Annotated in this window: 94 protein-coding genes, 2 tRNA genes and 1 riboswitch (2 of these 97 cut by a window edge); of the genes, 69 read left to right on the plus strand and 27 right to left on the minus strand. The window is 60.8% G+C overall.

Translation table 11 applies throughout. From position 1 onward, the window contains the following. The 3 genes from HU722_RS03200 to aceE form a co-directional block, all read right to left on the minus strand. Positions 1-141, minus strand: partial view of a putative bifunctional diguanylate cyclase/phosphodiesterase gene (locus HU722_RS03200; RefSeq protein WP_065875273.1) — the start only. The gene continues 2544 nt to the left of window position 1, outside the view; the window shows 141 of its 2685 coding nt (coding positions 1-141); it begins with the start codon at positions 139-141; the stop codon falls past the left edge of the window. Positions 142-457: 316 nt separating this feature from the next. After that, positions 458-2095, minus strand: coding sequence for a dihydrolipoyllysine-residue acetyltransferase (gene aceF, locus HU722_RS03205; RefSeq protein ID WP_065889127.1), 1638 nt, complete (start codon positions 2093-2095; stop codon positions 458-460). Between the two features lie 11 nt (positions 2096-2106). After that, positions 2107-4752 carry a pyruvate dehydrogenase (acetyl-transferring), homodimeric type gene (gene aceE / locus HU722_RS03210; RefSeq protein WP_065875270.1) on the minus strand — a complete coding sequence of 882 codons (2646 nt, stop codon included), beginning with the start codon at positions 4750-4752 and terminating at the stop codon, positions 2107-2109. Between the two features lie 383 nt (positions 4753-5135). On the opposite strand from aceE, the gene glnE reads away from it, so the two are divergent. The 8 genes from glnE to HU722_RS03250 all read left to right on the plus strand — a co-directional run bounded on the left by glnE (position 5136) and on the right by HU722_RS03250 (position 15245). Further along, positions 5136-8075 carry a bifunctional [glutamate--ammonia ligase]-adenylyl-L-tyrosine phosphorylase/[glutamate--ammonia-ligase] adenylyltransferase gene (glnE, locus tag HU722_RS03215; protein ID WP_065875269.1) on the plus strand — a complete coding sequence of 980 codons (2940 nt, stop codon included), beginning with the start codon at positions 5136-5138 and terminating at the stop codon, positions 8073-8075. A gap of 220 nt (positions 8076-8295) precedes the next feature. Then, complete coding sequence (gene waaF, locus HU722_RS03220) at positions 8296-9330, plus strand: lipopolysaccharide heptosyltransferase II (RefSeq protein ID WP_065879862.1); 1035 nt, start codon at positions 8296-8298, stop codon at positions 9328-9330. Position 9331: 1 nt separating this feature from the next. Continuing rightward, positions 9332-10393 carry a lipopolysaccharide heptosyltransferase I gene (gene waaC / locus HU722_RS03225; RefSeq protein WP_065879864.1) on the plus strand — a complete coding sequence of 354 codons (1062 nt, stop codon included), beginning with the start codon at positions 9332-9334 and terminating at the stop codon, positions 10391-10393. Further along, on the plus strand, positions 10393-11517 hold the full coding sequence (locus HU722_RS03230; RefSeq protein ID WP_065889125.1) for a glycosyltransferase family 4 protein: 1125 nt from the start codon (positions 10393-10395) through the stop codon (positions 11515-11517). The genes waaC and HU722_RS03230 overlap by 1 nt, the downstream gene beginning before the upstream one ends. Further along, positions 11514-12320: a lipopolysaccharide core heptose(I) kinase RfaP gene (gene rfaP / locus HU722_RS03235; RefSeq protein WP_049710352.1), complete on the plus strand. Its 807-nt coding sequence runs from the start codon at positions 11514-11516 to the stop codon at positions 12318-12320. The genes HU722_RS03230 and rfaP overlap by 4 nt, the downstream gene beginning before the upstream one ends. Beyond that, on the plus strand, positions 12320-13054 hold the full coding sequence (locus HU722_RS03240) for a lipopolysaccharide kinase InaA family protein (RefSeq protein ID WP_049710351.1): 735 nt from the start codon (positions 12320-12322) through the stop codon (positions 13052-13054). The genes rfaP and HU722_RS03240 overlap by 1 nt, the downstream gene beginning before the upstream one ends. Then, positions 13051-13803: a lipopolysaccharide kinase InaA family protein gene (locus HU722_RS03245; protein ID WP_065875264.1), complete on the plus strand. Its 753-nt coding sequence runs from the start codon at positions 13051-13053 to the stop codon at positions 13801-13803. Before HU722_RS03240 ends, HU722_RS03245 begins: the two co-directional genes overlap by 4 nt. After that, positions 13803-15245 (plus strand): lipopolysaccharide kinase InaA family protein, encoded by a 1443-nt coding sequence (locus tag HU722_RS03250; RefSeq protein ID WP_065879870.1) that lies wholly within the window; start codon positions 13803-13805, stop codon positions 15243-15245. Before HU722_RS03245 ends, HU722_RS03250 begins: the two co-directional genes overlap by 1 nt. A 133-nt stretch (positions 15246-15378) precedes the next feature. On the opposite strand, the gene HU722_RS03255 is transcribed toward HU722_RS03250, so the two are convergent. Both HU722_RS03255 and HU722_RS03260 read right to left on the minus strand, forming a co-directional pair. Next, positions 15379-16767 carry a hypothetical protein gene (locus HU722_RS03255; protein WP_065879872.1) on the minus strand — a complete coding sequence of 463 codons (1389 nt, stop codon included), beginning with the start codon at positions 16765-16767 and terminating at the stop codon, positions 15379-15381. Positions 16768-16842: 75 nt separating this feature from the next. Further along, positions 16843-18930 (minus strand): TonB-dependent receptor family protein, encoded by a 2088-nt coding sequence (locus HU722_RS03260; RefSeq protein WP_065875261.1) that lies wholly within the window; start codon positions 18928-18930, stop codon positions 16843-16845. Positions 18931-19127: 197 nt separating this feature from the next. Here HU722_RS03260 and HU722_RS03265 point away from each other — a divergent pair, with 197 nt between their 5' ends. From HU722_RS03265 to HU722_RS03300, 8 genes are all read left to right on the plus strand, one after another. Continuing rightward, a complete protein-coding gene (locus HU722_RS03265; protein ID WP_065875260.1) occupies positions 19128-19484 on the plus strand; it encodes a YceK/YidQ family lipoprotein in 357 nt (118 codons plus the stop codon). A gap of 142 nt (positions 19485-19626) precedes the next feature. Then, the gene (locus HU722_RS03270; RefSeq protein ID WP_065875259.1) at positions 19627-21384 is read left to right on the plus strand and encodes a carbamoyltransferase family protein; all 1758 of its coding nucleotides are present in this window, start codon (positions 19627-19629) and stop codon (positions 21382-21384) included. Next, positions 21368-22498, plus strand: coding sequence for a glycosyltransferase (locus tag HU722_RS03275; RefSeq protein ID WP_065879873.1), 1131 nt, complete (start codon positions 21368-21370; stop codon positions 22496-22498). Before HU722_RS03270 ends, HU722_RS03275 begins: the two co-directional genes overlap by 17 nt. After that, on the plus strand, positions 22498-23394 hold the full coding sequence (locus HU722_RS03280; protein ID WP_065875257.1) for an antimicrobial resistance protein Mig-14: 897 nt from the start codon (positions 22498-22500) through the stop codon (positions 23392-23394). Before HU722_RS03275 ends, HU722_RS03280 begins: the two co-directional genes overlap by 1 nt. Beyond that, positions 23391-24776, plus strand: coding sequence for a PIG-L deacetylase family protein (locus HU722_RS03285; protein WP_065875256.1), 1386 nt, complete (start codon positions 23391-23393; stop codon positions 24774-24776). The genes HU722_RS03280 and HU722_RS03285 overlap by 4 nt, the downstream gene beginning before the upstream one ends. After that, the gene (locus HU722_RS03290; protein ID WP_065889121.1) at positions 24776-25732 is read left to right on the plus strand and encodes a glycosyltransferase family protein; all 957 of its coding nucleotides are present in this window, start codon (positions 24776-24778) and stop codon (positions 25730-25732) included. The genes HU722_RS03285 and HU722_RS03290 overlap by 1 nt, the downstream gene beginning before the upstream one ends. Before the next feature lie 53 nt (positions 25733-25785). Then, a complete protein-coding gene (locus HU722_RS03295) occupies positions 25786-26547 on the plus strand; it encodes a glycosyltransferase family 2 protein (RefSeq protein ID WP_065875254.1) in 762 nt (253 codons plus the stop codon). Positions 26548-26593: 46 nt separating this feature from the next. Beyond that, the gene (locus HU722_RS03300; protein ID WP_065879879.1) at positions 26594-27679 is read left to right on the plus strand and encodes a glycosyltransferase; all 1086 of its coding nucleotides are present in this window, start codon (positions 26594-26596) and stop codon (positions 27677-27679) included. Here HU722_RS03300 and HU722_RS03305 read toward each other — a convergent pair. Further along, entirely contained in the window at positions 27668-28234 is a 567-nt protein-coding gene (locus HU722_RS03305; RefSeq protein WP_175402998.1) for a BUD32 family EKC/KEOPS complex subunit, read from the minus strand. The two genes, HU722_RS03300 and HU722_RS03305, sit on opposite strands and share 12 nt — an antisense overlap. Before the next feature lie 148 nt (positions 28235-28382). Here HU722_RS03305 and HU722_RS03310 point away from each other — a divergent pair, with 148 nt between their 5' ends. The 6 genes from HU722_RS03310 (at position 28383) to HU722_RS03335 (ending at position 35285) form a co-directional block, all read left to right on the plus strand. Beyond that, entirely contained in the window at positions 28383-29561 is a 1179-nt protein-coding gene (locus HU722_RS03310) for an O-antigen ligase family protein (protein WP_065889119.1), read from the plus strand. A gap of 9 nt (positions 29562-29570) precedes the next feature. Continuing rightward, entirely contained in the window at positions 29571-31379 is a 1809-nt protein-coding gene (msbA, locus tag HU722_RS03315; protein ID WP_065875250.1) for a lipid A export permease/ATP-binding protein MsbA, read from the plus strand. A gap of 153 nt (positions 31380-31532) precedes the next feature. Further along, a complete protein-coding gene (locus HU722_RS03320) occupies positions 31533-32237 on the plus strand; it encodes a sulfotransferase family 2 domain-containing protein (protein ID WP_065879883.1) in 705 nt (234 codons plus the stop codon). Next, a complete protein-coding gene (gene cysC / locus HU722_RS03325; RefSeq protein WP_065889117.1) occupies positions 32230-32838 on the plus strand; it encodes an adenylyl-sulfate kinase in 609 nt (202 codons plus the stop codon). The genes HU722_RS03320 and cysC overlap by 8 nt, the downstream gene beginning before the upstream one ends. 103 nt (positions 32839-32941) lie before the next feature. After that, the gene (gene hldE, locus HU722_RS03330) at positions 32942-34366 is read left to right on the plus strand and encodes a bifunctional D-glycero-beta-D-manno-heptose-7-phosphate kinase/D-glycero-beta-D-manno-heptose 1-phosphate adenylyltransferase HldE (protein WP_065879885.1); all 1425 of its coding nucleotides are present in this window, start codon (positions 32942-32944) and stop codon (positions 34364-34366) included. Next, positions 34359-35285, plus strand: coding sequence for an NAD-dependent epimerase/dehydratase family protein (locus HU722_RS03335; RefSeq protein WP_065879889.1), 927 nt, complete (start codon positions 34359-34361; stop codon positions 35283-35285). The genes hldE and HU722_RS03335 overlap by 8 nt, the downstream gene beginning before the upstream one ends. 213 nt (positions 35286-35498) lie before the next feature. Here HU722_RS03335 and HU722_RS03340 read toward each other — a convergent pair whose 3' ends face one another. The 4 genes from HU722_RS03340 to HU722_RS03355 form a co-directional block, all read right to left on the minus strand. Continuing rightward, on the minus strand, positions 35499-36458 hold the full coding sequence (locus HU722_RS03340; RefSeq protein WP_065875245.1) for a metal ABC transporter ATPase: 960 nt from the start codon (positions 36456-36458) through the stop codon (positions 35499-35501). Positions 36459-36499: 41 nt separating this feature from the next. Beyond that, positions 36500-37312 carry an aldo/keto reductase gene (locus tag HU722_RS03345; protein WP_065875244.1) on the minus strand — a complete coding sequence of 271 codons (813 nt, stop codon included), beginning with the start codon at positions 37310-37312 and terminating at the stop codon, positions 36500-36502. Continuing rightward, entirely contained in the window at positions 37309-38484 is a 1176-nt protein-coding gene (locus tag HU722_RS03350) for an NAD(P)/FAD-dependent oxidoreductase (RefSeq protein ID WP_065875243.1), read from the minus strand. Before HU722_RS03350 ends, HU722_RS03345 begins: the two co-directional genes overlap by 4 nt. Positions 38485-38604: 120 nt before the next feature. Further along, positions 38605-38940 carry a DMT family transporter gene (locus HU722_RS03355; RefSeq protein WP_049710328.1) on the minus strand — a complete coding sequence of 112 codons (336 nt, stop codon included), beginning with the start codon at positions 38938-38940 and terminating at the stop codon, positions 38605-38607. Positions 38941-39042: 102 nt separating this feature from the next. Here HU722_RS03355 and HU722_RS03360 point away from each other — a divergent pair, with 102 nt between their 5' ends. Continuing rightward, positions 39043-39933, plus strand: coding sequence for a LysR family transcriptional regulator (locus HU722_RS03360; protein ID WP_065879892.1), 891 nt, complete (start codon positions 39043-39045; stop codon positions 39931-39933). 23 nt (positions 39934-39956) lie between these two features. Continuing rightward, positions 39957-41234, plus strand: coding sequence for a lipid IV(A) 3-deoxy-D-manno-octulosonic acid transferase (gene waaA, locus HU722_RS03365; protein ID WP_065889115.1), 1278 nt, complete (start codon positions 39957-39959; stop codon positions 41232-41234). A 121-nt stretch (positions 41235-41355) separates the two neighbouring features. On the opposite strand, the gene HU722_RS03370 is transcribed toward waaA, so the two are convergent. Next, positions 41356-42795, minus strand: coding sequence for a TolC family outer membrane protein (locus HU722_RS03370; protein ID WP_049710325.1), 1440 nt, complete (start codon positions 42793-42795; stop codon positions 41356-41358). A gap of 195 nt (positions 42796-42990) precedes the next feature. Continuing rightward, positions 42991-43096: riboswitch (TPP riboswitch) on the plus strand. A gap of 150 nt (positions 43097-43246) precedes the next feature. Between HU722_RS03370 and thiC the strand changes: the two genes are divergently transcribed. Together thiC and cytX are read left to right on the plus strand one after the other, a co-directional pair. Next, the gene (gene thiC / locus HU722_RS03375; protein WP_065874378.1) at positions 43247-45151 is read left to right on the plus strand and encodes a phosphomethylpyrimidine synthase ThiC; all 1905 of its coding nucleotides are present in this window, start codon (positions 43247-43249) and stop codon (positions 45149-45151) included. 166 nt (positions 45152-45317) lie between these two features. Continuing rightward, complete coding sequence (gene cytX, locus HU722_RS03380) at positions 45318-46607, plus strand: putative hydroxymethylpyrimidine transporter CytX (RefSeq protein ID WP_065889113.1); 1290 nt, start codon at positions 45318-45320, stop codon at positions 46605-46607. On the opposite strand, the gene HU722_RS03385 is transcribed toward cytX, so the two are convergent. Beyond that, entirely contained in the window at positions 46576-47313 is a 738-nt protein-coding gene (locus HU722_RS03385) for an RsiV family protein (protein ID WP_065889111.1), read from the minus strand. The two genes, cytX and HU722_RS03385, sit on opposite strands and share 32 nt — an antisense overlap. Positions 47314-47503: 190 nt before the next feature. Here HU722_RS03385 and HU722_RS03390 point away from each other — a divergent pair, with 190 nt between their 5' ends. The 8 genes from HU722_RS03390 to HU722_RS03425 all read left to right on the plus strand — a co-directional run bounded on the left by HU722_RS03390 (position 47504) and on the right by HU722_RS03425 (position 56456). Beyond that, positions 47504-48121 (plus strand): NUDIX domain-containing protein, encoded by a 618-nt coding sequence (locus tag HU722_RS03390; protein WP_065889109.1) that lies wholly within the window; start codon positions 47504-47506, stop codon positions 48119-48121. After that, positions 48112-48561, plus strand: a complete 450-nt coding sequence (locus tag HU722_RS03395; protein WP_012721893.1) for a DUF1249 domain-containing protein — start codon at positions 48112-48114, stop codon at positions 48559-48561. The genes HU722_RS03390 and HU722_RS03395 overlap by 10 nt, the downstream gene beginning before the upstream one ends. A gap of 97 nt (positions 48562-48658) precedes the next feature. After that, positions 48659-49474 (plus strand): 3',5'-cyclic-AMP phosphodiesterase, encoded by an 816-nt coding sequence (cpdA, locus tag HU722_RS03400; RefSeq protein WP_065874375.1) that lies wholly within the window; start codon positions 48659-48661, stop codon positions 49472-49474. A gap of 204 nt (positions 49475-49678) precedes the next feature. After that, positions 49679-50287: a YqiA/YcfP family alpha/beta fold hydrolase gene (locus tag HU722_RS03405; RefSeq protein WP_065879899.1), complete on the plus strand. Its 609-nt coding sequence runs from the start codon at positions 49679-49681 to the stop codon at positions 50285-50287. Positions 50288-50331: 44 nt separating this feature from the next. Then, positions 50332-52236, plus strand: a complete 1905-nt coding sequence (gene parE / locus HU722_RS03410; protein ID WP_049710318.1) for a DNA topoisomerase IV subunit B — start codon at positions 50332-50334, stop codon at positions 52234-52236. Next, a complete protein-coding gene (locus HU722_RS03415; protein ID WP_065874373.1) occupies positions 52236-53231 on the plus strand; it encodes an esterase-like activity of phytase family protein in 996 nt (331 codons plus the stop codon). Before parE ends, HU722_RS03415 begins: the two co-directional genes overlap by 1 nt. Positions 53232-53304: 73 nt before the next feature. Then, positions 53305-55569: a DNA topoisomerase IV subunit A gene (gene parC / locus HU722_RS03420; protein WP_065879901.1), complete on the plus strand. Its 2265-nt coding sequence runs from the start codon at positions 53305-53307 to the stop codon at positions 55567-55569. Between the two features lie 176 nt (positions 55570-55745). After that, positions 55746-56456 (plus strand): PqiC family protein, encoded by a 711-nt coding sequence (locus HU722_RS03425; RefSeq protein WP_065874371.1) that lies wholly within the window; start codon positions 55746-55748, stop codon positions 56454-56456. 192 nt (positions 56457-56648) lie between these two features. Here HU722_RS03425 and HU722_RS03430 read toward each other — a convergent pair whose 3' ends face one another. Beyond that, positions 56649-58151, minus strand: coding sequence for an AhpA/YtjB family protein (locus HU722_RS03430; protein WP_186753337.1), 1503 nt, complete (start codon positions 58149-58151; stop codon positions 56649-56651). Between the two features lie 133 nt (positions 58152-58284). Between HU722_RS03430 and serB the strand changes: the two genes are divergently transcribed. Beyond that, positions 58285-59499 carry a phosphoserine phosphatase SerB gene (gene serB, locus HU722_RS03435; protein ID WP_027604912.1) on the plus strand — a complete coding sequence of 405 codons (1215 nt, stop codon included), beginning with the start codon at positions 58285-58287 and terminating at the stop codon, positions 59497-59499. Between the two features lie 122 nt (positions 59500-59621). Here the strand turns inward: serB and asd are convergent, their stop codons facing one another. Genes asd through HU722_RS03450 form a run of 3 tightly spaced genes read right to left on the minus strand, consistent with a single transcriptional unit; the run spans position 59622 to position 62906 of the window. Beyond that, complete coding sequence (gene asd / locus HU722_RS03440) at positions 59622-60482, minus strand: archaetidylserine decarboxylase (protein ID WP_065889104.1); 861 nt, start codon at positions 60480-60482, stop codon at positions 59622-59624. Positions 60483-60497: 15 nt separating this feature from the next. Then, on the minus strand, positions 60498-61313 hold the full coding sequence (locus tag HU722_RS03445; protein ID WP_065879902.1) for a rhodanese-like domain-containing protein: 816 nt from the start codon (positions 61311-61313) through the stop codon (positions 60498-60500). A 57-nt stretch (positions 61314-61370) separates the two neighbouring features. Further along, positions 61371-62906 carry an HDOD domain-containing protein gene (locus tag HU722_RS03450; protein ID WP_065874381.1) on the minus strand — a complete coding sequence of 512 codons (1536 nt, stop codon included), beginning with the start codon at positions 62904-62906 and terminating at the stop codon, positions 61371-61373. Between the two features lie 166 nt (positions 62907-63072). Here HU722_RS03450 and motA point away from each other — a divergent pair, with 166 nt between their 5' ends. Both motA and motB read left to right on the plus strand, forming a co-directional pair. Further along, positions 63073-63924: a flagellar motor stator protein MotA gene (gene motA, locus HU722_RS03455; RefSeq protein WP_049710310.1), complete on the plus strand. Its 852-nt coding sequence runs from the start codon at positions 63073-63075 to the stop codon at positions 63922-63924. A gap of 3 nt (positions 63925-63927) precedes the next feature. Continuing rightward, complete coding sequence (motB, locus tag HU722_RS03460; RefSeq protein ID WP_065874368.1) at positions 63928-64947, plus strand: flagellar motor protein MotB; 1020 nt, start codon at positions 63928-63930, stop codon at positions 64945-64947. A 133-nt stretch (positions 64948-65080) separates the two neighbouring features. Here the strand turns inward: motB and HU722_RS03465 are convergent, their stop codons facing one another. Together HU722_RS03465 and rsgA are read right to left on the minus strand one after the other, a co-directional pair. Continuing rightward, the gene (locus tag HU722_RS03465; RefSeq protein WP_225930691.1) at positions 65081-65371 is read right to left on the minus strand and encodes a type II toxin-antitoxin system PemK/MazF family toxin; all 291 of its coding nucleotides are present in this window, start codon (positions 65369-65371) and stop codon (positions 65081-65083) included. Positions 65372-65690: 319 nt separating this feature from the next. Beyond that, a complete protein-coding gene (rsgA, locus tag HU722_RS03470) occupies positions 65691-66722 on the minus strand; it encodes a small ribosomal subunit biogenesis GTPase RsgA (RefSeq protein ID WP_049710308.1) in 1032 nt (343 codons plus the stop codon). A 109-nt stretch (positions 66723-66831) separates the two neighbouring features. Here rsgA and orn point away from each other — a divergent pair, with 109 nt between their 5' ends. Next, entirely contained in the window at positions 66832-67374 is a 543-nt protein-coding gene (orn, locus tag HU722_RS03475; RefSeq protein ID WP_003171343.1) for an oligoribonuclease, read from the plus strand. A gap of 160 nt (positions 67375-67534) precedes the next feature. Then, positions 67535-68152: a trimeric intracellular cation channel family protein gene (locus HU722_RS03480; RefSeq protein ID WP_175403002.1), complete on the plus strand. Its 618-nt coding sequence runs from the start codon at positions 67535-67537 to the stop codon at positions 68150-68152. Here HU722_RS03480 and queG read toward each other — a convergent pair. Continuing rightward, entirely contained in the window at positions 68149-69213 is a 1065-nt protein-coding gene (queG, locus tag HU722_RS03485) for a tRNA epoxyqueuosine(34) reductase QueG (protein WP_065889102.1), read from the minus strand. The genes HU722_RS03480 and queG overlap by 4 nt on opposite strands. 63 nt (positions 69214-69276) lie before the next feature. On the opposite strand from queG, the gene HU722_RS03490 reads away from it, so the two are divergent. The 12 genes from HU722_RS03490 to HU722_RS03545 all read left to right on the plus strand — a co-directional run bounded on the left by HU722_RS03490 (position 69277) and on the right by HU722_RS03545 (position 83627). Next, the gene (locus tag HU722_RS03490) at positions 69277-70137 is read left to right on the plus strand and encodes an NAD(P)H-hydrate dehydratase (protein WP_065889100.1); all 861 of its coding nucleotides are present in this window, start codon (positions 69277-69279) and stop codon (positions 70135-70137) included. Beyond that, positions 70125-70595, plus strand: a complete 471-nt coding sequence (gene tsaE, locus HU722_RS03495; RefSeq protein ID WP_065889099.1) for a tRNA (adenosine(37)-N6)-threonylcarbamoyltransferase complex ATPase subunit type 1 TsaE — start codon at positions 70125-70127, stop codon at positions 70593-70595. Before HU722_RS03490 ends, tsaE begins: the two co-directional genes overlap by 13 nt. 15 nt (positions 70596-70610) lie before the next feature. Further along, a complete protein-coding gene (locus tag HU722_RS03500; protein WP_065874364.1) occupies positions 70611-72032 on the plus strand; it encodes an N-acetylmuramoyl-L-alanine amidase in 1422 nt (473 codons plus the stop codon). Further along, positions 72032-73948 carry a DNA mismatch repair endonuclease MutL gene (gene mutL / locus HU722_RS03505; protein WP_065874363.1) on the plus strand — a complete coding sequence of 639 codons (1917 nt, stop codon included), beginning with the start codon at positions 72032-72034 and terminating at the stop codon, positions 73946-73948. The genes HU722_RS03500 and mutL overlap by 1 nt, the downstream gene beginning before the upstream one ends. Next, on the plus strand, positions 73948-74919 hold the full coding sequence (gene miaA, locus HU722_RS03510; RefSeq protein ID WP_065874362.1) for a tRNA (adenosine(37)-N6)-dimethylallyltransferase MiaA: 972 nt from the start codon (positions 73948-73950) through the stop codon (positions 74917-74919). Before mutL ends, miaA begins: the two co-directional genes overlap by 1 nt. Positions 74920-75013: 94 nt before the next feature. Further along, on the plus strand, positions 75014-75274 hold the full coding sequence (hfq, locus tag HU722_RS03515) for an RNA chaperone Hfq (RefSeq protein WP_049710299.1): 261 nt from the start codon (positions 75014-75016) through the stop codon (positions 75272-75274). Between the two features lie 12 nt (positions 75275-75286). Beyond that, positions 75287-76588, plus strand: coding sequence for a ribosome rescue GTPase HflX (gene hflX / locus HU722_RS03520; RefSeq protein WP_065874361.1), 1302 nt, complete (start codon positions 75287-75289; stop codon positions 76586-76588). 96 nt (positions 76589-76684) lie between these two features. Continuing rightward, entirely contained in the window at positions 76685-77860 is a 1176-nt protein-coding gene (gene hflK / locus HU722_RS03525; RefSeq protein ID WP_065874360.1) for an FtsH protease activity modulator HflK, read from the plus strand. Then, the gene (gene hflC, locus HU722_RS03530; protein WP_010213607.1) at positions 77860-78726 is read left to right on the plus strand and encodes a protease modulator HflC; all 867 of its coding nucleotides are present in this window, start codon (positions 77860-77862) and stop codon (positions 78724-78726) included. Before hflK ends, hflC begins: the two co-directional genes overlap by 1 nt. Before the next feature lie 295 nt (positions 78727-79021). Continuing rightward, a complete protein-coding gene (locus HU722_RS03535) occupies positions 79022-80209 on the plus strand; it encodes an ATP phosphoribosyltransferase regulatory subunit (protein WP_065874359.1) in 1188 nt (395 codons plus the stop codon). A gap of 54 nt (positions 80210-80263) precedes the next feature. Further along, on the plus strand, positions 80264-81553 hold the full coding sequence (locus tag HU722_RS03540) for an adenylosuccinate synthase (protein WP_010213605.1): 1290 nt from the start codon (positions 80264-80266) through the stop codon (positions 81551-81553). A 139-nt stretch (positions 81554-81692) separates the two neighbouring features. Beyond that, a complete protein-coding gene (locus HU722_RS03545; RefSeq protein ID WP_065874358.1) occupies positions 81693-83627 on the plus strand; it encodes a methyl-accepting chemotaxis protein in 1935 nt (644 codons plus the stop codon). A 98-nt stretch (positions 83628-83725) separates the two neighbouring features. Here HU722_RS03545 and HU722_RS03550 read toward each other — a convergent pair whose 3' ends face one another. The 4 genes from HU722_RS03550 to HU722_RS03565 form a co-directional block, all read right to left on the minus strand. Beyond that, positions 83726-85291: an ABC transporter permease gene (locus tag HU722_RS03550; RefSeq protein WP_065874357.1), complete on the minus strand. Its 1566-nt coding sequence runs from the start codon at positions 85289-85291 to the stop codon at positions 83726-83728. Next, entirely contained in the window at positions 85291-86316 is a 1026-nt protein-coding gene (locus tag HU722_RS03555) for an iron ABC transporter substrate-binding protein (RefSeq protein ID WP_065874356.1), read from the minus strand. The genes HU722_RS03550 and HU722_RS03555 overlap by 1 nt, the downstream gene beginning before the upstream one ends. Positions 86317-86474: 158 nt before the next feature. Beyond that, positions 86475-86561: transfer RNA gene (locus HU722_RS03560), tRNA-Leu, on the minus strand. A 153-nt stretch (positions 86562-86714) separates the two neighbouring features. Further along, positions 86715-86801 (minus strand) — tRNA-Leu (locus HU722_RS03565). 224 nt (positions 86802-87025) lie between these two features. On the opposite strand from HU722_RS03565, the gene rnr reads away from it, so the two are divergent. The 13 genes from rnr (at position 87026) to HU722_RS03630 (ending at position 105325) form a co-directional block, all read left to right on the plus strand. After that, entirely contained in the window at positions 87026-89662 is a 2637-nt protein-coding gene (rnr, locus tag HU722_RS03570) for a ribonuclease R (RefSeq protein ID WP_065874355.1), read from the plus strand. Then, on the plus strand, positions 89659-90420 hold the full coding sequence (gene rlmB, locus HU722_RS03575) for a 23S rRNA (guanosine(2251)-2'-O)-methyltransferase RlmB (RefSeq protein ID WP_065889097.1): 762 nt from the start codon (positions 89659-89661) through the stop codon (positions 90418-90420). The genes rnr and rlmB overlap by 4 nt, the downstream gene beginning before the upstream one ends. A 321-nt stretch (positions 90421-90741) precedes the next feature. Continuing rightward, a complete protein-coding gene (rpsF, locus tag HU722_RS03580; RefSeq protein ID WP_003236224.1) occupies positions 90742-91164 on the plus strand; it encodes a 30S ribosomal protein S6 in 423 nt (140 codons plus the stop codon). A gap of 28 nt (positions 91165-91192) precedes the next feature. Next, on the plus strand, positions 91193-91423 hold the full coding sequence (rpsR, locus tag HU722_RS03585) for a 30S ribosomal protein S18 (protein ID WP_002551829.1): 231 nt from the start codon (positions 91193-91195) through the stop codon (positions 91421-91423). A gap of 36 nt (positions 91424-91459) precedes the next feature. Then, on the plus strand, positions 91460-92353 hold the full coding sequence (locus HU722_RS03590) for a YybS family protein (RefSeq protein WP_065889095.1): 894 nt from the start codon (positions 91460-91462) through the stop codon (positions 92351-92353). 18 nt (positions 92354-92371) lie between these two features. Next, positions 92372-92818, plus strand: coding sequence for a 50S ribosomal protein L9 (gene rplI / locus HU722_RS03595; RefSeq protein WP_003171376.1), 447 nt, complete (start codon positions 92372-92374; stop codon positions 92816-92818). 109 nt (positions 92819-92927) lie between these two features. Beyond that, positions 92928-94322: a replicative DNA helicase gene (gene dnaB / locus HU722_RS03600; RefSeq protein ID WP_003217484.1), complete on the plus strand. Its 1395-nt coding sequence runs from the start codon at positions 92928-92930 to the stop codon at positions 94320-94322. Positions 94323-94419: 97 nt separating this feature from the next. After that, positions 94420-96720, plus strand: a complete 2301-nt coding sequence (locus HU722_RS03605; RefSeq protein ID WP_065874352.1) for a YgiQ family radical SAM protein — start codon at positions 94420-94422, stop codon at positions 96718-96720. Positions 96721-96930: 210 nt separating this feature from the next. After that, entirely contained in the window at positions 96931-97863 is a 933-nt protein-coding gene (gene ssp4 / locus HU722_RS03610; RefSeq protein WP_065874351.1) for an Ssp4 family T6SS effector, read from the plus strand. Next, the gene (locus tag HU722_RS03615; protein ID WP_065874350.1) at positions 97860-98309 is read left to right on the plus strand and encodes a hypothetical protein; all 450 of its coding nucleotides are present in this window, start codon (positions 97860-97862) and stop codon (positions 98307-98309) included. Before ssp4 ends, HU722_RS03615 begins: the two co-directional genes overlap by 4 nt. Before the next feature lie 187 nt (positions 98310-98496). Further along, the gene (locus HU722_RS03620; protein ID WP_065874349.1) at positions 98497-101787 is read left to right on the plus strand and encodes a transglutaminase family protein; all 3291 of its coding nucleotides are present in this window, start codon (positions 98497-98499) and stop codon (positions 101785-101787) included. Between the two features lie 161 nt (positions 101788-101948). Next, the gene (locus HU722_RS03625) at positions 101949-104435 is read left to right on the plus strand and encodes a circularly permuted type 2 ATP-grasp protein (RefSeq protein WP_065874348.1); all 2487 of its coding nucleotides are present in this window, start codon (positions 101949-101951) and stop codon (positions 104433-104435) included. After that, positions 104435-105325 carry a transglutaminase family protein gene (locus HU722_RS03630; RefSeq protein WP_065874347.1) on the plus strand — a complete coding sequence of 297 codons (891 nt, stop codon included), beginning with the start codon at positions 104435-104437 and terminating at the stop codon, positions 105323-105325. Before HU722_RS03625 ends, HU722_RS03630 begins: the two co-directional genes overlap by 1 nt. A gap of 46 nt (positions 105326-105371) precedes the next feature. On the opposite strand, the gene HU722_RS03635 is transcribed toward HU722_RS03630, so the two are convergent. Continuing rightward, on the minus strand, positions 105372-105554 hold the full coding sequence (locus HU722_RS03635; protein ID WP_065874346.1) for a hypothetical protein: 183 nt from the start codon (positions 105552-105554) through the stop codon (positions 105372-105374). 332 nt (positions 105555-105886) lie between these two features. Here HU722_RS03635 and azu point away from each other — a divergent pair, with 332 nt between their 5' ends. Beyond that, positions 105887-106333, plus strand: a complete 447-nt coding sequence (azu, locus tag HU722_RS03640) for an azurin (protein ID WP_065874345.1) — start codon at positions 105887-105889, stop codon at positions 106331-106333. A 195-nt stretch (positions 106334-106528) separates the two neighbouring features. Here azu and nadE read toward each other — a convergent pair whose 3' ends face one another. From nadE to HU722_RS03655, 3 genes are all read right to left on the minus strand, one after another. After that, a complete protein-coding gene (nadE, locus tag HU722_RS03645) occupies positions 106529-107356 on the minus strand; it encodes an NAD(+) synthase (RefSeq protein WP_065874344.1) in 828 nt (275 codons plus the stop codon). Positions 107357-107359: 3 nt separating this feature from the next. Next, positions 107360-108574 carry a nicotinate phosphoribosyltransferase gene (pncB, locus tag HU722_RS03650; RefSeq protein ID WP_012721934.1) on the minus strand — a complete coding sequence of 405 codons (1215 nt, stop codon included), beginning with the start codon at positions 108572-108574 and terminating at the stop codon, positions 107360-107362. 207 nt (positions 108575-108781) lie between these two features. After that, entirely contained in the window at positions 108782-109672 is an 891-nt protein-coding gene (locus tag HU722_RS03655; RefSeq protein ID WP_065889092.1) for a LysR family transcriptional regulator, read from the minus strand. A 154-nt stretch (positions 109673-109826) separates the two neighbouring features. On the opposite strand from HU722_RS03655, the gene amaB reads away from it, so the two are divergent. The 4 genes from amaB to HU722_RS03675 all read left to right on the plus strand — a co-directional run. Further along, entirely contained in the window at positions 109827-111317 is a 1491-nt protein-coding gene (gene amaB / locus HU722_RS03660; protein ID WP_065889090.1) for an L-piperidine-6-carboxylate dehydrogenase, read from the plus strand. Positions 111318-111487: 170 nt separating this feature from the next. Next, positions 111488-112771, plus strand: coding sequence for an L-pipecolate oxidase (gene amaA / locus HU722_RS03665; RefSeq protein WP_065889088.1), 1284 nt, complete (start codon positions 111488-111490; stop codon positions 112769-112771). A 374-nt stretch (positions 112772-113145) separates the two neighbouring features. After that, complete coding sequence (locus HU722_RS03670; protein ID WP_065874340.1) at positions 113146-114282, plus strand: branched-chain amino acid ABC transporter substrate-binding protein; 1137 nt, start codon at positions 113146-113148, stop codon at positions 114280-114282. A gap of 235 nt (positions 114283-114517) precedes the next feature. Next, positions 114518-115343, plus strand: the 5' portion of a protein-coding gene (locus tag HU722_RS03675) for an ABC transporter permease subunit (protein WP_048727385.1). 89 nt of this gene lie beyond the right edge of the window; only the first 826 of its 915 coding nucleotides appear in the window; the start codon lies at positions 114518-114520; the stop codon falls past the right edge of the window.

A 115343-nucleotide genomic window follows, 5' to 3' on the forward strand; every position in this document is an offset into this window, starting at 1 on the left:
CTCGCAATTGGGGTCGAGGTAAAGGAGGGCCCAGCTTGCCTCATTAAGCCGCTCGAAACGCAGCATACCGAGGCGCGAAGGCACCGGTAACTGCGTCACTACCTCGGCCGCCATTCGGGCGACATCGGGTTGGCTTTTCATGGGGCAGACTCACTTGAAATAACGCGCACGGCGCCGGGCTTACGCCCTCTTTTCTGTTGCCTGCGGCAAGGTTGCATCATGCGGCGCAGGCTGACAAGAGAGGATGAAGGCTAAGTGCTATAAGGGGGTTATCGGCCGCGGGAGGGGTTTCTTCAATCGGAATGATGGAAGGTGTACAAACCTGTCTTCTTTATCCAGCTTCCTGCTGGAAAACAGGCAAAAAAAGCCCCGCCAAGTGGCGGGGTTGAGGTACGAGCGTGGCGCTCGGAAATCGGTGCAACCAGGCCTCCTTGGTGAGGAGGAGGCCCGTTGAGACTTACAGCAGGATGGTGCGGATGTCGTTCAGCAGTTGGCTCAAGCGCTGCGTGAAGCGAGCAGCAGCGGCGCCGTTGATCACGCGGTGATCGTAGGACAGCGACAGCGGCAACATCAGCTTAGGCTGGAACGCTTTACCGTCCCACACAGGCTGGATAGTGGCCTTGGACACACCCAGGATCGCCACTTCCGGCGCGTTGACGATTGGCGTGAAGCCAGTGCCGCCAATGTGGCCGAGGCTGGAGATGGTGAAGCACGCGCCTTGCATGTCGTCTGCGGTGAGCTTCTTGTCGCGGGCCTTGGCAGCCAGTGCAGCGGCTTCGGCAGCGAGTTGCAGCAGGCTCTTCTGGTCGACGTTCTTGATGACCGGTACCAGCAGGCCTTCCGGGGTGTCGACGGCAAAGCCAATGTGCACGTATTTCTTGCGAATGATCGCCTTGCCGCTTGGCGCCAGCGAACTGTTGAAGTCCGGCAGTTCCTTGAGCAGGTGCGCACACGCCTTGAGCAGCAGTGGCAGCACGGTCAGTTTCACGCCGGCCTTCTCGGCCACGGCTTTCTGCGCAACGCGGAAAGCTTCCAGGTCGGTGATGTCGGCCTGGTCGAACTGAGTCACGTGCGGGATGTTCAGCCAGCTCGCGTGCAGGCTCGACGCGCCGATTTGCATCAGACGGGTCATCGGCACTTCTTCGGTTTCGCCGAAGCGGCTGAAGTCCACGGTGCGGATTGGCGGAATGCCCGAACCACCGGTAGCGCCACCGGCAGCCGGCGCTTCCTTGGCTTTCTGCATCATGGATTTGACGTAGACCTGAACGTCTTCCTTCAGCACGCGGCCGTGAGGGCCGGTTGCCGACACAGCATTCAGCTCAACGCCGAATTCACGGGCCAATTGACGCACGGCAGGACCGGCGTGAACCTTGGCACCACTTAGCGCAGGTGCGGCAGCAGCAGGGGCCGGAGCGGCCTCAGCTTTTGCAGCAGGCGCAGGGGCGGCAGCAGCCGGAGCAGCTTCAGCCTTGGCAGCCGGAGCAGCGGCTGGTGCTGGAGCGGCTGCAGGCGCAGCGCCTTGTACTTTCAGCTTGAGGATGAAGTCACCGGTGCCGACTTCGTCTTCCAGCTTGACCGCGATGCTTTCCACCACGCCGGCAGCCGGCGAAGGGATTTCCATGGAGGCCTTGTCGGACTCCAGGGTGATCAGCGACTGGTCGGCTTCGACGGTGTCGCCGACCTTGACCAGCAGCTCGATGATCTTGGCCTTGCCCGACGAGCCGATGTCCGGGACGTGGATGTCCTGAACGCTGGCGGCGGCAGGTTCTGCAGCCGCAGGGGCTGCAGGGGCCTCGGCAGCAGCAGGCTTTTCAGCAGCAGGCGCGGGTGCGGCAGCGGCAGCAGGCGCTGCATCAGCAGCCCCTTCGATTTCCAGTTCCAGCAGTTCGTCGCCTTCTTTCAGGCGGTCGCCCAGCTTCACTTTCAGGCTCTTGACCACGCCGGCCTTGGGAGCAGGGATTTCCATGCTCGCCTTGTCCGACTCCAGGGTCAGGATGCTCTGGTCGGCTTCGACGGTGTCGCCGACCTTCACAAACAGCTCGATTACTTCACCTTCACCGCTGCCGATGTCAGGTACGCGAATGAGTTCGCTCACAAAAAATCTCCTCAGCAGTCCAGTGGGTTGCGTTTTTCCGGGTTGATCCCGAACTTGACGATAGCGTCAGCCACCACCTTGGGTTCGATCTCACCACGGTCAGCCAAGGCTTCCAGGGCTGCCAACACCACGAAGTGACGGTCGACTTCGAAGAAGTGACGCAGCTTCTTGCGGCTGTCACTGCGGCCGAAACCGTCGGTGCCCAGGACTTTGAATTCCTTGGACGGGACCCACTGGCGAATTTGTTCAGCAAACAGCTTCATGTAGTCGGTGGACGCGATGACCGGACCTTTACGGCCGTTCAGGCATTCTTCGACGTAGCTCAGTTGTGGCTTCTGGCCAGGGTGCAGGCGGTTGTTGCGCTCAACGGCCAGGCCGTCGCGACGCAGTTCGTTGAAGCTGGTAACGCTCCACACGTCAGCGCCGACGTTGAACTCGTCACGCAGGATCTTCGCCGCTTCACGCACTTCACGCAGGATGGTGCCGGAGCCCATCAGCTGCACGTGGTGCGCCGCTTCCTTGGTGTCTTCTTCGAGCAGGTACATGCCCTTGATGATGCCTTCCTCAACACCGGCCGGCATGGCAGGTTGCTGGTAGGACTCGTTCATCACGGTGATGTAGTAGAAAACGTCCTGCTGTTCTTCGGTCATCTTCTTCATGCCGTCCTGGATGATCACCGCCAGCTCATAGCCGTAGGTTGGATCAAAGGTGCGGCAGTTCGGGATGGTGGCAGCCAGGATGTGGCTGTGACCGTCTTCGTGTTGCAGGCCTTCGCCGTTCAACGTAGTCCGGCCGGCGGTACCGCCGATCAGGAAGCCACGGGTACGGCTGTCGCCTGCTGCCCACGCCAGGTCGCCAATACGCTGGAAGCCGAACATCGAGTAGAAGATGTAGAACGGCAGCATTGGCTGGTTGTGGCTGGAGTACGACGTACCGGCAGCGATGAAGGAGCTCATGGCGCCCGCTTCGTTGATGCCTTCTTCGAGGATCTGGCCCTTCTTGTCTTCCTTGTAGAACATCACCTGGTCTTTATCGACTGGCTCGTAGAGCTGGCCGACGGAGGAGTAGATGCCCAACTGGCGGAACATGCCTTCCATACCGAAGGTACGGGCTTCGTCCGGGATGATCGGGACGATGCGCGAACCGATTTCCTTGTCCTTGACCAGCTGCGCGAGGATCCGCACGAAGGCCATGGTGGTAGAGATTTCACGGTCGCCCGAGCCGTCCAGGATAGCCTTCAGCGTATCGAGTGGCGGGGTCGGAATGCTTACGCTCTTGGCTCGACGCTGCGGCACGAAACCGCCCAGTGCAGTGCGACGCTCGCTCAGGTAGCGGGCTTCGGCGCTGTTTGGCTCCGGCTTGAAGAACGGCAGGTTTTCCAGCTCTTCGTCCTTGACCGGAATGTCGAAGCGGTCGCGGAACAACTTCAGGCTGTCGACATCGACTTTCTTGGTGTTGTGCGCAGTGTTCTTCGCTTCGCCGGCACCGGTGCCATAACCCTTGATGGTCTTGGCCAGGATGACGGTGGGTTGTTCTTTGTGGTTGACCGCTTCGTGGTACGCCGCGTAGACCTTGTACGGGTCGTGGCCGCCACGGTTGAGTTTCCAGATCTCGTCGTCGGACAGGTCTGCAACCATCGCCTTGAGTTCTGGCGTGTTGAAGAAATGTTCACGCACGAATGCGCCGTCTTTGGCTTTGTAGTTCTGGTACTCGCCGTCGATGACTTCGTCCATGCGACGTTGCAGGATGCCGTCGACGTCCTTGGCCAGCAGTGGGTCCCAGAAACGGCCCCAGATGACTTTGGTCACGTTCCAGTGAGCGCCGCGGAACACGCCTTCGAGTTCCTGGATGATCTTGCCGTTGCCGCGAACCGGGCCGTCGAGGCGCTGCAGGTTGCAGTTGATGACGAAGATCAGGTTGTCGAGCTTCTCGCGGCCGGCCAGGGAGATGGCGCCCAGGGATTCCGGCTCGTCACACTCGCCGTCGCCCAGGAAGCACCAGACTTTCTGCTTGCCTTCAGGGATGAAGCCACGGGCTTCCAGGTACTTCATGAAGCGTGCCTGGTAGATCGCTTGAATTGGACCCAGACCCATGGAAACGGTCGGGAACTGCCAGAAATCAGGCATCAGCCAAGGGTGCGGGTAGGACGACAGGCCCTGGCCGTCGACTTCCTGGCGGAAGTTGTTCATCTGCTCTTCGGTGATGCGGCCTTCCATGAACGCACGGGCGTAGACGCCTGGCGAGGTGTGGCCCTGGAAGTAGATGAGGTCGCCGCCGTGTTCGTTGGTCGGCGCCTGGAAGAAATAGTTGAAGCCGATGTCATACAGGGTTGCGCTGGAGGCGAAGCTGGAGATGTGACCGCCCAGGTCAGAATCTTTCAAGTTCGTGCGCATTACCATCGCCATGGCGTTCCAACGTACCAGCGAGCGAATGCGGCGTTCCATGAACAGGTCGCCAGGCATGCGTGCTTCGTGGGTAACGGGGATGGTGTTGCGGTATGGCGTAGTGATGGCGTAAGGCAGTTGCGAGCCGCTGCGGGTCGCGAGTTCGCCCATACGGGTCATCAGGTAGTGAGCACGGTCTTCGCCTTCTTTGTCGAGAACCGATTCCAGGGCGTCCAGCCATTCCTGGGTTTCGACGGGATCGAGGTCTTGCATGGCTTGCTCCAGGGCGGAAAGGCTACCAGAATCGGTTGCCTGAAGTTTGCGACTGGCCTTGTGGGCAGACGACATAAATTCTTGGATGGCCGAAGGTTGCTTCGGCGTCCTGTAGTTTTACTACAAATCGTCGGCCATTTCAGCCTTTCGAATGTATATACGAGTAGTAAAACTACACAAGACTGAGCGTATGGCTCGGTCTGGCTGGTGAGCATAATCGTTATTGTTGATCTTTTGCGAACAAGAAAAGGTAGAAGTTTAATGTTCCCTGCCAACAACTATGAATTTTCAGCTATTTATAACCTTTGTTCGACAGTCCTTCATGTAGCGCCGGTATCACGTCCACCGCAACCCGCCATTTACGCGCTGATCAAGGATAGACCATGAGCCTTCCAACGCTGGCCGAACTGCCGGCCATTCTCTTGCCAAAAGCCCAGCGGGCCGAGCAGTCATTTCGTGACGCCGTGGCCGCGCTGGACGACGATCATGGACTTTCTGCGTGGACGCCGCAACGGTGGGCCGACTTCGTCCGCGTGTGCGCCGCCAGTGATTTCGTGATTGAACAGAGTGTTCGTGACCCTTTGATGTTGCTCGAATTGGTGGCCTGGGGCGAGCTGGACCGGGGGTTCGCCCCTGGCGAGCTGTGCGGGCAAATTGCTGGCGCAGTGCAACAAGCCGAAACAGAAGACGAGCTGGGCCGTGTGTTGCGTCGCCAGCGTACCCGCCAGCAAGTACGCATCATCTGGCGCGATTTGACCCGCCAGGCGGACCTGGTGCAAACCTGCCGCGACCTTTCCGATATGGCCGATGCGAGCATCGACCAGGCCTACCAGTGGCTGTACCAGCGCCACTGCGCGCAGTTCGGCACGCCTACCGGCCGGCGCAGCGGCGAGCCGCAGCACATGGTCATCCTCGGCATGGGCAAGCTCGGCGCGGTGGAGCTGAACCTGTCGTCGGATATCGACCTGATTTTCGCGTATCCCGAAGGCGGCGAAACCGTCGGTGTTAAACGCTCGCTGGACAACCAGGAATTTTTCATCCGCCTTGGTCAAAAACTGATCAAGGCCCTCGACCCGATGACGGTTGACGGCTTTGTGTTCCGCGTCGATATGCGCCTGCGCCCCTACGGTTCAGCGGGCGCGTTGGTGCTCAGCTTCAATGCGCTGGAGCAGTACTACCAGGACCAGGGGCGTGACTGGGAGCGCTACGCCATGATCAAGGCGCGGGTGGTGGCGGGCGACCAGGTGGCGGGTGCGCAACTGCTCGATATGCTGCGACCGTTCGTTTATCGGCGCTATCTGGACTTCTCCGCCATCGAAGCGCTGCGCACCATGAAGCAGTTGATCCAGCAGGAAGTGCGGCGCAAAGGCATGGCCGACAATATCAAGCTGGGCTCGGGCGGTATCCGCGAAGTGGAATTTATCGCCCAGGCCTTCCAACTGATCCATGGCGGCCGCGACCTCAGCTTGCAACAGCGGCCGCTGCTCAAGGTGCTCGGCACCCTGGAAGGCCAGGGTTACCTGCCGCCTGCGGTGATCGCCGAATTGCGCAATGGCTACGAATTCCTGCGTTATACCGAACATGCGATCCAGGCGATTGCCGACCGCCAGACGCAAATGCTCCCGGACGACCCGCAAGATCAGGCGCGCATTGCCTTTATGCTGGGCTTCGCCGACTGGGCCGCGTTCCACGAGCGCCTGATGTACTGGCGCGGGCGCGTGGACTGGCATTTCCGTCAAGTGATTGCCGATCCAGACGAAGAAGAGGGTGAAGAAAGCGAGCTGGTCGTGGGCGGTGAGTGGTTGCCGTTGTGGGAAGAATCCCAAGACGACGAAGCGGCCTGCCGCCAATTGGCCGAAGGCGGGTTCACTGACGCGACCAAGGCGCTCAAAGCGTTGGCCGGCCTGCGCAACAGCCCGCAACTGCGTGCCATGCAGCGCCTGGGGCGCGAACGCCTGGATGCATTTATTCCGCGTCTGCTCGCCCAGGCTGTCGAACACGCCAACCCGGACCTGGTGCTGGAGCGCGTGTTGCCGCTGGTGGAAGCGGTCGCCCGGCGTTCTGCCTACCTGGTGCTGCTCACGGAAAACCCCGATGCCCTGCGTCGCCTGTTGACCCTGTGCGCCGCCAGCCCGTGGATCGCCGAACAGATCACCCGCTTCCCGCTGCTGCTGGATGAATTGCTTAACGAAGGCCGTTTGTTCAAGCCGCCATTGGCGCCGGAGCTTGCGGCTGAACTGCGCGAGCGCCTGACGCGAATCCCCGAGGACGACCTTGAGCAGCAGATGGAAGCCTTGCGGCACTTCAAGTTGGCTCACCGCCTGCGCGTGGCCGCGTCGGAAATCGCCGGCAGCCTGCCGCTGATGAAAGTCAGCGACTACCTGACCTGGCTTGCCGAGGCCATTCTTGAGCAGGTGCTGGCCCTGGCCTGGCGCCAGACCGTCGCGCGTCACGGCTCGCCACAGCGGTTGGACGGTACGTTGTGCGATCCTGGGTTCATTATTGTCGGTTACGGGAAAGTCGGCGGGATCGAACTGGGGCATGGTTCGGACCTGGACCTGGTGTTTATCCATGACGGCGATCCGCAGGCTGAAACCGATGGCGCCAAGCCGATTGATGGCGCGCAGTTCTTCACGCGCCTGGGCCAGCGCATCATTCACTTGCTGACCACCCAGACCAACTCCGGCCAGCTGTATGAAGTGGACATGCGCCTGCGGCCTTCCGGGGCCTCCGGGCTGTTGGTCAGTTCACTGGGAGCGTTCGATCGCTATCAACAAAATGAAGCCTGGACCTGGGAACACCAGGCATTGATCCGTGCGCGGGTGCTGGTCGGTAGCCAGGATGTGGGGCATGCGTTTGAACACGTCCGGGCTAAAGTGTTGGGCCGGGAGCGGGACCTGGCGAAGCTGCGCCAGGAGGTCAGCGAGATGCGCGCGAAGATGCGTGACAACCTGGGTACCAAGACCACGGCGGCCGGCACCGGCGCCAATGCCTTCGAAGCCACGGCGGCGTTCGACCTCAAGCAGGACGCCGGAGGTATCGTCGATATTGAATTTATGGTGCAATACGCGGCTTTGGCGTGGTCTGCGCAACATCCATCGTTGCTGCGCTATACCGACAATATCCGCATTCTGGAAGGCCTGGAGCAGGTGGGCTTGATGCCCGCCACCGATGCCCATCTGCTGCGTGAGGTGTATAAGGCCTACCGTTCCGCCGCGCACCGCCAGGCCTTGCAAAACGAGGCCGGTACGGTGGCCGGGGATCAGTTCGCCGACGAACGGCGCCAGGTGATGCGAATCTGGAAAGAACTGGGGTTAAGCTGAAACTTGATGAATTGAGCGACGCCGATCTGATGTGGAAACCGGCTTTATGTGGGAGCGGGCTTGCTCGCGAAGCAGGCGCTGCGGTCTGTCTATCGGACCGCGGTGATGCCTTCGCGAGCAAGCCCGCTCCCACACAAACCGGTGTTCACACAAACCCGGTCTTATAGTCATTATCGAGGCGGGGAGGCATAAGCCTCCCCGTATCGTTTGTGGAAACTACATGAATATTCTGATCGTTGGGCCCAGTTGGGTCGGTGACATGGTGATGGCGCAGACACTGTTCCAGTGCCTGCGCATGCGCTACCCAGACTGCCAGATCGACGTGCTCGCCCCTGAGTGGAGCCGGCCGATCCTTGAGCGCATGCCCGAGGTGCGCAAGGCCTTGAGCTTCCCGCTCGGTCACGGTGCCCTGGAGTTGGCGACCCGCCGCCGCATCGGTAAATCCTTGGCGGGCGAATACGACCAGGCGATCCTGTTGCCCAACTCGCTCAAGTCGGCGCTGGTGCCGTATTTTGCCGGCATCCCCAAACGCACCGGCTGGCGCGGCGAGTTTCGCTACGTGCTGCTCAATGATGTGCGCAGGTTGGACAAAGCCCGCTACCCGCTGATGATCGAGCGTTTCATGGCCCTGGCGTACGAGCCGGGTGCCGAGTTGCCCAAGCCGTATCCGCGCCCGAGCCTGCAGATCGACCCGGTCAGCCGCGACGCCGCCCTGGCCAAGTTCGGCCTGCAACTCGACCGTCCGGTCCTGGCGCTGTGCCCAGGGGCCGAGTTTGGCGAGTCCAAGCGCTGGCCATCGGAACACTACGCCAAGGTCGCCGAGGCCAAGATCCGCGAAGGTTGGCAGGTGTGGTTGTTTGGTTCGAAGAAGGATCATCCGGTGGGTGAAGATATTCGCCAGCGCCTGATTCCCGGCCTTCGCGAAGAGTCGGTCAACCTCAGTGGCGACACGTCCCTGGCTGAGGCCATCGACCTGCTGTCCTGCGCTGATTCGGTGGTGTCCAACGACTCCGGCCTGATGCACGTCGCCGCCGCGCTGAACCGCCCATTGGTGGCGGTGTACGGCTCCACTTCCCCTGGTTTCACCCCGCCTTTGGCCGATAAGGTCGAAGTCGTGCGCCTGGGCCTGGAGTGCAGTCCGTGCTTTGAGCGCACCTGCCGTTTCGGTCACTACAACTGCATGCGCCAATTGCTGCCGCAGCCGGTGAACGAAGCCTTGCAGCGGTTGCAGGGCTCTGTGGTCGAGGTCCGATAGTTTGCGCGTACTGGTAATCAAGACCTCATCCCTGGGCGATGTGATCCACGCGTTGCCGGCACTGACCGACGCGGCGCGGGCGATCCCCGGCATTCAATTCGACTGGGTCGTGGAAGAGGGCTTTGCCGAAATTCCCACCTGGCATCCGGCGGTCGACAAGGTCATCCCGGTGGCGATCCGCCGCTGGCGCAAAAACATTTGGCAGACCCTCAAAAGTGGCGAATGGCGGCGCTTCAAGCAGCAGGTCCAGTCGACCAAGTACGACCTGGTGATCGACGCCCAAGGCCTGCTTAAAAGCGCCTGGCTGACCCGCTATGTACGTGCCCCGGTAGCCGGTTTCGACAAGCACTCGGCCCGTGAACCGTTCGCAGCACGCTTTTACTCCCGGCGCCTGGCCGTGGCCCGCGGGCAACATGCGGTGGAGCGTTTGCGCCAACTGTTCGCCGTGGCGCTGGGTTATGACTTACCCAAAGGCCTGGGCGACTATGGCCTGGGCGTCGATAAGCTGCTCGGCCTGCCGCCGAAAAAACCCTTCGTCCTGCTGCTGCACGGCACCACCTGGGACACCAAGCACTGGCCAGAAACCTACTGGCGTGAGTTGGCCGAACGCATGGGCCGCCTGGGTGTGGACGTGAAATTGCCCTGGGGCAACGCCGCCGAAAAAGCCCGCGCCGAACGCCTGGCGCAGGGCCTGCCAAATGCCGAAGTGCTGCCCAAGCTGAACCTGGCCGGTGTCGCCCGCGTATTGGCCGGCGCACGCGCCTGCGTGGCGGTTGACACCGGTCTCGGTCACCTGGCTGCTGCGCTGGACGTGCCGACCATTTCCCTGTTCGGTCCGACCAACCCAGGCCTCACTGGCGCCTATGGCAAGGGCCAGATTCACCTGGCGAGCGACTTCCCCTGCGCGCCCTGCCTGCAAAAACACTGTACCTATCAACCGACGGCCGACGACCTGCGTCGGTTCGACATCACGCGCGAGTCGCCCCTGTGCTTCACGCGCCTGAACCCTGAGCGTGTGGCAAGCCGACTGAGCACGTTGTTACTGGCTGAGGAGCTGCACTGATGCAACTGGCTTTTGTTCTGTACAAATATTTCCCCTTTGGCGGCCTGCAGCGTGACTTCATGCGCATCGCCCTGGAATGCCAGCAGCGTGGCCACCAGATTCGTGTCTACACGCTGATCTGGGAAGGCGATATCCCGCCCGGTTTCGAAGTGCTGGTGGCGCCGGTCAAGGCGTTCTTCAACCATCGGCGCAACGAGAAACTCAGCGCCTGGATGGAGGCCGACCTGGCCCAGCGCCCGGTGGACCGCCTGATTGGTTTCAACAAAATGCCTGGCCTGGACGTGTACTACGCCGCCGACGGCTGCTTTGAAGACAAGGCGCAAAACCTGCGCCATTCGCTGTACAAAAGCTTTGGCCGGTATCGCCACTTTGCCGAGTACGAGCGCGCGGTGTTTGCCAAGGACGCCAAGACCGAAGTCTTGATGATTTCCGAAGTGCAGCAGCCGCTGTTCATCAAGTATTACGACACCCCGCTGGGACGCTTCCACTTGCTGCCGCCGGGCATTGCCCAGGACCGCCGCGCGCCGCCGAATGCCGCCGAGATTCGCGAAGGTTTCCGCAAGGAGTTCAACCTGGGCGCAGACGATCTGTTGCTGGTGCAGATCGGCTCCGGCTTCAAGACCAAGGGCGTCGACCGCAGCCTCAAGGCCGTGGCCGCCTTGCCAGCGGAGCTGAAAAAGCGCACGCGTCTGTTTGTAATCGGCCAGGACGACCCCAAAGTATTCCAGTTGCAGAGCGCCACGTTGGGGCTGGGCGATAACGTGCAGTTCCTCAAAGGCCGCAGTGATATCCCACGTTTCCTGCTGGGCGCCGACCTGCTGATCCACCCGGCGTACAACGAAAACACTGGCACCGTATTGCTTGAAGCCCTGGTGGCCGGGTTGCCGGTGCTGGTCTCGGCCGTGTGTGGTTATGCGCATTACATCAATGAGGCCGACAGCGGCCTGGTGCTGGATGAGCCGTTTGAGCAAACGCAGCTGAACCAGTATTTGGCCCAGATGCTCACCGACACTGCACAGCGCGCGGCCTGGAGCCGCAATGGGTTGGCCTTCGCCGAGACGGCCGACCTCTACAGCATGCCGCAGCACGCGGCAGATGTGATTCTGGCGGAGCCAAAACGATGAAGTTGATTCTTGCCGAACCGTTCAAGACGTTGTGGGCCGGGCTTGATGCCTTTGCCGAAGTCGAGAAACTGCAAGGCCAGGTATTCCGTGAGCTGGCGGCGCGTCGCACCTTGCGCACCGAGGTCGATGGCCGCCCGTATTTCGTGAAAATCCATCGCGGCATTGGTTGGGCGGAAATCTTCAAGAACCTGATCACCGCCAAGTTGCCGGTGCTCGGCGCCGGCCTTGAGTGGGACGCCATCCACCGCTTGCAGGCACTGGGCGTGCCGACCATGACCGGTGTGGCGTTCGGCGAAAAGGGCAGCAACCCGGCGGACCAGCACTCGTTCATCATCACCGAAGAGCTGGCGCCAACGATCAGCCTGGAAGACCTGACAATCAATTGGGTGGCCGAGCCGCCCGCGCCTGCGTTGCGCCACGCCCTTACGGCTGAGCTGGCGCGCATGGTTGGTGATATGCACCGAGGTGGCGTCAATCACCGTGACTGCTACCTGTGCCACTTCTTGCTGGACACCGCCAAGCCTATCGATGCGAAAGACATCAAGCTGTCGGTGATCGACCTGCACCGTGCCCAACTGCGGGCCCATCTGCCGCTGCGCTGGCGCGACAAGGACCTCTCGGCGCTGTACTACTCGGCGCTGGAAATCGGCCTGACCCGCCGCGACAAGCTGCGCTTTCTCAAGGGCTACTTCCGCCAACCGCTGCGCCAGATCCTGGCCGAGCAATCGGCGTCGTTGAGCCTGATGCAGCGCAAGGCCGACAAGCTCTATGCGCGCAAGCAACGTTACGGGGATGCAATCTGATGGCGGGTTGGATTCTGGAGCCTGCCTACGCCCACCTGGCGGATGATTTTGGAAGCCTCGAAGCGGTTTTTGCCCTGCAAGGTGAGCGGCTGACCCGCGACCCGCTGTCGGAGGTGATCCGGGTGGAGCGCGGCGGGGTCAATTACTACGTCAAGCGCTACGTCGGCGCCGGCAAGGGCTTGCGGCGTTACCTGGGCAAGCCCCGGGTCAAGTCCGAATGGCAGAACCTCAAGCGCTTCGCCAAGTGGGGCATTCCCACTGCCGACGTGGTTGCCTGGGGCCTGGAACGCAAAGGCCTGGCCTACGACCGTGGTGCGATGATCACCCGCGAGTTGCCGAGGACGGAAGACCTGTCGGTGCTGGCCGAGCGTAAGGATGCACGCCTGCGCGATCCGAAGTGGGTCGACGCGGTGAGCCGCCAGCTCGCTGAATACACGCGCACCATGCACGATCATCGGTTTACCCATAACGATTTGAAGTGGCGCAACCTGCTGATCGACGACCAGACAACGCTGTACCTGATCGATTGCCCCAATGGCGACTTCTGGCGCGGCTTCTGGCTCAAGTACCGTATTACCAAAGACCTGGCCTGCCTGGACAAGGTGGCCAAGTATCACCTGTCCGCCACCCAGCGCCTGCGCTTCTACATGCAGTACCGTCAGCGCCGGCACCTGAGTGCGTCGGACAAGCAGCGTATTCGCCACGTGGTGAAGTTTTTCGAGGGGCGCGAATGAGTGATTTCCTGGCGGCTGAAGACCGTGCGCTGCTGGAGCGCAACGGCCTGGCGACGTTCGATGCCCTGTGGGCCAAACAACTGGATGCGGTGGACGAGCCGAATACCAGTCGCGGCGGCTGGAGCAGCGTGTTTCGCCTGGAGCTCGACGGCCACGGTTACTACCTCAAGCGCCAGAGCAATTACCTGACGCGTAGCCTGCACCGCCCCTTTGGCGAGCCGAGTTTCTCCCGCGAATTTCGCAATATCAGCCGTTATCGCAAGCTCGGTATTCCGGCTTTGCAAGCGGCGTTCTACGGGGAGCGAAAAGTCGCTGGCGAACACCGCGCGATGCTGCTGACCCGCGCCCTGGACGGCTGGAATGACCTGGATTCGTTGCTGGAGCAGTGGCCTTCACTGAGCGATGCCCAGCACCGCGCGATCCTGCTGGCCTGTGGCCAACTCGCACGCCGACTGCACAGCGTCGGCCAGGTGCATGGCTGTTTCTACCCCAAGCATATTTTCCTGCGGGCCACCGGTGACGGTTATGCCGCGCAGTTGATCGACCTGGAGAAAACCCGCCCGCTGCTGTTCGGCTGGCGTGATCGGGTCAAGGATCTGGAGCCGTTGTTGCGTCGCGCACCACAATGGTCCGATGCGCAGGTCCGCCAACTGTTGGCGGCGTATCTGGAGCAGCCTGAGAGCAGCGAGTTGGTCGCCACTTGGTTCCAGCGCCTTGGCGCCCGTCGTAGTCACAAGGAAAACCGTTGATGCGTTTGTCCGAGCTGAAAACCGCCGGCCGTACTCCCACCCTGCCGCTGACGATTGAATTGGCCGATGCGGCGGGCCCAGGCCAGTTGCAACTGCTGAGCCTGTTGCGCGTGCTGCCGGGCGAGCGCTACGTAGGCGCAGCGGTGTGGCGCGGGCGTCCAGTACTGGCCAAGTTGCTGGTGGGCAGCAAGGCGGCGCGGCACTTTCAGCGTGAACTCAATGGCGTGCGCCTGCTCGCCGAGCAAGGCCTGACCACACCGTTGTTGCTGGCCGATGGCTTGCAGGAAGGCGAGGGCGGTTGGCTGTTGTTCGAATTTATCGAAGGCGCCGAGAGCCTGGCGGATGCCTGGCACGCGGTCGAAAGCCTGCCGCCCTTGGCTGACGAGCAAACTGCGGTGCTTGCCGAGGCATTGGGTGCGATTGCCCTGATGCACACCAAAGGCCTGTGGCAGGAAGACCTGCACCTGGACAACTTGCTGCGTCGGGACGGCAAGCTGTATTTGATCGATGGTGCCGGGATTCGCGTCGAAGAGGCGGGCAAGCCCCTGTCGCGCAACCGCGTACTGGAGAACCTTGGGGTGTTTTTCGCCCAGTTGCCGAAGCATCTCGAGCCATTTACCGAAGAGCTGCTGGTGTACTACCTGCTGGGCAACGGCGAGCACGCTTTGCCCTTGGAGGCTTTGGAAAAACAGGTGCGCAAGGTCAGCGCTTGGCGCCTGAAGGACTTTCTCAACAAGGTCGGTCGCGAATGCACGCTGTTCAGTGTGCTGCGCGGGCCGTTTGCCCTGCGTGCAATCCGTCGCGAGGAAGAAGTCGCGATGCTGGCGGTGCTGGAACAGGCCGATGCCTTGCTCGAGCAGGGCCACTTGTACAAGACCGGTGGAACCGCCACGGTGGCCAAGGCCGAAGTGGCGGGTCGCCCATTGGTGATCAAGCGTTACAACATCAAGAGTTTCGCCCACTGGTTCAAGCGCTTCTGGCGCCCAAGCCGTGCCTGGCATTCCTGGCGTGAAGGCAATCGCCTGGCGTTCCTCGGTATCGCTACGCCCAAGCCGCTGGCCGTGCTGGAAAAGCGCTTTTTCGGCCTGCGCGGTCGCGCTTACCTGATTACCGAATTCCTGCCGGGGCCGGACATCATCGAGCGCTTTGCGCCTTACGTTGAGAACGGTGACGCGCCGGAAAACGAACTGCTCGCCCTGGATCACCTGTTCGCCGAGCTGATCCGCGAGCGCATCAGCCATGGCGACTTCAAGGGGCATAACCTGTTCTGGGACAAGGATCGCTGGTCGTTGATCGACCTGGATGCCATGCGCCAGCACAGCACCCAAGCCAGCTTCGCTCCGGCGTTTGCCAAGGACCGCGCGCGGTTCATGCGTAATTGGCCTGAGAGCAGTGCGTTGTATCAGCTGATTGATCAGCGCCTCCCCAAGCAGACCGCCTGATCCCTGACACCGCTTTTTACTTGAAAAAACGCTAGGGCCGCTTCGCAGCCCAGCGCGGGGCAAGCCCGCTCACTACAGGTGTTGCGTGGGCAATAGTGTTTGGGGGGTGGAGCTTCAGCGTTGCCAGTCGACGTTATTGTGCGTTGATCAGCGTCGTATGGGTTTTGTATTTGCCCTGGATCACGTCCTCGGTAGCAAAGAAATACCCGTAGTCCTTCAGGTACATGACGGTGCTGGTGGCCTGGTAGTTATCACCTGCGGCAGTGCAATTGAGCTCCTTTGCATTGCCACTCAGCGTCGAGTTGATGCTGCTGGCTGGCAGTTCGCGCGCCACTACACAGGTGGTATTGCGGGACAGCACGCGATCCTCTTCAGCGGTGTTGCGATTCAGCTCTTTGAGTTTGAACCCCAGCGTTGCACCGATCGGCATCTGCTTCCAGTCGCCGGTGAAGCTGAGTTGCTCAACATTGCTGGCGGCCGAGACTTTCATCCCGTGCAGTTCGAAATCGCTTTGGAAGGTCAGGCTGAACAACCCTCGGAATGTGGTGATGTGGGTGCTTGAGAATTGGGTGGCTCGGCGGATTTTAAGCTGACCGTTTCCGGTTCCGGGCTCAATGAACACGTCAGTGCGCAAGCTGGAAGAACCCAAGTCGCGCTTCTCCATAAGGTGGCGCAGAGGTTTGGCTGCGGGGGGCATTCCCAGTGCGGAGATCGCCTCTGTCACCGCTGTCGGGACAGGTGCGGGTGTCAGGGTTTGCTCGAGCTTGGTACGCGCAACGGCTACCGGGAGTTGCGCCACTGTTGGCGAGCACGCGGCCTTGAGCAGGGTCTGGGTGTCCGTCTCGGCGCTGCTGAAAGGCTGGTCGATGGGGACTGCTACCACGCTGCCGAAGGTCACGACGTTTTTCGGGGTGAGGCTGAAAGTGGCCAGAGTGCGATAGGTCTGGCGGCTGCAACTGACCTCCCAGTGCATGCGGGTCTGGGCGTAGGGCATCTTTTTCAGTTTGTTGGTCAGGATGAGCGGTTCATCGTAGGCGCCCCAGAGCTCTACTTTCTCACCCACGGTCTTGAGGCTGGCACGGTCGATCAGCAATTGGCGTTGAGTGGCTGTACTGCTGACGAGGCGCCAATCCGGGCGTGGCGTGCGCGCGCAAGCGTCGGTAAAGCTGGTGTTCTGTTGCAGTTCGCCAACCACGGCCGGCGTCAGGTTGCGCATGACGGTAATGCGCGTGGGCTGGCCGTCGGGCTTCGGGGTTCCGGGCGCTTCCAGATACAGCAGGTTCCCGCTCGGCGTGGTGCAGGACGCCTGAAGCTGCGCGATATCGGGTACGGCGAGATTGTTGGTCAGCGTGACTTGAACCTGGTAACTGAGGTCGTCGCCATCGCGCATGATCGAGTCGGCCAGTAGCGGTTTCTTAAGCATGTCTTTATACGGGGCGTCGGCCTTGTCGCCGCTCTTGATGCCTTGCGTGCCGCAACCACTGAGTACGCCTAGGGCGACGATAACCGCGATGTGTTTCATGAGCGTTCCTTGCAGGCTAAAGGGGGATCAGGGCCTTTCGACCGTCCGCATCGCGTTTTGTGCGGGGCGGGCTGATCAGAACTCGTACTCCGCGCCTGCACCCGCATACCAGGAGCGCCCTGGCGCCGCTTCGTAATAGCGGTTGTTGCCATCGCCGACGATCACCGAACCGACGTACTGGCGGTCGAGCAAGTTATCCAGGCGCAGGGTCTGATGGAAGGTCCAGTGTTCGACCTTCTGCTCGAAGCGCGCACGCCAGTTAAACACGCTGTAGGCCGGTGCGGCGTGTTGGCTGTTGGTGTCCTCGACGTAGACCTTGCTGCGGTAAATGCCTTCGATGGCGGTGCTGACCCAGTCGCGGGGCTTCCAGTTCAGTTCGGTGAACAGCGTGGTTTGCGGCACGCCGGGCAGGTAGTTGCCCTTGTCGACGGCGTTGTTGCCGCCGCTGACGAAGTCGCTGTCGTAAGTGGCCTGCAGGCGGGTGTAGGCGAGGCTGCTGCTCCACTGCTCGCTGAGCTGGCTTTCGAGGCCCAGTTCGAAACCGCGGCGCAGGGTGCGGCCGGCGTTTTGGTAGCTGGTACGGCCGTCTTTGGATTGAGCCACCACTAACTCATCTTCTGTGGTGATCTGGAATATGGCGGCATTGATCCGGGTGTTGTTCACCTGGGCCTTTAATCCCACTTCGTACTGGGTACTTTCTGACGGCTTCAATCCGAAGTTGAACCCTTCCACATTTCCCGGTGCATAGGCCAGCTCAGCCTGTGTCGGCGTTTCGAAGCCTTTGCCCGCACTGACGTAGCCATGCAGCTCGGGCGTGAATGCGTACATCACGCTCATCGATGGCGTATTTTTCTGATAACGCTTGTTGCCGCTGGCATCGCCGTTGCTCAGGAATTGATCATCAACGTCCAGTTCCATGGTGCTATGCCGAACACCTGCTTGCAGGGTCCAGCGGTCTAGCGCCCAGTTGGCCTGGATATAGGGATCGAGGCTGCGGGCGGTGTCAATTTCATCTCGGCGTAGCTGGCCTTTTACGCCAAGGGTGTTGCCGCTGAAGTTCTGGTAGCCGTGGCGACTGTCTTCGCTCTGATCGAAGTCCAGGCCGGTGATGATCATCAGTTCGCCCGGCGCACGTTCGATGGGCTGCATCCAGCGCACGCTGCCGCCGTAGAACTTGCGGTCGAATTGCACAACGCCACCGCCGCGTTCATTAGCGGGTGTGCCTTTGGGAATCGACAAATACTGAATCACACTCCGCCGTCCCGTATACGCATTCACCTGCAACGTCGCATCGCCGATATAGCGCTCGTAATTCAGCCCCAATTGCTGATGATCGATACTTTTGCGCGTGTTGTACGTCAGCGCATTCGCACTCACCGAGCGTGGATCGGCCTTGTACGCCGACCACGTCTGCCCGAGCGGGTCCTGTGTGCCGTTCTGCTCCAGGCTGCTGTAGATCAGCGCCAGCTTGCTGTCGTCATCCGGCTGGAAATTGAGCTTGGCGAAGGTCTGGTCACGTCGCGCGCTGCTGTGGTCGCGGTAGCCGTTGGTGTCCATGCGCGAGGCGTCGAGCACGAAGCCAGCGCCGTTGGTGGCGCCCTCGGCGGTCAGGTGGTTTTTGTTCAGGCCGTCGCTGCCCACCAGGGTTTCGGCGCCGATGCGCGGCGGGCCTTCGCCGTCGCGGGAGAACATCTGGATCACCCCGCCGGCATTGCTGCCATACAGGGTGGCCGCCGGCCCACGCAGTACTTCGATGCGCTCTGCGGTGTCGAGGTTGAAAGTGGCGGCTTGGCCCTGGCCGTCCGGCGTGCTGGCCGGGATGCCGTCGGCGATCAGCTTGATGCCGCGCACGCCGAATGCCGAGCGGGCACCAAAGCCTCGGGAGGAAATCTGCAGGTCCTGGGCATAGTTCTGGCGGTTCTGCACCACCAGGCCGGGCACGCGGGAGAGGGCTTCGGAGGCATTGATGCCGAGTTGACCGTCACTGATCTGTCCACGGCTGATGCCGTCCACCGAGTAGGGCAGGTCGAAGGTCGGGCTGGCGCTGCGTGAGCCGCTGACCACACTGGGGTCGAGAACCAAAGGCGTGTCCTCGGCCAGTGCCGTATTGCTCAGCGTGAGCAGGCCTGGCAGCAACAGGGTGAAGCGGGCGAGGGTGTTCATCAGTCAGGCAAAATCCGTGGCGCGCGTAGGAGGTAAACGCGCAAAGGGGCGCGAGTTTAGTGAATCAGGCGATTTTTATCATTTAGGAATCGTCTTACGCTGCAAATCGTGCTCCCGCCCTGGGTCGTCAGGCTATGCGATGTTAGCGTGGCCCGCCTTGGCAATAACAATGTCTGTTGGGGCAGAGGGAGGGGGTCATGAGGATTAGGTCGAAAGTGTCATGGCTTGTGGTGTCGTGTTCGTTGGCCGGTTGCGGAACCATCAATACCGTCTTTCGTCCAGACGCCGTAGCCAGCCAGAACCTCAAGGACTCGCGCAGTCACTGCGAAAACGTGCCACGCATCTACAGCGGGGTGATCTACGGCTTTTGCACGCTCAATGGCGAGCCAGCGCCTGACAAGAGCCTTAAGGACAAGAGCCTGATAGACCATGGGGGCAGCGTGTTGCCTATCGTCGCCGTGGAGTTCGTCGCCTCCGGCGTGCTGGACACCCTCGTGCTGCCCTACACCATTTACCGCCAGAATAGGGACGGCAGCATCGAGATCTTCCGCTGATCCCTCTTGCCACGTGCCGCTAACAGCTGCGCACTGCTTTTAAGCTATAATCCCGCCCTTTAGCTGTTTCCTGCCCAGGCAGGGGGCACACTTTTTTCAGGCGTAACCCGCCTGCATGCAGACTAAAAGAGGCTAGACCCCTGTGGCATTGACGATTCTTGGCCTGTCCGGCGCCCTTAGCCATGATCCTTCCGCAGCCTTGTATATCGACGGCAAGCTGATTGCGGCCGCCGAAGAAGAGCGCTTCGTACGCGACAAACATGCAAAGAACCGCATGCCCTACGAATCGGCGAAGTTCTGCCTGGAACAGGCCGGTATCAAGCCTTCCGACGTTGACGTGGTCGCGATCCCGTTCGCCCCCATCAGCCTGTTCGGCGAGGCGCGCTGGCACTACGCCAAGCGTTACTGGTACGCCCCGGACCGCGCCCTCGACGCGATCCTGATGGGCAACCGTCGCTACAAGCGCTACCGCAACAAGATCGTCTGGTGCCTGGAGCAACTGGGCTTCGATCCTAAGAAAATCAAGATCGAACCGGTTGAACACCACCTGGCCCACGCTTCCAGCGCCTACCACTGCTCTGGTTTCCAGGAGAAAACCGCGATCCTCGGGATCGACGGTAAAGGTGAGTACGCCACCACGTTCTTCGGCTACGGCGAAAACGGCAAGATCCACAAGATCAAGGAATTCTACGATCCAGACTCCCTCGGCGGCCTGTATGGCGCGATCACCGAATTCCTCGGTTTCGAGATGCTCGACGGTGAGTTCAAGGTCATGGGCATGGCGCCGTACGGCGATGCCAGCAAATACGATTTCTCGCGCCTGGCCTCCTTTGAGAATGGCGAGTTGGTGATCAACACCGACTACGCCAACGTCATCGGCCTGCGCCGCTACAAAGAGAAGGGCAAGGGCTTCTACTTCTCGCCAAAACTGATCGAGTGGCTGGGTCCAAAGCGCGAAGGCGATATCGCCGACGAGCCGTACATCCACTACGCCGCCAGCATGCAAGCGCTGTTCGAGAAACTGGCCCTGCAGATGATCGACCACTACCTGGGCGACATCCTCAAGGACACCGGCAAACTGGCCTTCGCCGGCGGTTGCGCGCTGAACGTCAAGCTGAACCAGAAGATCATCGCCCGTGACGACGTCAAAGAGCTGTTCGTGCAGCCGGCGTCGGGCGATGCTGGCACTGCGGTCGGTGCGGCGGCGTATGTTTCCCACGCCCGTGGTGTGCCGGTCGAGAAGATGGAACACGTCTACCTCGGCCCGTCCTACAGCAACGAAGACGTGATTGCCGCGTGCGCCAAGCACGAGAGCAAGCCGAACTGGCGCAAGATCGAGAACATGCCCCAGCGCATCGCCAAGATCATGGTCGACGGCAACCCGGTGGCCTGGTTCCAGGGCCGCATGGAGTTTGGTCCGCGCGCCCTGGGCGGTCGTTCGATCATCGGTTGCCCGAGCGCCACCGGTGTGGCGGATCGCATCAACCACCAGATCAAGTTCCGCGAGCGCTGGAGGCCTTTCTGCCCGTCGATGCTCGACACCGTGGCCCCGCAGATGATCAAGGTCGATCATCCGGCGCCGTTCATGACCTTCACCTTTGAAGTGTCCGAAGAGTGGAAGACTCGCGTGCCGGAAGTGGTCCATGAAGATGGTACCTCCCGCGCCCAGGTGCTCAAGCGCGAATACAACCCGCGCTACTACGACATGATGAAAGAGCTGGAAGTGCTCACCGGCAACGGCGTGTCCCTGAACACCTCGCTCAACCGTCGTGGCGAAGCGATGATCTGCTCGCCGACCGACGCGCTGAACATGTTCTTCGGCTCTGACCTGCAGTACCTGATCATGGAAGACATCCTGGTCGTCAAAGACGGCGTGGACCCTTATGACGCGCTCGGCTGACCGCCACGTCCTGCAGTTCTGCCACGGCTATGACGGGCCGTTCCTAGACTGTGCGCGGCAGTACGCCAGTGTGTTTGCAGGCTCCGGCTACAAGGTGACCACGGTGTTTCTCACCGGGGTCGCCGACCCTGAGGTGGCGGCCGGTTGCGCCAGTGATGAAGTGTTGTTCATGGAGTACAGCTCGAAGGCCATCCGTGGCCTCAAGCTGGGCGCCATCGCCGAGATGCGCAAGATTGCCGCGTCGCGCAACTTCAGTTTCTGCATCGCGCACCGCGCCAAGCCGATCTACATCGCGCTGCTCGCCACGCGCTTGCAGGTGATTGGCGTGCATCACGCGTTTGGCGACTATCAGCGCCGGGGGCGTCGGCTGTTTGCAAATATTTTCCGCAAGCGCCTGAGCTTGTTGGGCGTTTCCGATGCCGTGCGCGATGACATTCGTCGCTGCCTGCCGAAATGGCCGGCGGCGCGTATCCAGACCTTGTACAACCGCATTGATGTCGAAAACCTGCAGGCCCAGCAGGTTTCGAAGGATGAGGCGCGCGACGCCCTTGGCTTGTCGCCGGATGAATGGGTGGTCGGCAATGTCGGCCGCCTGCACCCGGACAAGGATCAGGCCACGCTGCTCAAAGGTTTTGCCCTGGCATTGCCAACGTTACCGGCTGAAAGCCGTCTGGCGATCCTCGGCACCGGGCGCCTGGAGCAGGACCTGAAAGCGCTGGCCCGCGAGCTGGGGATTGCCGACAAGGTTGTGTTTCTCGGCCAGGTGCCGGAGGCGCGTCGCTATTTCCGTGCGTTTGATGTGTTTGCGTTGAGCTCCGACCACGAACCCTTTGGCATGGTGTTGCTGGAAGCCATGGCGGCCGGTGTTCCCTTGCTCGCCACTGCCTGCGGCGGCGCGCGGGAAGTGGTTGAGGGCGTTGGTATCCTGTTTCCCTTCGGCGACGCCGAGCACCTAGCCCAAGGGTTGGGACACTTGGCCGCGATGGATCAGCACCAGCAACGCCAGTGCGCTGATTTGATGCTGGAGCGCCTGCACGCACGATTCTCGGATCAGGCGGTGCGCACTACTTTCTGGCAACTGCCGCATGTCATTGAACTGACCGCGAGGGCTTGATGCTCAATCGATTCCAAGGCTGGCGCGAGCGCGGCTGGTCCGTCGTCGATGCGCCTGTATACAGCGAGGCCTGGCAGCGTTTTGGCGGCAGCGTCGCGACGCATCCGCAAGTGGTCGAGCGCCTGGCCGGGTTGGCGCAGATTCCGGTGCGTTACCTGGCCTGGGAGCAGGCGGGTGAGCTCAAGGCGTGCATTGCCACCTGGGGGCGCGACCTGGCGCTGTCCAAGGACGTGCTTAAGCGCAGCGGCAAGAAAGGCCTGTTCGATCTGGGCAATGCCGAGCTGATCCTGCCGGCCGCCGCCGACGCGCAGGCGCCGCTGAGGCAGCGTGCGCGCTACCTCTCTGCGCTGAACGAAGGGCGTTTCAGCGGCCTCAAGCTTCAGGCCGAACAGTTGGCCATGGCGCGCACGCCCGAAGAACTGTCGAAGAAGTTTCGCTACAACCAGCGCCGCGAACTGCGTTTGCTGGAAGAGGCGGGCGGCGTGGTGCGGTCGGTCAGTGAGTTTTCCAGTGCGGAGCTGGCGTCCATCTACTGTGACCTGTTCCTGCGCCGTTGGGGCTTTACCGCCACGGGCGCCGAGCGCTTGGCGGAAGTGATCGAACTGATGCGCGAGTGGTTGATAGGCTCGGTGATTTTTCTGAATGACGCGCCCATCGCAATCCAGTTGGTGTATCGGGTCGAGTCACCGGAATGGATCAGTGTGGAATACGTCAACGGTGGGGTCGATCCTGAAACCCGCGCCTTCAGCCCCGGCAGCGTGCTGAGCTTTCTCAATACCCAGGGCGCTTGGGAGCAGGCACGCGAAGTCGGCAAGCCACTGCGCTTTTCCTTTGGTCGCGCCGACCGCGAATACAAGGACCGTTGGTGCAATCCTGTGCAGGTATTCAGCGTATGACCCGCAAGCAGCAATTGCTCAAACGTCACCGGCGCAACAAGCGTACGGTGCTGATCATTGGTGTGTTGCTGCTGTTGCTGGTCGGCATCCTGGTGGTCTGGTGGTTACCGTTGCTGTTGGCCCTGCTGGCCTGGGTGGCCCATGAAGCGTGGTTTGCCGACCACCTGTTCTACGCGCCCAACGAAGATTATCAGTACCGTTTTTCGGCGGATGCCGAGCTGGCGGGCGTGCGCTTGGAACATGGGCGCTTGCTGCTGGATCAGGCGGTGGACGCGGACGCAACGGTGGTGCTGGCGATCAAGGTCAAGAGCACTTGGCTGGGCCGTTTTTTTGACCCGTGCGTCGAGCTGGCGGGCGATCGGCAAACGTTTGAGCGTGGCGTCAACGGCGTGCGTTACCTGAACCTCAGCGGTTTGGCGCTGAGCGACTTAACGTTGCGCGGTCGCCATTGCCGATTGCTCGGCACGCCCCGTCTGTGGGCCTGGACCCATCCGGACTACCGCGCACAGCGCGTGATGGTGATCGCGCCCCACGCCGACGATGCTGAATTGGCGGCCTTCGGCCTGTACAGCCAGGCCGAAAATCCCTGGATCGTCACCCTGACGGCGGGGGAGATTGAAGCTGAGCATTATCAGCAGATGGGCCTGGACGCGGTCGAAGCCGCACGCATCAAAGGCCGCCTGCGCGCCTGGGACAGCATCGCTGTGCCGTTGTGGGCGGGTGTGCCGCAGGCGCACTGCGTGCAATTGGGCTATTTCTGCCTGCAGTTGCAGGCGATGCAGGCCGCGCCGGACCTGCCGTTTGCTTCCCGTGAAGCAGAGCTGACGGACGTTCGCCCATTCCGGCAATTCAACCCGTTTCCATTGCCCGCGGACAGCGACGGCTTGCCCACCTGGAACAACCTGTTGGCCGACCTGCGCGAGGTGCTGATGATGGCTCGCCCGGACGTGATCGTGTTGCCGCATCCGGTATTGGACCCGCATCCAGACCATGTCTGTGCACAGCAAGCCGTTTTGGAAGCCTTGCAAGGTCTTGAGTGGCAGCCAACGACAGTACTGGGCTACGCCAACCATCTGCATGACAACGACCGCTGGCCCATGGGCAACGCCGGAGCCGGTATTGCGTTGCCACCGTTGTTCGACGCGACCGTGGAGTTGCTGCCGTGCAGCCTGCCACTGACGTTGGCGCAGCAGCGTGATAAGGCCATGGCGCTGGGCATGATGCATGACTTGCAGCCGGCACCGCCGTTCAAGCGCCGTGTGCGACGCTGGTTGCAGCGGGTGTTGGCAGGTCGCGCGAAATCGCCTTACGGTGAGAACGAATTTTTCCGTAAGGCCGTACGACGGCATGAGTTGTTCTGGCGTTTGGGAAAGGATAAGTAATGAAAGTCTTGTTTCTGGTGCAGAAAGAGCAGCGCGCCATCCTCGACCGCTTGTACGAAGGTGTGGCCGAGCACTGCGAATGTGATATCCGCTGGTTGAGCAGCGATGAGCAGCGCAACCTGCGCGGTTACTTTCGGCGCGAAGTCGACGTGACCCGTTACGACCGCATTGTGTTCTTCCTGCGCTTCAAGCAGGAGATCCGCCAGGCCGGGTTTATCCGCACGATCCCAAACCTGGTGATCCTCGAGCACGACGCTTACCAGAACTACATTCCCTGCAAGTACACCGGCAAGTTCAGTGCCCATTACCGTCGCTTGCCGTGGGTTCGCGTGATCAGTTCAGGCTACATGGTGACCGAGCGCCTGCGCACCGAAGGTTTCGATGCGGTGTTCGTGCCCAAGGGCTATGACCAGGCACTGCTGCAGCCCCAGGATCGTGAACGAGATATCGAACTGGCGTTTGTCGGCAGCACCAACAGCGTGGCCTATAGTGGTCGCAAGGCTCTGCTCGATGAACTGGCGCGGGTTGAACCTTTGGTGGTGACGCGCACCAAATCGGGTGAGGAATACTGCGCGACCCTCAACCGGATTCGTTTTTTCGTCAGTGCCGATGTGGGCATGGGCGAGTACATGATCAAGAACTTCGAAGCCATGGCCTGTGGTTGCGTGTTGCTGGCGTTCGATCAGGGAGCCGAGGAGAACGCGGCCCTCGGGTTTGAGGACATGGTCAATGTGGTGTTCTACCAGGACATCCCGCAGTTGCAGGAAAAACTGGCCGTGCTGCGGTCCAATCCGCAACTGGCCGCGGACATTGCGCGCAGTGGGCAGGACTTGGCCGTCGGCCAGTTCGGTTTCGCCCGTATCGGCCAGCGTATTGTCGAAGCCCTCGAGCCGCCCTTGCGGCCTCGTGCGCCGTTGAATGTGCTGGAAAGGTTACGTCTGAAGCTGGGCGTTTAATACCGGTCAGATATGGCTGCGAATAGTGGCTATGTGATATTATCGAGGCTTGAATGCAGTTCTCCGATCAAAGCGACATAACGCTCGTGGTGACCAGTTGTGGTCGCTTCGATTTATTGAAGCGGACGCTCGAGAGCTTCGATCTGTTCAATACGGCGGATATCCGCGAAGTTTTCATTACCGAAGACTCCGGCGATGAAGCCGTGCGCCTTGCGGTGCCGCCGCACTGGCACAGCCATTGCACTTTCCTGATCAACCGCCCGAAGCTTGGGCAGTTGGCATCCGTCGATTTGGCCTACGAATCGGTCAAGACCCCCTACATATTCCATTGCGAGGATGATTGGGCGTTTTATCGACCAGGCTTTGTCGAAGACTCCAAGGCGGTACTGGAGCAGCGACCCGATATTTTGCAGGTGTGGTTGCGCAACTACGTTTACGACTTGCAGGTGCACAGCCCTTATATCCATCTGGGGCCACGTGAGGTGATTGGCGGGGTGCCGTGTTATCCCCTGCTGTCCGACAAGCCTGAGTGGCAGGGTTTTTCGCTGAATCCAGGGTTGCGGCGTATCAAGGAATATCGCTTGTGCGCGCCCTACGCCGGGTTCGAGGGTGAGAAGGGGCTATCGAAGCGTTACGCGCAGCTGAACCTGGCGGCCGTGACACTGGAAGGCGATGCGGTTTTGCACACGGGTTTCGGTTTGCATGTGGCGACGGCAGAAGAGCGCTTGACCAAGGCGCGGCGCAAGCGGCGAGAGCGGATCAAGCTGGCAGTCATGCTGGTACTGGGTGTCGGTATCGGCTGGTTGATCCATTAAGTACACGCAGAAAGCCACCACAACGCCGCAAAAGGTCATTTTTCAGATGAGTATCCTCAACATCATGTGGGCCGGTGGTTCTGCATTCGCTTCGGTGCAGAAGGTTCACCAACAGATACTTTCCCACGCCGTTTGCCGGGCACCGATCACTACCTGGTTGCTGCAAGGCGGTTCGGACGAGAGCGAGCCGGCAGTGGAATGGAACTTCTCCTCCGCCCAGCTCAAGGGTCGGCACCTGTGGAAGTTGCTGGCACCCTGGATGCGCGCGCGTTTTCAGAAGGCGCTGCCTGACGATCTGGAAGTTGTGCTGCTGGACGGGGTTGGGGTGGCGCGGGTGATGTTGCCGGTGCTCAAGCACTTGCCACATGTGCGCGCCGTCGTCGTGTTCCATGGCGTCACGCGCATGCGCCGGGCAGACCAGAAGCTCTTCGAACAGTTTCCGGCTACGCAACTGACCCTGGCGGCTGTTTCGCAAACCCTGGCTCACTCGCTTGAGCGTTACCTGCAGCGACCCGTGACAGTGCTGCGCAGCGCTTTTGATCCGGTGGCGTTCCGTGCGGCTGCGCTTTCTCGGGCGCAGGCGCGGTCTCGCCTGGGCCTGACTTTGGACGACTCGCCCGTGTTGGGGGCGGTAGGCCGGCTGGTAGACGGCAAGGGTTTTGGCTGTTTGCTGGACGCGTTTGCTGGCGTGTCGGCCCAGCAGCCGGATGCGCGGCTGGTGATTATCGGCGAGGGCGCTGCGAGGCAGACCCTGGAAGCGCGTATCGAACAGCTCGGCTTGCAGGGCAAGGTTTCGTTGCCGGGCCATCTGCCGGACGCCGCGACGCTTTACCGGGCCTTCGATTGGGTCGCCATTCCGTCGACGCAAGAAGGCTTGGGGTTGATCCTGCAAGAGTCGGTGATGGCGGGCGTGCCCGTTCTGACCAGTGAATTGGCCGTGTTTCGCGAGCAACTGGCGGATGCGGGCTGGTACGCGCCGTCAGACGATGTGCAGGCCTGGGGCAGTCTGATGGAGCGTGCGTTCGCCACATCTACCCAGGATGTGCTGGAGGCTCAGGCGCAAGCGCTGGCCCCGGACCAAGCCTGGAAAGATTTCAGTGAAACCTCCCAGCGCCTGTTTTCATGCCGCTAGCAACGCCTGCTCCAGTGCCTGCATTGGAAAGCGTTCGTTCAGCTTCTCGCGTGCAATATAACGTGCAAAGTGCTGCAAGTTGCGCCGTGCGAGTTCCGGGTTCAGCGGCGCGCGCAAAAAGCGCATATCCGCCACATCAATCAGCCCCATTTCGTTATCAGGTGTGACAACGATATTGCCCAGGTGCAGGGAGCGGAAGTAAATTCCCGCACCGTGCAAGCGGCGGATGAGCGCCACCAGCGGATCGAGGTTCGATTGCCAGTCAAAGCCTTCCTTGTTGGAAATCTGACGCAGCGTTTCACCCGGCAGCGGCCGATACAGCACGGCGGTCATGCCTGGCGCGGCCAGTTGAAAGAACGCGAGTACGGTCAGGGTGGGGATGCCACGCTGTTGCAATTGCGCCACGTTGTCGATGAACCGCTTGGAGTAGGGGCGCAACAGCGCTGACGAAAACAGACGCTTGCGGCGAAACAGTTTGAGGATATTCCCGTCGGCCAACAGGTAGACTTTGGGGCCGTAGCTGTCCTGTTCGAGGATTCGGGCACCTTCAATCATCGCGTTTAAATCGGCTTGGGGAAGCCTTGAACATTGCATCGTCGGAAAGCCTTGTGGGAGTCGCGGGCACAGTGATCGGTAATAATGCCGAAAGTTTTGGGTTTTAACCATGCCGGGTTGGCGGGTTGTACGTATTCAGGAGCGGGTGATGCAGGTAGGTCGTTGGGCGCAGGTATGGATGATTTTCGGGTTACTTTGGTTTTTGCTGGCGATTGCCTTCGCGCCGACCAACAAGATTTATCAACAAGGCTTGACGCTGTTTCTCTGGTTGCCGGCCATGGTGTTTGCCTGGTCGGCGCGTGAGCGCCTCAAGGAAGTCTGGCGTGAACAGCGCTGGATGTGCCTGATGATTGCGGCGCTCGCCGCCTGGGGCGCAGTCAGTTTGTCGTGGACCAATGCCGAAGACCCTTCGCGGGAGGCCAAGCGCTTGCTGTACATCGGCGTGTTCCTGCTGTTTTTCCCGGTGTTTGCCTGTGGGCAGACCGAGCGAGTCATCCGCGTGATGCAGTGGGGTGGCTTCGGGTTGGCCCTTTCTTCGCTGGTCGCGATCGTCAAGTTTTATGGCGTTGAGCATAATGTCTGGTATGCACGGCTCGAAGGGCTGGGCCAATTATCCCACCCGATTCTGGGGGCCTATGTGATAGGTCTGGCTGCCGTCTGGTTGTTGCATTGGGTGCCGCGTGGCCGCTGGATGCAAGTGGCGTGGGTGCTTTCTGTCGGGTTCCTCGGGCTTTTTGTGGTGCTGAGCCAAAGCCGCGGCGCCGCGCTGGCCCTGCTGCTGACGGTGGTGGCAATGCCGGCTTGGTGCCGAGACCGACGCACCACCGTGATCGCTATCGCGGCAGTCGTGGCGGCACTGGCGGTGTTCTTCGCCATGCAATCGCTGATGTTGGCCCGTGGCGTTTCCTACCGGCCGCAGATCTTTATGGCGGCCGTCCAGATGATCTCCGAGCATCCGTGGACCGGTTTGGGCCTGGGTGGTGATTACAAGGTATTCGCCGATAACCTCTATTTTGATCATTCCCACAATCTGTTCACTCACGTGAGCATCGAGTTGGGCCTGCCCGGCCTGCTGCTGTGGTGCGGGCTGTGGTTCGGCGTGCTCTGGCAAGCCTGGAAGGCTCGCGACACGCTTTACGGCAAGGGCATCATCGGTATGTGGATGTTTTCGTTCCTGGCGATGCAGTTCGATGCGGCCAGCCTAACGGGCACCCCGCGGGCCGAGTGGTTTATCTCGTGGCTGCCGATTGCGCTGGCCAGTGTCTTGGTCTGGGCTCGGGCCAACCCCGATGCATGTGATAAAGTTCGCGTCCTACCCAATCAGTGAGCTCGACACATGAGTGACGCACCGCCCAAAGCGGACCAGGAATCCAGCCTGAAAATTTACTTCAGGCTGCTGGGCTATGTGAAACCGTACATCGGCATGTTCATGCTGAGTATCTTGGGCTTCGTGATCTTTGCTTCCACCCAGCCGATGCTCGCCGGGATCCTCAAGTACTTTGTGGATGGCTTGAGCAATCCCGACGTGGTGTTCCTGCCCAAGATCCCGCTGTTCAAGGACCTCAAGCTGCTGATGGCCGTGCCGCTGCTGATCATCCTGATCGCCGCGTGGCAAGGCCTTGGCTCTTTCCTCGGCAACTACTACCTGGCCAAGGTCTCCCTTGGCCTGGTGCATGACCTGCGCGTCCAGCTGTTCAACAAACTGTTGGTACTGCCGAATCGCTATTTTGATACGCATAACTCCGGGCACCTGATTTCCCGCATCACCTTCAACGTGACCATGGTCACCGGCGCCGCCACGGATGCGATCAAGGTCGTGATCCGTGAAGGTCTGACGGTGGTGTTCCTGTTCGGTTACCTGCTGTGGATGAACTGGAAGCTGACCCTGGTGATGCTGGCGATCCTGCCGCTGATCGCCATTATGGTCGGCAGCACCAGCAAGAAATTCCGCAAGCAGAGCAAGAAGATCCAAGTGGCAATGGGCGATGTCACCCACGTGGCCTCGGAGACCATCCAGGGTTACCGCGTGGTGCGCAGTTTCGGTGGCGAAAGCTACGAGGAACGCCGTTTTGCCGCCGCCAGCCAAAGCAACACCGACAAACAGCTGCGCATGAACAAGACCGGCGCGGTCTACACGCCGATGCTGCAACTAGTGATCTACACGGCCATGGCCACCTTGATGTTCCTGGTGCTGTTGCTGCGCGGCGACGCCACGGCGGGTGACCTGGTGGCCTACATCACCGCTGCGGGCCTGCTGCCCAAGCCGATCCGTCAGTTGTCGGAAGTCAGCTCGACGATCCAGAAAGGCGTCGCCGGTGCCGAAAGCATCTTCGAACAGCTCGATGAAGAGCCGGAAGTCGACAGCGGCACCGTGGAGCGTGATCGCGTCAGCGGTCGCCTGGACGTGCGCAACCTGAGCTTCACCTATCCGGGTGCTGAGCGCGAAGTGCTGAAGAACATCAGCTTCACGGCGGAACCTGGGCAGATGATTGCGCTGGTAGGGCGCTCAGGCAGTGGCAAGTCCACGCTGGCCAGCCTGATTCCGCGGTTTTACCACCACGAAACCGGCGAAATCCTGCTGGATGAGGTGGAGATCGAAGACTACCGCCTGCGCAACCTGCGCCGGCATGTGGCCCAAGTGACCCAGCACGTCACCCTGTTCAACGATACCGTGGCCAATAACATCGCCTACGGCGACCTGGCGGATGCACCGCGTGCCGACATCGAAAAAGCCGCCGCCGATGCCTATGCCATGGACTTCATCGCCGAACTGCCCAAAGGCCTGGACACCGAAGTCGGTGAAAACGGCGTGCTGCTCTCCGGCGGCCAGCGTCAGCGCTTGGCCATCGCCCGCGCCCTGCTGAAAAATGCCCCGTTGCTGATCCTGGACGAAGCGACTTCGGCGCTCGACACCGAGTCCGAACGCCACATTCAGGCTGCGCTGGACAAAGTCATGAAGGGCCGCACCACCCTGGTTATCGCGCACCGACTGTCCACCATCGAGAAAGCCGACATGATTCTGGTGATGGACCACGGTGAAATTGTCGAGCGGGGTACACATGTGGAACTGCTGGCCCTGGGCGGCTATTACTCGCGCCTGCACGCCATGGGCCTGGATGAGCCCATCACGGCTAACATCACCTGATGTGCCGGGGCGCGCAATGCGCCCCGGGGTTTGTATCAAGGCCCTTACACGGCTTGACCAAAGCCAAATAATTCGCAGCCTGTCGTTTGTTATGTTGGCCTTCTCGATTCGAATGACGAACGAGAGGGCTAACCTTCTTGCGTGGGTAATGGAATGTTGCAACGTCTGTTCTGGAAACTGCTTCCCAAACCCCAAAGGGTGTTTTTGCTGGGACGTTTGTCAGTGGTGGATCGCCAGGCGGTGAACAAATCGTTGTCTGGGGTGACGGCACTTCCGCCTGCTTTCGAACGACACAACTGCGTGTTTATCCATGTGCCCAAATGCGCCGGCAGCAGCGTCTGTTCGGCGTTGCTCGATGGGCGCTGGCCAGGGCATTTGCCGTATTACTGGTATCAGCAACAGTTCCCCGAACATTGCCAACGCAGTTTCAAATTTGCCTTTGTGCGTGATCCGCTGGAGCGCGCCTACTCGGCCTACACCTACTTGCGCAGCAACCACATGGGCCCTCGCGACCTGCAGGCACAGGCACTGGTGTGCAGCTACCGCGACTTTGACCAATTCGTCGCCCACTGGTTGTGCCCGGAAAACCTGCGCCGCCAGCTGCACTTTGCTCCCCAGACCGACTTCCTGGTCGATCACATCGGGCAAATGGCCATGGATTTCCTGGGTCGCCAAGAGTCCCTGGAGCAAGACTTCCAGCAGCTGTGCGAGCGCCTCGGCGTAACGTCTTCGCTGCCCCATCTCAATGTTTCACTCGGGCGGCGCAGCGAGCCGGTCAGGGACTTCTGCACCCTGCGTACGCGGCGCCTGGTCCGGCGTGCCTATCAACGTGACTACGAGGTCCTGGGTTATGAATAGTCCGTCGCTCTCCCGTGGCTCTGCCTCCATTCGCCCCTTTGCCTTGTCGTTGTCGGCCGCCGCGCGCGCCGCGCTCAAGCACCAGCAGCCTTGCTGCCTGTGGCTGACAGGGTTGTCCGGGGCCGGCAAGTCGACCCTGGCCAATGCCCTGGAAGTGCAGCTCAATGAGCAAGGCCGGCATACCTTTGTGCTCGATGGTGACAACTTGCGCACGGGGTTGTGCAACGACTTGGGCATGAGCGATGCGGCGCGCAAGGAAAACATCCGGCGCATTGGCGAAGTGGCGCGACTGATGGTTGACGCGGGATTGATCGTAATCGTCTCGGCGATTTCTCCGTTCAGCGCCGATCGTGCGACTGCCAAGGCACTGTTCGGCCCGGGGCAGTTTTTCGAGGTCTACATCAGCACGCCGTTTGACGTGTGCGCGCGGCGCGATCCCAAGGGGTTATACCGTGCGGCGCTGGATGGGCGCATCAAGGCCTTCACCGGGCTGGACAGCCCTTACGAAGCGCCGCTTGCAGCCGACTGCGAAGTCAACACCGATGAGGTCGAATTGGCCGACGCGGTGGACCATATCCTGGCCGCTTTGTTTAAAAAATGAGCAGATGTCGCCTGTGATGCCTCCCGGATAAAGCTCTCGAACTAGGCGGCGCTCACCCTGTGCTAATATCGCGCCCCTGTTCATTTTGTATGTGGGTTGCTCCATGAAGTTGTCCATGCCGCGATTCGATCAAGCCCCTGTCTTGGTGGTCGGCGATGTCATGCTCGACCGTTACTGGCATGGCGGTACCTCACGGATTTCCCCTGAGGCGCCGGTACCGGTAGTCAAGGTCGAGCAAATCGAAGACCGCCCAGGCGGCGCTGCCAACGTTGCCCTTAATATTGCCGCCCTCGGCGCCCCGGCCTCCCTGGTGGGCGTGACCGGTGACGACGAAGCCGCCGACAGCCTGGCCAACAGCCTGCGCGGTGCTGGCGTGCGCGCGCTGTTCCAGCGCATTGCCCATCAGCCGACCATCGTCAAGCTGCGGGTCATGAGCCGTCACCAGCAATTGCTGCGTATTGATTTCGAAGAACCCTTCGCCACCGACGCCCTGGCCCTCAGTGGCCAGGTTGACGAGCTGCTCGAAGGCATCAAGGTGCTGGTGTTGTCGGACTACGGCAAAGGCGCCTTGAAGAACCACCAGGTATTGATCCAGGCCGCCAAGGCCAAAGGCATCCCGGTGCTGGCTGATCCCAAGGGCAAGGACTTTTCGATTTATCGTGGAGCCAGCCTGATCACGCCGAATCTCAGCGAGTTCGAAGCCATCGTCGGTGGTTGCGCCGACGAGCACGACCTGGTGACCAAGGGCGCAGCGCTGATGGCCGACCTCGACCTGGGCGCCTTGCTGGTGACCCGTGGCGAGCACGGCATGACCTTGCTGCGTCCGGGCCACCCGGCGATGCACCTGCCGGCGCGAGCGCGTGAAGTGTTCGACGTCACCGGCGCCGGCGACACCGTGATTTCCACCCTGGCCGCCTCGATTGCGGCCGGTGAAGAGCTACCGCATGCGGTGGCCCTGGCCAACCTGGCCGCGGGCATCGTGGTGGGCAAGTTGGGTACTGCTGCCATCAGCGCACCTGAATTGCGCCGTGCGATCCAGCGCTCCGAAGGCTCGGAGCGCGGCGTGCTGAGCATCGAGCAATTGCTGCTGGCGATTGACGATGCCCGTGCCCACGGCGAAAGCATTGTGTTCACCAACGGCTGCTTCGACATCTTGCACGCCGGTCATGTGACGTACCTTGAGCAGGCGAGCGCTCAAGGCGATCGCCTGATCGTTGCGGTCAACGACGACGCTTCGGTCAGCCGCCTGAAAGGCCCGGGGCGCCCGATCAACAGTGTCGACCGGCGCATGGCGGTGCTGGCAGGTCTGGGCGCAGTGGACTGGGTGATCAGCTTCCCTGAAGCGACCCCGGAAAACCTGCTGGCCCAGGTCAAGCCGGACGTGCTGGTCAAGGGTGGCGACTACTCCGTCGACCAGGTCGTGGGGGCGGATATCGTCAGCGCCTACGGCGGCACGGTCAAAGTGCTGGGCCTGGTTGAGAACAGCTCGACTACGGCTATCGTCGAGAAGATCCGCAACAATGAGTAAACGGGTACTGATCACCGGTGGTGCAGGCTTTATCGGCTCGCACCTGGTCGATGGGCTGCTCGCTAAAGGCTACAGCGTGCGGGTGCTGGATAACCTCTCCACCGGCAAGCGCAGCAACCTGCCGTTGGACGATCCGCGCGTCGAACTGCTGGAAGGTAATGTGGCCGATGCCGAGCTGGTGGCGCGTGCCGCTGTCGGCGCGGCAGCGGTGGTGCACCTGGCGGCGGTGGCCTCGGTGCAGGCATCGGTGGATGATCCGGTCAGCACGCACCAGAGCAACTTTGTCGGCACCTTGAATGTCTGCGAAGCCATGCGCAAGGTTGGCGTCAAGCGTGTGGTGTATGCCTCCAGCGCTGCCGTCTATGGCAACAATGGCGAGGGTGCTTCGATTGATGAAGAAACCACCAAGGCGCCGTTGACGCCTTATGCGTCCGACAAATTGGCCGGTGAGTATTACTTCGACTTCTACCGCCGCCAGCATGGCCTGGAGCCGGTGATTTTCCGCTTCTTCAATATCTTCGGGCCGCGCCAGGATCCGTCATCGCCGTATTCGGGCGTGATCAGTATCTTCAGCGAGCGCGTACAGCAAGGCGTGCCGATTGCCGTGTTTGGCGATGGCGAGCAAACCCGTGACTTCATGTACGTGGAAGACCTGGTGGACGTATTGGTCCAGGCCGTAGAAGCGCCCGCCGCACCTTTGGGCGCAATCAACGTGGGTTGGAACCGCACCACCACCCTCAGGCAAGTGCTGCAAGCCCTGGAAGAAATAGTCGGCAAGTTGCCAACAGTGACTTACGGGCCGGCGCGTTCCGGGGATATCCGGCATTCGCGGGCGAACAACCAGCGGTTGTTAGCGAGCTTCACACTGCCGGAGCCTACCCCGTTGAAGGCTGGCCTGGAGCGCTTGCTCAAAGGCTGAACGCAATCAATTGTGGGAGCTGGATTGGATATCCATGCAATTTTCAAAGTGAAAGTGCGTAGCAGCTGTCGAGCCCTGGCGAGGCTGCGTTTGCGGCCTGTCTGACACACCGCTGACGCAGCCTCGCCAGGGCTCGACAGCTGCTACGCAGGCTCAAGATGTGTAGCTATCAATACTCATCACAGGTCTGCCAGCTCCCACATTGGGTTCGCGTTAAGCCTTGGCTTTTTTCTTCGGCACGATTTTGCGCAGCACCCGCTTTGCCAGGCGCTTCAATTTCGATTCTTTCTCCGGCACCGCGAGCCCTTGCTGGCGCAGCCAATCCTTCCAGCGAATCCGCTCCTCACGCACCACCCAGCCTTCCTGCTGGGCGAAGCTTTCTGCGAGGTACAAACCCCGCGTGCTCGCTGGATACAGCTGGTCCTTCTTGACGGTGTACAGCTCGGCCAGGGGTTGGCCGTCTTTGAGGGGCATCAGGTACAGGTCTGGCCGCTGGCGGTCCAGGCGCGCGACCAGTTGATCACCTTCCAGGCGCTCGTCCACATGGAACAGGCTCAGGGATTTGGCTTCCTTGGGCACTTCCAGGCGCAGGTCGTAAATCAATTGCAGCGATGCGGTGGGCAAGTGCACGTAGGCGCGCGGGCGCTCGATCAACTGGGTTGTGGCACAACGCACCGGGCGGGCAGCACCGGACAAGGGGCTCAGGCGAAACGGCAGCGCTTCGCGGTAATGCAGCGCGGCGGAGTAGGGCGCCGGCAGCCAGGTGTCATTGAAGCGCCCGCTGAGCCAACCCTCCGGCGTCTCCAGCAGGCACTCTTCAGCAATTTCCTGGATGGCAGTGTGCAGCGGCAGGTTCAGTTCATGGGCGGGCACGTAGCCGGAAATCAGCTTGAGCACCACATCGCCACGGTCCTGCCGGCGTTGGCGTACCAGCACCCAGTAATCGCGGTTCTGCCAATGCAGGGTCAGGCGTACCGAAACCCCCAGGTTGGCCAGTTCCAGGGCGAAGCGCTCGGGGTCTGCCACCTCCACCGGCTTGCGCCGCTGCAGGGTCTGGGCAAAGTTGAGCGGCATGCCGACGCTCTGGTAGCTCAGGCCTTCGGGGGTGGCTTCGACGTGCAGCGGCAGTGTTTTGAAGTTGCTGGGGTTTTTTCTTATGAGCGTACGCGGCATGTCGGCTCCTTCTTGCGACGGGGTCGGCCGCGTCGGCGGCATCAGAGTTGACGAATGACTTGGGCAGCGGTCGCCACGTTATGGGCCAAGTGCAGCGGATTAATGGTCCCGACAATAGCACTGGCGACGCCGGTTTGCGCAAACAACAATGTGAAACTGGCGCGAATTGGATCCACTCCTGGCGCAAGGCATACGTGGCCGCTGGCCAGGGCCTTTTTCACCAATATGCCCTTGCCGTGTGCCGCCGCATACTCAATGACGGCTTTCTCGGCCTGTTCGTTCAAATTGTAGGTGACCATCGCGCAATCGCCCTGTTCCAGAGCCTTTACACCGCCTTCGACGGTTTTGCCGGAAAACCCGAAGCCGCGAATCTTGCCTTCCTTTTTCAGCTCGGCCAGGGTCTGGTAGACCTCACAGTCGTTGAGGATATGCAGGTCATTACCGTCGGAATGCACGAGTACCAAGTCGATAAAATCAGTTTCAAGTCGTTTCAGGCTGCGCTCGATTGACATCCGCGTATGAGCCGCGCTGAAGTCGTGGCTGGACGCGCCATTCTCGAATTCTTCACCGACCTTGCTGACAATCACCCAGTCCTTGCGCTGATCCCGCAGCAGCGGCCCCAGGCGTTCTTCACTCATGCCATAAGCCGGTGCGGTATCGATCAGGTTGATGCCCAGTTCACGGGCCTGACGCAACAGCATACGGGCCTCGTCGTCACCGGGAATCTGGAAACCGCTGGGGTATTTCACCCCTTGATCGCGACCCAGCTTGACGGTGCCCAGGCCCAGCGGCGAGACCAGCAGGCCGGTGCTGCCCAAGGGGCGATGCAGGTCATGCAGGGTTGGCAGGCTCATGGCAACAGTTGCTCCCAGGCAGGTACACCGATGGCGGGTTTGGGCAGGACGGGCAGTGGCTCGCTGGCGCTTGGGCGGATGCCATCACGCTCCAGGCTGTCGATCACCCGATCAGCGAAGTCAGGCGCCAACGCCAGCTTGGTCGGCCAGCCCACTAACAGGCGGCCTTGCTCGGCGATGAAGGCGTTGTCGGGGCGGGATAAGCCTGATTGCAATGGTTCGGCACGGTCGACGCGCAGGGTGGCCCATTGGGTCTGGCTCATGTCGATCCAAGGCAACAGCTGGGCAAGCTCTTTCTGCGCGGTGGCGATCTGTTCTTGCGGGGTGCGCGCCACGCCATCGGCTTCGGCAATGTCGCCGCCCATGTACCATACCCAATTGCCATCGGCCGCCGGGTGAGTGGTGACGGTGATGCGCGGCTTGGTCCCGCCGCCCAGGCAGTGGGCGTACAACGGCTTCAGGCCGGGCCCTTTGGCGATGATCATGTGCAATGGACGCTTTTGCATGGCTGGCTGGCTGAGGCCCAGCGCGGTCAGCAAATCTGCCGTGCCGGCGCCGGCGCTCAACACGATGCGCTGAGCGCGAATCGCGCGACCGTCGACCTTCAAACCCACCAGCGCGTCGCCTTCCAGCAACGGTTCAATCTGTTGCCCGGCGAGCAACCCGTCGCCGGCCAGTTGTGCCAGGCGTTCGATCAGGCTCGGTACATCCACTACCAGTTCGGCCAAGCGATAGACCTTGCCTTTGAAACGGCGGTCTTGCAGGGCGGGTGGCAGGTCATTGCCCTTGACCTGGTCGACGCGGCCGCGCACGGCCTTGCTGGCGAAGAAACTGGTGAGGTTGCCAGCGAGCGTGCCGGGGGACCACAGGTAATGGGCCTCGGACAGCAAGCGTACGCCGGACAAATCCAGCTCACCGTTACCTGCCAGCGCTTCACGCCAGCGGCGCGGCATATCGGCAATCGCTTCGGAAGCGCCGGTAAGGGCACCGTGCAGGGCGTATTTCGCACCGCCGTGAATGATCCCCTGGGACTTCACGCTTTGCCCGCCACCCAGGGTGGCGCTTTCCACGACCACCGTGGAAAAGCCCTGGCGGCGCAGGCGCGCATTCAGCCAGAGGCCGGCAACCCCGGCGCCGACAATCAGAACGTCGGTGGAAATAACGGATGGCATGGGCGACCTCTCTTCAAAACAAGGCGCCAAGTATACATTCTCAAGGCATGCGCACCGTAGGCGCTGTCGAGCTTCAGTGAGGCTGCGAATTCTGGATTCAGTTAAGTTTCAAGTGAACAATCAGTGCCCGGCGGTTTTCGAGAACAATTGAATGACCACCACGCCCAGTACAATCAGGCCCATTCCCAGCATCGCCGGGATATCCAGCTTTTGCCCATAAATAAACAGCGCCGCGATGCTCACCATCACAATGCCCATCCCGGCCCACACCGCGTAGGCCACGCCGACCGGTACCGTGCGCACCACCAACGTCAGCATCCAGAACGCCACGCCGTAACCGACGATCACCAGCAGCAGGGGAATTGGCGTGCTCCAGCCCTTGATGGCCTTCATCGAAACGGTGGCGATCACTTCCGAGCAGATGGCAATGGCCAAGTAGTAGTAGGCGGCGTTCATGGGTCAATCCTCGGGGTAAAGCAATCAGATAAGGCTGGCATTTTAGAGTTTTATCAGATGGGGTAAAGTCATTACCTATCCGAATTAGAGATGGGTTGAGCCATGAGCGTGCAGTGGGATCTGGAGCAGATGCGCCTATTTGTCAGCGTCGCCGAGCAGCGTTCGTTTTCGGCGGTGGCGCGTGAGCAGCGCAAGGCCCAATCGGCCGTCAGCAATGCGATTGCCATGCTGGAGGCGGACCTGGGCGTCAGCCTGTTCGAGCGCAGCAGTGGCCGCCAACCGCGGCTGACTGAAGCCGGCAGCGTGTTGCTGGAAGAAGCACGCGAAGTGCTGCGCCAATGCGAGCGGCTCAATGGCCGGGCGCTGTCATTGACGCGCGGCGAGGAGGCTTGCCTGCGCCTGGCTCAGGATGAAGCCATGTTGTTCCAGCCTGTCCTTGATAGCCTTGAGGCGCTGGCGGGGCAGTACCCGCTGCTGGAAGTGCAACTGTCCAGCGCCGCCCAGGGTGATGTCGCGCGCAAGTTGGTGGAGCGCAAGGCGGACCTGGGCCTGTTGTTCTATCACGACCAGATCCCCGAAGCACTCGAGCGGCGAGTAGTCGGCAGTGTGGAGATGGTCACGGTATGCGGTGTCAATCACCCGCTGGCCAAGGAAAAGTACGTGGATTGCCAGCGCCTGGCGCAATTTCGCCAACTGCTGATGTCGACCCAGACCAGCGTTTACCCCGGCAGTGAAGCCGCCAGCCCGCTGGTGTGGCGCGCCGACAGTTTCTACGTGCTGGCCGAATGGCTGATGAGTGGCCTGGGCTGGGCCTGGCTGCCCCGGCATATCGTGCAGTACCCGACTTATCAGCAACAAATGGTCGAATTGGACAGCGAATGGACGCCGCCAGCCCTGGTGGTGGAATTGGTGTGGCGCCGCGACGAGCACTTGGGGCCCGCCGCGCGCTTCCTGGCCAAACGTTTTGCTGAGTGCTTGCAGGCGATCGACTGAAAAAGCCGATAAACTCCGGCGCCATGAATAGAACTCTCTACAGCTGTCTGTTTTACCTGGCGCTGCCGTTGGTGGCTTTACGTCTGTGGTTACGTGCGCGCAAGGCGCCGGCCTATGCCAACCGCGTCGGCGAGCGCTTTTCCTATGGCTTGCCGGTGATGCGACCGGGCGGGATCTGGGTGCATGCGGTGTCGGTGGGCGAAAGCATCGCTGCTGCGCCGATGGTTCGGGGGTTGCTTGCGCGTTATCCAGCGCTGCCCATCACCGTCACCTGCATGACGCCTACCGGGTCTGAGCGCATCCAGGCGTTGTTCGCCAATGAGTCGCGCATTCAGCACTGCTATTTGCCGTATGACTTGCCGTGCGCGGCCAAGCGTTTCCTTGATCGCGTGCAGCCGAAACTCGCGGTGATCATGGAAACCGAGCTGTGGCCCAACCATATCCACGCCTGCGCCCAGCGCGGGATTCCGGTGGCGTTGGCGAATGCGCGGCTGTCGGCGCGCTCGGCCAAGGGGTATGCACGTTTCGCCAAGCTGACGGCGCCGATGCTGTCTGAGCTGAGCCTATTTGCCGTGCAGACGCAAACCGAAGCCCAGCGCTTCCTGAGCCTGGGAGCTCGTGCGGAAACCGTCGAAGTCACCGGCTCGATCAAGTTCGACCTGACCATCGACCCCCAGTTACCGGTGCGTGCTGCTGCATTGCGCGAACAATGGGGCGCCAGCGAGCGTCCTGTGTGGATCGCCGCCAGCACCCATGAAGGTGAAGATGAGGTGGTGTTGGCTGCCCATCGCCAACTGCTCGACAGCTATCCCAACGCGTTGCTGATTCTGGTGCCGCGCCACCAGGAACGCTTCGGACCGATGTTCGAACTGTGCGAACAGCAAGGCTTTTCCACTGTGCGCCGTTCCAGTGGCGAGTCCGTCACTGCGGGCACTTCGGTTCTGCTCGGCGACACCATGGGCGAGCTGCTGTTTCTTTACGCGTTGGCCGACAGCGCGTTTGTTGGCGGCAGCCTGGTGGCGACCGGTGGGCACAATCCTTTGGAGCCGGCAGCGTTGGCCAAACCCGTGATCATGGGGCCGCACGTGTTCAACTTCCTCGAAATCACCGCAATGATGCGTGAAGCCGGGGCGCTGCGAGAGGTGGATGACGCCGAAGGATTGGCCGAAGCCGTGCGCCAGTTGTTCGAACTGCCGCAAGATGCACGCAAGATGTCCCAGGCTGGCCTCAAGGTGATGCAGGCCAACCAGGGCGCGCTCAAGCGTTTGCTGGACGGTTTGGACAAACTGCTTACCCGCTGACAACACCAATCAAATGTGGGAGCGGGCTTGCTCGCGAATGCGGTGTATCAGCACCAGATGTACTGGCTGACACACCGCATTCGCGAGCAAGCCCGCTCCCACAATTAGTTATACGGTGTGTTTAATAGCCGGGGCGAGCCTTCAACTGTTCGGCCGCGGCCTTGGCCAAATCCGGTGGCAGGAAGTCCTTATCCGGGTTGTAGTCAACCTTGAGGTAGCGCGCCAGGTCCTGCAGATCCCCTGGGTTCAAGGTGCCCGCTGCCTGCTTCAAACGCAGGTTGTCGAGGATGTAGTCGTAGCGGCTGTTGTTGTAGTTACGCACCGATGCGTAGAGCTGGCGCTGTGAATCCAGTACGTCAACGATATTGCGCGTCCCCACCTGATAGCCGATTTCCGTGGCTTCTACCGCGCTCTGGTTGGAGATGATCGACTGGCGGCGCGCCTGTACCTGTTCCACATCAGTGTTTACCGCACGGTGCAGGTTGCGCGTATTTTCCACCACCTGGCGGCGCAGGCCTTCGCGTTGCTGCTCGGTCTGGCCCAGGCGCGAGTAGGATTCACGCACCTGCGAGCTGGTCAGGCCGCCGCTGTAGATCGGGATGGTCAACTGCAAGCCGATGGTCCGGCGCGAGGCGTCGCCGTGATAGTCCGGGCCGAAAGCGTTGGGATTGCTGGCGCCGAGGGCATCGTTGTCACCCTTTTGGTACTGCGCCACCGCATCAAGGGTTGGAGCATGCCCGGCCTTGCGTTGCTTGAGGGTCTCTTCGGCGGCGGTGACGGCGTAGTTGCTGGCGAGGAGGTTAAGGTTCTGGCGACCTGCCGTTTCGACCCAGCTTTTGGCGTCGTTCGGTGCCGGCGGCAGCACTGGCAACGTGTGGACAATGCCCTGGATCGAGTTGTACTGACGGTTTGTCAGGGTAATCAACGCTTCGAAAGCATCATCCACCTGGCGCTGGGCGACAATGCGATTGGCGCGCGCCGTGTCATAGCTGGCCTGCGATTGCAGTACGTCAGTTTTATCCGACAGACCGACGTCGAAACGTTCGTTGGATTGGTCCAGTTGGCGTTTGAACGCAGCTTCTTCTGCTTTGGTCGTCGCCAGATTGTCCTGGGCTCGCAGCACGCTGAAGTAGCTTTCGGCGCTTTGCAGGATCAGGTTCTGTTCGGTGGCCGAGAGTTGCAGCGCTGCCTGTTCGTTGACGGCTTCAGCGGCTTGCAATTGAAACCAGCGGTCGGCACGAAATATCGGTTGGCTCAAGGTCGCGCGCCAGGAATGAGCGTCACGGTCAATCTTGGCGGCGGGCTGATCAAATTCATTGCGCACACTATTGGAATCGGCGCCAGCCGACAGGTTAGGCAGCAGCCCGGCGCGGGCCTGGGGCACCACTTCCTTCTGTGCGCCATATTGAGCGCGGGCGGCGGCCAAGTCGGCGTTGTTGTCTACAGCTTCCTGGTAGACGCTGACCAAGTCGGTTTTGGTCGACAGGGGCGCTTCAGCTGCCCAGACCATTCCGTTGGTTGCACAAGACACGGCGAGCGCCAGTGAAAGTTTGCGCAGCATGGGCAATCCCTAGATTGAATATTACGATTATAATTTGGTGCTCAAGGCTAAGACGAGTAATCCATAGCGTCAAGCCTTGAGGCAGTTGCCGAGTGTAGTGGCGCTGCCATTGCACAACAATCCTGTAATTGCGCCATTCATCACGCTGAATGCTCGGGTGTTGGCAATTTGCCCACGGCATGGTCTAGACTGGCCGCGTTCTTGTCGGGGTGCCTTGTTGGAAGGCTGAGATCGGTAAATACCGGATCCCGTTGAACCTGATCAGGTTAGCGCCTGCGTAGGGAACAAGATTTCTCGTCACCCGGCGAGTCCTCTTGTGCTTCGTCCGGGATGTTGTTCGACAATCGAACAGCGCTCGTGCGCCAAGCACAGCACTGGTTTCAGTGCGTCCATCCGTCACAGGTTCGCTCCGACAAAAATCCACCGCCTGGAATAAGTTGGAGAGCCCGTGATGAGCACAGAAATAAAAAGTACAAAACTGAAAAACACCGTGCACCTGAGTGAATCGGCCAAGGTCGACTCCGGCTCCGTGCAGCCGTTTACCCGCTCGCAAAAAATCTACGTGCAGGGCACTCGCCCAGACATCCGCGTGCCGATGCGCGAAATCAGCCTGGACGTGACCCCCACCGATTTCGGCGGTGAAATCAACGCCCCCGTCGTCGTCTACGACACCTCCGGCCCCTACACCGACCCCAATGTGATCATTGATGTGCGCAAAGGCCTGGGCGATGTACGTTCGCCGTGGATCGAAGTGCGTGGCGATACCGAGCGCCTGCCCGGCCTGAGCTCGCACTTCGGCCAACAGCGTTTGAGTGATGCCGAGTTGACCGCGCTGCGCTTCGCCCACGTTAAGAACCCGCGCCGCGCCAAGGCCGGCGCCAACGTCACGCAGATGCACTACGCGCGCAAAGGCATCATCACTGCCGAGATGGAATACGTTGCCATCCGCGAAAACATGAAGCTTGAAGAAGCCCGCGCCAGTGGCCTGCTGGACCAGCAACACGCCGGCCACAGCTTTGGCGCCAGCGTACCGAAGATCATCACCCCGGAATTCGTGCGCGAAGAAATCGCCCGTGGCCGTGCAATCATCCCGGCCAACATCAACCACACCGAACTGGAACCGATGATCATCGGCCGTAACTTCCTGGTGAAGATCAACGGCAACATCGGCAACAGCGCCCTGGGTTCGTCCATCGAAGAAGAAGTGGCGAAACTGACTTGGGGCATTCGCTGGGGCTCGGACACCGTGATGGACTTGTCCACTGGCAAGCACATCCACGAAACCCGCGAGTGGATCATCCGCAACTCGCCGGTGCCGATCGGTACCGTGCCGATTTACCAGGCGCTGGAAAAAGTTGGCGGCGCCGCTGAAGACCTGACCTGGGAGCTGTTCCGCGACACGCTGATCGAGCAGGCCGAGCAGGGCGTCGATTACTTCACCATCCACGCCGGCGTGCTGCTGCGCTACGTGCCGCTGACCGCCAAGCGTGTCACCGGCATTGTGTCCCGTGGCGGCTCGATCATGGCCAAGTGGTGCCTGGCGCACCACAAAGAGAACTTCACCTACACGCATTTCGACGAAATCTGCGAAATCATGAAGGCCTACGACGTCAGCTTCTCCCTTGGCGATGGCCTGCGGCCCGGTTCGATTGCCGACGCCAACGACGCCGCGCAGTTCGGCGAGCTGGAAACCCTCGGCGAACTGACCAAGACCGCCTGGAAGCACGACGTGCAGACCATGATCGAAGGCCCCGGCCACGTGCCGATGCAGTTGATCAAGGAAAACATGGACAAGCAGCTCGAGTGCTGCGACGAAGCACCGTTCTACACACTCGGCCCGCTGACCACGGACATTGCGCCGGGTTATGACCACATCACCTCCGGCATCGGTGCGGCGATGATCGGTTGGTTCGGTTGCGCGATGCTCTGCTACGTCACGCCCAAGGAACACCTGGGTTTGCCAAACAAGGATGACGTGAAGACCGGGATCATCACCTACAAGATCGCTGCGCACGCGGCTGACCTTGCAAAAGGCCATCCAGGCGCGCAAATCCGCGATAACGCCTTGAGCAAGGCGCGCTTCGAGTTCCGCTGGGAAGACCAGTTCAACCTTGGCCTGGACCCGGACACTGCGCGTTCGTATCACGATGAAACCCTGCCGAAGGATTCGGCCAAGGTCGCGCATTTCTGCTCGATGTGCGGGCCGAAGTTCTGCTCGATGAAAATCACTCAGGAAGTGCGTGAGTACGCGGCCAACCAGCGCATTGAAGCGGTGGATGTCGATGTAGCCAAGGGCTTGGCGGAACAGGCGGAGCGGTTCAAGCAGGAAGGGAGTCAGCTGTACAAGAAGGTCTGATCCAGAGGTGGCGGTGACTGTGTCGCCGCCATCGCGGGCAAGCCCGGCTCCCACATTTAACCGAGTGGTGCACATATCTTGTGTTCACAGCAGGTCCCCTGTGGGAGTCGGGCTTGCCCGCGATAGCGATCTCCCAAACAACAAATGTTCTTCAGAGATAACACCCTTGAGCATTCAACCCAGCACCTACTCCCCGGACATCGCGGTCCCCGCTGACAAACGCGTCTTCGGCGCCCGCGACCTGTTCTCCCTCTGGTTCTCCCTCGGCATCGGCCTGATGGTCCTGCAAACCGGCGCACTGCTCGCGCCGGGCCTGGGCTTGTCCGGCTCTTTGCTGGCAATCTTCCTCGGCACCCTGGTCGGTGTGCTGTTGTTGGCCGCCGTTGGCGTGATCGGCAGTGACACCGGCCTGTCCGCCATGGCCGCCCTCAAGCTCAGCCTCGGCACCAAAGGCGCGAGCCTGCCGGCGCTGCTCAACTTGTTACAACTGATTGGCTGGGGCTCGTTCGAAATCATCGTGATGCGCGACGCTGCCAGCCTGTTGGGTACGCGGGCGTTCAGCGACGGCAGCCTGCTGGCCAGCCCGTTACTGTGGACCCTGTTTTTCGGCGGCTTGGCGACCCTGCTGGCCGTCAGCGGCCCACTGACCTTCGTGCGCCAGATTCTGCGCAAATGGGGCATCTGGCTGCTGCTCGCCGCCTGCCTGTGGCTGACCTGGAACCTGTTCGCCAAAGCCGACCTCGCTGCGCTATGGGCGCGGGCCGGTGACGGGTCTATGCCGTTTGCGGTGGGTTTTGATATTGCTATCGCCATGCCGCTGTCGTGGCTGCCGCTGATCGCCGATTACTCACGCTTCGGCAAACGCGCAAAAAGCGTGTTCGGTGGCACTGCGCTTGGATTCTTTATCGGTAATTTCTGGCTGATGAGCCTGGGCGTGGCGTACACCCTGGCATTTGCGCCGAGCGGTGAAGTGAATGCGCTATTGCTGGCGTTGGCCGGGGCTGGCCTGGGCATTCCGCTTTTATTGATTCTGTTGGATGAATCGGAAAACGCCTTTGCCGATATTCACTCGGCGGCAGTCTCCAGCGGGATATTGTTGCGCTTGAAGATCGAGCACCTGGCGTTGGCCATTGGCGTTATCTGCACCCTGATCGCCTGCTTTGCACCGTTGGCTCAGTACCAGAATTTCCTGCTATTGATCGGCTCGGTGTTTGCGCCGCTGTTTGGCGTGGTGCTGGTGGATCACTTTATCCTGCGCCGCCGCGGCCAAGGCGCAATCGCCAACCTGCGCTGGCCGGCGTTATTGGCCTGGCTGGGTGGCATCGCGACTTACCACCTGCTGGCCAATCTGTATCCGGACATCGGCGCGACCCTGCCGGCACTGGTGCTGGCAGGGCTGTTGCAGTGGATCCTGGGTCGGATCTTCAGCGGCGCGCGGGCACCAGCTCAGGCCTGAGGATGCCGTCCAGGCGCGAGTAGGGGATCTGCAGCTCGACATGGCCCAAGGCATAGGGGGCGATCGTGGTGGTCGGGTACTTGAGGATCACACCACCATAGGTCAGCGCCACGTTCGGGGTTTTCTGGAAGGGGTAGGTTTTCACAAACTCCGGCTCCAGGCTCAGGCGGGTGCTGATCAGCCAGCTGTTGTGGGCCACCTGGGCGGCTTTCCAGAACGCGTCTTCCTTGCCGGGCAGCAGCATGTCGGTCAGGGTCAGCGCCTTTTGCTGCTGGCGCGAATAGTTGATGAACGCACGGCCTGGTTCGCCGTGGGTAGCACCTTGGTCCAGGTAGCTGGACAGCTCGATGATCACCAGACCGTCATGCTGCTCCCGTACCTTGGCCTGCAAATACATGCTATTGCGCGGTGCAGCGGTGCGCAGGAACTGCTCGCTGTACGACGCAAGGCTCGTCGGCAGTGGGTCGGCTTGTGTCATTTCCAGCAGGCGCTGTTCGATCAAGGCATCCAGCTTGGGTTCTTTGGCAAAATGCACGGTGTCGATATTCACCAGCGGGCAATCGGTGCTGGCGCAGCCCGGCTTGCTTTGCTCGGTGGCGTCGCGGGTGGCTTCCAGCGGCGCGCGATAGCTCGGTTGGAACAGGCTTTGGCAGGCACCCAGGGTCAATGCGATGCAGGCCACGGAGGCGATTTTTAAAAGCGACATGTAGGGTCTTCGTCCGTCGATAAGAGCGAAATTGTGCAGCTTCGACTACCGGCAAGGCAGTCAGTTCGCCACTAAGCTGATTAGAGTGAGTTTGACGCTCGCCGTCTATCCCGGCAACTGGAAAGGGGCTGCACCAACCGGCGTGAGCGCGTTAGGATGGCGCGAATTGCACAGGCTAACGAGGAAGGATATGACGGACATTGCGAAATCGACGCCGAGCAAGATTGAAATTGTTCAGCGCGACAATGCTTTCAAGGGCTTCTATCAGCTCGACCGCCTGCAGCTGCGTCACGAGAAATTCGATGGCGGCATGAGCCGGGTGATCAACCGCGAGGTCTTTGTGCGTCATGATGCCGTGTGCGTATTGCCCTACGATCCGCAGCGCGATGAAGTGGTGTTGAACGAACAGTTTCGCGTCGGCGCCATGGGCCGTACCGACAACCCCTGGCTGATCGAAATGGTCGCCGGCCTCATCGACAAGGACGAGGAACCGGAGGAGGTTGCACACCGCGAAGCCGAAGAGGAAGCTGGGCTGACGTTCTCTGCGTTGTGGCCGATCACCAAATATTTCCCTTCGCCCGGCGGCAGTACTGAATATGTGCACTTGTACCTGGGCCGTTGCGACAGCACCGGTGTAGGTGGCGTCCATGGACTGGAAGAAGAAGCTGAAGATATCCGCGTCACCGTATGGGCTTTCGAAGATGCCCTACAAGCGGTGCGTGACGGCAAAATTTCCAACGCAGCCAGCATCATCGCCCTGCAATGGCTTGCGCTTAATCGCGCGGAAGTGAGGGGGTTATGGCAGTAAAGGCACGGGAACGTTATCGAGTCGACCTGATCGGGCTGCAAGCCGCCTGCGAGGCCAACTATGCGCGGCTGATGCGCCTGCTCCCCGACATGCGCCACGCCCCCGAGGCGCGGCGCATCGGTGTGACCCATGGCGACCAGATGCTTGGCGTGCTGGCCCTGGAAGTCATCGTCAACTGCCCGTACACCACCACCCTGCGCGTGCGCCAGGAACACAGCCTGCCATGGCTGCCGGTGCCGCAGCTGGAAGTGCAGGTCTACCACGATGCGCGCATGGCCGAAGTGATCAGCGCCGAACATGCGCGACGCTTTCGCAGCATCTATCCTTACCCCAACGTGTTCATGCACCAGCCCGATGAGAAAGCACAGCTCAATGTGTTCCTCGGTGAATGGTTGAGCCACTGCCTGGCCCTGGGCCATGAGTTCGAAGCTGTGCGGTAGATGTGAACTGCGTCTGCTTCATGGGTTTCCTCTTTGTGTCCTGCCCCAGCATAATCACGCCAAACGTCCATTCCTGTGATTGCCTTGGGAGAGCGCCTTGCCGAGCGTATCCACTGTGAGTCCTGATGCGCCAGCCTTGCTGGTGCAACTGTCCGACAGCCATTTGTTTGCCGAGACCGATGGCACGCTGCTGGGCATGAACACCCGTGAAAGCCTGCAACGGGTGATCGAGCTGGTGCACACGCAGCAGCCGCGGATTGATTTGGTGTTGGCCACGGGGGATTTGTCCCAGGACGGCACATTGGCGTCGTACCAGCAATTTCGTGACATGACCGCGCCCATCGGTGCCCCGGCCCGCTGGATCCCCGGTAATCACGATGAGCCGCAGATCATGGCCGACGCCGCCATGCACAGCGACTTGCTGGAGCCGGTGGTCGATGTCGGCAACTGGCGCGTCACCTTGCTGGACTCGGCTGTACCCGGTTCGGTACCGGGCTACCTGCAAGACCAGCAACTGCAATTGCTCGCCCAGGCCCTGAGCGAAGCACCGAGCCGGCATCATCTGGTGTGCTTTCACCATCATCCGGTGCCCATCGGTTGCGCCTGGATGGAGCCCATTGGCCTGCGCAATCCCGATGCTTTATTTGCCGTGCTCGACCGTTTTCCACAGGTACGGGCGGTGCTCTGGGGCCACGTGCACCAGGAGATCGACCGCGAGCGCAACGGCGTGCGGCTGTTGGCGTCGCCGTCCACTTGCATTCAGTTCGCGCCGGGCAGCGAGGATTTCAAGGTCAGCGAGCAGGCGCCGGGGTATCGCTGGCTACGCTTGCATGCCGACGGACGGTTGGAGACCGGCGTGGAGCGGGTCAAGGATTTCGCATTTACCGTGGACTACGGCAGCAACGGCTATTAAAAGCTGTAAACGCTGATCAAAAGTGTGGGGGCGGGCTTGCCTGCGATAGCTGCTTGCCAGCCAATACATGCAGGACTGATCCACCGCCATCGCGGGCAAGTCGGCTCCCACATTGGTTCTGCAGCGGCTGGACGATAGGGGACTCACACACCACCCCGATCCCTGTAAACTGCGCCTCTTTGGCCACGTCACGGAGAGCCCGGCATGTCCGCTTCGATCCTGTATATCCACGGCTTCAACAGCGCGCCGGCGTCCAACAAGGCCAGCCAGTTGATCACCGTGATGGATACCCTCGGCCTGGCTGACCAACTGCGCGTGCCGGCGCTGCATCACCATCCTCGTCAGGCGATTCCTCAGTTGGAAGCCGCTATCGCTGAACTGGGGCGGCCACTGCTGGTCGGCAGCTCACTCGGCGGCTACTATGCAACCCATCTTGCCGAACGCCATGGCCTCAAGGCGCTGCTGGTGAACCCAGCGGTCAGCCCCCATCGGATGTTCGACGGTTATTTGGGCACCCAAAAGAACCTCTACACCGACGAGACCTGGGAACTGACCCACGACCACGTGACGGCACTGGCCGAGCTGGAAGTCCCGGCGCCCCAGGACGCCGCGCGTTATCAGGTGTGGTTGCAGACCGGGGACGAAACCCTGGACTATCGCCTCGCCCAACAGTATTACCGGGCCTGTGCCTTGCGCATCCAGGCCGGTGGCGACCATGGTTACCAAGGGTTCGCCCAGCAATTACCGGCGCTGCTGAGCTTTGCCGGGATTGGCGCAGATCAGTATCAATCCTTCGACTTTGCAGCACTGTAAAGTCGCAGGTCATTTTTTAATCGAACGACTCACGACGAGACCCCATGGCCACTCCCAGCGCTAGCTCTTATAACGCCGACGCCATCGAAGTCCTCTCGGGCCTCGACCCGGTGCGCAAACGCCCCGGCATGTACACCGACACCAGTCGGCCGAACCACCTTGCCCAGGAAGTCATCGACAACAGCGTCGACGAAGCCTTGGCCGGGCACGCCAAGTCGGTGCACGTCATTCTCCACGCTGACCACTCCCTGGAAGTGTCCGACGATGGTCGTGGCATGCCAGTGGACATTCACCCTGAAGAAGGCGTGTCGGGCGTCGAGCTGATCCTCACCAAGCTGCACGCTGGCGGCAAGTTCTCCAACAAGAACTACCAGTTCTCCGGTGGCCTGCACGGTGTGGGTATTTCGGTGGTCAACGCCCTGTCGAACCACGTCCGGGTCAAGGTCAAGCGCGACGGCAACGAGTACGAGATGACCTTCGCCGATGGCTACAAAGCAACCGACCTGCAGGTGATCGGCACCGTTGGCAAGCGCAACACTGGCACCAGCGTGTACTTCGCGCCGGACCCGAAATACTTTGATTCGCCGAAATTTTCCATCAGCCGCCTCAAGCACGTACTTAAAGCCAAGGCTGTTCTTTGCCCAGGCCTGCTGGTGACCTTTGAAGACAAGGGCACCGGCGAGAAGGTCGAGTGGCACTACGAAGACGGCCTGCGCTCCTACCTGGAAGATTCCGTCAGCGATTTTGAGCGCCTGCCTAACGAGCCGTTCTGCGGCAGCCTGGCCGGTAATAAAGAAGCCGTCGACTGGGCGCTGCTGTGGCTGCCGGAAGGTGGCGACAGCGTGCAGGAAAGCTACGTCAACCTGATCCCGACGGCCCAGGGCGGTACCCACGTCAACGGTTTGCGCCAGGGCCTGCTGGATGCCATGCGTGAATTCTGCGAGTACCGCAGCCTGCTGCCACGCGGCGTGAAGCTGGCGCCGGAAGACGTGTGGGAGCGCATTGCGTTCGTACTGTCGATGAAGATGCAGGAGCCGCAATTCTCCGGCCAGACCAAAGAGCGCCTGTCGTCCCGTGAAGCGGCAGCGTTTGTCTCCGGTGTGGTCAAGGATGCGTTCAGCCTGTGGCTCAACGAGCACCCTGAGCTGGGCCTGGCGCTGGCGGAACTGGCGATCAACAACGCCGGCCGTCGTCTCAAGGCCAGTAAAAAGGTCGAGCGCAAGCGCATCACGGCGGGCCCGGCACTGCCGGGCAAGCTGGCCGATTGCGCGGGGCAGGACCCGATGCGCTCCGAGCTGTTCCTGGTGGAAGGTGACTCCGCCGGTGGTTCCGCCAAGCAAGCGCGGGACAAGGAGTTCCAGGCGATCCTGCCGTTGCGCGGCAAGATCCTCAACACCTGGGAAGTCGATGGCAGCGAAGTCCTGGCCAGCCAGGAAGTGCATAACATCGCCGTGGCCATCGGTGTCGACCCGGGCGCGGCCGATATCAGCCAGCTGCGCTACGGCAAGATCTGCATCCTCGCCGACGCCGACTCCGACGGCTTGCACATTGCCACGTTGCTGTGTGCACTGTTCGTCCAGCACTTCCGCCCATTGGTGGATGCCGGCCACGTCTACGTCGCCATGCCGCCGCTGTACCGTATCGACTTGGGCAAGGAAATTTACTACGCCCTGGACGAAGCCGAGCGCGATGGCATCCTCGACCGCCTAGTGGCCGAGAAGAAGCGCGGCAAGCCGCAGGTCACGCGATTCAAAGGCCTGGGTGAAATGAACCCACCGCAACTGCGCGAAACCACCATGGACCCGAACACTCGGCGCCTGGTGCAGTTGACCCTGGAAGACTACGCCGCCACGTCGGAAATGATGGACATGCTGCTGGCGAAGAAGCGCGCGCCGGACCGCAAGTCCTGGCTAGAATCCAAAGGCAACCTGGCCGAGGTGCTGGGCTGATGCGCACAGGTTTCGCCCTGGCGATCCTGATGTTGAGCGGGTTGGCGGCCACCGAGGTGGTCGCCGCGCCCGTTGCAGAGCTCAAGCTTCTCTCCGAACACCCCGTGGACGGCATGCGTGGCGGTAACCTGTCGGGCCTGGCCGTATGCGGTCACGAGCTGTGGACGGTTTCCGACCGCGATGACGACCAGATCTATCGCCTGGATATCAGCGCACCGACCTGGCAAGCCGAGGTTGTGAAGATCGACGTGCCGCCGGTGCCGGAATCCGGGCTGCCGTGGGGGTTGCGTTCGCGCACCAAGGCCGCCTCGTTCATTCGTGGCGGCGACCTGGATTTTGAAGGCATTGCCTGCGATGCCGTGGGTAATCGTTACATTGTCAGTGAGGCCCATGCGGCGGTGCTGCAAGTGCCAGTGACGGGCGCGCCTGAGTGGTTGAAGATCGCGCCGGGCATGGTGCGTGAAGCGCGGGCCAGCGGCATGTTGTTGCACTTTAATGCGTTATTCGAGGGGCTGGCGATCAATCCCGAGGGCAATCAGATTTGGCTGGCAGCCGAGCGTGAAAGACGCGGCCTGATTTCGATCAAGCGTCCTCAAAGCTTATGGGACTGTGACGGCCCCTGCGTATTGTTGAGCGAGGCCGGCCAGGAGGTACAACCGGCGCAGTTCCCTAACGCCAAGGCGGTGTCCAAGGATTTCGCCGACCTGGCGCTGTTCAACGGCAAGCTGTTCACACTGGAGCGCAATGCGTTCCAGATTTGCCGGCGCGATGCGGTCACGGCCAAGGTCGAGCTGTGCTGGTCGTTTGCCGACGAGACCCTGACGCCCGAGCGGCGTTATCCCCAGCCTTACGGCCTGGCTGAAGCCCTGGTGGTGGACGCGGAAGGTGCCTGGCTGGGCATCGACAACAATTTCGGCCCGCGTGCCGATGGTGAAAAGCGCCCCGTGGTCTATCGTTTCGCCGCCCCTGCCGGTGGTTGGAGCGCCCAGCCATGAACCGCTGTTTTTTTGAATTGACCCGGCGCAGCGGCAATTCCGCTGCGCCTTACCCGACAATGATGAGGCCCGCATGAGTGACATCCTCGCAGACAGCTTAGACGGCGTAGAACGCCGGTCGCTGGCTGACTTCACCGAAAATGCCTACCTCAACTACTCCATGTACGTGATCATGGACCGTGCCTTGCCGCATATCGGCGACGGCCTGAAGCCCGTCCAACGGCGCATCATCTACGCCATGAGTGAGTTGGGCCTGGATGCCGATTCCAAGCACAAGAAGTCGGCGCGTACCGTCGGTGACGTGCTCGGTAAGTTCCACCCCCACGGCGATTCGGCGTGCTACGAAGCCATGGTGCTGATGGCCCAGCCGTTCAGCTACCGCTACACGCTGGTGGACGGCCAGGGTAACTGGGGTGCGCCGGATGATCCCAAGTCCTTCGCCGCCATGCGATATACCGAAGCGCGCCTGTCGCGATATTCGGAAGTGTTGCTCAGTGAGCTGGGCCAGGGCACTGCGGACTGGGGGCCGAACTTTGACGGTACCCTCGACGAACCCCTGGTGTTGCCGGCACGTTTGCCGAATATCCTGCTCAATGGCACCACCGGTATTGCGGTCGGCATGGCGACCGACGTGCCGCCGCACAACCTGCGCGAAGTCGCCACGGCCTGCGTGCGTTTGCTCGACGAGCCGAAAGCCACGGTCGAGCAGCTCTGCGAGCATATCCAGGGCCCGGACTACCCGACCGAAGCGGAAATCATCACGCCGCGTGCCGACCTGCTGAAGATGTACGAAACCGGCAAAGGCTCGGTACGCATGCGCGCTGTGTACCACATTGAAGACGGCGACATTATTGTCACCGCGCTGCCGCACCAGGTGTCGGGCGCCAAGGTGCTGGAGCAGATCGCCGCGTTGATGCAGGCGAAACCGTCGAAACTGCCGCAGGTTGCCGACCTGCGTGACGAGTCTGACCACGAAAACCCATGCCGCATCGTGATCATCCCGACCAACAGCCGGGTCGACCACGAAGTGCTGATGCAGCACCTGTTCGCCAGCACGGACCTGGAGTCGAGCTATCGGGTCAACGTCAACATCATTGGCCTGGATGGCAAGCCGCAGCTGAAAAACCTGCGCAATCTGCTGGTGGAGTGGCTGGAATTCCGCGTCAACACTGTGCGCCGCCGCTTGCAATTCCGCCTGGATAAGGTCGAGCGCCGCTTGCACCTGTTGGACGGCTTGCTGATCGCCTACCTCAACCTGGATGAAGTGATCCACATCATCCGCACCGCCGAGCACCCGAAAGCCGAGTTGATCGCGCGTTTCGAGCTGAGCGAGATCCAGGCTGACTACATCCTCGACACCCGCTTGCGCCAGTTGGCGCGACTGGAAGAAATGAAGCTGCGCGACGAACAAGACGCGCTGCTCAAGGAACAAGCCAAGCTGCAAGCGCTGCTGGGCAGTGAAGCCAAGCTGAAGAAGCTGGTGCGCAGCGAGCTGATCAAAGACGCCGAAACCTATGGCGACGACCGTCGCTCGCCTATCGTGCAACGCGCCGAAGCGAAGGCTCTGACAGAGACCGAGCTGCTGCCGAACGAGAAAATTACCGTCGTTCTGTCGGAAAAGGGTTGGGTTCGCTCTGCCAAAGGGCATGATATTGATGCCACTGGCCTGTCGTACAAGGCGGGCGACGGGTTCAAGACCGCTGCCGCCGGGCGTTCCAACCAGTTTGCGGTGTTTATCGATTCTACCGGGCGCAGTTATTCGGTGCCGGCCCACACCTTGCCATCCGCTCGGGGGCAGGGCGAGCCGTTGACCGGGCGCCTTACACCGCCGCCCGGAGCGAATTTCGAGTGCGTGCTGCTGCCGGACGACGATGCGCTGTACGTGATTGCGTCAGACGCGGGTTACGGTTTTGTGGTCAAGGGTGAAGACCTGCAGGCCAAGAACAAGGCAGGCAAGGCGCTGCTGAGCCTGCCGAACAACGCCAAGGTGATCCTGCCGCGGCCGGTGGACGACCGCGAGAGCAACTGGCTGGCGTCGGTGACCACCGAAGGGCGTCTGCTGGTGTTCAAGATCAGCGACCTGCCGCAGCTGGGTAAAGGCAAGGGCAACAAGATTATTGGTATCCCCGGCGAGCGGGTTGCCAGCCGCGAAGAGTACGTGACCGACATTGCTGTCATACCAGAAGGCTCCACGCTGGTGCTGCAAGCCGGTAAACGCACCCTGTCGCTGCGCCCTGACGACCTTGAACATTACAAGGGCGAGCGCGGTCGTCGTGGTAACAAATTGCCACGTGGCTTCCAGCGAGTGGATGCTTTATTGGTGGAAACGCCTGTTTAAGGCGGTTTAGAGCCCTCGATCTACGATTTAAAGCGTAGATCGACGCTTTGGCGCTGGAGTCATGGCGCATATTCACGGATGATATGGCCTTTCCAGCGCCGGCGTGGCCGAGCGTGTTTAGGTTATTTTTAGTATTACATTGTGGTTCGCCTTGTGGCAGCCACCTGGATGGGATGATGACTGCTCCACGCCTTCCTTTTATTTTCGTGCTCGCTGGCCTTTTGGGGTTGGCGGGTTGCAGCACACATCAGCCTGTGTCGCTGTACCAGCTGGACAGCGGAAGTCCGGCTCAGCCAGCACAAAGCGCTGGCCTGGCCGTTTTGTTGGGCCCGGTGGTCGTAGCCGACTACCTGCAACGCGAAACCCTGCTGCAACGTCAAAACGACGGCAGCCTGCAAGGTTCCACCGATGGTCGCTGGGCGGGCAGTTTGTCCTCCGACATCAACCAATTGATGCTGCGCCAAGTGGCCGGGCATCTGGATAGCCAGCGTGTTGTACTCGCGCCTGCGCCCACTGGTTTTAGCCCGGATGTGCAAGTGTTGCTGACCATTACCCGGCTTGACTCTGGTACATCGCAACCGGCGATCCTCGATGCGCAATGGCGCTTGATCGACCGTCGTGGCCAGGTGCGCGATAATCGCATCGTGCATCTGCAGGAAGAACACACCGGCACCACTGCGTCTCAGGTCCAGGCCCAGGGCGTGCTGTTGCAGCATCTGGCGCAGCAATTGTCGGTGGCGCTCAAGCCGTTGGCCAATCAGCCGCCGATCGCCGAGGCACCCCGCAAGCAGAACGCCCCGACACAGGCCAAGCCGGCAGAGCCGCAGAAGCCGAAGATGCCGATGGCGGTGCCGATTCGTACAGATATGGAAGTGTTCAGGTTCTGATTTGAATCACGCACAAACAAAAAGGCCCGCTGACTCAGCGGGCCTTTTTGTTTGTGCGCGACTCAAAATGTGGGAGCGGGCTTGCTCGCGAATGCAGTGTGTCAGTCAGCGAATGCCTCAGCTGGAATACCGCCTTCGCGAGCAAGCCCGCTCCCACACAAGCCCGCTCCCACAGGGATTGTGTCGTGTTGCTTATGGCTTGCGGGTCTCGTGCATCCGCGCCAACTGCCGCTCCAGCATCGACGGATACGGCTCCATCAACCGTTCCACGCAGCTGGCGCCCTCTGGGCTGGCAATTGGGCGGATACGTGCGCGTTGGCGGATCAGCGTGTCTTCGCTGATCTTGCGCTCCACCAGCAGCAAATTGCGGCTGTGTTGCGACAAGGCCAAGGCGTCCTGGGCGATCTCCGTCAGTAACAGGTCGATCTGGCTCATGCCGAACAGGTCGTCGCCTACGGTCAGGCCCAGTTGCAATTGCAGGGTAATGCCGCTGTCAGCCACTTCGATTTGCAGGGCGTGGCCCAGGGCACGCAGCAGTTCACCGCAGCAGATAGCGTTGGTCAGGTAGTCCTCGCCGCTGTCTTCGCTGTGGAACAACATCAGCGTGCTGCCATCGTTCAGGGTGTGCAGTTCGCTCTGGTACAGCGAAGCGGCCTGGTCGAGGCAGTCACGGTAGCGTTCCAGCAATTCGGTCAGGCGCGCACGGGGCAGGCGACGCAATTGGTCCTGCGCACCCAGTTGCACAGCCAGTACGGCGCTGTACTGGGGTTCGGTGCTCTTGACCGGTGCCGGTTTTGGCGCGATGGCCGGGGCGCTTGCCGAGGTGTCGCGCAGGTCGGCAAACGGGTCTTCGTCGTCCAGCTCGTCTTCTTCGGCTATGAACGCGCGGCGTGTGGCAGGCTTCAAGCCCGCTACCGGAGCGTCTTGCTCTTCAAATTCGGGCTCGTCGTCGTAGTCCGTATCGTCGAACTCAGGCTCAGGTTCAACCTCACGCACTACCGGTTCCGGGGCAAAGCTGGCGTGCAGTTGGCGGGCCAGGTCGCCGATTTCATCCTGGCGGTCAGTGGCCGGGGTGTTTTCATCGATGTCCCGCAGCCAGATGCGCAGTTGCATCAGCGGTGTAGAGATGTGCCGGCCCAGGCGCAAGCTCAACGCCAGGGCCAAGGCCAGCAGGATCGCGCTGAGGATGCCCATGCTTTGCAGGCTGATGGTCATCGGCTGCTGGAATTGCTGCATGTCCAGGCTGATGCGCAGTTGGCCGGCCTTTACATCCTGAAACGTGATATTGCTCTGGTAGAGCCCTTCGGCTTCACCCAGCAGGCCGTTTTTCGGGCGCTGCCCGGCTTCGGCCATGATCCGGTTGTCCACGCTATAGATGGCCGCATGGGCCACCAGCGGGTTTTTGGTCAGGTTGTTGAGCAGCACGTTGAGGCTGAGGATGTCGTTGGACACCAGCAGCTCAGTCGCCGAGGTGGCGGTCTGGGTGGTCAGGCTCTCGCCCAGGGCGTCGGCTTGCTCGTGCATGGCCTGTTTGAACTGCAAACCCATCACGCAGGCGTAGATCACCAGGGCCAGGGCGACCAGGATCACGTTATGGCTGGCGATGCGTAATGCGATCGGTACACGGCGGTGGCGCAGTGCCCGGAAGATCAGCAGGAAGAAGTTATCGGTTTTTACTGGCGTGGGCCGGTTCACTTGCGCTCGGCTCTTGGTCCGTGAAGTTGACGCGCAGTATAGCGACAGCCCTAGGACCGGCAAAGCGCTGGCTGTGCCCGATGGTCACTGAAAGTGGGTAGAATGCGGTTTTTTTCCAGCCTGGGGGTGCGCCTTGCGCGAAATTGTCCTGATTAACATCACGGGGGAAGACCGCCCAGGTCTGACCGCAGCCATTACCGGTGTGCTGGCACAGGGTGGTGTGAACATTCTCGACATCGGCCAAGCGGTGATCCACGACACCTTGTCGTTCGGCATTCTGGTTGAGATCCCGAGCACTGAACAGGCGTCATCGGTGCTCAAGGACATCCTGTTTACGGCGTACAAGCTGGATCAACAGGTGCGTTTCACCCCGGTGTCCGAGGCCGATTACCAGCAGTGGGTGGCCGGCCAGGGCAAAAAACGCCACATCGTGACCCTGTTGACCCGCAAGGTCACCGCTGAGCAATTGCAGCGTGTCAGCTCGATCACCGCGCAGTATGGTTTGAATATCGACCATATCGACCGTTTGTCGGGTCGCATGCCGCTGGACACTCCCGCTGACAAGGGCAAGGGCTGCATCGAGTTCTCCGTGCGCGGTGAGCCAGCCGACCCTCAAGCTCTGCGCGCCGAGTTCCTCAGCGTGGCGCAGGAACTGAACGTGGATATCGCTTTCCAGGAAGACTCATTGTTCCGCCGCAACCGTCGCCTGGCGGTGTTCGACATGGATTCCACGCTGATCGAAGCCGAAGTTATCGACGAGTTGGCCAAGGCTGCTGGCGTCGGCGAGCAGGTGTCGGAAATTACCGAACGCGCCATGGCCGGTGAACTCGACTTCCGCGCCAGCTTCAAGGAGCGCTTGGCGCTGCTCAAAGGCCTGGACGTCAGCGTGCTGGACTCCATCGGTGCGTCCCTGCGCCTGACCGAAGGCGCAGAAACCCTGTTCGCTGAACTCAAGCGCCTGGGCTACAAGACCGCAATCCTGTCGGGTGGCTTCACTTACTTCGCCAAGCAATTGCAGGCCAAACTGGGCATCGACTATGTGTTCGCCAACGAGCTTGAAGTGGTGGATGGCAAGGTGACTGGCGTGGCCGTGGAGCCGATTGTCGATGCACAGCGCAAGGCAGATCTGCTGAAGGAGCTGGCTCACAAGGAAGGTTTGCGTCTGGAGCAGACCATTGCGGTCGGCGACGGGGCGAATGACTTGCCGATGCTGGCGATTGCCGGGTTGGGTGTGGCGTTTCGCGCCAAGCCGTTGGTGAAGCAGTCGGCGAAGCAGGCGATTTCGACCTTGGGGTTGGATGGGGTGTTGTATCTGCTGGGCTTCCGCGATCGCGACGGTCAGCTGTAACTGAATAAATGCGGTAAAAAATGTGGGAGCGGGCTTGCTCGCGAATGCGGGGTATCAGTCGACACATCATTGACTGAACCACCGCTTTCGCGAGCAAGCCCGCTCCCACATTTGGATTTGTGTCAGGCTTTAGGTAAAGCGATGCCTTGGCCCATCTGCACAGGCGTACCTGCCACCAGCTCTTGCGCCCACGTCACCTGATCCGGCCCAAACAGCACGATCGCCGTAGAACCCAACTTGAAGCGACCCAACTCCGCGCCTTTTTCCAGATAGATCGGCGCGCGCGCCGCTTCGTCATAACGGACGGTTTTCAGTTCACGCTTCGGCGGCGTCACCAAGCCGGCCCATACGGTTTCAATCGACGCCACGATCATCGCGCCCACCAATACCACGGCCATCGGGCCGCGTTCGGTGTCGAACAGGCATACAACACGCTCGTTACGCGCAAACAGTTCCGGCACGTTTTCGGCGGTGGTCTGGTTGACCGAGAAGATGCGGCCTGGCACGTAGACCATCTCGCGCAGGGTACCGGCCAGTGGCATGTGCACCCGGTGGTAGTCCTTCGGCGACAGGTAGATGGTGGCGAAATCGCCGCCCATGAACGGCGCCGCTACAGCGGCATCGCCGCCCAGCAATTCCAGCACGCTGAAGCTGTGGCCCTTGGCCTGGAACACGCGGCCATGTTCGATCGGGCCGAGCTGGCTGACCGCGCCATCGGCTGGGCTCAACACCGCGCCTGGTGTTTGATCCAGTGGGCGCGCGCCGTCTTTCAGCGCGCGGGTGAAGAAGGCATTGAAGTGCTCGTAGGCGGTCACGTCTTCAACCAGCGCCTGGGACATGTCCACTTGATAGCGCTTGGCGAACCAGGTGGTGAAGGCATTCTTGAACCAGCGCACGCGGCACTCGGCGATGCAGCCGGCCAGGCGCGACAGCAAGTGGTGTGGCAGCAAGTACTGGCTGAGGATAAACAACTGCTTTTTCATAACTGTCCTTAAACCTTAAATCTCGACGGGGGTGTCGGGGTGGTTGCCCCATTCGCCCCAGGAACCGGCATAACCTTTGACTCGCGGATAACCGAGCGCCTTGGCCACCAGGTAGGTGAAGCCAGAGCGGTGGTGAGTCTGGCAGTGGGTGATGATTTCTTTATCTTTGGTCAGCCCGAGGCCTTCGAGGATTTGCGGCATGTCGCGTCGGATACGCAGGCTGCGTGCCGGGTCCATGCCAGCGGTCCATTCGAAGTTCACGGCACCGGGGATGTGCCCGCCTTTGGCGGCGAGGACTTTCTCACCGGAATATTCCAGCGGGCCGCGTGCGTCCCAGATGCCCAGGTCGGCAGCACCCAGGCGGCTTTGCAGGTATTCACGGGTGGCGGTGGGGCCTTCGTGCAGCGTCAGGCTGACCGGACCGCCGACGGGGGCGGGTACGTCGGTGGAGACCGGGCGTTCCTCTTCCAGCCAGGCCAGCAGGCCACCATCCAGGTAGTGGTATTTCTGATGGCCGATCACGTCGAGCATCCAGATGAACCGCCCGGCCCAGCCGCCGCCTTCGTCGTCGTAGACCACGTAGGTCGCGTCCGGGGTGTGGCCCAGTTCGCCGAACAACGTCTCCAGGTCCGCCTTGTTGGGCAGCAGGCCGGGTGCCGGCGCCTGGCCCAATTGGGTGCGCTTGGGGTCAACGAAATGCGCGCCGGGGATATGCCCTTCGGCGTAGCGGGCGGCACTGGTGAGGTCCACCAGAATCAGGTGTTCGGCATCCAGTTGACCGAGCAGGTCGCTGGGTTCGATCACCAGCGGCAAGCCAGAGAAGTCAGGCATGTGAGGTCTCCTGGTCACAAATGTTGGCGATAAAAGAGGGCGATTGTAGCGCAAGCATCAGGCGCTGCGGTTGGTAAAGCAGTGCAGGGCTTTCTCGATGCATTGGGCGGTTTTGCCGAAGGCCTGCACGGTGGTTTCCGAGAACGGTCCGCCGCCCTGGTCGGCCACCATCAGCATCACCACCTTGCCATTGCAGCTCAAGGAGCGCAGCAGCAGGTGTTCACCGGTAAACAGGCGGCGCAGGATCGGTGGCAGCAAGGCCGAGAACTGGGCGTGGTTTTCAGGGTTGAGACGCACCTGGGCGGACTTTTCCAGCAGGCGCTGCAGCAGCGTGCTGTTAACCACGTCCAGGCTCAGGTTGGTGGCGTCCTTTGGTAGGCCGTCAACCTGATGCACGCGCAAAGTGCTTTGGGCGCGGTCGGTCATCAGCAGCATGACCCGTTGCATGCCGCTGGCCACCAGGGCCTCCTTGGCGCAGGTGGTCAGGTGCATCGCGTTGGCAAAGCGGCTCGGTTCTACCAGCAGTTCTGTGCACCGTTTACGCCACACGGCCAGCGACTCGGCGGTAGGCGGCGGTGCCGGCAGCAGGCCGCGATGAATCTTCTGCACGTGCCAGGGCCAGATCAGTGACAGCGCCGGGTGCCAGAGGTCGGGCATCAGCGTGGTGCGGGCGCTGGTCACGGCTTGTTGGTGGACGTGTTGCTGTATCTCGCTCAGGGGCTGCTGCAGGTAAAGTGCAGTGAGGAGCTGCCAGCGTTCGGTGTGCGGGCAGGTCCAGGACTCTTGCGCCGACATCGCCAGGCCGTTGGCCAGCAACACGGTATTGGCCGGCTGGTTCAGCCAGCGGCGCAGGTTGGGTTCGGCGTCGAGCAATTGCTGATGGCGCAGCGGGTCATCTTCGCGGGCGATATGCAGCGCCTTGACCAGCAAGCGCCGTTCGCTCAACAGCAGCTTGTAGCCCTGGGAGACCCAAATCGGCAGGTGCCAGGCTTCGGTCAGGCCGACGCACAGGTCGAGCAGGCGTATGCCGAACAATTCCTGCTCGACCTGGCGGGCTGATTGGCCTTTATGGATAACCCGCAGCTCCCATTCTTCCAGAAGCTTGGGGTAGGCGACCGCCATCGGCCACAGCGGCGACAGAAACAGCAGGCTGCCCCAGTGAATGTCCTGCCACAGTCGTGCCAGCCGGCTGCCGAACAGGCCATTGGCTTGCTGCGAAGCGTGCTGACTTATCAACAACAGTTGGCGCAGCGCCACGGGAATCTCGCTGGCGGGCACCGAAGGCAGGCGCGCCAACAGTTCCTCGGCGCGCTTGAGGCCCAGGCGGTTGAGCGCTACTTCGAGGTTTTCCGCCGGTTCCGCCAGGCTGCCATGGGTGTGGCTGTTGGCTTCGCGCATCACGCTGAGCACGAGGGCCGGGCTGTCTTGCATCAGCTCGGCAATATCTCGTAATGAGCTGCGGCTGTCGCGGATGCCTTTGCACACGCGGTCGTGGCTGGCCTGGGGAACAGGCAGCAGCACATCGTCCAGGCGCTTGATCCAAGCGGCGAGAGAAGTAGGTTTTGCAGTTGGGACTGTCGTTTCATTAGCCATGATTGGGGCGCGATCATCACTTGCGGTCAACACGCCCGGAGCGGGCCGAACTGGCTTTTCGCCTTAACGGGCTATAGTCTGGCGCAGTTTTGCCGATAAGAGGAACAAGAGTTTTCAGTTCCCCCCAATATGTCCATGAACCCGACGGCGCAAGTACTCATCTCCTATGGCTAAAATTATCGGCATCATCGTCGTCATCGCAAGTGTGCTCGGTGGCTACGTCCTGTCCCACGGTAAAATTGCTGCGCTGGTCCAGCCCTTCGAAGTGCTGATCATCGGTGGTGCGGCGTTCGGCGCATTCTTGCAGGCGAACCCTGGCTACATGACCATGCACGTGGTCAAGAAATCCCTGGGCATGTTTGGTTCGCGCTTCACCCACACCTTCTACCTGGAGGTACTGGGGCTGGTCTACGAGATCCTCAACAAGAGCCGCCGCGAAGGCATGATGGCCATCGAGGCCGACATCGAAGACGCCTCGGCCAGTCCGATTTTCGCCAAGTACCCGGCCGTGCTCAAAGATGAGCGCATGACCGCCTACATCTGTGACTACCTGCGCATCATGTCCTCCGGCAACATGGCCCCCCATGAGTTGGAAGGCCTGTTCGACATGGAATTGTTCAGCCTGAAAGAAGAGCTGGAGCACCCGTCCCACGCCGTGACCGGCATCGCCGACGGCATGCCGGGTTTTGGTATCGTCGCGGCGGTACTCGGTATTGTTGTGACCATGGCCTCCCTGGGCGAAGGCGACCAGGCAGCCATCGGTATGCACGTGGGTGCGGCGCTGGTAGGTACCTTCTTCGGTATCCTCGCGGCCTACGGTTTCTTCGGTCCGCTGGCCACCTCGCTGGCCCATGACGCCAAGGAAGAAATCAACCTGTACGAATCGATCAAAGCCAGCCTGGTAGCCTCCGCTTCCGGCATGCCGCCCTCGCTGGCGGTGGAGTTCGGTCGCAAGGTGCTGTACCCGAAACATCGCCCAAGCTTCGCCGAGCTGGAACAAGCGGTTCGCGGTCGCTAAGCCATGGAAAACAACCAGCCGATAATCATCAAGCGCGTCAAGCGCTTCGCTGCGGGGCACCATGGTGGCGCCTGGAAAATCGCCTTCGCCGACTTTGCGACGGCGATGATGGCGTTCTTCCTGGTGCTGTGGCTGATGTCTACCGCCACGCCGGAACAGAAGATTGCCATCGCCGGCTACTTCAAAGACCCCATTGGTTTCTCGGAAAGTGGCACGCCCTTCGTGATCGACCTGGGCGGTTCGCCGCAGTTGGCGCCTGAGCGCACCATTAATCCAGAGGTCAAGACCGAAGCGCCGCAGGAAAAAATCCCGATCGAGCGCGACACTGTCGAATCCATGGCTGAGCAGGTCGAGCAAGAACGCCTTGAGCTGTTGCTGCAAGAGTTGCAGACCAAGGTTGAGGAAAACCCGCAGCTGCTGAAATTCAAGGATCAGATTTCGTTCGAAATCACGCCTGAAGGTCTGCGCATCCAGATCACCGACGCGGCCAACCGGCCGATGTTCGACTCCGGCAGTGCGCGCTTGAAGCCGTACTTTGAAGACATCCTGCTGGCCATGGCTGACACCATCAAGGCAGTGCCGAACAAAATCAGCATCAGCGGCCACACCGACGCCAAACCGTACGCGGGCCAGGGCGACTTCGGCAACTGGGAACTCTCGGCCAATCGCGCCAACGCGGCACGCCGCGCGCTGGTGGCCGGCAGCTACCCGGACCCGCAAGTGGCGCGCGTGGTGGGTTTTGCCTCCTCGCAGCTGTTTGATCATCAAGACCCGTTCAACCCGTCCAACCGCCGTATCGATATCGTGGTGCTGACCAAAAAGGCCCAGCGTGCGATTGAAGGTGATCAGCCGCCGGCGCCGCAACCCACCCCAGGCGCAGGTGCGCCGGGTGAAGTACCGGTCGACCCGAACGCCATTCCGCCAGGGCAGGAGCCGTTGCCGGCGCATGAGCTGCGTCAGAAGCTTAATTTGTTTGATGATGGTGGGGTGAAAGATCCTACGGTGCCTCGTGCGGGGTCATAGGAAATTAGCGGCACATCTCCAATGAAAACGCCCCGACTCATCGGGGCGTTTTCATTTCTGGTTAGAGCGGGAGATAGGCTTTGACGCCGCTGATCACTCCTCGCATATCGTCAGTGCACAAGCGTGGTACGAATTACTCTCGCCCTTTGGACCGAGTTTTTCTATGGAGCTTGTCGAGGCGCTCGAAGCTGACGGTGTAAATCATGTCGCACTTCACCCACAGCTCCTTGTAGCCGTCGGATTGAAGCGGATTGGTGCGTAGCAAATGGTGCCAGTCGTGCTGTATCTCGGGAGCGGTAGAGGAGGTCGGCACCACGGTACAGAGTTTGCGATTGTGCGTAGCTGTAGGGGATATCACTACGACTTTGCGGATTTTGAGCATTTCGGGAGCGACAAAGCCTCGCGTGAAGTCGCAGAGGAGCACATCGCCTTGTTTGGGGTGATAGTAGAGAGCCAATCGTTAATGCCCCACAAAAAGCAAAGCCGCCCGAAGGCGGCTTCATTCGACGCGCAGTGGAGCTTGCTTCGCCCCTTCTGCGCCGCTGGATCAACCCCGAAAAGGATCCAGACTCCTGCCAGCTTGCGCTGGTGACGGAGCAATTATGAGCATCAGGATTTTCGGATTCAAGCTGGCTTGCGTCGATGAGCTACCCAGTTGAGCCGAATTCTTGATGCCGGCGCCCGTTAAATCAATGGACTAGGGCGCTTCGTAGTGCCATTTATCTGTATCAAAAAAGGGCAACTTAGTAACTGCTCTCCGGCAAACTCGCAATAATAGACCGATAGCTGTTCATCCGCTGCTGCTGCACGCGGCCATCTTCCAGCGCCTTGAGCAATGCACAGCCAGGCTCGCGGTCGTGTTTGCAGTCGCGGAAGCGGCAGGTGCCGATTAGGTCGTTGAATTCGATGAAGCCCGCTTCCACATCGCTGCGGCTGACGTGGCCGAGGCCGAATTCACGGATGCCTGGGGAGTCGATCAGCTCACCGCCGCCGGGGAAGTGGAACAACCGCGCGGTGGTGGTGGTGTGGGTGCCCTGGCCGGACAGTTCCGACAGCGGGCCCACACGGGTGTCGACTTCCGGCAGCAGGCTGTTGACCAGCGAGGATTTACCCACGCCCGACTGACCAACGAACACGCTGATGTGCCCGTCCAACTGCTGCTGCAGCTGTTCCATGCCGTTACCGTGATGCGCCGAGACTTCCAGTACCGGGTAACCCAGCGTGCGGTAGACCGCCAGCAGCGCATTCAGCGCCGGGGCATTCTGCTCGTCGATCAGGTCGAATTTGTTCAGCAGCAACAATGGGCGAATGCCGGCATGTTCGGCTGCTACCAGATAGCGGTCGATCAGGTTGGCATGCGGCTCAGGCAACGGCGCGAATACGATCACGATCATGTCGACGTTGGCCGCTACCGGCTTGAGTTGACCACGGCTGTCGGGGCGGCGCAGTTCGGTGTTGCGCGGCAACTGGGCGACGATTACGCCGATGCCCTGGTTGCCGGCACGCCAGACCACTTTGTCGCCGGTGACCAGCGCCGGCAGGTTGGCGCGCAGGTGGCAACGGGAGACCGAGCCGGCGAGTTCGCCTTCCAGCGCCTCGACTTCGACCTGCACACCGAAGTGCGCGATCACCAGGCCCGTCTGTTCGGGCCCCAGGTCGCCGCCCTCGAGCGCTTCTACGGCGGAGGATTCACGTTTGGCGGCGCGCGCGGCGCGTTCACCTTGAATCTTTTCGATGCGCCAGTTTTGGCGACGATTGAGCTGGCGTTTGGCCATTGGTGTTCCGTGTCGATAATGCAAAGGTTTAGGTGAAACGGTCGCGAGTCTAGCACGGCGCTGCCTGCTAAACTGCGCAGCTACGCCAAGGTGCCAAGAGAATCAAGCCATGCAAAACCCACAGAACCTGATTTGGATCGATCTGGAAATGACCGGTCTGAACCCCGACACCGACGTCATCATCGAGATGGCCACGATTGTCACCGACAGCAACCTCAACACCTTGGCTGAAGGTCCGGTGATCGCCATCCACCACAGCGATGCCGTATTGGCCACCATGGACGAGTGGAACACCCGCACCCACGGTAACTCCGGCCTGACCCAGCGCGTGCGCGACAGCCGCATCAGCATGGCCGAAGCCGAAGCCGAAACCATCGCCTTCCTGGAAAAATGGGTGCCCAAGGGCAAGTCGCCGATCTGCGGTAACAGCATTTGCCAGGATCGTCGCTTCCTCTATACGCACATGAAGGGGCTGGAGAGTTACTTCCACTACCGCAACCTGGATGTGTCGACGCTTAAAGAGCTGGCTGCGCGCTGGGCGCCGGAAGTCAAAGACAGCTTCCATAAAGGCAGCACCCACTTGGCGCTGGATGATATTCGCGAGTCGATTGCAGAGTTGCAGCATTACCGTAAGCATTTCATCAAGGCCTGACCTGGCCCTGTAGTGAGCGGGCTTGTCCCGCGCTGGGCTGCGAAGCAGCCCTAATTTAGCCAACACGCATCTACAAACGGATATCATCGCCGGCTTTTGGGGGCTGCTACGCACCCCAGCGCGGGGCAAGCCCGCTCACTACAAAATCGCAAGGATCGCCATCATGCTGCTGATGCTCTACCTCATCGCCATCACCGCCGAAGCCATGACCGGGGCGCTGTCGGCCGGACGGCGTGGCATGGATTGGTTCGGCGTGGTGCTGATCGCTTGTGTGACGGCGTTGGGTGGCGGTTCGGTGCGTGACGTGCTGCTCGGGCATTACCCGCTGACCTGGGTCAAGCACCCGGAATACTTGGTGCTGACCTCCATCGCAGCACTGGTGACGATCTTTATTGCGCCGCTGATGCGCCGCCTGCGCTCGCTGTTCCTGGCGCTGGACGCCGTGGGCCTGGTGGCTTTCACGCTGATCGGCTGTATGACCGCCCTGGAAATGGGCCATGGCATGCTGGTCGCCTCGGTCAGCGGCGTGATCACCGGTGTGTTCGGCGGCATCCTGCGGGACATCTTCTGCAACGACATTCCGTTGATCTTCCGCCGCGAGTTGTATGCCAGCGTGTCGTTCCTCGCCGCCTGGTTTTACCTGCTGTGCCTTTATCTGGAACTGCCCAGTGAACAGGCAATACTCCTGACCCTGTTCAGCGGCTTTCTATTGCGCCTGCTGGCGATCCGTTTCCATTGGGAAATGCCCAAGTTCGTCTACAACGACGACGTGCACTAGCGGGTGGCGTGCTGGTTCAGCGCCCATTCCACATGTTCGCGCACCAGCTCCGACGGGTAGTCCCGCCGCGCCTTCAGGGCTTCCAGTACCGGAATGCTCGACGGCGCGTTGCCCAGGCCCACCGCGAGGTTGCGCAGCCAGCGCTCATACCCGGCGCGACGTAGCGGCGAGCCTTCGGTGCTGCTGAGGAATTTATCCTCGTCCCACATAAACAGCTCGGCCAGTTCTGCGTTATCCAGGTTGTGGCGTGGCTTGAAATCGCTTTCTGCGGTGGCGCGGGCGAAACGATTCCATGGGCAAACGATCTGACAGTCATCGCAGCCGAACACTCGGTTGCCTATCAATGGGCGCAAGTCTTCAGGAATGGCGCTTTTGAGCTCGATGGTCAGGTAGGAAATACAACGCCGCGCATCCAGCACGTAGGGGTCGACAAAGGCGTTGGTGGGGCAGATGTCCAGGCACGCGGTGCAGCGCCCGCAGTGTTCGGTGCTGTGAGGGGCGTCAACCGGTAGCGGCAGGTCGACAAACAGCTCACTCAGGAAGAAGTAGCTGCCGGCCTTGCGATTGAGCACGAGGGTGTTTTTGCCGATCCAGCCCAGCCCAGCTTGCTCGGCGATGGCTTTTTCCAGCACCGGCGCGCTGTCGACAAAGGCACGGAAACCGAAGGGGCCGATCTGCGCCTGGATGCGGTCAGCCAATTGCTGCACGCGCTTGCGGATCAGTTTGTGGTAGTCGCGGCCCAGGGCGTAGCGCGAGATGTAGGCTTTTTCCGGCTGGGCCAGCAGTTGAGCCATCTGCGTGTCGCCTGGCAGGTAATCCATGCGCAGCGAGACGACGCGCAATGTGCCCGGCACCAACTCGTCGGGGTGGGAGCGTTTGCTGCCGTGGGCGCCCATGTATTCCATCTCGCCGTGGTAGCCCGCGTCGAGCCAGCGTTGCAGGTGCTGCTCATGCTCGGCCAGGTCCAGGCCGCTGATGCCGACTTGTTGAAAGCCCAGCTCGCGGCCCCAGTCTTTGATCGATTGGGCGAGGGCGGGCAGATCGGAGGTAATGGCAGGCATGAGACACGGGAAACCACAGGTTAGATAGGTATAATTCTGCCAGACATCGGAGCTTGAAGACGCATGCCGCAGACAAAACACGCAATAACCGACGTACAGACCCTGTTGCCCGGCCATTTGCCGCAACTGGCTGCGCGTTCCCCGGATGCCCATAAAGGCCAGTTCGGCCACCTGCTGGTCATTGGCGGTGACCGCGGCTTTGGCGGTGCTGCGCTGTTGAGCGCCGAAAGTGCCTTGCGCAGTGGCGCCGGCATGGTGTCCCTGGCAACGCGCCTGGAGCACGTGCCTGCTGCGTTGGCGCGTTTGCCGGAAGTCATGACCGTGGGGGTCAGCTCGGCGAATCAATTGATGGGCCTGCTGGAAAAGATCTCGGTCATCGTGATCGGGCCAGGGCTCGGTGACGCCTCCTGGGGCAAAAGCCTGCTTTCTGTTGCCGCCAACGCTAAACAGCCGCAGGTCTGGGACGCCGACGCCTTGAATCAACTCGCGAACGGCAGCGTGGCCCTGCCGGCCAACTGCGTGATCACCCCGCATCCAGGGGAGGCCGCGCGCTTGTTGGGCATTTCGACAGCCGAGGTTCAGGCCGATCGCCTTAAGGTGGCGCGCGCGTTGAGCCAGACATTCAGCGCGGTGACTATCCTCAAGGGTGCTGGCAGTTTGATCGCCAGCCCGGACGGACGTGTTTCGCGATGTGACCAGGGCCACCCGGCGATGGCAACGGCAGGGCTCGGTGATGTATTGGCCGGCCTGGTGGGCGCGCTGCTGGCCCAGGGCATGCACGCCTATGAAGCAAGCTGCCTGGCCGTGTGGTTGCACGCCACGGCGGGGGATCGTCAGGGTACTTTTGGACGAGGGTTGGCTGCGAGCGATCTAATACCCGCCATTCGTCAATTGTTGGAGGAACAGTCGCCGTGCCTGAAGTAATTCTTTTCCTGGCCGATGAAGACGCCATGGTTGCCTTCGGTCAGCGCATCGCCCAGGTCACGGCCGGGGCCGGGCTGATCTTCCTCGAAGGTGATTTGGGGGCGGGCAAGACCACGTTGTCGCGGGGGATCATTCGCGGTTTGGGCCATGCGGGGGCGGTGAAGAGCCCGACGTTCACCCTGGTCGAACCCTATGAGATCGGTACGGTACGCGCCTTCCACTTCGACCTCTATCGCCTGGTTGACCCCGAAGAGCTGGAGTACATGGGCGTCCGTGATTACTTCGATGAAGATGCGTTGTGCCTGATCGAGTGGCCAGATAAAGGCACAGGCTTTTTGCCAAAGCCGGACCTGACCATTACCATTACGCCGCATGAGCACGGACGTCAGTTGAAGTTGTTGCCCCAGAGCGCGCGCGGCCAGTCTTGGTGTGCGGCTTTGGCATTGGAATTCAAATAATTGGTGGGGTTAGGTATGCGCTTTCGCGCGTTGGTTGCTGTCGTGGGGGTGTTGCTTGCGGCAATGACTGTCAATGCTCTGGCTGCTTCACAGGTGAAAAGCGTTCGCCTGTGGCGAGCGCCGGATAACACGCGACTGGTGTTCGACCTGTCTGGCCCGGTCCAGCACAGCGTCTTTACCCTGACGTCGCCCGATCGCCTGGTGATCGACATCAACGGCGCGACCCTGGCCGCGCCGTTGAAGGTCTCCACTGCCAACACCCCGATTACCTCTATGCGCTCGGCCCAGCGCACGCCGACTGACCTGCGCGTGGTGATCGACCTGAAAAAGGTTGTAACGCCGAAAAGCTTCTCGCTGGCGCCAAACGCCCAATATGGCAACCGGCTGGTGGTCGACCTGTTCGACAACGCCGCCGATGCCGCGCCGCCGCCTGCTCCAACGCCAAGCGTGGCAACGGTGCCGGCAGTCCCGGTGAGCCCGTCGCAACCACAAGTCAAGCTGCCACCGCCGCCACCGGCTCCGGCTGGCAAGCGCGACATTATCGTAGTGATCGACGCCGGCCACGGCGGTGAGGACCCAGGTGCTTCCGGTTCGCGCGGCCAGCACGAGAAAGACGTGGTATTGGCCATCGCTCGTGAGCTGCAGCGCCAGGTCAATGGCATGAAAGGCTACCGCGCCGAGCTGACCCGTACCGGCGACTACTTCATTCCGTTGCGCGGCCGAACTGAAATCGCCCGTAAGAAAGGCGCCGACCTGTTTGTGTCTATTCACGCCGACGCCGCGCCCTCGACCGCTGCATTCGGTGCTTCGGTGTTTGCCCTGTCGGATCGCGGCGCTACGTCCGAAACCGCGCGTTGGTTGGCCGACAGTGAAAACCGTTCGGACTTGATCGGCGGTGCCGGCAACGTGTCCCTCGATGACAAGGACAAAATGCTCGCGGGGGTGCTGCTCGACCTGTCGATGACGGCCTCGCTGACCTCCAGCCTGAACGTCGGCCAGAAGGTCCTGAGCAACATCGGTCGCGTCACTTCGCTGCACAAGCAGCGTGTCGAGCAAGCAGGGTTCATGGTGTTGAAGTCGCCGGACATCCCGTCGATCCTGGTAGAAACCGGGTTTATCTCCAACGCCAACGAAGCCTCGAAGCTGGCCAGTGCCAGCCACCAGCAGGCCTTGGCGCGTTCCATCAGCGCCGGTATTCGCCAGTTCTTCCAGCAAAATCCACCGCCGGGCACTTACATTGCCTGGCTGCGTGATTCGGGGAAAATCGCCCAGGGCCCGCGTGACCATCGCGTGCAGCCGGGCGATACCCTGGCCATGCTGGCAGTACGTTTTCAGGTGTCGGCCGCTACCTTGCGCAGCGCCAACAATCTGAAGACGGATGAGTTGAAAGTCGGCCAGGTGTTGACCATCCCTGGCACTGAATTGGCGGCACAGTAATGAGTGAGTCCACCCTGAACAGCGGCTCGCGCATTGAGCTACTGAGCCCACGCCTTGCTAACCAGATCGCTGCCGGCGAGGTTGTTGAGCGTCCGGCGTCGGTGATCAAGGAGCTGCTGGAAAACAGCATCGACTCCGGTGCCAAGCGCATTGATGTCGATGTAGAGCAGGGCGGCGTCAAGCTGTTGCGCGTGCGTGACGATGGCAGCGGCATCTCCTCTGATGACCTGCCGCTGGCCCTGGCCCGTCACGCCACCAGTAAGATTCGCGACCTGGAAGACCTTGAGCGCGTGATGAGCCTGGGTTTTCGCGGCGAGGCCCTGGCCTCTATCAGCTCCGTAGCGCGCCTGACCCTGACTTCGCGCACCCGTGACGCCGACCAAGCCTGGCAAGTGGAAACCGAAGGCCGCGACATGGCGCCTCGGGTTCAGCCAGCAGCCCATCCGGTCGGTACATCGGTAGAGGTGCGCGACCTGTTCTTCAATACCCCAGCGCGGCGCAAATTCCTCAAGGCCGAAAAAACCGAATTCGATCACCTGCAAGAAGTCATCAAGCGCCTGGCCCTGGCCCGTTTTGATGTGGCTTTCCACCTGCGCCACAACGGCAAGACCATCCTCAGCCTGCATGAAGCTCATGATGACGCCGCGCGCGCGCGCCGGGTGTCGGCGATTTGTGGCGCGGGCTTCCTGGAGCAGGCGCTGCCGATTGAAATCGAGCGTAATGGCCTGCGGCTGTGGGGCTGGGTCGGTTTGCCGACCTTCTCCCGCAGCCAGGCGGACTTGCAGTACTTCTTTGTGAACGGCCGCGCCGTGCGCGACAAACTGGTGGCCCACGCGGTGCGCCAGGCTTACCGCGACGTGCTGTTCAATGGGCGGCACCCGACGTTTGTGCTGTTCTTCGAGGTCGACCCATCGGTGGTGGACGTCAACGTGCACCCGACCAAACACGAAGTGCGCTTCCGTGATGGGCGTATGGTGCATGACTTCCTCTACGGCACCTTGCACCGCACCTTGGGTGACGTGCGCCCGGATGATCAACTGTCGGCACCGATTGTGACGGCGATGGTCCGCCCAAGCGGCCCGGAAGCGGGTGAGTTCGGCCCTCAGGGCGAAATGAGCCTGGCGGCAAACCTGCTGCAATCGCCACAGCCGCAGCCGTCGTACACCACGCCGGGTTCTGGCTCGGGTGCGGGTTACCAGTACCAATACACGCCACGCCCGCAGTCGGCAGTGCCGGTGGCCGAAGCCCAGGCGGCATATCGCGAGTTTTTCGCGCCGCTGCCCGGTGCCGAGCCTGGCGCTGCTGTGGCCTTGCCGGAGGGCGGCGGGGATATTCCGCCGTTGGGTTATGCGTTGGCGCAGCTCAAGGGCATCTACATTCTTGCGGAAAACGCCCACGGCCTCGTGCTGGTGGACATGCACGCCGCCCATGAGCGGATCATGTACGAGCGCCTCAAGATTGCCATGGCCAGCGAAGGCCTCAGCGGCCAGCCGCTGCTGGTGCCGGAATCCCTGGCGGTCAGCCAGCGTGAGGCTGATTGTGCCGAAGAGCACCATGCTGTATTCCAGAAGCTGGGCTTTGAATTGCAACGCCTGGGGCCGGAAACCCTGGCCATCCGCCAGATTCCCGCGTTGCTCAAGCAGGCTGAGGCCAACCGTTTGGTCGCCGACGTACTGGCGGACCTGATGGAATACGGCACCAGCGACCGCATCCAGGCGCATATCAACGAACTGCTCGGCACCATGGCCTGCCACGGTGCCATCCGCGCCAACCGCCGCCTGGCCCTTCCGGAAATGAACGGCCTGCTGCGCGACATGGAAAACACCGAGCGCAGCGGCCAATGCAACCATGGCCGACCGACCTGGACCCAAATGGGCCTGGACGATCTGGACAAACTATTCTTGCGCGGCCGTTGATGAGCGCCTTGCCCCCCGCGATCTTCCTGATGGGCCCAACGGCCGCCGGCAAGACCGACCTGGCCATCGAGCTGACCAAGGTGCTGCCGTGCGAGCTGATCAGTGTCGATTCTGCCCTGGTTTACCGGGACATGGACATTGGCACCGCGAAGCCATCCAAAGCGCTGTTGGCTGAGTACCCGCATCGTTTGATCGACATTATTGATCCCTCCGAAAGCTACTCGGCGGCGGATTTCCGTGCCGACGCCCTGGCGGCCATGGCCGAAATCACCGCGCGCGGCAATATTCCGCTGCTGGTGGGCGGCACAATGCTCTATTACAAGGCTTTGCAGGAAGGTCTGGCGGACATGCCGCCGGCGGACGCCCTGGTGCGCGCCGAACTTGAGGAAGAGGCTGTACGCCTTGGCTGGCAAGCCCTGCACGACCAGTTGGCGGCTGTGGACCCGGTATCTGCTGCACGCATCCACCCCAATGACCCACAGCGCCTCACGCGGGCTCTGGAAGTCTGGCGTGTCAGCGGCCAGACCATGACTGAACATCGGCTGAAACAAAGTGCGCAAAGTGCTGACGCAGGCGCATCTGGACAGCCACAATTACCCTATACTGTGGCGAATCTGGCCATCGCTCCGGCAAATCGCCAGGTGCTGCATGATCGAATTGCACAAAGATTCACAATTATGTTGGAACAGGGGTTTGTCGACGAGGTCGTAGCACTGCGTTCCAGAGGTGACCTGCATCCAGGGTTGCCTTCGATACGTGCTGTAGGCTATCGCCAAGTCTGGGATCATCTGGATGGCAAGCTGACGTCAGCCGAAATGCAGGAGCGCGGCATCATTGCCACGCGCCAATTGGCGAAACGCCAGTTCACCTGGTTGCGCAGCTGGAGCGACTTGCACTGGCTGGACAGCCTGGACAGCGACAATCTGTCACGCGCCTTGAAATACTTGGGAACGGTCTCCATATTGAGCTGAGTCCTTGCAATAGCCGTCTATCCTTGGGGGTGTGACGGCCATAAGCTATCTATTTTCCGATTTTTTATTATTGATCCTTAAAGGAGTGCGGCACATGTCAAAAGGGCATTCGCTACAAGACCCTTACTTGAATACTTTACGTAAAGAAAAAGTGGGGGTTTCTATCTATCTGGTCAACGGTATCAAGCTGCAAGGCACGATCGAGTCGTTCGACCAGTTCGTGATCCTGCTGAAAAACACCGTCAGCCAGATGGTCTACAAGCACGCTATCTCGACAGTCGTCCCTGTTCGTCCAATCCGTCTGCCTAGCGCAGCAGGTGAAGATGCAGTTGACGCTGAGCCAGGTAACGCCTGATAGGAGTCTCCTTTGTTCTTTGAGCGCCACGGTGGTGGTGAGCGGGTAATCCTCGTTCACTTGGATGGACAGGACCCTGAGGCGCGCGAAGATCCGCAGGAGTTTCAGGAGTTGGCAAATTCGGCCGGCGCCGAGACCGTTGCGTTTTTTAACGTGCCGCGTCATCGGCCAACCGCCAAATACCTGATCGGCAGCGGCAAGGTCGAGGAGCTTCGCGACCTGGTCCACGCTGAAGAAGCCGATCTGGTGATCTTCAATCACGTCCTCACGCCCAGTCAGGAACGTAACCTCGAACGTGTTTTCGAGTGTCGCGTGATCGACCGTACCGGTCTGATTCTGGATATTTTCGCCCAGCGCGCCCGTACCCATGAAGGCAAGCTCCAGGTTGAACTGGCCCAGCTTGACCACATGAGCACCCGGCTGGTTCGCGGCTGGACTCACCTTGAGCGTCAGGGTGGCGGTATCGGCATGCGTGGCCCGGGTGAGACCCAACTCGAAACCGACCGACGTCTGCTGCGGGTTCGCCTGCGTCAGATCAAGGGTCGCCTCGAGAAGGTGCGCAGCCAGCGCGAGCAATCGCGACGTGGCCGTTCCCGTGCGGATATCCCCACCGTGTCGCTGGTGGGCTATACCAACGCAGGCAAATCCACACTCTTCAACAACGTGACGAAATCGGACGTATACGCGGCCGACCAACTGTTCGCGACCCTCGACCCCACCTTGCGCCGTCTGGATCTGGACGACCTGGGGCCGATTGTCCTGGCCGATACCGTGGGTTTCATTCGTCACCTGCCGCACAAGCTGGTTGAAGCATTTCGGTCTACGCTCGAAGAGTCGAGCAATTCCGACCTGCTGTTGCACGTGATCGATGCGGCTGAACCGGATCGCATGTTGCAGATTGAACAGGTGATGCTGGTGCTGGGCGAGATTGGTGCCCAGGACTTGCCGATCCTTGAGGTCTATAACAAACTCGATTTGCTTGAAGGCGTTGAGCCACAAATCCAGCGCGACGAGGACGGCAAGCCCCAGCGGGTCTGGCTGTCGGCGCGTGATGGCAGTGGTCTTGAGTTGCTTGAACAAGCCATTGCCGAATTGCTCGGCGGCGATTTGTTCGTTGGCACCTTGCGCTTGCCGCAGCGTTTTGCTCGACTGCGTGCACAGTTTTTCGAATTGGGCGCGGTACAGAAAGAAGAACACGACGAAGAGGGTGTCAGCTTGCTGGCCGTTCGATTGCCGCGCTCGGAGCTGAATCGGCTGGTCAGCCGTGAAGGTGTTGTACCGGCAGAGTTCCTCGAACAACACACTTTGCAATAAAAGCCTCCCAAAGCGGTTGTGCCGCAGTGGCAGGCATTCTGTAGCATTGGTCGGCGCGCCGTGGGTGCGTCTTTGCTTTATCAGATGGAGAGCGCTATGGCTTGGAATGAGCCGGGTGGCAACTCGAATAATCAGGATCCTTGGGGTGGTAAACGCCGCAATAATGGCGACCGCAAGGGGCCACCAGATCTCGACGAGGCCTTCCGAAAGCTGCAGGAAAGCCTGAATGGGTTGTTCGGTGGTGGGAAAAAACGTGGTGGTGACGACGGCGGTCGCACAAGCAAGGGCGGTGGCTATGGCCTGCTGGGCCTGGGTCTTGTCGTGCTGGCGGCCGTATGGCTGTACAGCGCCGTTTACGTGGTGGACGAGCAGGAGCAAGCCGTGGTGCTGCGCTTCGGCAAGTACTACGAAACCGTCGGCCCGGGCCTGAACATCTACTTCCCGCCGATCGATAAAAAGTACATGGAGAACGTCACGCGTGAGCGTGCCTACACCAAGCAGGGCCAGATGCTGACCGAAGACGAGAACATCGTCGAAGTGCCGCTGACCGTGCAGTACAAGATCAGCAACCTGCAGGACTTCGTGCTGAACGTCGACCAGCCGGAAATCAGCCTGCAACACGCCACTGAAAGTGCCCTGCGCCACGTCGTCGGTTCTACCGCGATGGACCAGGTGCTGACCGAAGGTCGTGAATTGATGGCCAGCGAAATCAAGGAGCGCCTGCAACGGTTCCTCGATACCTATCGCACCGGCATCACTGTCACCCAGGTGAACGTACAGAGCGCAGCTGCACCGCGTGAAGTGCAGGAAGCCTTCGATGACGTGATCCGCGCTCGTGAAGATGAGCAGCGTTCGCGCAACCAGGCTGAAACCTACGCCAACGGCGTCGTGCCGGAAGCCCGTGGTCAGGCCCAGCGTATCCTTGAGGATGCCAATGGTTACCGCGACGAAGTGGTCTCCCGTGCCAAGGGTGAGGCGGATCGCTTTACCAAGTTGGTCGCCGAGTACCGCAAGGCGCCGGAAGTTACCCGTGAGCGTCTGTACCTGGACACCATGCAGGAAGTCTTCAGCAACACCAGCAAGGTTCTCGTGACCGGCAGCAAAGGTGGGCAGAACAACCTGCTGTACCTGCCGCTGGACAAGATGATCGAAGGTGGTCGTAGCAGCACCAGCACACCGTCCACCGGTTCCAATGCTGCTGCCAATGAAGCGAGCGCCCGTGCGGCCGCTGACTTGCTGCAACAGCAAACACGTACCAGGGAGAGTCGTTGATGAGCAATAAATCGCTGACCGCCCTGATTGTGGGCGTCGTCGTGGTCATCGCTGCCTGGAACTGCTTCTACATCGTGGCTCAGACCGAGCGTGCGGTGCTGCTGCAATTCGGTCGCGTGGTCCAGGCGGATGTCCAGCCGGGCTTGCATGTGAAAGTCCCCTACGTCAACCAGGTGCGTAAGTTCGACGCCCGCCTGATGACGCTGGATGCACCGACACAGCGCTTCCTGACCCTTGAAAAGAAAGCCGTGATGGTTGACGCCTACGCCAAGTGGCGCGTCAAGGATGCCGAACGCTTCTACACCGCGACCTCCGGCCTCAAGCAGATTGCGGACGAGCGTTTGTCGCGCCGTCTGGAGTCGGGCCTGCGTGACCAGTTTGGTAAGCGCACGCTGCACGAGGTGGTATCCGGTGAGCGTGACGCGCTGATGGCTGACATCACGCGTTCGTTGAACACGATGGCGGAAAAAGAGCTCGGCATCGAAGTGGTTGATGTTCGGGTCAAGGCCATTGATCTGCCAAAAGAAGTGAACCGCAGCGTGTTCGAGCGTATGAGTACCGAGCGTGAGCGTGAAGCGCGTGAGCACCGCGCCAAGGGTAACGAGCTGGCGGAAGGTATCCGTGCGGATGCTGATCGTCAGCGCCGCGTACTGTTGGCTGAAGCTTACCGTGAGTCTGAAGAGGCCCGCGGTGATGGCGATGCTCAAGCGGCGGCGATCTACGCCAAGGCTTACGGCCAGGATCAGGAGTTCTACGCGTTCTACCGTAGCCTGCGTGCCTACCGTGAAAGCTTCGCGAACAAAACCGACGTCATGGTGCTGGACCCAAGCAGCGACTTCTTCCGCTACCTGGAAAAGTCCAAGTAACCAGCCTGTGATTCTGTAGGTGTCACTCCCGTCGGGCGGCTAAAACGCCTGGCGGGGTGATCCTTTCAGAAAACGGGTGTATGATGCGGCAGCCGGGAAATTCCCGGCTTTTTTGCGTCTGCATGTTTGATTCGGCAGGCGTGACAGGTTTTTCGAGGAAAGTGCCCGACGAGGCCGGTGATAGGTCGTTCGTCACGTCGTTCTTGCGCGTGGTTTATGCAAGGGGGCGGGTATTTTCTGCTCTACTCAAGGCTCGGCTGACGGCTGGCCGCCCGGATCATAGGGGAATGGCGTAATGGCAACGGTAGACCGCTGGCTGCTGCCAGATGGCATCGAAGAAGTACTGCCACCGGAGGCTGCGCGCATTGAAGTAGCGCGCCGCCAGGTGTTGGATCTGTTCCAGAGCTGGGGTTACGAGTTTGTCGTGACCCCCCATATCGAGTACCTGGAATCCCTGCTGACCGGCGCGGGCCAGGACCTGGATCTGCGCACCTTCAAAGTCATCGACCCGCAATCGGGCCGGCAAATGGGCTTTCGTGCCGACATCACGCCGCAAGTGGCGCGCATCGATGCGCACACCCTGCGCCGCGAAGGCCCGAGCCGCCTGTGCTACGCCGGCAGCGTGCTGCATGCGCAACCGCGTGCACTGTCGTCTTCGCGCAGCCCGATCCAATTGGGTGCCGAGTTGTACGGTGATGCCAGCCCGAGCAGCGACGTTGAGGTGATCAGCTTGATGCTGGCCATGCTGCAACTGGCTGACGTACCGGATGTCCACATGGACCTGGGCCACGTGGGTATCTACCGTGGCCTGGCCCGTGCGGCCGGTTTGTCCGGTGAAGTGGAACAACAGTTGTTCGATGCCCTGCAACGCAAGGCCATCGATGAAGTGATTGCCCTGACCGCTGGCGTGCCTGCCGATCTGGCCGACATGCTGCGTGCGCTGGTGAACCTGTGTGGTGGCCGTGAAGTGCTGGTAGCTGCGCGTGACCGCCTGGCCAATGCGCCGGCGCCGGTACTGGCTGCACTGGATGACGTGCTGGCCATTGCCGAGCAACTGTCGGCGCGCTTCCCGCAGTTGCCGCTGTATTTTGACCTGGGTGAGTTGCGCGGCTACCACTACCACACCGGTGTGGTGTTCGCGGTATTTGTACCGGGTGTTGGCCAAGCCATCGCCCAAGGCGGTCGTTATGACGATATCGGCGCCGATTTCGGTCGTGCGCGTCCGGCCACCGGTTTTTCCACCGATTTGAAAACCCTGGTGACCCTGGGGCGTGCTGAGGTCGAGCTGCCGTCTGGTGGCATCTGGATGCCCGACAGTACGGACGCAGCACTCTGGCAGCAGGTTTGCCAGTTGCGCAGTGAGGGTCAGCGTGTTGTCCAGGCCTTGCCTGGTCAGCCATTGGCCGCCGCCCGTGAAGCGGACTGCGACCGGCAATTGATTCTGCAGAACGGGCTTTGGCAAGTATCGCCACTGGCTTCTTGAGTTTTCCTGCCGGCCATCGCCGGCACCAAGTTTGCGCGAATGAGGACAAGTGTTATGGGTAAGAATGTCGTAGTCCTGGGCACCCAATGGGGTGATGAGGGCAAAGGCAAGATCGTTGATCTGCTGACCGAACATGCTGCCGCCGTAGTGCGCTACCAAGGTGGCCACAACGCTGGCCACACCCTGGTCATCGATGGCGAAAAAACCGTCTTGCACCTGATCCCCTCGGGTGTACTGCGCGAAGGCGTGCAGTGCCTGATCGGCAACGGCGTGGTGGTTGCACCTGACGCACTGTTGCGCGAGATCACCAAGCTGGAAGAGAAAGGCGTACCGGTGCGCGAGCGCCTGCGTATCAGCCCGTCCTGCCCGCTGATCCTGTCCTTCCACGTGGCGCTGGACCAGGCCCGCGAAAAGGCCCGTGGCGAGCTGAAGATCGGTACTACCGGTCGCGGTATCGGCCCAGCGTATGAAGACAAGGTTGCTCGTCGTGGCCTGCGTGTTGGCGACCTGCTGAACATGCCGCGCTTCGAAGACAAGCTGCGTGAACTGGTGGATTACCACAACTTCATGCTGGTGGGTTACTACAAAGAGCCGGCCATCGAGTTTGAAAAGACCCTGGCCGAGTGTAAGGAATACGCTGAGCTGCTCAAGCCGCTGATGCTGGACGTGACGGCTGAGTTGCACGACCTGCGTCGCGCTGGCAAGGACATCATGTTCGAAGGCGCCCAAGGCTCCCTGCTTGACATCGACCATGGCACCTACCCGTACGTGACGAGCTCCAACACCACCGCGGGCGGCGTTGCGACCGGCTCGGGCGTTGGTCCTATGTTCCTGGACTACATCCTGGGCATCACCAAGGCTTACACCACCCGTGTAGGTTCGGGTCCATTCCCGACTGAGCTGTTCGACGAAGTCGGTGCGCACTTGGCCAAACAAGGTCACGAGTTCGGCGCAACCACCGGCCGTGCTCGTCGTTGTGGCTGGTTCGACGCCGTTATCCTGCGTCGCGCTATCGATGTGAACAGCATCTCGGGCATCTGCCTGACCAAGCTGGACGTACTCGACGGCTTGGAAACCATCAATATCTGCATCGGCTATAAAGATGCAGAGGGCAAGGACGTTGCCCCGACTGACGCTGACAGCTACGTGGGCCTGCAGCCTGTGTACGAAGAAGTGCCGGGCTGGACCGAATCGACCGTGGGTGCCAAAACCCTGGAAGAGCTGCCAGCTAACGCCCGTGCCTACATCAAGCGTGTTGAAGAGCTGATCGGCGCACCGATCGACATTATTTCGACAGGTCCGGACCGCAACGAAACCATCGTTCTGCGTCACCCGTTCGCTTAATAAGCCGTTGATGTAAAAAGCAAAGGGCTCCTCATGGAGCCCTTTGTCGTTTCTGTCGCTTTAGCGGCACGACCCTTGCTTCGGTTCTCTCTTTCGCGGTGCTATCAAATTAATGGCACCCGTGGTCGAGGGATTCCCGATGTCTGCCGTTCTCTCATTGTTACAAAGCCGTCTGTTGCGGCCGGTGTTCGTTACCCTAGGTATCGCCCTTTTGGTGCAAGTGCTGGTAGCGGTTGCTCTCACACGCAGCACGGTTACGGCGCTGGAGGCTGATCTGGGCAATCGCCTGGGTATCGACAGCCAGAAACTGTCTGGCGAATTGGCGCAGGCGGGTAAAGAAGTCACGTCCAGTCTGGATAGCTTGTCTACCAGCACCCGTCAGCGTCTGACAGCAGGGCTTTCGACCCGCCTGCAGGAAGAGCAGAAGCAACTGCGTGCGACCCTGGAAAAAGACCTGCAAGACTCCGCCAATGATATGGCGCAACTGCTGGCCTCGGTGGCGCCTCGCGCCATGTGGGACAGCGACGTACCGACGCTGTCGGAGTTTGCGCGCCGTGCGCAGCGCAATCCCAACGTGCTATTTGTAGTTTATGACGACGCCGCGGGTGAGCATTTGACCCGCTACCTGAATCGCGAGAATCCGATCAATCAGGCACTGCTGGCTAAGGGGGCGGGTGATCGCGCGTTGGATAAGGTGCTCGACGCGGCCAAGTCCGACCCTTCCGTGTACTACGTCGAGGCGTCTATCAGCCCCAATGGGGTAGAAATTGGCAAAGTCCGCATGGGCGTTTCGACCGCGTCGGTTGAAGCCGACCTGCAGGCATTGGACAAGCGTTTCGCCGCGCTGATTGCCAGCGGCGATCAACTGGTCGGCGACAGCCTCAAAGGCGCGGCGGCTGACAGCGCGGCCGCCATGGGCGCCCGTTTGCAATCCGCGCAAGCCACGGCCACCCAGATGACCGCCAATACCACCAGCGCCGTTCAGGACGCTGCTGGCACCTTGCGCTGGCGCATCGGCATGGGCCTCGCACTGGTCGGTCTTGGCGTATTGTTGCTGATCGCTATCGTGCTGGGTCGCCGTGTCGTCAACCGTTTGAAGCTGCTGATCGCAGCCATGGATGACCTGGCGGCGGGCGAGGGCGACCTCACCAAGCGTGTGCAGATCAGCAGCAAGGACGAAATCGGCGACATGGCCTCGGCGGTCAATCGCTTTGTGGATAAGTTGCAGCCCATCGTCCGCGAGGCGGGGGATGTGGCCCAGCGTACCGGGGTGGAAATCGGCGCCATGACCTTGCGCAATGCCGGTGCTGATGCAGCGGCGGGCTTGCAGCGTGATGAAGTGGCCGAGAGCTTGCGCGCGCTGTCGCAGATGGCAGACGAAGCACAAGCCGAAAGCCATGCGATGCAGGCGGCGTTGCAGCAGGTGGTGGATATTCGCCAGGCCACGGATGAGAACTCGCGGACTTCGGCGGAGGTCGGCAGTTTGATTGAGGCGCTGGCGGGCCAGGTGCAGGCAGGCTCCCAAGTGATTGAGCGTCTGGCCCAGCAAAGCGAGCAGATCGAGGTGGTGCTGACCGTGATTCACGGCATCGCCGAGCAAACCAACCTGCTGGCGCTCAATGCGGCGATCGAAGCGGCCCGCGCGGGTGAGACCGGTCGCGGCTTTGCCGTGGTGGCAGACGAAGTGCGCGCGCTGGCGAGTAAAACCCAAAGCTCCACCGGTGATATCCAGGCGCATATCGTGGCGTTGCAGCAAGGCGCTCGTGAGGCGGTGGAAACCATCGGCAAGGCCGGACGCCAAGCCAATGAAGGTTTGCTGGTGCTGCGCGATAGCGTGCGCTTGCAGCAGACGGTGCAGGCCTCGGTGGAGCAGGTGCATGCGGCGATTGGCTTGGCGACGCGCGCGGCTGAGCATCAGGCGCAGGGCGCGCATGCGGTGCGTGGTCGCGTTGAAGTGATCCATGCCCAGGCTGAGCGTGCGGCGCAGGCGGTCGTGGAAACGACCGCGAGTGGCAAGGTGCTGGATGGGTTGGCGGCGCAGTTGAAGGCGAGCCTGGGGCAGTTTCGGGCCTGAGGTTGTCTGGTCCGGCCTCATCGCAGGCAGGCCAGCTCCCACACTTTGAATTGTGAACCCATTCAAATGTGGGAGTCGGCTTGCCCGCGATAGCGGTCTCAGCGGCTCAAATACATCCGAGTCGTTAACAGATACACCGGCAACCCCGACACCAGAATCAACAGCGCCGCATAGGGCGCCGCCGCCGCAAACTCAACATTCGAAGTATGCGCCCACACCGCCGTCGCCAATGTATTCAACCCTGTCGGGCTGAGCAGCAACGTCGCCGTCAACTCCTTCATCGCATCCAGAAACACCAGCGCAAACGCTGCACCCAGTGCCGGGAAAATAATCGGCAACGTCACCCGGCAAAACGCACTGAACGACGACGCCCCCAGCGTACGCGCAGCCTCTTCCAGCTGCGGTGCAGCCTTGTTCAGCGCTGTACGAATCGGCGCCTGAGCCAGCGGCAAAAACAACAGCGCATAAGCGATCAACAACAGTGCTGATGTCTGGTACAGCGCCGGCACGTAATGCAGGGCGAAATACACCAGCGTCAACGCAATCACCAGGCCGGGCAGGGCGTGCAGCAGATAAGGCAGGCGCTCGGCCCAGATCGCCAGTTGGCCTTTGTAGCGCACCACTAGCAGGCCCACTGGCACCGCCAGCACCAAGCATAGCGTCGCTCCGCCGAGAGAAAGTGCCAATGAAGACAGCAGCGCTTCACTGATCTCAGCCACCGGGAATGCGGCGGAAGAACCCACTGCCAACCAATACCCAAGCATCCCCAGCGGAATGCCGCTACCGATGATCGCCAGTACCAGGCAATACGCCTGGCCCAGCGGTGCCCACTTACCGAGTCGAACTTGCTCGGCATGCCGCGCCGCGCCCTGGCCGATACGTACATGTCGGCCCTTGCCGCGCACGCGCAACTCCAGCCACAACAGCGTCAGGCACATCACCAGCAGCACCGCCGAGAGCATCGCGGCGTTGGCATTGCTGAATTCCAGTTCGAATTGTTGGTAGATCGCGGTGGTAAAGGTCTGCAGCCCGATGATCGACAGCGCGCCGAATTCCACCAGCATGTGCAGCGCGATCAACAGTGCCCCAGCCAGCAGCGATGGCCACAGCAAAGGCAATGTGACGCGAAAGAACACTTCCCAGCGATTCAGTCCCAGGGTGCGAGCCGACTCTTCCAGTGAGGGGTCAAGGTTGCGCAGCGTCGCCGCCACTGGCAAAAACACTAGCGGGTATTTCGACAAGCTCATCACCAGGATCGCGCCGCCGAGCCCTTCGAAGTTGGCGCTCAGCGAGACCCAGGTAAAGCTGCTGACAAATGCCGGCACCGCAAACGGCAGGCACAAGATCACGCCCCAGATGCGTCGCCCTGGCAGGTTGCTGCGCTCCAGCAACCAGGCCAGGGACAGGCCGATCACGCCGCATGCCAGCGTCACGCCGACCATCAGCGCCAGGGTGTTGCGCAGCAGTCCGAACACATAGGGCCGCCACAGCAGGTGCACCGCTTCCGCCCAGCCGGCCTGCCAGGCCTTGAGCCCGACATACGCCAGCGGCAGCAGGCTCAGGCCAACCAGCAACAGCACGGGCAGTAACAGCCAGATCGAAGGGCGCTTGCGCCTTGGGCTGAAACCCCTGCGCGAGGCAGGGGCGGATAGCGATGGGTTCATCAGTTCAAGCCAACGTCACGTTCCAGGTCCAGGGCTTCTTCGGCGTTGCCCAAGTCGGCAGGGGTGACTTTCGGCGGTTGCAGCTCGCTGAAAGGCTTGAGGCCACGGTTGGATTCCATGCCTTTGTGCAGCGGGTACTCGGCCGAGGTGTTGGTGATCACGCGTTGGCCTTCTTCACTGGCCATGAACGCCAGCAGTTGCTGCGCTTCCTTGGGGTGCTTGCTGGATTTCAGCGCTGCAGCCGAAGACACGGTGATCAGGCCGCCGGCATCACCATTGGTGAAGTAGTGCAGTTGGGAGTCCAGGTTGGTTTTTTCTTTCTTCAGCGCGAACCAGTAGTAGTTGTTCACCAGCACCGTGGCCACTTCGCCGTTCTCCACGGCTTTGAGGGCGACCATGTTATTGCTGTACACCTTGCCGAAGGCGCGCAGGCCGGTCAGCCATTCTTCGGCGGCTTCGCGGCCGTGCAGCTTGATGATCGCCACGGCCTGTTCCTGAAATGCGCCACTGGTGGGCACAAAGCCAACCTTGCCTTGCCACTCGGGACCGGCGAAATCCAATACCGATTTAGGCAGGTCTTTTTCAGCAATCAGTTTCGGGTTAAAGGCCACGACGCGGGTGCGTGCGGTTACGCCCATCCAGTCGCCATTGGCGCCGACATAATCCTTGGGCAATACGTCGAGGGTGCTGGCGTCGATCTTGGCCAGCAGGCCTTGTTCGCCGAGTTTGTTCAGTGGTGGCGATTCTTCGGTGTAGATCACGTCGGCAGGGGAGCGGTCCCCCTCTTCGACGACCTGGCTGGCCAGCTGGTTGCTGCTGCCTTTGCGCACGTTGACGTGAATGCCGGTCTTGGCTTCGAAGGCCTTGGCGAGTTCATCGCCGACTTCTTTGTGCTGGCCGTTGTACAGGGTCAGGGAGACCTTGTCGGCGGAATAGGCGGTTGGGGAGAGCAGGGTCAGGCCGAGCAGAGTGATGGTCAGGCCACGCAGAAGGGATGTCTTGAGATGGGTATCGCGGATCATCATCCGGGTTGTTCCTCACTTGTATGCAACAAATACTTACAAGGATAAACGATAAAACTTCTCAAGTGCGGACGAGGGGGAAATCGCTGGGGAAGTTTCCACGCGATTGTTTTCAAACCCCAGAAACGAAAAAACCCGCTTTCGCGGGTTTGATCTGAATTTGGTGCCCAGGAGAAGACTCGAACTTCCACGACCTTGCGATCACCAGCACCTGAAGCTGGCGTGTCTACCAATTTCACCACCTGGGCATTATCAAGCAACGTTGCCGCTGTCGATGGGGCGAACTATACGGCGGGGTTTTTGATCTGTAAACCCCTGATTCGAAAAAATAAATCGAGTTTTGCTTTAAAAATCAAAGACCTGAAACGAAAAAACCCGCTTTCGCGGGTTTGATCTGAATTTGGTGCCCAGGAGAAGACTCGAACTTCCACGACCTTGCGATCACCAGCACCTGAAGCTGGCGTGTCTACCAATTTCACCACCTGGGCAGCATCAACAACGTTGCCGTCGTCGATGGCGCGCACTATACGGAGTGGGATTTGCACTGTAAACCCCCGCTATCAAAAAAAACTGGAAAATAGCACCGACGGGCGTGCAAGCTGTATTTCGGAAGCTGTAAAGTGCTTTTAACGGCTTGTTCGTGCCTGAAATTTCCCGTTTCAATACGCGTATGCCAAACTAACCCGTATATAGACAAGGTGAAAACTCTCTAATGGCCGATTGGCAGTCCCTCGATCCCGAGGCCGCTCGTGAAGCGGAAAAATATGAAAACCCTATTCCTAGCCGTGAACTGATCCTGGCGCATCTCGCCGATCGGGGTTCGCCTGCTAGCCGTGAGCAACTGGTTGAAGAGTTCGGTCTGACCACCGAAGACCAGCTCGAAGCCCTGCGCCGCCGTTTGCGTGCCATGGAGCGCGACGCTCAACTGATCTACACCCGCCGTGGCACCTACGCGCCTGTGGATAAGCTCGACCTGATACTGGGCCGCATTGCCGGCCATCGTGACGGTTTCGGCTTCCTGATTCCGGACGACGGCAGCGACGACCTGTTCATGAGCCCGGCGCAAATGCGCCTGGTGTTCGATGGCGACCGTGCCCTGGCCCGCGTTTCCGGCCTGGACCGTCGTGGTCGCCGCGAAGGTGTGATCGTTGAAGTGGTGTCCCGCGCCCACGAGTCCATTGTCGGCCGTTACTTCGAAGAAGGCGGTATCGGCTTTGTTGTGCCGGATAACCCGAAGGTCCAGCAGGAAGTGCTGATTACCCCGGGCCGCAATGGCGCCGCCAAGGTCGGTCAGTTCGTCGAGGTGAAAATCACCCACTGGCCAACCCCGCGCTTCCAGCCACAGGGCGATATCGTTGAAGTGGTCGGCAACTACATGGCGCCGGGCATGGAAATCGACGTTGCGCTGCGCACCTACGATATTCCTCACGTTTGGCCTGACGCGGTGCTGAAAGAAGCCGCCAAGCTCAAGCCGGTAGTTGAAGAAAAAGACAAAGAAAAACGCATCGACCTGCGTCATCTGCCGTTCGTCACCATCGACGGCGAAGATGCCCGCGACTTCGACGATGCGGTTTACTGCGAAGCCAAGCCTGGCAAGCTGCGCCTGTTCTCCGGCGGCTGGAAGCTGTTTGTCGCCATTGCCGATGTGTCCAGCTACGTGAAGATCGGTTCGGCCCTGGACAACGAAGCCCAGGTGCGCGGCAACTCGGTGTACTTCCCTGAGCGCGTGATCCCGATGCTGCCTGAGCAGCTGTCCAACGGCCTGTGCTCCCTGAACCCGAAAGTCGACCGTTTGGCCATGGTGTGCGAGATGACTATCTCGAAAACCGGCGAAATGACCGACTACCAATTCTATGAGGCGGTGATCCACTCCCAGGCGCGCCTGACCTACAACAAGGTCAGCACCATCCTGGAAACGCCGAAAACCAGCGAAGCCAAGGCCCTGCGTACCGAATACGCCGGTGTGGTTCCGCACCTCAAGCAGCTCTATGCACTGTACAAGGTGCTGCTGGGTGCCCGTCACGTACGTGGCGCGATCGATTTTGAAACCCAGGAAACCCGAATTGTCTTCGGTTCCGAGCGCAAGATCGCCGCGATCACCCCGACCACGCGTAACGATGCTCACAAGCTGATCGAGGAATGCATGCTGGCGGCCAACGTGGCCACTGCTGAATTCCTGAAAAAGCACGAAATCCCTGCGCTCTACCGCGTGCACGACGGTCCGCCGCCGGAGCGTCTGGAGAAGTTGCGTGCGTTCCTCGGTGAGCTGGGCCTGTCCCTGCACAAAGGCAAAGATGGCCCATCGCCGAAGGATTACCAGGCGCTGCTCGCGAGCATCAAGGACCGTCCGGATTACCACGTGATCCAGACCGTGATGCTGCGTTCCCTGAGCCAAGCGGTGTACAGCGCTGATAACCAAGGCCACTTCGGTCTGAATTACGAAGCCTATACCCACTTCACTTCACCCATTCGCCGTTACCCGGACCTGCTCACGCACCGTGCGATCCGTAGCGTGATCCATTCCAAGCAAAACACCCCGCACGTCAAGCGTGCCGGTGCGATGACCATTCCGAAGGCGCGGATCTATCCGTACGACGAAGCTGCGTTGGAACAGTTGGGCGAGCAATGCTCCATGAGCGAGCGCCGTGCCGACGAAGCCACCCGTGACGTAGTGAACTGGCTCAAGTGCGAGTTCATGAAGGATCGCGTGGGCGAGTCGTTCCCGGGTGTGATCACTGCGGTGACTGGCTTTGGTCTGTTCGTTGAGCTGACCGATATCTACGTCGAGGGTCTGGTGCATGTCACCGCCTTGCCGGGTGACTACTACCACTTTGACCCTGTGCATCACCGCCTGGCGGGCGAGCGCACCGGTCGTAGCTTCCGCTTGGGTGATACGGTTGAAGTGCAGGTCATGCGCGTCGACCTCGACGAGCGCAAGATCGACTTCGGTATGCCCGAAAAGCCTGCCGAGGCGCCGGGCAGCCGTAAAAAACGTGGCAGCGAGCCTGCTGCGCCAGCCAGCAAGGGCAGAGGCACTTCCGCGAAAGCGGTAGCCGCCGAGCCTGCGTCAGCCAAGGCGGGTCGTCGCTCGTCTAGCAAGGAAAAGGCTCCTGAGGCCTACCGCCCAAGCGACGCAGCGGCGAAAAACGCCGAATTGCGCAAGAGCCGCGAGTTGAAGCAGCAGTTGCTCAACGAAGCCAAAAGCGGTGGTAAAGCGGCGTCTGGGGGAAAGTCTCGCGGGGACGAAAACCCGTCGAGCAAGCCAAGTAAACACCGTAAAGGCCCGCCCAAAGCGGGTTCGGCCCCCGCGAAAAGCGGTGGATCGCGCAAACCTAAGGCCAAGTCATGAGTCTGGAAAAAATCTACGGCGTGCACGCCGTAGAAGCACTGCTGCGTCACCATCCTAAGCGCGTCAAGCAAGTGTGGCTGGCAGAAGGTCGCAGCGAGCCACGCGTGCAAGCGCTGGTCGAGCTGGCCACCCAAAACAAGGTGGCTATCGGTCAGGCTGAGCGTCGTGAAATGGACGTGTGGGTTGAGGGTGTTCACCAAGGCGTGGTTGCAGACGTCAGTCCGAGCCAGGTCTGGGGCGAAGCCATGCTCGACGAGCTGCTTGACCGTACCGAAGGTGCCCCGCTGTTGCTGGTGCTGGACGGCGTGACCGACCCGCATAACCTCGGCGCTTGCCTGCGTTCGGCGGATGCTGCCGGCGCGCTGGCAGTGATTGTGCCTAAAGACAAGTCGGCCACCCTGACGCCAGTCGTGCGTAAAGTGGCCTGCGGCGCGGCGGAAGTGATTCCGCTGGTGGCTGTGACCAACCTGGCGCGCACCCTGGAGAAACTCCAGCAGCGTGGCCTGTGGATCGTGGGTACGGCAGGCGAGGCTGAGGTCAGCATTTATGACCAAGACCTCACCGGCCCGACCATTTTGATCATGGGCGCCGAAGGTAAGGGCATGCGTCGCCTGACCCGCGAGCACTGCGATTACCTGGTGCATTTGCCGATGGCTGGCAGTGTCAGCAGTCTGAACGTTTCGGTCGCGACCGGCGTGTGCCTGTTTGAAGCCCAGCGCCAGCGTGGCGCCAAGGCTAAGACCAAGCCCAAGAAGTAATCCGGCTTGGCGCAGTTCAAAATGTGGGAGCTGGCTTGCCTGCGATAGCATCACTTCGGTATCACTGATACACCGAGGTGCCTGCATCGCGGGCAAGCCCGACTCCCACACAAGCCCGCTCCCCCATTTGCTGTGTGGTGGTTGGAGGATTGTTCAAATAATCACCAATCACCTTGCGCCCTTCCTCCCCCTTCTCTACAATTGCGCCCCTTGCCTTCCTGGCGGGCACCGATGTGCCTCCCTTTGGCAAGATCCATAAGTGTCATTCACTCCTTGTCTGACCGTTTTTGAGCGGCAGGCTACAACCCGTAAGGAGCATTCATGCGTCATTACGAAATCATCTTTTTGGTCCACCCGGATCAAAGCGAGCAAGTCGGCGGCATGGTAGAGCGTTACACCAAGCTGATCGAAGAAGACGGCGGCAAAATCCACCGTCTGGAAGATTGGGGCCGTCGTCAACTGGCCTACGCAATCAACAATGTTCACAAGGCTCACTACGTGATGCTGAACGTTGAGTGCACTGGCAAGGCCCTGGCCGAGCTGGAAGACAACTTCCGCTACAACGATGCAGTGATCCGTAACCTGGTCATCCGTCGCGAAGAAGCCGTTACCGGCCAATCCGAGATGCTCAAGGCTGAAGAAAACCGCAGTGAGCGCCGTGAGCGTCGCGACCGTCCTGAGCACGAAGGCGCTGATAGCGCTGATAGTGATGACAGCGACAACAGCGATAACGCTGACGAGTAATCCACGGACCTTTTAAGGAGCCTATCAAATGGCACGTTTCTTCCGTCGTCGTAAATTCTGCCGCTTCACCGCTGAAGACGTGAAAGAGATCGATTACAAAGATCTCAACACTCTGAAAGCCTACGTATCCGAGACCGGCAAAATCGTTCCAAGCCGTATCACCGGTACCAAAGCACGTTATCAGCGTCAGCTGGCCACCGCTATCAAGCGCGCCCGCTTCCTGGCCCTGCTGGCCTACACCGACAGCCACGGCCGCTGAGACCGGGCAGTCGACAAGTAGTAAGGGATTGAATGCATGCGCGCCTTAGCTGAGTTCATCATGCGCGGTCGTGTGCAGGCCACTCTGGTAGTGGCTGGATGTGCAGCATTGCCGTTGTTGTATTGGTTGGGTGCTGCCGCTGGATGCCTTGTGCTCCTGCGGCGCGGTTTGCAGGGCGCCGTTGGCGTCCTGGCCCTGGGAGTGTTGGCCGCCTTGATCTGGTGGCTGCAACTGGGCGAACCCAAGGTACTTCTGGTACTGCTGGGGTCGTCGAGCCTTGCGTTGGTTTTGCGCGCAAGTGAGTCCTGGGTCCGCACGCTGCTGGTCAGCGTGGCATTGGGATTGGTGTTTTCGGTGTTGATTGACGCGGCTTTCCGCCCGCAAATCGAGGCGCTGTCGCAAGAGATCGTCAAGATCCTGCCGATGGCCCTCGGGGAACTCTACCAGCAGCTGTCGGTAGATGAGCGAGCGCGACTGGCAACACTGATTGCACCGGCCCTGATCGGCCTGATGGCGGTAATGATGCAGATCGTCAGCTTGTTGAGCCTGATGCTTGGGCGATATTGGCAGGCGTTGTTGTACAACCCGGGTGGTTTTGGTCGCGAGTTTCGCAGTATCAGAATTCCCGTGGGCCCGGCGATGTTGCTGCTTGCACTCATGGTTATCGGACCGAACCTTGGTTCGCAGATGGCCTTGATGGTGCTGTTTTGCAGCGTACCGCTGATGTTCGCCGGACTGGCCCTGATTCACGGGCTGGTCGCGCAGAAGCGTCTGGCCAAGTTTTGGCTGGTGGGGTTGTACGTAACGATGTTGCTGTTCATGCAGCTGATCTATCCGTTACTCGTGGTTCTGGCCATTGTCGACGGCCTGATTGATTTTCGCGGTCGTCTGGCGCCGAAAGACGCCGATAACGCGAACGGTGAAGGTTAAAAGTTAGAGGATTTTCACATGCAACTGATCCTTCTGGAAAAAGTCGCCAACCTGGGCAACCTGGGCGACAAAGTGAACGTTAAGGCCGGCTACGGTCGTAACTACCTGCTGCCATACGGCAAAGCCACCGCTGCAACCGCTGCCAACCTGGCTGCGTTTGAAGAGCGTCGTGCTGAGCTGGAAAAAGCAGCAGCAGACAAAAAAGCTTCGGCCGAAACTCGCGCTGCCCAACTGGCTGAGCTGGAAGTGACTATCACTGCCACCGCCGGTGACGAAGGCAAGCTGTTCGGTTCGATCGGCACCCACGACATCGCTGATGCACTGACCGCCTCCGGCGTTGAAGTGCAGAAGAGCGAAGTTCGTCTGCCGAACGGCACCATCCGCAACGTAGGCGAATTCGACGTAGCCGTGCACCTGCACGCCGAAGTTGAAGCCACCGTACGCGTTGTCGTGGTAGCAGCTTAAGCAAGACCCAACTGGCTGGCACCTTGCGTGACAGCCGGTTAACATCGGGCACGATCCTGTTTACAGGTCGTGCCTTTTGTTTTTTACATACCCCTAATTCCAAGTGGCCATGAACGATATTTCAGCTCCCGAGCAATACGATCTGCAAACCGCTGCCCTGAAGGTGCCGCCGCACTCCATCGAGGCCGAACAGGCCGTGCTCGGTGGTTTGATGCTGGACAACAACGCCTGGGAGCGCGTGCTGGATCAAGTCTCGGACGGTGACTTCTATCGCCATGACCACCGCCTGATCTTCCGCGCCATCGCTAAGCTGGCCGATCAGAACTCCCCCATCGACGTCGTGACCCTTGCCGAACAATTGGACAAGGAAGGCCAGACCTCGCAAGTGGGCGGTCTCGGCTACCTTGGTGAGCTCGCAAAAAACACCCCGTCGGTCGCCAACATCAAGGCCTATGCGCAGATCGTCCGCGCGCGGGCAACGTTGCGTCAATTGATCGGCATTGCCACTGAAATCGCTGACAGTGCCTTCAACCCGGAAGGGCGTACAGCCGAGGAGATCCTCGACGAAGCCGAGCGGCAGATCTTCCAGATCGCCGAAGCGCGGCCGAAAACCGGCGGCCCGGTCAGCGTCAACGACCTGTTGACCAAAGCCATCGACCGTATCGATACCCTGTTCAACACCGACAACGCGATCACCGGCCTGTCCACCGGCTACACCGACCTGGACGGCATGACCAGTGGCTTGCAACCGGCTGACTTGATCATCGTCGCGGGCCGTCCGTCCATGGGTAAAACCACCTTTGCGATGAACCTGGTGGAAAACGCCGTTCTGCGCAGTGACAAGGCGGTACTGGTTTACTCCCTGGAGATGCCAGGTGAATCGCTGATCATGCGGATGCTTTCATCCCTGGGCCGCATCGACCAGACCAAAGTGCGTGCCGGTCGCCTGGAAGACGATGACTGGCCGCGACTGACCTCGGCCGTCAACCTGCTCAACGACCGTAAGCTGTTCATCGATGACACCGCCGGTATCAGCCCTTCGGAAATGCGCGCGCGCACTCGGCGCTTGGTGCGCGAGCACGGCGACATCGCCCTGATCATGATCGACTACCTGCAGTTGATGCAGATCCCCGGCTCCAGCGGTGACAGCCGAACCAACGAGATTTCCGAGATTTCTCGCTCGTTGAAAGCCCTGGCCAAGGAGTTCAACTGCCCAGTGGTGGCGCTGTCGCAGCTCAACCGCTCCCTGGAGCAACGGCCCAACAAGCGCCCGATCAACTCTGACTTGCGGGAATCCGGAGCGATCGAGCAGGATGCTGACGTGATCATGTTCGTGTACCGCGACGAGGTGTATCACCCGGAAACCGAGCACAAGGGCATCGCCGAAATCATCATCGGCAAGCAGCGTAACGGCCCGATCGGCACCACGCGCCTGGCGTTTATCGGTAAATACACTCGGTTCGAAAACCTTGCGCCAGGCAGTTACAACTTCGAAGACGAGTAAATGAGCGCCTCCAATTCCGACTGCAAAGGTCGGAATTGGTCAAATTTTGTGCTATATTCCGCGCCCGCGATTTTTCATCTCAACACCGGTCACCGTCATGCAAACAGCCAAGCCGTTATTTGACTATCCCAAGTACTGGGCCGAATGTTTCGGTCCTGCGCCATTCCTGCCAATGAGCAGGGAGGAGATGGATCAGCTTGGCTGGGATTCCTGCGACATCATCATCGTCACCGGTGATGCCTACGTCGACCATCCGTCGTTCGGCATGGCGATCATCGGCCGGCTGCTGGAGTCCCAGGGCTTCCGTGTCGGGATCATTGCGCAGCCGAACTGGCAGTCCAAAGACGACTTCATGAAGCTCGGCGAGCCGAACCTGTTCTTCGGCGTCGCGGCCGGCAACATGGACTCGATGATCAACCGCTACACCGCCGACAAGAAAATCCGCTCCGACGACGCCTACACCCCAGGCGGCATGGCCGGCAAACGCCCGGACCGCGCCAGCCTGGTGTACAGCCAGCGTTGCAAGGAAGCCTACAAGAACGTGCCGATCGTGCTCGGTGGCATCGAAGCCTCCCTGCGCCGCATCGCCCACTACGACTACTGGCAGGACCGCGTGCGTAACTCGATCCTGATCGACGCCACCGCGGACATCCTGTTGTACGGCAACGCCGAGCGCGCAATTGTCGAAGTTGCCCAGCGCCTGTCGTGGGGCCACAAGATCGAAGACATCACTGACGTGCGCGGCACCGCGTTCATTCGCCGTGACACGCCGGCAGGCTGGTACGAAGTGGACTCCACGCGTATCGACCGTCCGGGCAAGATCGATAAGATCATCAACCCGTACGTGAACACTCAGGACACCCAGGCTTGCGCCATTGAGCAGGAAAAAGGTCCGGTTGATGATCCGGACGAAGCCAAGGTCGTGCAGATCCTGGCCAGCCCGCGCATGACCCGCGACAAAACCGTAATCCGCCTGCCGTCGGTGGAAAAAGTCCGTGGCGACGCGGTGCTCTACGCCCACGCCAACCGCGTGCTGCACCTGGAAACCAACCCAGGCAACGCCCGCGCCCTGGTGCAGAAGCACGGTGAAGTGGACGTGTGGTTCAACCCGCCGCCCATTCCCATGACCACCGAAGAAATGGACTACGTGTTTGGCATGCCTTACGCCCGTGTCCCGCACCCGGTGTACGGCAAGGAAAAGATTCCGGCCTACGACATGATCCGCTTCTCGGTGAACATCATGCGTGGTTGCTTTGGCGGCTGCACCTTCTGCTCGATCACCGAGCACGAAGGCCGCATCATCCAGAACCGTTCCGAAGAGTCGATCATTCGCGAGATCGAAGAGATCCGCGACAAGGTCCCGGGCTTCACCGGGGTGATCTCCGACCTCGGCGGCCCGACCGCGAACATGTACCGCATCGCCTGCAAGAGCCCGGAAATCGAATCCGCGTGCCGCAAGCCGTCGTGCGTGTTCCCTGGCATCTGCCCGAACTTGAACACTGACCATTCATCGTTGATCCAGCTGTACCGCAGCGCCCGTGCGTTGCCGGGTGTGAAGAAGATCCTGATCGCCTCCGGCCTGCGCTACGACCTCGCCGTCGAGTCGCCGGAGTACGTCAAAGAGCTGGTCACCCACCACGTCGGTGGCTACCTCAAGATCGCCCCGGAACACACCGAGGAAGGTCCGCTCAACCAGATGATGAAGCCGGGCATTGGCAGCTATGACAAGTTCAAGCGCATGTTCGAGAAGTACACCAAGGAAGCGGGCAAGGAGCAGTACCTGATCCCGTACTTCATCGCCGCCCACCCCGGCACCACCGATGAAGACATGATGAACCTGGCCCTGTGGCTCAAGCGCAATGACTTCCGCGCCGACCAGGTGCAGGCGTTCTACCCGTCGCCGATGGCCACCGCCACCGCGATGTACCACTCGGGCAAGAACCCGCTGCGCAAGGTCACCTACAAAAGCGACGCGGTGACCATCGTCAAGAGCGAAGAGCAGCGCCGCCTGCACAAGGCGTTCCTGCGCTACCACGACCCGAAAGGCTGGCCGATGCTGCGTGAAGCGCTGACCCGCATGGGCCGTGCCGACCTGATCGGGCCGGGCAAGGAGCAACTGATCCCGCTGCACCAGCCGTCTACCGACAGCTACCAGAGCGCGCGTCGCAAAAACTCGACGCCGGCCGGCAGCCACAAGGTCGCCAAGGAAACCACCAAGATCCTCACCCAGCACACCGGCTTGCCACCGCGCGGCAGCGACGGCAGCAACCCGTGGGACAAGCGTGAACAAGCCAAGGCTGCGGCCATGGCACGCAACAAACAGGCGGCTAAAGAGCGCACCGACGCGGCCAAGGGCAAAGGCAAGAAGCCTGCGCGCAAGCCAGTCGTGCCGCGTTGATCGTAGCCTGAAAATGCAAAACGCCAGCCTCGTGCTGGCGTTTTGCTTTCTATTCGGTGGCGAGCCTGTTTGTTAAGGTGGCGACCATTAAATCGCCTTCGCGGGCAAGCCCGCTCCCACATTTTGATTTGCGAATACTCAAGTGTGGGAGCGGGCTTGCTCGCGAAGGCGTCGGCTCAGCCACCACCTATTTCAAGGAAGAACACCCCCATGGGCAACCCCCTGGCCGGCATCGGCATGGACTCCAACCGCTCCCAATTCATGGCGCGCCAGCGCATCGAGAGCCAGATCAACCTGCCGCGCCTGTTTGCGGCCATTGACGCTGACCCCGGCATTGTCGGCGCAGGTGTCGTGTATATCGATGCCGATTTCAACGTGATCACCCTGCGCGAGTTCAGGCCCATCTGCAGCATCAGGCCCAAGCGCATTATTTTGCGCGAGGCGCAGAAGTACATTTCGCCTGCGCAGTTTGTGGAACAAGTAAAGACCGATCCTCGGGAAGGACGCCTTCAAAAAGAGGCGTTTGATATGGGTCTTTCCTGTGGTGCGGCGGTAATCGGCTGGATCGTGGTGTTCAGCGGCAGTGTTGCGGTACCGTTCACGGCAGGTGCCAGTGCATTTGTGGTCGGCATTGGTATCACGGCGGCGCTGGCCAGCAGCGCGCAATGTGGGTTTGGCGTGGCGCGTACGTATAACGAAGTGCTTGATCCTGATGCCAATGACCGTATGGACGACGCCGAATGGTACGGCGCCGTTTCACCTATCCTTGACGCGGCCTCTTTGGTGGGCATCGGCACGGGTGCGTTGACCACCGTCAGGCTGCTCAAGGCCAACAAGGCCGCAGCATTGGGCAAGAGTTGGTACGAACTGCTCAAGGGCCTGAGCCGTCAGGAACGCAAGAAGTTGACCAAGGAACTGCTTAGCCTCAGGGACCCAAGCCTGACGCCCAAGCTACTCAAATTGCAGCAGCGCGCCGGCAAGCTGACAAAGAGCTACAGTTCCACGGAGATCCGTCATGCCACTTTGACCCAACTCAAGGATGCCTTGGGCGGGCTCTTGGGTATCTGGGGCAGCTATAGAACGGGTCACGTAGGCACTGCCGAGACCATTGCCATTGGCCTGTACGAGGACTTGACGGAATGAACGGCTTCCCCGAGATGGGCAGTTTCCTCGCCCGCTATTTCCCCGTGTTCATGGGGACGATTTTCATGGCGATCTTCTCCGGCTCAGCCTCGGTCTCCATGGCTGGCGTGACCTATTTGCGCGGTCTTGATCCCGCGCTCAAGGCCAACTATTCAGTAGGCGCGATACTGGCGCTAGTGGCGGTGCTGGTCTTTGGCAACGTCATGATCGCACGCGGCTATCCCTGGGCTACGCGGCTGGTGGCGGCTTACTTGGGCGCTTGTCTGTTGTTCGTACTGCCAATGATTCAATACGATCTCAACAAGCTGGTCTATGGCTCGGCTGTCCTCTTTCCGCTGTTGGGGTTACTGCTGCTCAATAGCAAACGCCACCGCGAAATGCGCAAAAAACTGTCCGAGATACGCCACCTGCGCCAAGCCGTAATCGCAAAGCGCAAAACCCGGTGATTGGGTAGATTCGCCACCCATCCTCACATTAACGCCACAAATATGTGCGGCGCCTGCACCACGACACCACCGTTGGCGCCGTTTTGGTGCTGTACTGCACCGGGTCCCACGATAAAGCGCAATGACGGCCGCTCTGGCATAAGTCTTGCGCGCTTTGTTTCCATGCCCTGGCTCGCAGGAGGCCGCCGTGTCGATTCATGTCGCGTTGCACCACGTTACGCATTACCGCTACGACCGCGCGGTCGAACTCGGCCCGCAGATTGTGCGTCTACGCCCGGCGGCCCACAGCCGCACGCGGATCTTGTCCTACGCGCTGAAAGTGCTGCCCGAGCAGCATTTCATCAACTGGCAGCAAGACCCCCAGGGCAATTACCTGGCGCGGCTGGTGTTTCCGGAAAAGACCAATGAGCTGCGCATCGAGGTCGACCTGGTCGCCGAGATGGCGGTGTTCAACCCGTTCGACTTTTTCCTTGAGCCCTACGCCGAAAAAATCCCCTTCAGCTACGCCGCCGATGAGCAGCGCGAGCTGGCGCCGTACCTGGAAACCTTGCCGCTGACGCCAAGGTTTGCCGCTTACCTGGCCGGCATCGACCGCACGCCGCTGCCTGCCGTGGATTTTCTGGTCGCCCTCAACCAGCGCCTGGCCGCCGATATCGGTTACCTGATCCGCATGGAGCCGGGCGTTCAGACCCCGGAGTTCACCCTGGAGAACGCCTCTGGCTCCTGTCGCGATTCGGCCTGGCTGCTGGTGCAACTACTGCGCAACCTCGGCTTGGCGGCGCGGTTTGTGTCCGGTTATTTGATCCAGCTGACTGCTGACGTCAAAGCGCTCGATGGCCCGTCCGGTACCGAAGTGGACTTCACCGACCTGCACGCCTGGTGCGAAGTGTATCTGCCCGGCGCTGGCTGGATCGGCCTGGATGCCACTTCCGGGCTGTTTGCTGGTGAAGGCCACATACCGTTGGCCTGTAGTCCCGATCCATCTTCAGCGGCGCCGATCAGTGGGTTGGTGGAACCGTGTGAGTGCGAATTCACCCACGAGATGTCGGTGGAGCGGATTTGGGAGGCGCCGCGCGTCACCAAGCCCTACACCGAAGAACAATGGCTGGCGATCCAGGCCCTGGGCCGGCAGATCGATGGCGACCTGCTCAAGGACGATGTACGCCTGACCATGGGCGGCGAGCCGACCTTCGTCTCCATCGACGACCCCGACGGCGCCGAGTGGAACACCGCCGCGCTCGGGCCGGACAAGCGTCGCCTGTCCGCCGAGCTGTTTCAGCGTATGCGCAAACACTACGCGCCCAAGGGCCTGGTGCACTTCGGGCAGGGTAAGTGGTACCCCGGCGAACAACTGCCGCGTTGGTCGCTCAATTGCTACTGGCGCCGTGACGGCGTGCCGATCTGGCACAACAGCGCGCTGATTGCCGATGAGCAGGAGGATTACGGCGCGGACGGCGTCATGGCTGGGCGCTTCCTGGCCAGTGTCGCCGAGCGTCTGAAGCTGCCGGCGCGTTTTGTGTTCCCGGCCTTCGAAGACAATTTCTACTACCTGTGGCGCGAAGGCGCGCTGCCGCAAAACGTCACCGCCCAAGACCCGCGCCTGAGCGACGACCTGGAGCGCGAACGCCTACGCAAAGTGTTCAGCCAGGGCCTGGATAAAGTCATCGGCCAAGTGCTGCCGCTGGCGCGTACGGCAGCGAATGACCGTTGGCAGAGTGGTCGTTGGTACCTGCGCGATAACCATTGCCGCCTGGTGCCAGGGGATTCGCCGCTGGGCTATCGCCTGCCTTTGGCCTCGCAGCCTTGGGTCACGGCGGCGGAATATCCGTTTGTGCATCCCACTGACCCCAACCAGGATCAGCCGGAGCTGCCGACCACCACCCAACTGCAAAGCCACGGCGAACCCGCACCCAGCGATGAGCGTGTGCCAAAGGTCGACGAGTCTGCGGACTGGCTGACGCGCACGGCGCTCTGTGCCGAGGCACGGGAAGGTCGGCTGTATCTGTTTATGCCGCCGCTTGAGCGCGTCGAAGACTATCTGGAACTGGTGGCTGCCATCGAAGCTACCGCCGAAGAACTGCATTGCCCGGTATTACTGGAAGGCTACGAGCCGCCGGCTGATACACGCCTGAGCAACTTCCGCGTCACGCCGGACCCAGGTGTGATTGAGGTCAACGTGCAGCCATCCGCCACCTGGGATGAGCTGGTGGAACGCACCGAATTCCTCTACGAAGAGGCGCGGCAAACCCGGCTCACCACCGAGAAATTCATGATCGACGGGCGCCACACCGGCACCGGTGGGGGTAACCACTTTGTGCTCGGTGGCGCCACGCCCAAGGACTCACCCTTCCTGCGCCGGCCCGACCTGCTGCGCAGTCTGATCAGCTATTGGCATAACCATCCCTCCTTGTCCTACCTGTTTTCCGGGCTGTTTATAGGCCCGACCTCCCAGGCGCCACGGGTGGACGAGGCGCGCAACGACGCGCTGTACGAACTGGAAATCGCTTTCGCGCAAATGCCGGAGCCCGGCGAAGAGTGCCCGCCCTGGTTGGTGGACCGCCTGCTGCGCAACCTGCTGATCGATGTGACGGGCAACACCCACCGCGCCGAGTTCTGCATCGATAAACTCTACTCGCCGGATGGCGCCACCGGCCGCCTGGGCCTGCTGGAATTGCGTGCATTTGAGATGCCGCCCCATGCGCGCATGAGCCTGACCCAACAATTGCTGCTGCGCGCCTTGGTCGCACGTTTCTGGCGCGAACCCTATGCGCCGCCGAAACTGGCGCGCTGGGGCACCGAGCTGCACGACCGTTTCCTGTTGCCGCACTTCATCGAGCAAGACTTTGCCGACGTGATCGTCGAACTCAACGCCGCCGGTTACCCGCTACGCGCCGAATGGTTTGCCGCGCATCTGGGGTTCCGTTTCCCCAAAGTCGGCGACTATGCCGTCAGTGGTATCGAACTGGAGCTGCGCCAGGCCCTGGAACCCTGGCATGTGCTGGGCGAGGAGGGCGCCGTGGGCGGCACGGTGCGTTATGTCGATTCGTCCCTTGAGCGCCTTCAGGTGAAAGTGACCGGGCTGCCGCCGCAACGCTACCTGCTGACCTGCAACGGCATTCCGGTGCCCTTGCAACCCACCGGGCGAGTCGGCGAGTTTGTGGCCGGCGTGCGTTATCGCGCCTGGCAGCCGGCCAACTGCCTGCAACCGACCATCGCGGTGCATGCGCCGTTGGTGTTCGATTTGCTGGATACCTGGATGCAACGCTCGCTGGGCGGCTGCCAGTACCATGTCGCCCATCCGGGCGGGCGCAATTACGACAGCTTGCCGGTGAATGCCAATGAAGCGGAAAGCCGGCGCATGGCGAGGTTTTTCCGGTTGGGGCATAGCCCTGGGACGCTTCCGGTGCCGGCAGTCGTCATCAACGATGAGTTGCCGATGACCTTGGACTTGCGGCGTTTCCCCAATAAAAATGACTAAACGCCGGTCCAGAATGTGGGAGCTGGCTTGCCTGCGATAGCGATTTATCAGTCACCAACACTGTCGACTGAACCACCGCCATCGCAGGCAAGCCAGCTCCCACATTAGATCGTAGTGAATTTGAATTAAACTGTGGCCCCCTTGCCTCTGCCGAGCGTTCCATGTCCGATTTGCTCGACCGTTACCCGCTGACCGCGGGCACCTATCACGAACTGCTGGACGACGGCGGCGCGGTGCGTGCGCATTGGCAGCGCCTGCTCGACCACCTGCAACGCAGCACACCCGCGCAACTGGCCCAACGCCAGGCGCTGCTGACCCGGCAGATCCAGGAAAACGGCGTGACCTATAACGTCTACGCCGACCCCAAGGGCGCCGACCGCCCATGGGAGCTTGACCTGTTGCCCCACGTGCTCGCAGCCGATGAGTGGCAGCACCTGTCGGCCGGTATTGCCCAGCGTGCACGGCTGCTCAATGCCGTGCTGGCCGACCTTTATGGCCCGCAGCGCCTGATCAAGGAAGGCTTGCTGCCGGCCGAGCTGGTGTTTGGGCACAACAACTTCCTGTGGCCGTGCCAAGGCATTCAACCGCCGGACGGCGCGTTTCTGCACCTGTACGCCGTGGACCTGGCGCGCACCCCGGATGGCCGCTGGTGGGTCACCGCCGACCGCACACAGGCGCCGTCGGGTGCGGGCTACGCGCTGGAGAACCGCACCATCGTGTCCCGCGCGTTCCCGGACCTGTACCGTGATCTGCAAGTGCAGCACCTCACGGGGTTCTTCCGTACGCTCCAGGAAACCTTGGTCCGACAGGCGCCCGGGGATGATCAACAGCCTCTGATCGTTCTGCTCACGCCGGGCCGATTCAACGAAAGTTACTTTGAACACCTCTACCTCGCCCGCCAACTCGGCTACCCGCTGGTGGAAGGCGGCGACCTCACCGTGCGTGACAGCACGGTGTTCCTGAAAACCCTCAGCGGCCTGCGCCGGGTGCACGCAATCATGCGTCGTCTCGACGACGACTTCTGCGACCCACTGGAGCTGCGCACCGACTCAGCCCTTGGCGTCCCCGGTCTGCTCGATGCGGTGCGCCAAGGCAATGTGTTGGTGGCCAATGCGTTGGGCAGCGGTGTGCTGGAGTCGCCCGGTTTGCTCGGCTTCCTGCCGAAGATCAACGAATTTCTGTTCGGTGAAGCACTGATCCTGCCGTCCATTGCCACGTGGTGGTGCGGTGAAGCGCCGGTGCTGGCCGAAGCTCTGGAAAAGTTGCCGGAGCTGCTGATAAAACCGGCTTTCCCGTCGCAAAGTTTCGCGCCGGTATTCGGCCGTGACCTGAACGACGAAGAGCGCCAAGCCCTGGCCGAACGCATGCGCGCGCGGCCGTACGCCTACGTCGCCCAGGAACTGGCGCAACTGTCCCAGGCGCCGGTGTGGCACACCGTGGATGACCACCTGCAACATCGCGCCATCGGCATGCGTGTTTATGCCGTGGCCAGCGCCGACGGTTATCGCGTGCTTCCCGGCGGCCTGACCCGCGTGGCCGCCGAGGCCGATGCCGAAGTGGTGTCGATGCAACGCGGAGGCGCCAGCAAAGACACCTGGGTGCTCGGCGAACGCGCGGCCGGTAGCGAACACTGGCGTGCGCAACGCGCCATTGGTGCCCATGACCTGGTGCGCCGCGATCCGTATCTGCCGTCGCGGGTGGTGGAAAATCTGTTCTGGTTTGGTCGTTACTGCGAGCGCTGCGATGACAGCGCGCGCTGGTTGCGCGTGGTGCTGGCGCGGTATGTCGATGGCGATGACGCGCTGGCCTTGCAGGCGGCGGTGGAATTGGGTGAAAACCTGCGCCTGCTGCCGGAAGAGGGCGAATTGCCAGAACGACTGCTCGCGGCCTTGCTCGGTGATGACTGGCCCTCGAGCCTGCGCGCCAACCTGCAACGCTTGCAGTGGGCGGCGTCCCAGGTGCGCGGCAAGTTGTCCCGGGAAAACTGGCAGGCGCTGGTAGAGCTGCAACGCGAAGCCCTGGAGCTGGAAAGCGAGGCGCCGGACTTTGGTGAATTGCTGGACTTCCTCAACCGCCTGGTGATGTCCCTGGCGGCGCTGTCCGGGTTTGCCCTGGACGACATGACCCGCGATGAAGGCTGGCGTTTTTTGATGATGGGCCGGCGCATCGAGCGTCTGCAATTTCTCAGCAGCAGCCTTGCCGCATTCTTGCGGGGCGTGGCGGTGTTCGATCAGGCCGGGCTGGAGTGGTTGCTGGAGCTGGGCAACAGCAGCATCACCTATCGCTCGCGCTACCTGGCGGTGCCGCAGTTGATCCCGGTGCTCGACCTGTTGCTGCTGGACGAGCAGAACCCGCATGCGGTGTTGTTCCAGCTCAAACTGGTCAGCCGTACCCTGCGACGTCTCAACGACGATTTCGGTGTACCCCGGGAAACAGGTCTCGCGCCGTTGGTGGAGCGCCTGTCGCGTTTCGACCTGGGCTGCCTGGAGAACCCCCTGTTTGGCGAATCCAGCGTGCGTGCCGCGTTGGATGGCCTGGCCGACCTGCTGCAAGCGGTGGCCGATGAAAGTGGCCAAGTGTCGGATCGCCTGGCCTTGCGCCACTTTGCCCATGTGGATGATGTCAGCCAACAAACGGTGTCGGTGTGATGAGTGCGCGCTACCAGATTTTCCACGATACCCATTATCACTACGACAGCCCGGTGTCCTTGGCCCAGCAGTTGGCGCATCTGTGGCCACGGCCGTGCGCCTGGCAGCGTTGCAGCTCGCAGCAGCTGGAGATCAGCCCGGAGCCGACGTCGCGCCGCGATGAACTGGATGTGTTCGGCAACCCGATCACCCGCCTTGCGTTCGAACGTCCCCATGATGAATTGCTGGTGAATGCCGGGCTGACCGTGGAAGTGCTGGCGCGACCGGTGCTGGATTTCCAACAATCGCCGGCCTGGGACCAGACCCGCGACAGCCTGACCTACAGCTGCCATCCCATGTCCCTTGAGTTGATCGAAGCCTGCCGCTATCGCTTCGAATCGCCCTACGTGCACTTGAAGCAAACGTTCGTGGAGTTCTCCGAAAGCTGTTTCCCGCCTGGTCAGCCGTTGCTGCTGGGCGTGCAGGCGCTGATGGAAAAGATCTTCAGCGAATTCACCTTCGATGCCGAGGCCACCCAGGTCGCGACGCCGTTGGTGGAAGTGCTGGAGCGCCGGCGCGGTGTGTGCCAGGACTTTGCTCACCTGATGTTGGCGTGCCTGCGCTCGCGGGGCCTGGCGGCGCGCTATATCAGTGGCTACCTGCTCACCCAGCCACCCCCCGGCCAGCCACGGCTGATCGGCGCCGATGCGTCCCACGCGTGGGTCTCGGTGTATTGCCCGGTATCAGGTTGGGTGGATTTTGATCCGACAAACAATGTGCAGCCGGCTCTGGAGCACATCACCCTGGCCTGGGGCCGGGATTTTTCCGATGTGTCGCCGTTGCGAGGGGTGATTCTGGGGGGAGGGAGCCATGACCCGGAGGTTCGGGTGACGGTGATGCCGCTGGAGTAGAGGTGGATTGTGCCGAGCCGGTCTGGCCGGCTCAGCACAAAGGAAATTATTCAGCCGGATCTTTCGGTGTTTCCGTTTCGTCTACTGCCACTTCACCTTCCGCATCCGGGTTCAGTGCGCCCGCTTCTTCGTCAGCAGCGGCTTTCTTGCGTTGCAGTTTTTCCTCTTTCTTCTGTTCCTTGGCCAAGTCTCTCTGACGTTTGGCGAAGGAGTAATTAGGTTTGGCCATGGGCGATCCTCTAAGGTCGAAGGTGAGGGTGGGCGGCGCGCAGCTGCCTTGGGTCGCTATGGTAGCAGCTTAGCAGCGCGCTTGGGCCTCACTTACCGCAGGCGTAGGCAGCCAGCAGGCCGTTGAACAGTTGGTTGAGGTGCATGGCGTAGGCTCCAAGGGGAATGAGCCGATCATAGGCAGGTGCCGGTACTTTGGCTGGTAGATTGTGTTGATAGGTCTGATAGCCTAAAGTTGTATACAATCTGTTGATTCAGATCATAAGAATTTCGGCCTGCTTGAGGCACCCTTGTCGCAATACGCTTTTTTTAAACCCTGCCTTGGAGATTCACATGTTTGCCAAACTCGTTGCTGTTTCCCTGCTCACTCTGGCGAGCGGCCAGTTGCTTGCTGCAGAGTGCAAGGTCACCGTCGACTCCACTGACCAGATGTCCTTCAATACCAAAGCCATCGAAATTGACAAGAGCTGCAAGACCTTCACCGTCGAGCTGACTCACTCCGGCAACCTGCCGAAAAACGTCATGGGCCACAACTGGGTGCTGACCAGTGCCGCCAACATGCAGCCAGTTGCCACTGACGGCATGGCCGCCGGCATCGACAAAGACTACTTGAAGCCAGGTGACGATCGCATTATCGCCCACACCAAGATCATCGGTGCTGGCGAGAAAGACGCGGTAACCTTCGACGTGTCGAAGCTGGCCGCCGGTACTGATTACGCGTTCTTCTGCTCGTTCCCGGGCCACATCTCGATGATGAAAGGTACTGTGACCGTTAAGTAAGCCGACGCCGGTCGAAAAAAAAGCGCCCCGAAGGGCGCTTTTTTGTGGGCGGTCAGTTGAACCGAGTCATCGTTCATCGCAGTCAAGCCAGCTCCCACATTCAACCGCATTCTCATGCTGGAACCCGGTCAACTGTGGGAGCTGGCTTGCCTGCGATAGCGGTCTAACAGTCAACACAAGCCTATCTGGCTCACCTCACGGCGCAAACGGCATCACCCGCTTGTGCTCAGTCTTGCGATACGTCTCACAGATAATCCGGAACGCTTCCTCGCGCACCGGCTCGCCGTGCAGGAACGCATCGATCTCGGTGTAGGTCACGCCATGTGACGCTTCGTCCGGCTTGCCCGGCGAGAGGTCTTCCAGGTCCGCCGTCGGCACTTTCTCCACCAACGACTCAGGCGCACCAAAGTGCCGTGCAATCGCGCGCACCTGGTTCTTCACCAGCCCGCTCAATGGCGCCAGATCGCACGCGCCGTCACCAAACTTGGTGAAAAAGCCCATCACCGCTTCTGCCGCATGGTCGGTGCCAATCACCAGCCCACCGGCCGCGCCGGCGATGGTGTACTGCGCCACCATGCGCATGCGCGCCTTGGTGTTGCCCAGCACGAAATCGCGGGACACCGAAGCCTTGCCTTCAAACGCTGCCACTTCATTGGCCAGGGCTTTCACCGCCGGGCCGATGTTCACGGTGTGGCGCTCGTCCGGTTCGATAAAGTCCACCGAGGCCTGGGCGTCGATTTCGTCGAACTGGGTTTCGTAGGGCAGGCGCACGGCGATAAAACGGTAGGCGTCATCCCCGGTGCTGGCGCGTAGTTCCTGCATCGCGCGTTGGGCCAACAGGCCGGCGGTCAGGGAGTCGACGCCACCGCTGATGCCCAGCACCAACGCTTTGAGCCCGGAATTGCGCAGGCAGTCCTGGATAAAGGTCACGCGCCGGGCAACCTCGGCCTCGAGGGCTGCCGGGTCTTTGAACGGCGCTTGGACCTTGAGCTGTTCAGCAATCTCACGCTGTACGGCTTGCATGATTCACTCCTTGCTAGAGATGGCAGGTACTTTGAAAACATGACGCAAATAGGCGACGAAATTCGGGTCGGTGCAGTGGGTCTTGCCCGCTTCATCGGAAATCTTCGCGACGGGCTGGCCATTGCAGGCGGTCATTTTAAGCACGATGCTCATCGGCTCGACACCTGGAATGTCGCAGGTCAGGTTGGTGCCAATGCCAAAGCTCACATTGATCCGACCCCGCAGTGCGCGGAATATCTCCAGGGCCTTGGGCAATGACAGGCTGTCGGAGAACACCAGAGTCTTGCTCATCGGCTCGATACCCAGCTTATGATAATGGGCGATGGCTTTTTCCGCCCATTGCACCGGGTCGCCGGAGTCATGGCGCAGGCCGTCGAACAGCTTGGCGAAGTACAAATCGAAGTCGCCGAGGAACGCGTCGGTGGTGATGCAATCGGTCAGGGCAATGCCCAGCAGCCCACGGTACTCGCGGACCCAGCAATCGAGTGCGGCGATCTGGCTGTCGATCAGGCGCGGGCCGAGTTGCTGGTGGGCCATGATCCATTCGTGGGCCATGGTGCCCAGCGGTTTCATATCGAATTCGCGGGCCAGGTGCACGTTGCTGGTGCCGACAAAACGCCCTGGGAAATCATGCTTGAGCACGCTGACCACTTCTTCCTGCACGCGGTACGAGAAGCGCCGGCGCGTGCCGAAGTCGGCCACTTGCAGCTCTGACAGCTCATCGCTGCTGGCATTTGCCGTCAGCCAGTCGAATTTGCGATACAACTGCTCGCGGGCCTGTTCGAGGATCACGGTCTGGTAGCGGTAGCGGTTACGCACTTCGCTGACGATGGCCAGCATTGGCACCTCAAACAGGATCACATGCAGCCACGGCCCGCGCAGGCGGATGAACAATTCGCCGTTCTCGATGCCGGTTTGCACGTAGCGCAGGTTGAAGCGGAACAGCCCGAGAAAGCGCAAAAAATCCGGCTTCATGAAGCTGATGCGTTCGAGGAAACCCAGTTGGTCCGGGCTCAGGCTCAGCTCGGCGAGGCGTTCGATCTGGTAGCGGATCTCCGCCAGGTACGGGCGCAGGTCTTCGCTGTTTCGGCAACGAAACTCCCATTCAACTTCCACGTTGGGGTAGTTGTGCAGCACCGCCTGCATCATGGTCAGCTTGTAGAAGTCGGTGTCGAGCAAGTTCTGCACGATGCGATCGGCAAACACACTCTCGCTCATAACGGGAATCTCCAGACGGGTCGGCAATGGGCGCCGACCTTTACGCACAATTAGGGAAGAGGGCTAGTGGCGCATAGACCTGTGTTGTTTTGCCAGTGATTTTTTTGCCAAGGCCACCGGCGCTTTCGCGAGCAAGCCCGCTCCCACACTTGGAATGCATTTCAAACTGTGGGAGCGGGCTTGCTCGCGAAAGCGATATTCCAGGCACTAAATAACCTGCTCCATCATCCACTTCACAAATTCGCGCACCTTGGGCACTTCCGCCGAATGCTCCGGATACGCCAGGAAATACGCATCCTGACTCGGCATTGCGTGCTGCCAAGGGATCACCAGCGTGCCATCCGCCAGTTCCTCTTCCACCAGAAAGCGCGGCAGCAAGGCCACGCCACAGCCGACCTGGGCCGCACGAATGCACATATAAAAGGTGTCAAAACGCGGTCCGTGATAGCTGTGCTCGGTGTGGAAGCCCTGGCTGGCAAACCAGTCATGCCACCCCTGGGGCCGTGAGGCGTTTTGCAGCAGGACCAGGTCGCTGAGTTGCGTGGGATCGGTGAACGGCTGCGCGGGCAGGCTTTCGGGGGCGCACACCGGCACCAGCTCTTCGCTGAACAATTTCAGACTCTCGGTGCCGGGGCGTGAGCCCTGGCCAAAGTAGAAGGCCATGTCGGCCTTGCCTTGCAGCAGCTCGTCCGGCTCCTGCTCGTTGCACAGGTCCAGGTGGATCTGCGGATGACGCAGGCGCCAGCCCTTGAGGCGCGGTACCAGCCAGCGCGCGCCAAAGGTGTAGGGCGTAGACACCCGCAACACTTCGGTCTCGCCGCCGTAGGAACGCAGGTAGTGGGTGGACATCTCCACCTGCGTGAGGATCTTGCGCACTTCCACCAGGTACAGGTCGCCCGCTGGCGTCATCTGCAAGCGGCGGCGCACCCGGCGAAACAGCAGGTGTTGCAACAACTCTTCCAGCTGCGCCACCTGCTTGCTCACCGCGCTCTGCGTGAGGTTCAGTTCCTCGGCGGCGCGGGTGAAACTCAGGTGGCGGGTGGCGGCTTCGAAACACTGCAAGGCAGTGATCGAGGGCAAATGTCTTTTATTGAGCACGGCACGCCTCTTTTTATTCTTTGCATGAATAAACGGAATGATATCTCGCCTAATCGTCGTTTGTTGGCAAGTCTTCGGCCAGCTACAAATAAGCCCTGGATCGCCGTGTCTGTCGGCGGCGCAATTTTCTGTTTGCAGATTGAAGGAGTGACCCATGGTTGCCGCATTGCTTGAACGTCTCGGGGTAAACCCGGCGCTGTACCAGTCGGGGAAACAACCCGTGCATTCGCCGATCGATGGCAGCCGTATCGGCAGCGTGAACTGGGAAGGTGCCGCCGAGGTGGAGCAACAGGTCAGTCGCGCCGAGCATGCATTCGAGGCCTGGCGCAACGTGCCGGCACCACGCCGCGGCGAACTGGTGCGTCAGTTCGGTGATGTGTTGCGCGAGTACAAGGCCGACCTCGGCGAGCTGGTGTCCTGGGAAGCCGGCAAGATCACCCAGGAAGGCCTGGGTGAAGTGCAGGAAATGATCGACATCTGCGACTTCGCCGTCGGCCTGTCGCGCCAGCTGTACGGTTTGACCATCGCCTCCGAACGCCCGGGCCACCATATGCGTGAAACCTGGCACCCGCTGGGCGTGGTCGGCGTGATCAGCGCCTTCAACTTCCCGGTCGCCGTGTGGGCGTGGAACACCACCCTGGCGCTGGTGTGCGGCAACGCGGTGATCTGGAAACCCTCGGAAAAGACCCCGCTTACCGCGCTGGCTTGCCAGGCGCTGTTCGAGCGTGTGTTGAAGAAATTCGACGGCGCGCCCGAGTACCTCAGCCAAGTGATCATCGGCGGCCGCGACGCCGGCGCCGCGCTGGTGGATGACCCGCGCGTCGGGTTGATCAGCGCCACCGGCAGCACCCGCATGGGCCGCGAAGTGGCACCGAAAGTCGCCGCACGGTTTGCCCGCAGCATCCTGGAGCTGGGCGGCAACAACGCAATGATCCTCGGCCCAAGCGCCGACCTGGACATGGCCGTGCGCGCCATCCTGTTCAGCGCGGTCGGCACGGCCGGCCAGCGTTGCACCACCCTACGCCGGCTGATCGCCCACGAGTCGGTGAAGGAGGAAATCGTCACCCGCCTCAAGGCCGCCTATTCCAAGGTGCGCATCGGCCACCCGCTGGAAGGCAACCTGATCGGCCCACTGATCGACAAACACGGCTTCGAGAACATGCAGGACGCCCTGGAGCAAGCCTTGAGCGAAGGCGGCAAGGTGTTCGGCGGCAAGCGCCAACTGCAAGACACATTCCCTAACGCCTACTACGTGTCGCCGGCCATCGTGGAAATGCCCGAGCAAAGCGACGTGGTGTGCACTGAAACGTTCGCGCCGATTCTTTACGTGATTGGCTACACCGATTTCGCTGAAGCCCTGCGTCTGAACAACGCCGTGCCTCAAGGTTTGTCGTCATGCATCTTCACTACCGATGTGCGCGAAGCCGAGCAGTTCATGTCGGCCGTGGGCAGTGACTGCGGCATCGCCAACGTCAACATCGGCCCGAGCGGCGCGGAAATCGGCGGCGCGTTTGGCGGTGAGAAAGAAACGGGCGGTGGGCGTGAATCGGGTTCGGATGCGTGGCGCGGGTATATGCGTCGGCAGACCAATACGGTGAACTACTCGTTGGAACTGCCATTGGCCCAGGGTATTACCTTCGACTGATCTCTCAGTCGGAGTGAGGTCAGAATGTGGGAGCTGGCTTGCCTGCGATAGCATCACTTCGGTCTAGCTGATACACCGAGGTGCCTGCATCGCAGGCAAGCCAGCTCCCACCGTTGATTGGGTTTACAACCCTGAAACTGTTGTTTGTTAGGTCTCATCGGAGTCTGGCAATGGCACTGCGCGAAACATGTTTGTGGGAACACCTCACCCCTGGCCGGCCAGACCGCGCCGCGCTCAAGGGCGACGTCAAGGTGGATGTGTGCGTGATCGGCGCCGGGATCACCGGGCTGTCGGCGGCCATCCACTTGCTGGAACAGGGTAAAAGCGTTGCCGTGCTGGAGGCCCATCGCACCGGCCACGGCGGTTCGGGGCGCAACGTCGGGTTGGTCAATGCCGGGATGTGGATCCCGCCGGATGAGATCGAAGCCGGTTTCGGCGAGGCGGTGGGCAGCCAGCTCAACCGCATGCTGGGGGCGGCGCCGTCGCTGGTGTTCAGCCTGATCGACAAATACAACATCGACTGCCAATTGCGCCGCGAGGGCACGTTGCACATGGCGCACAACGCCCGTGGCGAAGCAGATTTGCGCAGTCGTGAAGAACAATGGAAACGCCGGGGCGCGCCGGTGGAATTGCTCACCGGCCAAGCCTGCGAGCAAGCCACTGGCACTAAGAAAATCGCTGCCGCCTTGCTGGATCGGCGCGCCGGCACCTTGAATCCAATGGCTTACACCAGTGGTTTGGCGAATGCGGCTGTCGGCCTTGGCGGGCAGTTGTTCGACCATTCCCCAGTCACCCAGCTCGAACGCCAAGGTGCGCACTGGTCGGTGCAGACTGCCCAAGGCTCAGTGCAGGCTGCACAGGTGGTCATCGCCTCAAATGCCTACACCGAAGGCGAATGGACCGAGCTGCGGCGCAATTTCTTCCCCGGTTACTACTACCAGGTCGCGTCGGCCCCGCTGACGGGGGACGCCGCCCAGCAAATCCTCCCCGGCGGCCAAGGTTCGTGGGATACGCGCCAGGTGCTGAGCAGCATTCGCCGCGATGCCGATGGCCGCCTGTTGCTCGGTAGCCTGGGCAACGGAAACCAGAAACCGGCTTGGTTCCTCGAGGCGTGGGCCGATCGGGTGCAGCAGCATTACTTCCCGTACCTCAAATCGGTGCAGTGGGAATACACCTGGACCGGCTGCATTGCCTTCACTCCGGACCACTTGATGCGCCTGTTCGAACCCGCCCCTGGCCTGGTGGCAGTAACGGGCTATAACGGGCGCGGCGTGACCACCGGCAGCGTGGTGGGCAAGGCGTTCGCCGACTACGTGTGTCACCAGAATCCACAGGCATTGCCGATCCCCTTCGCGCCTATGCAACCGCTGGCTGGGGTGGGCCTGCGCAGCTGTCTTTATGAAGCCGGATTTTCGCTGTATCACGCGGGCCAATGCCTGAGGATCGTGATCTGATCAGCGAAATACCGCTCAAAAGCCTGCATTTTCTTAGCAGGCTACTAATCTGTATTGGTGCAAGTCGTAGCAGTCACGCACTGTAAATGTGCAGTTCCGTTACGCCGTTTGTTACAGCGGTAGGAACTGTCGTTTATGGGGTTGGTTGCAGGTGCGACCTGTCGAGGTTGTACTTTTTCGATCCATTGGTTGCACCTTCTGATGCTAGACGGTTGCACGTCCTTGCGATGGGCGCTGAAACGCCTGCAATAACAATGACACCGTGTCTTTTTGAAGAATAAAAACGTAGTGGCACGCGCCTTGCTCTGAGCTTTCAGTGAAAAGTTTGAACGCAAGTTGTCGTGCCAAAAATCAAAAATATCGGAGCACCACTCATGTCCCAGACGTTTTACAAGAAAGGTTTCCTGGCCCTCGCCGTTGCAGCGGCGCTGGGTGTTTCTGCGTTTGTTCAAGCTGATGTGAAGATTGGCGTTGCGGGGCCGATGACTGGCGCCAACGCCTCTTTCGGTGAGCAGTACATGAAGGGTGCCCAAGCGGCAGCCGATGCGATCAACAAGGCCGGCGGCATTAACGGTGAGCAGATCAAGCTGGTCGCCGGCGACGATGCCTGCGAACCCAAGCAGGCCGTAGCCGTGGCCAACCGGCTGGTCGACCAGGACAAAGTGATCGGCGTGGTCGGGCACTTCTGCTCGTCGAACACCATCCCGGCGTCCGAGGTGTATAACGACGCGGGCGTGATCGCCATCACCCCAGGTTCCACCAACCCACAAGTGACCGAGCGCGGCATGAGCGCAATGTTCCGTATGTGCGGGCGTGACGACCAGCAGGGCATCGTGGCCGGCGACTATATCGTCGACGTGCTCAAGGGCAAGAAAATTGCCGTGATCAACGACAAAGACACCTACGGCAAAGGCCTGGCTGACGCCACTGCTGCCCAGTTGACCAAGCGCGGCGTCAAGCCGGTGCTGGAAGAAGGCCTGACCCGTGGCGAGAAAGACTTCAGTGCTCTGGTCACCAAAATCCGTTCTACCGGCGCTGACGTCGTGTACTTCGGCGGACTGCACCCGGAAGCCGGTCCTTTGGTTCGCCAACTGCGTGAAGCCGGCCTGAAAGATGTGAAGTTCATGTCCGATGACGGCGTAGTGACCGACGAATTGGTCACCACCGCAGGCGGCAAGCAATACGTGGACGGCGTCTACATGACCTTTGGCGCCGACCCGCGCCTGTTGCCCGAAAGCAAGGCCGTGGTGGAAGAGTTCCGCAAAGCCGGCTACGAGCCTGAAGGCTACACCTTGTACGCCTACGCCTCGCTCCAGGCCCTGGCCGCCGGCTTCAACGGTGCCAAGTCCGACAAAGGCGAAGACGCCGCCAAGTGGCTCAAGGCCAACCCTGTGAAAACCGTGATGGGCGAGAAGACCTGGGACGCCAAGGGCGACCTGAAAGTCTCCGACTATGTGGTTTACCAGTGGGACAAGGAAGGCAAATACCACCAGTTGGAAAAACAGAAATAAGCGTAAACACGATCACTCCGGCAACACAGAGCCAATGTGGGAGCCGGGCTTGCCCGCGATGACGGACTGGCAGTCAGCACGTGTGTTGAATCTGAAACCGCTATCGCAGGCAAGCCAGCTCCCACAATGGATCGCAGTTGTCAGTCCCATCGTGTCAGGCAACAAGATCTGTCTTTTCCTCCAGAAGCGCCGCACACCCACCGGTGTGCAGGTGCTCACCGCGTGAGATTGCGTTATGGATGGTATTTTCCTGCAGCAACTGGTCAACGGCCTGACCCTCGGGTCGGTCTATGGCCTGATCGCCATCGGCTACACAATGGTCTATGGCATCATTGGCATGATCAACTTCGCCCACGGCGAGGTTTATATGATTTCCGCTTACCTCGCGGCGATCAGTCTGGCACTGCTGGCTTACTTCGGCATCGAATCCTTTCCGCTGCTCATTCTTGGCACCTTGGTCTTCACCGTCGTCGTCACCGGCGTTTACGGTTGGGTCATCGAACGTGTCGCCTACAAACCGCTGCGTAACTCCACCCGCCTGGCACCGCTGATCAGCGCCATCGGGATTTCCCTGATCCTGCAGAACTACGCGCAGATCGCCCAGGGCGCCAAGCAACAAGGTATTCCAACCTTGCTGGCAGGGGCCTGGCGTGTCGACATCGGCACCGGGTTCGTGCAGCTCACGTACACCAAGGTGTTCATCCTCGTGGCGGCGTTTGCCGGCATGGCGTTGCTGACCTACATCATCAAATACACCAAGCTCGGCCGCATGTGCCGCGCGACCCAGCAAGACCGCAAGATGGCCTCGATCCTCGGCATCAACACCGACCGGGTGATCTCCTATGTGTTTGTCATCGGTGCCGCCATGGCTGCACTGGCCGGCGTGCTGATCACCCTCAACTACGGCACCTTCGATTTCTATGCCGGCTTCATCATCGGCATCAAGGCGTTTACCGCGGCGGTACTCGGCGGCATCGGCTCCCTGCCAGGGGCGATGTTGGGCGGGATTATCCTGGGTATCTCCGAGTCGCTGTTCTCGGGGTTGATCAACTCTGACTACA

Source organism: Pseudomonas tritici (assembly GCF_014268275.3).
GTDB classification, from domain to species: Bacteria; Pseudomonadota; Gammaproteobacteria; order Pseudomonadales; family Pseudomonadaceae; genus Aquipseudomonas; species Aquipseudomonas tritici.

What these genes read in the sequence shown, in the direction of transcription:
- HU722_RS03355 (WP_049710328.1), bottom strand. Translation starts at nt 38,940, where the DNA reads ATGAACGCCGCCTACTACTACTTGGCCATTGCCATCTGCTCGGAAGTG.
- HU722_RS03280 (WP_065875257.1), top strand. Translation starts at nt 22,498, where the DNA reads ATGCTCAATCGATTCCAAGGCTGGCGCGAGCGCGGCTGGTCCGTCGTC.
- HU722_RS03630 (WP_065874347.1), top strand. Translation starts at nt 104,435, where the DNA reads ATGAGTGCGCGCTACCAGATTTTCCACGATACCCATTATCACTACGAC.
- pncB (WP_012721934.1), bottom strand. Translation starts at nt 108,574, where the DNA reads ATGAGCGAGAGTGTGTTTGCCGATCGCATCGTGCAGAACTTGCTCGAC.
- amaB (WP_065889090.1), top strand. Translation starts at nt 109,827, where the DNA reads ATGGTTGCCGCATTGCTTGAACGTCTCGGGGTAAACCCGGCGCTGTAC.
- rsgA (WP_049710308.1), bottom strand. Translation starts at nt 66,722, where the DNA reads ATGGCCAAACGCCAGCTCAATCGTCGCCAAAACTGGCGCATCGAAAAG.
- HU722_RS03255 (WP_065879872.1), bottom strand. Translation starts at nt 16,767, where the DNA reads ATGAAACACATCGCGGTTATCGTCGCCCTAGGCGTACTCAGTGGTTGC.
- HU722_RS03290 (WP_065889121.1), top strand. Translation starts at nt 24,776, where the DNA reads ATGAAAGTCTTGTTTCTGGTGCAGAAAGAGCAGCGCGCCATCCTCGAC.
- HU722_RS03230 (WP_065889125.1), top strand. Translation starts at nt 10,393, where the DNA reads ATGCAACTGGCTTTTGTTCTGTACAAATATTTCCCCTTTGGCGGCCTG.
- cysC (WP_065889117.1), top strand. Translation starts at nt 32,230, where the DNA reads ATGAATAGTCCGTCGCTCTCCCGTGGCTCTGCCTCCATTCGCCCCTTT.
- rpsF (WP_003236224.1), top strand. Translation starts at nt 90,742, where the DNA reads ATGCGTCATTACGAAATCATCTTTTTGGTCCACCCGGATCAAAGCGAG.
- hflK (WP_065874360.1), top strand. Translation starts at nt 76,685, where the DNA reads ATGGCTTGGAATGAGCCGGGTGGCAACTCGAATAATCAGGATCCTTGG.
- HU722_RS03535 (WP_065874359.1), top strand. Translation starts at nt 79,022, where the DNA reads ATGGCAACGGTAGACCGCTGGCTGCTGCCAGATGGCATCGAAGAAGTA.
- rnr (WP_065874355.1), top strand. Translation starts at nt 87,026, where the DNA reads ATGGCCGATTGGCAGTCCCTCGATCCCGAGGCCGCTCGTGAAGCGGAA.
- HU722_RS03240 (WP_049710351.1), top strand. Translation starts at nt 12,320, where the DNA reads ATGGCGGGTTGGATTCTGGAGCCTGCCTACGCCCACCTGGCGGATGAT.
- parE (WP_049710318.1), top strand. Translation starts at nt 50,332, where the DNA reads ATGGCCACTCCCAGCGCTAGCTCTTATAACGCCGACGCCATCGAAGTC.
- mutL (WP_065874363.1), top strand. Translation starts at nt 72,032, where the DNA reads ATGAGTGAGTCCACCCTGAACAGCGGCTCGCGCATTGAGCTACTGAGC.
- HU722_RS03260 (WP_065875261.1), bottom strand. Translation starts at nt 18,930, where the DNA reads ATGAACACCCTCGCCCGCTTCACCCTGTTGCTGCCAGGCCTGCTCACG.
- motA (WP_049710310.1), top strand. Translation starts at nt 63,073, where the DNA reads ATGGCTAAAATTATCGGCATCATCGTCGTCATCGCAAGTGTGCTCGGT.
- HU722_RS03385 (WP_065889111.1), bottom strand. Translation starts at nt 47,313, where the DNA reads ATGTCGCTTTTAAAAATCGCCTCCGTGGCCTGCATCGCATTGACCCTG.
- aceE (WP_065875270.1), bottom strand. Translation starts at nt 4,752, where the DNA reads ATGCAAGACCTCGATCCCGTCGAAACCCAGGAATGGCTGGACGCCCTG.
- motB (WP_065874368.1), top strand. Translation starts at nt 63,928, where the DNA reads ATGGAAAACAACCAGCCGATAATCATCAAGCGCGTCAAGCGCTTCGCT.
- HU722_RS03275 (WP_065879873.1), top strand. Translation starts at nt 21,368, where the DNA reads ATGACGCGCTCGGCTGACCGCCACGTCCTGCAGTTCTGCCACGGCTAT.
- asd (WP_065889104.1), bottom strand. Translation starts at nt 60,482, where the DNA reads ATGAAAAAGCAGTTGTTTATCCTCAGCCAGTACTTGCTGCCACACCAC.
- HU722_RS03490 (WP_065889100.1), top strand. Translation starts at nt 69,277, where the DNA reads ATGCCGCAGACAAAACACGCAATAACCGACGTACAGACCCTGTTGCCC.
- thiC (WP_065874378.1), top strand. Translation starts at nt 43,247, where the DNA reads ATGAGCACAGAAATAAAAAGTACAAAACTGAAAAACACCGTGCACCTG.
- HU722_RS03250 (WP_065879870.1), top strand. Translation starts at nt 13,803, where the DNA reads ATGCGTTTGTCCGAGCTGAAAACCGCCGGCCGTACTCCCACCCTGCCG.
- HU722_RS03340 (WP_065875245.1), bottom strand. Translation starts at nt 36,458, where the DNA reads ATGCCGCGTACGCTCATAAGAAAAAACCCCAGCAACTTCAAAACACTG.
- HU722_RS03285 (WP_065875256.1), top strand. Translation starts at nt 23,391, where the DNA reads ATGACCCGCAAGCAGCAATTGCTCAAACGTCACCGGCGCAACAAGCGT.
- ssp4 (WP_065874351.1), top strand. Translation starts at nt 96,931, where the DNA reads ATGGGCAACCCCCTGGCCGGCATCGGCATGGACTCCAACCGCTCCCAA.
- HU722_RS03350 (WP_065875243.1), bottom strand. Translation starts at nt 38,484, where the DNA reads ATGCCATCCGTTATTTCCACCGACGTTCTGATTGTCGGCGCCGGGGTT.
- HU722_RS03550 (WP_065874357.1), bottom strand. Translation starts at nt 85,291, where the DNA reads ATGAACCCATCGCTATCCGCCCCTGCCTCGCGCAGGGGTTTCAGCCCA.
- azu (WP_065874345.1), top strand. Translation starts at nt 105,887, where the DNA reads ATGTTTGCCAAACTCGTTGCTGTTTCCCTGCTCACTCTGGCGAGCGGC.
- hflC (WP_010213607.1), top strand. Translation starts at nt 77,860, where the DNA reads ATGAGCAATAAATCGCTGACCGCCCTGATTGTGGGCGTCGTCGTGGTC.
- HU722_RS03450 (WP_065874381.1), bottom strand. Translation starts at nt 62,906, where the DNA reads ATGGCTAATGAAACGACAGTCCCAACTGCAAAACCTACTTCTCTCGCC.
- HU722_RS03670 (WP_065874340.1), top strand. Translation starts at nt 113,146, where the DNA reads ATGTCCCAGACGTTTTACAAGAAAGGTTTCCTGGCCCTCGCCGTTGCA.
- HU722_RS03635 (WP_065874346.1), bottom strand. Translation starts at nt 105,554, where the DNA reads ATGGCCAAACCTAATTACTCCTTCGCCAAACGTCAGAGAGACTTGGCC.
- HU722_RS03415 (WP_065874373.1), top strand. Translation starts at nt 52,236, where the DNA reads ATGCGCACAGGTTTCGCCCTGGCGATCCTGATGTTGAGCGGGTTGGCG.
- waaA (WP_065889115.1), top strand. Translation starts at nt 39,957, where the DNA reads ATGAATAGAACTCTCTACAGCTGTCTGTTTTACCTGGCGCTGCCGTTG.
- nadE (WP_065874344.1), bottom strand. Translation starts at nt 107,356, where the DNA reads ATGCAAGCCGTACAGCGTGAGATTGCTGAACAGCTCAAGGTCCAAGCG.
- dnaB (WP_003217484.1), top strand. Translation starts at nt 92,928, where the DNA reads ATGAACGATATTTCAGCTCCCGAGCAATACGATCTGCAAACCGCTGCC.
- HU722_RS03405 (WP_065879899.1), top strand. Translation starts at nt 49,679, where the DNA reads ATGTCCGCTTCGATCCTGTATATCCACGGCTTCAACAGCGCGCCGGCG.
- HU722_RS03545 (WP_065874358.1), top strand. Translation starts at nt 81,693, where the DNA reads ATGTCTGCCGTTCTCTCATTGTTACAAAGCCGTCTGTTGCGGCCGGTG.
- HU722_RS03295 (WP_065875254.1), top strand. Translation starts at nt 25,786, where the DNA reads ATGCAGTTCTCCGATCAAAGCGACATAACGCTCGTGGTGACCAGTTGT.
- hldE (WP_065879885.1), top strand. Translation starts at nt 32,942, where the DNA reads ATGAAGTTGTCCATGCCGCGATTCGATCAAGCCCCTGTCTTGGTGGTC.
- HU722_RS03540 (WP_010213605.1), top strand. Translation starts at nt 80,264, where the DNA reads ATGGGTAAGAATGTCGTAGTCCTGGGCACCCAATGGGGTGATGAGGGC.
- HU722_RS03590 (WP_065889095.1), top strand. Translation starts at nt 91,460, where the DNA reads ATGCGCGCCTTAGCTGAGTTCATCATGCGCGGTCGTGTGCAGGCCACT.
- HU722_RS03265 (WP_065875260.1), top strand. Translation starts at nt 19,128, where the DNA reads ATGAGGATTAGGTCGAAAGTGTCATGGCTTGTGGTGTCGTGTTCGTTG.
- parC (WP_065879901.1), top strand. Translation starts at nt 53,305, where the DNA reads ATGAGTGACATCCTCGCAGACAGCTTAGACGGCGTAGAACGCCGGTCG.
- HU722_RS03445 (WP_065879902.1), bottom strand. Translation starts at nt 61,313, where the DNA reads ATGCCTGACTTCTCTGGCTTGCCGCTGGTGATCGAACCCAGCGACCTG.
- rplI (WP_003171376.1), top strand. Translation starts at nt 92,372, where the DNA reads ATGCAACTGATCCTTCTGGAAAAAGTCGCCAACCTGGGCAACCTGGGC.
- HU722_RS03605 (WP_065874352.1), top strand. Translation starts at nt 94,420, where the DNA reads ATGCAAACAGCCAAGCCGTTATTTGACTATCCCAAGTACTGGGCCGAA.
- rpsR (WP_002551829.1), top strand. Translation starts at nt 91,193, where the DNA reads ATGGCACGTTTCTTCCGTCGTCGTAAATTCTGCCGCTTCACCGCTGAA.
- rlmB (WP_065889097.1), top strand. Translation starts at nt 89,659, where the DNA reads ATGAGTCTGGAAAAAATCTACGGCGTGCACGCCGTAGAAGCACTGCTG.
- rfaP (WP_049710352.1), top strand. Translation starts at nt 11,514, where the DNA reads ATGAAGTTGATTCTTGCCGAACCGTTCAAGACGTTGTGGGCCGGGCTT.
- HU722_RS03300 (WP_065879879.1), top strand. Translation starts at nt 26,594, where the DNA reads ATGAGTATCCTCAACATCATGTGGGCCGGTGGTTCTGCATTCGCTTCG.
- HU722_RS03500 (WP_065874364.1), top strand. Translation starts at nt 70,611, where the DNA reads ATGCGCTTTCGCGCGTTGGTTGCTGTCGTGGGGGTGTTGCTTGCGGCA.
- msbA (WP_065875250.1), top strand. Translation starts at nt 29,571, where the DNA reads ATGAGTGACGCACCGCCCAAAGCGGACCAGGAATCCAGCCTGAAAATT.
- miaA (WP_065874362.1), top strand. Translation starts at nt 73,948, where the DNA reads ATGAGCGCCTTGCCCCCCGCGATCTTCCTGATGGGCCCAACGGCCGCC.
- HU722_RS03360 (WP_065879892.1), top strand. Translation starts at nt 39,043, where the DNA reads ATGAGCGTGCAGTGGGATCTGGAGCAGATGCGCCTATTTGTCAGCGTC.
- HU722_RS03615 (WP_065874350.1), top strand. Translation starts at nt 97,860, where the DNA reads ATGAACGGCTTCCCCGAGATGGGCAGTTTCCTCGCCCGCTATTTCCCC.
- hfq (WP_049710299.1), top strand. Translation starts at nt 75,014, where the DNA reads ATGTCAAAAGGGCATTCGCTACAAGACCCTTACTTGAATACTTTACGT.
- HU722_RS03320 (WP_065879883.1), top strand. Translation starts at nt 31,533, where the DNA reads ATGTTGCAACGTCTGTTCTGGAAACTGCTTCCCAAACCCCAAAGGGTG.
- queG (WP_065889102.1), bottom strand. Translation starts at nt 69,213, where the DNA reads ATGCCTGCCATTACCTCCGATCTGCCCGCCCTCGCCCAATCGATCAAA.
- HU722_RS03555 (WP_065874356.1), bottom strand. Translation starts at nt 86,316, where the DNA reads ATGATGATCCGCGATACCCATCTCAAGACATCCCTTCTGCGTGGCCTG.
- HU722_RS03345 (WP_065875244.1), bottom strand. Translation starts at nt 37,312, where the DNA reads ATGAGCCTGCCAACCCTGCATGACCTGCATCGCCCCTTGGGCAGCACC.
- HU722_RS03625 (WP_065874348.1), top strand. Translation starts at nt 101,949, where the DNA reads ATGTCCGATTTGCTCGACCGTTACCCGCTGACCGCGGGCACCTATCAC.
- glnE (WP_065875269.1), top strand. Translation starts at nt 5,136, where the DNA reads ATGAGCCTTCCAACGCTGGCCGAACTGCCGGCCATTCTCTTGCCAAAA.
- amaA (WP_065889088.1), top strand. Translation starts at nt 111,488, where the DNA reads ATGGCACTGCGCGAAACATGTTTGTGGGAACACCTCACCCCTGGCCGG.
- orn (WP_003171343.1), top strand. Translation starts at nt 66,832, where the DNA reads ATGCAAAACCCACAGAACCTGATTTGGATCGATCTGGAAATGACCGGT.
- HU722_RS03245 (WP_065875264.1), top strand. Translation starts at nt 13,051, where the DNA reads ATGAGTGATTTCCTGGCGGCTGAAGACCGTGCGCTGCTGGAGCGCAAC.
- HU722_RS03335 (WP_065879889.1), top strand. Translation starts at nt 34,359, where the DNA reads ATGAGTAAACGGGTACTGATCACCGGTGGTGCAGGCTTTATCGGCTCG.
- HU722_RS03395 (WP_012721893.1), top strand. Translation starts at nt 48,112, where the DNA reads ATGGCAGTAAAGGCACGGGAACGTTATCGAGTCGACCTGATCGGGCTG.
- HU722_RS03310 (WP_065889119.1), top strand. Translation starts at nt 28,383, where the DNA reads ATGCAGGTAGGTCGTTGGGCGCAGGTATGGATGATTTTCGGGTTACTT.
- HU722_RS03425 (WP_065874371.1), top strand. Translation starts at nt 55,746, where the DNA reads ATGACTGCTCCACGCCTTCCTTTTATTTTCGTGCTCGCTGGCCTTTTG.
- HU722_RS03390 (WP_065889109.1), top strand. Translation starts at nt 47,504, where the DNA reads ATGACGGACATTGCGAAATCGACGCCGAGCAAGATTGAAATTGTTCAG.
- HU722_RS03305 (WP_175402998.1), bottom strand. Translation starts at nt 28,234, where the DNA reads ATGATTGAAGGTGCCCGAATCCTCGAACAGGACAGCTACGGCCCCAAA.
- HU722_RS03370 (WP_049710325.1), bottom strand. Translation starts at nt 42,795, where the DNA reads ATGCTGCGCAAACTTTCACTGGCGCTCGCCGTGTCTTGTGCAACCAAC.
- waaF (WP_065879862.1), top strand. Translation starts at nt 8,296, where the DNA reads ATGAATATTCTGATCGTTGGGCCCAGTTGGGTCGGTGACATGGTGATG.